We start from the raw sequence: 115,343 nt of genomic DNA, 5'->3' as shown, positions 1-115,343 counted from the left end.
TCCGCATATGGTGTGCGGCGCGACGCATGGATCTATAAGGATAACCAGATTCAATATGCGCCATTTATGCCTGGGATGAGAGAAGCGCTGATTCAGCTTAACAAATGGTATAAGGCTGGCTACATCAATCCGGAGTACTACACAATGTATCAGAATACATCGGCACCTGCGGATGAGTTTGTCAATAACAACGCGCTCTTTTATCAATATTACAATACAACGCTCCAGATGAATCCACCTTTCGATGAAGGAAGTATTGGTGCGAAGCTAACAGCGAAATATCCGAATGCTAAGCTGGAATGGGCGCCATTCCCAACACTGGGTGACGGCAGCAAGGGCATTGTCGCTAATGCGCCGATGTTTACCAACATTGTCTTCTTCAACAAGAAGCTAGAGAAAGATCGGGATAAGCTGCATAAGATCATGACAGCGTGGGATAAAATTTTCAGCGATCCGGAGCTGTTTACACTTGCCAAGTATGGCTTGAAAGATACGCACTATACCCTTGTTAATGGCGCTCCTGTGATCAAACAGGAATTCTCCACGAATGATGCGAAAGCCAAAGAAGGTTTCGGCTGGCCGTTTAATGGCGCTTTCGACGCTACGGACGACGTGAATGCGAAAGTGCTTCCGACTTTTGTAAAAGAGAACAGACAGAAGCTGCTGTTTGATGACAGCGGATTGTACAGCAAGAAAAATGTAGATTACCTCGTGACCACAGATAAGCCGACGGTAGAAGGGCCAATCACCTCTGAATCCGGTGAAACGCTGGATGGTAAAAATCAAACCTACGCGACGCAATGGAACACGATGTTCACATCCGTCATCGTTGGCGAGAAATCGATTAAAGATTATGATACGTTCATCGCAGATTGGAAAAAACAACTTGGCGACGAGTTAGTGAAGAACGCTAACCGATTGTATAACAAGAAGTAAGGAGAACGTTGAACGCTATGCTGAATGACAAACAAACAGAACGAATGCTGGGCAAGCTCAAGCGTTTTGAAAAAACGATAGAGCCGTACATGTTCACGAAAGTAGATACGCTTAATGTCGGCATTTACAGAACGCCGGAACGGCTCCATCACATACCAGATAGCTCGTTGTTCGTTCAGGCAAGCCCAGGCGAGGTCTGGGGCGGCGAGGGGCAGTACTGCTGGCTGAAGGGAACCTACACAGTCAAGTCAGAACTGGACAAACAAACCTTGTTCCTGAAACCGCATGTCGGAGGCCACGAGACCCTGTTATGGGTCAACGGAGCACCGTATGGGACGTTTACATTAAGCCATGGCAATCATTACTGCGATTTACTGAAGTCGGCTGTTCACGGCGGGGAAGTTATTGAGATTGCGCTGGAGTCGTATGCGGGGCATTTTTCAGCGGCGAGCCAGCCTCTGGCTGAATCTCCGCGCTCCGACTTTATGCACAAGTATGAGGCGGTGGACATTTGTGTAAAAAACCATAAAATGGCCGATTTTTACTTCGACTTGAAAACCTTTAACCAGATGGCAGGCGCATTGGATAAGAACAGTTTTGTCCGTGCGAATATCATCAGGACTTTAACGCACATTCATGAGGTTCTCTATTATTCTCCGGATAATATTACGCCAGAACTGTTTGAAGAAGCTGTTGAGCAAGCCAGTCTGCTGATCAAACCATTGTACGAGTATAAGAATACGTCTCTGGCTCCGATTGCCGCAGTCATTGGTCACTCTCATATGGATACGGCCTGGCGTTGGACGATCGAAGAGACTGTTAAGAAGTGCGCGCGCACCTATGCCAATCAGCTTAGCCTAATGGAGCAATATCCAGAGTATATGTTTGTTCAAAGTTCCGCCTACCACGGGAAAATGATGCTGGAGCATTATCCAGCATTGTTTGAGAGAATCAAAGCTGCGGTCAAAGCTGGCCGGTATGAACCGAATGGTGCGGTCTGGATCGAATGCGACGGCAACCTGGTCGGCGGGGAAATGATGCTGCGGCAGTTCGTCTGGGGGCAGCGTTTCACGAGGGAGCATTTTGACTATACGTCGAACTGCTTCTGGCTGCCGGATACGTTCGGATACAGTCCATCCATCCCACAGATCATGAAGGGGTGCGGAGTTGACTACTTCTTGACGACCAAGATGTCGTGGAACGATACGAATAAATTTCCGTACGACACCTTCTATTGGCAAGGGCTGGATGGAACGAGAGTGTTGTCGCATTTGAACAAAACGCATCTGTGGCCAGATCCAGAAACTTGTATTGACTCCGTCATGGACGGACATCGCTCCAAAGATGCCATAACGGACAAAACGGTTTCCAATATGCGCCTGCTTGCCTACGGGTATGGTGATGGCGGCGGCGGCCCGCAATTTGAAATGATTGAAATGGCGCGGAGAAGCCGTGATTTGGAAGGCTGTCCTAGAGTAGAGACAATGTTCGTTGGCGATTTCATGCAGCGATTGGAAAAGTCGTTGACGAACCCGCCCGTATATGCAGGTGAGCTGTATCTCGAGCTTCACCGGGGCACGTTAACCAATCAGCATACAATCAAACGCAATAATCGTTTGTCCGAGATTCGCGTGCATGATTTGGAATATTTTACGGTGCGAGATGCGGTCAACCGAGATGAGATATGCCGAGATACGGATATTAAACCGCTCGTAGAGACACTGCTTATTAATCAATTTCATGATATTTTGCCAGGAACATCGATTCCGGATGTGCATGACCGGAGTATCTTGGAAACGACACAGCTTATTCAGCATGCTGATAAGCTAATCCGAAACGTCGTGCCTGTTCAACCATCGGTCAATAAGGTTTCGGTTATGAACACCTTATCGTTTGATCGCAGCGATACGATTTATGTTGAGGCTGTCGATGGCTGCATGATTCAAGGTGATTACGCACAGCAACGAGTAACTGATCTGTGGGGGCGCAATCAGCTCGCAGTAGCGGGGGTCACAATGAAGGCTTTATCGTCTGTTGTGCTGGAGCAGGTGGAAGGTGAACCTAGTCAGGCCTCATGCTTCCACTACGAGAACAATAAGCTGGATACGCCATTTTACAAAGTGGTTTTCAACGAGAAGATGTATATCACATCGTTAATCGACAAGCGTTTAAATAGGGAGCTTAGAGGGCACGGCTATGCGTTGAATACGCTGCTCATGGCAGAGGATGTCCCAACTGCTTGGGACAGCTGGGACATTGATGCCGATGTGGAGCTGAAGTTCAAGGACAGCGCCGAGCTGCTATCGAGCGAAATCGTATCCGAAGGACACGTGGAATTTAGAATTCGCAATCACTATAAACTGACTGCCAAATCAAGCTTACTGCAGGATGTTATTTTCTACGGTAACAGTAAGCAAGTAAAATTCGAGACACTGATGAATTGGCAAGATGATCACCGATTGTTAAAGACGGTCTTCGATACGAGTGTTTTTGCGGATTTTGCGAGGCAGGAGCTGCAATTCGGGTATATCAAGCGTCCAACGACCCGCAATACGGATATTGAAAAAGCGAAATTCGAGGTATGCAATCATAAATATACCGATTTGTCGGAAAACAAGTACGGCGTCGCCATGTTAAACGATTGCAAATATGGGATATCCGTTCACCAATCTCAGTTAGGGCTGACGCTTCATAAAGGTGGTTGCCGACCGGATTACAGGGGGGATAAAGGCGAGCACAGCTGTTCATACGCCTTCCTGCCTCATCATAGCGGCTTCGATGCAGATTCCGTCATCAAGCCTGCTTATATGTTCAATTATAAACCAATCATTGTGCCTGGCGCATGTAGCTTCGATTCATTCATTCGCGTAAGCGAGCCTAATGTAATCATTGAAGCGATCAAGCCATGCGAAGATAACGAGAAGGCTTATATCGTCAGATTGTACGAAGCAGAGGGGACCTACACCAATTCGACGCTGATGTTTGCGGACGAGATGACTGGGGCTACGCTCACCAATATGCTGGAGGAAGACATCGAGCTGTTGGAAACAAAGAACGAGATCGCGCTTAGCTTCAAGCCTTTTGAAATTAAAACAATCAAGATTAGCTATTCCAAGTAAAGCAGCAATTAAAAATAAATCTGCCGAAATTACACGGCAGATTTTATTTTTTAACCTATGTGCAAGTAGCTCTGTTTATCTTTGTTCTCGGCCGTCCATAAATTGTTTTGGACTTTTCCCTGTCATTTTTTTGAATGTCCGGCTGAAATGTTCAGGGGATGTATAGCCCACTTTTTCGCATATTTCATAGATTTTCAGGTTGGACGACTTCATAAATTCAATGGCTTTGGTAATACGAATGTGAGCCAGATAATTGGTGAATGTGGTATCCCCTTTTTCTGAGAACAGACGGCTTAGGTAACTGCTGTTGATATTTAACTTGTTGGCCACAAATTGCAGGTTAATATCGGACATATAATGTTCCTCTACATAATGCTTAACCTGATTGATCATTGAATTCTCGCCATTGTGGTTCTTGACGATGGCAATTGCGGAGGACAGCCATTTATTCAGTGAATCCAAATCACCATAAAATTTCAAATGCTCTTCATACGCTTTACTTAGCTCACGCAATTCGTTGTAGAGACCATTTTGCAACGCAAAATCCATGAGAATAAAATGATATTTCATGTAAAGCTCTTTGATCGCCCGAATATGACTGGCACTCGCGAGTTGTGGGGAAATGCTTATCTTCTGAATGTCGGGTTTGCATTTATCAAAGAGGATGGCACTCAACTGGTCTTTCAGAATGGAAATTTGTTGTCGGCTATCGATTGTCAGCGGTGGCGTCTCTTCGAACTTTGCCGAATAGGGAATGATTGAACCGTTGCCTGCTATAAAGCAATAATCAACCGACAGCCTCGCCTCATGAAGGAGCTGTGGCAGCGAGGAGAAATCGTAAGAGACACGGCTTACTCCAAGGTTGATGCGGTAGCCATTCGGACGAAATGTGCTAAAGGCATGTCTTAAATGTTGCATGATGCTCGCCTCGGATTCCTGCCAGGCATAAAGCATAAGAATTAAATATTCAAATGGTGATGTCTGAATAATTTCGATGTGGGCTTGGCTGCTAGAATCGAGATGCTCTTCTTCGTCCGGAGAGAGACACTTCGCAATCGTTTCCTTCATGGTTGCCTCAGGTGTGGAGGCGTGCGCATCAAGCTTATTCAATCGTAATAGAAGTACTGTTACGCGTTTTTTATCCTGGTTGTATAGCAATTCTTTTAAGGTGTCGAGATCGCTTGCTTTAATATTCTCTGCTGCCAGTCGACTTAATAACGTCTCTTTCATCAGTTCTTTGCTGGAGATGGCTGCTAATTTGGGACGATCGTTTAGCCGCAGATTGGACAAAGTGTGGTTAATATGCGCTTCTGTCATTTCGGATTTCAATAAGTAATCTTTAGCACCAAGCAAGAAGGCTTCTTTGACCAAATGAAACTCGTTAAAGGCGCTAATCACTAGGAAGGTGATATGAGGTCTAACGACTAATGTCTCTTTGATCAACTGCAGGCCGTCCATGATCGGCATTCTCAAGTCTGTTATGACTAAGTCAATGTGCGTGTCACTCTTAATCCGCTGATAAGCATCTTGTCCATTGTAGAACTCGCCTACCAAATGGATAGACAACTGATCCCATTGAATCATGCTCTTAAGCATCTGCCTGACATAGGGTTCGTCGTCGACAATAATGGCATTCATTCTAAGCTTGCACCTCTTTCGCCAATAAAGTGAGCGTCAGCATCTTCCAAATTGTAGAGTACCGGTAAAATGATGTACACGTTGGTGAAGGAGTTAACCTCACTTTCAATCTCAATGCCATAAGGTTCTCCGTATTGGAGCCGGATTCTTTTGTGAATGTTCATAAAGCCGATTCGCAGGGAATCAGAGGTAGTCGTCGATTGATGTTCAAGCAAGTTGTCCTTGATAGAGCTTGATATGCCAATTCCGTTATCGAGAACGGAGAGAACAAGTGTCGTACTATTTTTGAGATAAGTAGATAAAATGATGCTTGCTTTGGTGCCTGTATTCAAATTGTGATTCAATCCGTGCATGATGGAATTTTCCACGATAGGCTGCAAAATCATATGTGGCACTAGCAAATGAGAGGTAGATTCCTCAATCTGGTATTCAACATGTAACTGGTTATCATACCTCAGCTGCTGCAACCGAATATAGTCTTGAATATTCTGCATTTCCTCTCTCAAAGCAATCACATTGCTGGGATGACTAAGTGTATTACGAAGTAATCGACTTAAGGTGACCAGCATATGGGCCGTCGTTTCATCCTGATGTTTCATCGCTGAATAACGGATAGAGTTAATCGTGTTGTATAAGAAATGGGGATTGATTTGATATTTCAGCATATCAATCTCAGATTTGCGTTTCTGGTGTTCGATTTCAATCGTTTGCCGAAATAAGTTGTCGATACGATCCACCATTTGGTTGAAGCCGCTTGCGATTTGGCTGATTTCATTTGTGGAATTGGGCGCAACGGCCATTTTAATGTTCATTTCTCCGACCTTTTTCATAGCATTAGCCAGACGCTTGATCGGGAGCAGAATCTCTTTTGAAATAAAAAATGAAAATAGAATCATAAGCATCAACAAAGCTACAACAAGAATGATAGAAAAAAGAATAATTGCTGAAGAAGCTTCGGTGACATGCTTCGATGAGGACAGTTGAATAAAGCGCCAGTTGGTCACATTCGACTTGTTCTGTAAAACGAAGAAGTCATCGAGATAAGAGATCGTATCCAAGCTCTGATTAAGCGGAAGCTGCTGTGTCGTAGTTGCGATGCGATGATCACTAATCGGGAATACATGGTCGTTTCCTGCAATAACGGTATTATCGGTATCCAATACGCGAACGATGCTATCGGAGAATCGGAGCTGGTTGCTTAGAAGATCATTCATCGTTTGCTGATTGACCAGAAGAATAATTTGGCACAAGCTCTCCGAGGGATTATTTCCCATAATATTATAAATATTTTTGGTGATGATTGAATATTTTCCTTCGAATACGCCAAAAGGAGAGAGTTGATTGCTGAACCAACGCATATTTGGACTAGCTTCCGTACTAGCGATGATCGGATTGTTCTTAAAGTCAGTCGTGACAGAGACGAAGGATTTGTAGCTATACACGACGCGCCCGTCAATCACAACCATGGCGGCGGAAACGACATCATCCGTGGCAAATAAGCTTTTGATTTGCGGATCGAGGCTCATCGTACCCATATATTTGGCATGCTGGATATCCCCGTGCTTGATGTCGCTTAACGCTGAGAGAACGAAACTGTAGAAAGTGGTTGAATTCGAAAGAATGTCCATATATTTTTGGAACCTTGTATAAAGATCGTCAAGGGAAGCTTGGCTTTGCCGTATATCAAACGAAATCGTATTGACCAACTCTTTTTGAGCGTTCGTTTTAATACTGGAGTAAGAATAATACGAAAGGGCGAGCAGCGGTATGACGGAAAGAAACAAATAGTAGATAAAAAATTGATATTGAATTTTCGTTTTTATTGGAATCAACCCCATTGGCAATTCATAATGTTATAAATGAATATACAACATATTTACCGAATACAACTTGAATGTTATAATGCACACAAGGAGGCATTGAAAGCGCCTCGCATTTGGTGGTATCAGGCTAGGATCGAGCAGGATTCGGACTTGTCGTCGAGCCGCGGACAATGAGTTCGCTCGGGAGACCAAGGTTGCGACGTTCCTGACCGGGGTTCTGAATCAAGGAGAGCACCAGTTTGGCAGCTTCGCTACCCATCTGCTTTTCGTTCTGATTGACATACGTCAGTGGAACTTCGGACAGTTCGGACTTCTCGTAGTCATCGAAACAGACAACCGACAGATCCTGAGGAACGATGAGACCTATGTCTCGGGCGGCTTTCATGGCGAACAGGCCGATCGTTGAAGTCGTCGTTACGATGGCGGAAACATCCGGATTGTCCAAGATATACTGCTTAACTTGGTCATAGACCGGCAAACTGCTGTTCAGAATCAGGCGCAGTCGATAGTCGATGAACAGCCCGCCATCGCTCAAAGCCTGCTCGTAACCGCGCAGCCGATCCTCAATGCTCGTTGTACCGGTGATTGCGGTGCTGATGAAGCTGATCTTGGTATGACCGAGAGTTGTCAAATGCTGGGTCGCTTCATACGCGCCTGTGAAATTATCAGAGCTTACACAGTTGGCGTCTAGTCCGCGCAAATACCGATCTACGATGACAAGCGGATAATTGCCTAAGGTTAACTTCAGAATTTCATTATTAAAAGTTTCTCCCTCCACCGGGTAAATAATAATGCCTTTCATCCCGAGTTGGGTAAGTTCTTTCAGTAGTTTGATTTCTAACTCCTGCTTATCGTGAGTCAGTCGAAAGATGAGGTGATAGCCATGCGCAGCCAGTACCTGTTCGAGGCCGGTCATTAAGTTGGCGGTAAATAGATTGTCAAGACGAGGCATAAGGAAGGCTACACATGAACCCATGGTTTCCTTAGGCTCGTAAGCCAAAAATGGTGAAGAAGCGTTGTCGGCGATAAAGGAACCTTTGCCTTGAATACGGTAGATCAGGCCTTGTTCCACGATATCAGCCATCGCGTTTTTGACTGTAATGCGGCTGACGTCAAACTGTTCGGCCAGCTCATTTTCCGAGGGCAGCTTGTCACCAGGCTGCCAGATGCCTTGCTGAATTTGGTTCATAATATATGTTTTTAATTGGATGTACATTGGAATTCTTGCCGGTGTGCTGGGCATGCGTTTCATTTCTCCTTGTATTAAGTTTATAACAAATATACAACTTATTTCTGTATTCGTAAAGGAGTGCAAGTCATGGTAAACAAACACGTACATGTTGTATCACATTCACACTGGGATCGGGAATGGTATTTGCCCTTCGAGAAGCACCGGGTGCTTCTAGTGGAATTAATGGATACCCTAATCACATTATTCGAGACGGATCCCAACTTTCAAAGTTTCCATCTGGATGGTCAGACCATTGTGTTGGAAGATTATTTGCAAATCAGACCTGACAAGAAGGCTGTTATTGTACGTATGGTGCAAGAGGGGAAACTGATCATTGGCCCTTGGTACATCCTCCAGGATGAGTTCTTGACCAGCAGTGAAGCGAATATCCGAAATTTATTAATCGGTCATCAGGATGCGCGGGAATATGGCACGATATGCAAGCTGGGTTACTTCCCGGATTCCTTTGGCAATATGGGGCAAGCACCGCAGATTATACTGCAAGCTGGCATGGATACAGCTGTGTTCGGTAGAGGGGTGAAACCCGTCGGATTCAACAATGAGGTAAAAGGCGACTATGAATCCGCCTTCTCGGAAATGAAATGGCGGTCGCCGGATGGCTCGACCGTGCTCGGTATTCTATTCGCCAATTGGTATCACAATGGGATGGAAATCCCGACGGATCAAGCCGAGGCTGCCAAGTACTGGGAGCAGAAGCTAAAGGATGCAGAGCGTTATGCCTCAACACCGCATCTGCTATTTATGAATGGCTGTGATCATCAGCCGGTTCAGACGGATTTGTCGGCAGCGCTTCAGACTGCGCGTGACTTGTATCCGGACATTGCCTTTATTCATTCCAATTTTAATGATTACATTACGAGTGTAAAAGAGCATTTACCTGAAAATTTATCGGTCATTCAAGGCGAATTAAGAAGCCAACGCACGGATGGTTGGTGGACGCTTGTGAATACGGCTTCGGCCAGAGTGTATATTAAACAGCAAAATCAGCGTGTGCAAACCTACTTGGAGAAAGTAGCCGAGCCTATGGCGACCTTTGCACATTGGCTGGGGCACGCTTATCCTAATCATCTATTCACCTATGCTTGGAAAACGTTGATGCAAAACCACCCGCATGACAGCATTTGCGGCTGTAGCGTAGATGAAGTGCACCGTGAGATGATCACTCGATTTGACAAAAGCTTTCAAGTAGCCGAACAGATTGTGGCAGACAGCAAACAGGCGATCATTGGGCAAATTGATACGCAAGCAACGTATGGGACGAAAGCGATTCCGTTTACGGTATTTAATACGACCGGCTGGGAGCGTTCAGGCGTGATCAGCGTTGACGTCGACGTGAAGCGAATTGCGTTTGGCGGCGATCGCAGAGAGAGTGTGGAGGAGCTAAAGGCGCTGAGCTTGGAAGGCTACGCTGTCGTGAATGCCGATGGAAAGCAGCTTGATGCTAGGATTGAAGATCGTGGTGTGACATTTGGCTATGAGCTGCCCAAAGATAGATTCCGTCAGCCGTATATGGCACGTTCCGTACGGGTGCACTTCTTAGCTCAAGACGTTCCGGCCATGGGGTATAGCACCTACGCACTGAGCCCTGATCAGGTGGAGCATGTGTTGCCTCCTTCCGTTGTACAGGCAGATGCGCACAGAATGGAAAATGATTTCCTAGAGGTGCACATCGCGGATGACGGGACATATGACATTATTGATAAGCGCAATGGCAAGATGTTTGCCGGCTTAGGAGCTTACGAGAATGTAGGGGACATCGGAAATGAGTACATTTTCAAAGCACCTGAGGGAGACATCCCGCTTACGACTCGCGGCTTGCCTGCCCGCATCTACGTAGAAGAACAAACTTCCTATCGTACTGTTGTAGCGATCGTTCATCAGTGGGAGGTTCCTGCCAGCGCGGATGAAAGACTGAACCAAGAAATTCAGGAATTCGTGCCATTCCTTGAACGGAAAGCTCAGCGAAGCCAAGAGACAGTGACCTTAATGCTTACAACTCGTCTTACGTTAGAAAGTGGAGTTCCTCTTTTAAAAGTAAAGACAAGTTTTAATAATGAAGCCAAAGATCATCGTGTTCGCGTCCTGTTTCCGACGGATATTGTTGCAGATGTGCATTACGTTGATTCGATTTTTGAAGTGGCTGAAAGAGCGACACACCCCGCCTCTGAATGGACGAATCCGAGCAACTGTCAGCATCAGCAAGCTTTTGTTAACGTACGCAAGGATACGCATGGTCTCACGGTCTATAACCTTGGATTAAACGAATATGAAGTATTGCGCGACGACCGGGGAACCATCGCTGTGACCTTGCTGCGCGCTGTACAGGAGCTTGGCGACTGGGGAGTCTTCCCAACTCCGGAGGCGCAGTGCTTAGGCGATCACGAGTTTGAATACGGCATCATCCCGCACGGCGCAATGCTTGATGCAGAACGCTCTTTTGCGACAGCTTATCAGGCTCAAGTGCCATGGACAGCACAACAGACGCCATTGCAATCGGGTATTCTCCCAGCGAAGCATCAATTTATACGTTGGTCGGGTGAAGGGCTCGCGCTTTCTGCAGTTAAAATGAATGATACCTCCGACGCCTTCATGATGCGGTGGTTCAATATGACCAATCAGCCGGCGATACTGCATATCGAACAACTGCACGGATCGCACGGGCCACTGTTTGTGAGCAATGTTTTGGAAGAAGAAGGGGCTGCAATTGGAGCATCCCACCTGGTTTCGGTTCGACCAGCAGAAATCGTAACGATCGGAGGAAGGGAGAGAGAACAATGACAGAGATGAACCAGAGGCCTCATCCGTATTTATATTTCGATCGGGATTGGGTAGATCGGTTCCGACTACAGCTCCAGCAGAATGAAGATCTGGCAAGGGAATGGCAGAGCTATGTGGCTAGGGCTGATCTCATGTTGGGAGAATCCTTTACCGATGAGGGACAGGCGGACGGAGAGGATTCTCAGCATGGCCGCTATGGACCACCTAGCGAGCAAGTTGCCAAGATGGGGACGATCCTTGGTCTTGTGTATCAAGTAACGGGGGAGCGGCACTATGGTGAGAAGCTGCGAGAAGCGCTCCTACATTACAGTACCTATCAGAAATGGTACGGGAAAGGTCTGTTTCGAAACGATCCACCGTGGCATTCAGAGTTGAATACGTCTCGCTTTTGCCACGGATTTGCCGTGGGTTATGACTGCATTTACGATTTGCTAAGTATTGAAGAGCGCGCTACCGTTCGTCGGGGGTTGCTAGAGCTTGGTGTACGGCCTACACTGAAGGATTGGGTTTTTGCCGACACACGTATCCATACACTCGATTCCATGGGTCATAATTGGTGGGCGGTCATGATTGGACTCGCGGGTGTTGGTGTCCTCGCCGTTATGAACGAGGAAGGGGATGCGAACGCATGGCTGGATGAAATTGTCCGCATTTTTCCAGAATATTTTCTGTACAAAGGCAGTGTGTTAGGCAATAAAAGCTTGAATTACGACGAAGCTGGAGCCTTCTATGAAAGTGTGAATTATGCGGATTATGGGCTGTATGAATATCTAGTATTCCGACTGGCTTATCAAGCTTCGTTTGGGTATACGGACTTTACCGACATCCCCGTGCTGGCAACAGCGGGAGATTTTTTCCTACATACGACGTATCCGTCTTCCGAGCGGCCACTTACCGTTAATTTTGGTGACGGCCATTTCTATAAAGGAGCCGTTCAGGCAGCGAAGATGCTGTTGGCGAATGGGCTTGAAGATCCAAGGTTACGTTGGTATCTGAAAGAATGGCAGGCGGAGTATGAGTTTTATGATTTTATTCAGCATGAACGTATTAGGCAAGGGGCCTTGAACCCTCCGTCTGAAGCCGAGACATCAGTTATCTATGGAGACATCGGCTGGGCAACGATGCGCGACAGTTGGGAGAAAGATCGCACGCTGCTCGCGGTGAAGTCCGGCTTCTCTTGGAATCATGCGCATGCGGATGCGGGTTCTTTTGTTCTGTACCATAAAGGGCGGGCGCTCTTGATTGACTCCGGCAATTGCTCGTACGAAAGACCGGAATATCTGAACTACTACGTGCAGAGCGAAGCTCATAATGTGGTGCTATTTAACGGCGAGGGGCAGTTGAGGTCGGATGTGCCTCGAGGCGTGAAGGAGCCTGGACAAGTGTACCATCTGGTGGACCACGTTGGCATCCGTTATGTGTACGCGGACGCTACCGGCCCGATGTCCCAGCATTTCTCGAGGAATTTCCGTCATTTCCTCTGGGTTGACGGTGTCATTGTTATCATTGATGATGTGCGGGCACATGAGAAAGGCAACCTGCAATGGCTGATGCATTACGAAGGGGAAATCGACATCGCGGAGAATGGCTCAGTGCGAATAACGAACGGCGATGCCAGTGTCGTCGTTAAGCATCTCTTTCCGCAAGACCTGGTCATTCAGCAGAAAGAGGGCCTAGTTGATCATGCTCCGGATACAAAAGCGACATATTTGTCATTTGAAACGAGCGAATCAGTTACTGAGGCTAAATTTATTACCGCGGTGATACCGGTAGAGTTGGAGCATCCACTTCCCAAGGTGACTGCTCTGGAGGGACACGACATGATTGGTGTACGCATTCGGTCACACGGTAAGCAGACGGATGTGTACGTGAACCTTCGGGCTGATGGCCGGATCATGCATCAAAATTGCATGCGTAAATTGAATGGTTGGGAGACAGATGCCTACCTTGTTGCGGTAACCCGACCTGAAGGTACGGACGAAGACGACTGGACGAACGTCGAGCGCTGCTTTATTGGCTATGGAAGCGTTCTTCGCCATAGTGGACATACATTATTCGCTTCGATGTCCAGAGCGACAGCTTGTTTGGAGCTAAGCCCGACGGAGGTTTCTGTGGCGCTGCGTGGTCAGCCATACCTTCGCGCAGAGGTGCGGCCAGCGGTTATGCCGCAGTGCGTTACAACGGAAGGAGATGCCGTGTTGATCTCCGATGACAACGGAGTTATCGTCATTTCTCAAAAGACAACAATGCCATCAAGACGTCCTGGTTGATTGTCTGCTCTCATACTTTATCGGATCTCTTATTATGAATCGCGTCAAATCAAAGCCGCTTCGTTTTCCTATTTCATGCACGGAGATTTCCGTGGTGCAAGGGAGAGCGTTTGCGGCTTTCATTCGTCGGTCCCGCAGGTAGATTTCAACTTTTTGAACAGCCTCTTCTAATTTGGCTACTGAAGAAATAATTTTGATTACTAATGTAAACTTTTAATATTGCATTAGTGAATAAATGCGGTATACTTCAAATAGGACGAAGTGAGGATGGGGGAGTGACATTCAACGCCGATGCATATTCAAATTAAAGCCAAAACAGATGCATTCATTAAGGCAAGGGTCATGAAAGGCTATTCACAACGAGAGCTGGCAAGGCATGCTGGGCTGAGCCATGCGTACATAAGTTTACTTGAACGATCGATTAAATCAGTGGGTCCATCAACGGCTAAGCGATTAAGCGAAGTACTGGAAATGGAGTTAGAGGAGCTTTTTCAAATCAACATTGCTTGAAATTCGAAAACCGATGCCTCCGTACTTGGGGAGCATCGGTTTTGTTTTATTTAAACGTGTTTGAATTTTTTTGTTAAAATACGTCGTTTAATACAGAATACAACCGAATATATGTAATAAATACATTTTTTAGTATTTTTAGTCAAAGGAGGGGGAGATGCTTTTGATTCTGGTTGTCCATGCAGTCGGATTTCAAATCGAATAAGGAGATGTGCGAATATGAAAAAAAGCGCTTCATGGAGGAAGTTGTTATTAGCAGGAATACTTTCATTTAACTTATTCATTGGTTGGAACACAGGGCATACTGCTGCTGATGGACTAGCACCAGAGACGCTGTGGGCAAAAAAATTCAACACAGGTTTTGTACTCTCAGAAGTACAGGAAATGTCAGGGAATGGGTATGCCGTGATGGGAACTTCTGGCGAAGACAACATATATGTAGCTAATATTGATGAACAAGGAAATCAGCTGTGGTCAAAAGTATTTCAACTGCAGGCAATAAATTCATCTGGTGTTGAAAAAAAGGTAACCGTTTCTTCTATTCGCCATCTAGATGATGGGGGATATATAGTAGGAGGAACTGTCCCAGGATTTTACTTCCGCTACAATGACTATGTCATTGCCAAAACAGATGAGAACGGAGTCATTCAGTGGACACAGGTAGTTGACTCTGGTGCCTACGGTCACTTTAATATGATTCGAGAAGCAAAAGACGGCGGCTATATAAATGCTATTTTTACGGAGAGTCTAAACATAGGGTCGTTTCATACGGCAGTTCAAAAAAGGGATCGTAGTGGTAAAGAAGAGTGGACTACCGTTTTAGGTGCAGGCGGACCGGATAGTCCGCATATAGAAGCACGTACGATCGAAGAAATAGATCAGGGTGGCTATATTGTCAGTGGTACCAAAGGTAATCATGTTTCCATTTGGAAATTGAATGCTTCGGGTAAAATGGATTGGGAAAAGACATATAGCTGCAAGACAGGCTATGTAATTCAAACAACTGACGGTGGTTATGTAATTGTTGGTTCTGATTTAGAAGACGAAACTATTCTGATAAAAACCGATGCCATGGGTGAAGAGAGCTGGACGAAAACGCTTCATGGAGGACAACCGGTCTCCCTAACGAATACCAGTGATGGCGGCTATTTAATAGGACAGTCTCAACTAGTTACCAAAACCGATGCTACTGCGTCCATTCAATGGTCAAAGCCTGTTAGTGGTCTGACAAAGGCAATTTCAGTGAAGAGCGGAGGGACTTTGATCCTTTCATCCCCAGACACGCTCATGAAACTGGCCGTGTATTCGCCCCCCACACAAACAGGGCTGAAGCTCGATTCAGAAGATTATAGTCTGAGTGTCGGACAAACATTAGATACTGTTCTTACATCAGTTTATGGGGATCAACAGATCAATGTCAGCCGCTATGGTAGCTATTCAACAGCTGATCCTTCTATATTGACCGTAGATAGTTTAGGTAATATTACAGGTCATAAATATGGGCAAACGGTATTTACAGCAACGTATAAGGGACTACAAACTACGGCAAAAGTGTATGTTTACGGTAAATGAGATTGATTCTATTACTGGACTATCACAAATGAACTAATTTCTTTGCATCAATTTGAAAACAGATGCCCCCGTAAAAGGGAGCATCTGTTTTGTTTTACTTTGGATAGAGACGATTATTTTACTGTCTTGTTATAAGCACCAATTTTTTCTGTAATGCTCTTAGCAGCGTTATCCAGTGCTTCTTTTGGCGCCTTTTTGCCAGTCAGAGCCTCTTCAATAGCCGTTTCGACGATTTGACGAGCTTCTGGGAATACACCCATAACTGCACCTTGCGTAGCTGTGTTCGCTTTCGTTTTGTGCAATTGATCAATAGCCGTTTGGAATTGCGGGAATTTCGTGATGTTATCTTTGATAATCTGCTCATCATAAGCTTTTTTAGTAATTGGGAAGTAACCCGTGTTTACGTTCCACCATGCTTGTGTTTGCGGATTCGTTAGGAATTTAATGAATTCCCATGCGCCTTGTTGCTCGGCTTCCGACTTGTTGTTCAAGATGTAGAGACTCGCACCACCTACAACGACACCGCCTTCTTTGGCATCAGCTGGTTTAGGAAGCGGGCCTGTACCTACTTGGAATTTGCCTTCAGCTCCGCTGACAATACCGCGAAGAGATGCTGTGGAATCCAATGTCATGGCGATTTGGCCAGCTAAGAAAGCTTTTTTCGTGTCATCTGTTTTACGGCCAAGGTTGGCGGATGTTTTGCTGTCGACCATCTCTTTCCACCATGTGAGCGTTTTGACACCAGCTTCATTGTTAACCAAGGCTTCTGTTGCAGCAGCGGTACGGCCATTCCCGTTATTCAGGAATTCAACGCCTTGGTTCGCGAAGAATTGCTCCATGAACCAACCATAGATGGCAAAGGAAGAACCTGATTTCCCGTCTTTACTTAATGCTTTAGATGCGTTCGCAATTTCTTCGTATGTCGTTGGTGGTTTCTCAGGATCAAGACCAGCAGCTTTGAACATATCTTTGTTGTAATACAAGATTGGATTAGAAGTATTGAATGGCATGGAATTCAGTTTACCATCGACTTTGTAATAATTGAGAATGTTTTCTTCAAGCTGAGAAAGATCGAATTTATCCGCATCCACAAATTTCTGCACAGGTGTAATAGCTTTGGAATCGATCATGAAGCGGGAGCCGATTTCATAAACCTGAATGAGGGAAGGACCGCTTTTGGTATCCATCGATGCTTTCATTTTGTTAATACTCTCATCATAAGTACCTTGGAAGACTGCCTCAACTTGGACATTCTTCTGAGAGCTATTGAAATCTGCCACTAATTTATCGACGGCTTTGCCAAGCTCTCCACTCATCGAATGCCACCAAATGACTTTAACAGGTTCCGTTGGTTTTTTGACATCCGCAGCTGCTGTACTTGTAGCAGGTTTGCTTTCTGTCGTACTGCCTGAAGTAGTCGTTTCTGCTTTGCCGCATGCGCTAGTTAACAGTACCATAATTGCAGTCATAGCAAGGATGGAACTTCTTGTTTTCAATGATTTCATATTCTATTTCTCTCCCTTTTGTTTCATCTAAAATATATGGAAATCTGCTTCAGCATAGAGACTGAACAGAGTGGCCATCAAGGATGGACTAACCTTTTACAGCACCAGCTGTAAGACCTCGAACGAGTTGCTTTAAACCCAAGACAAGCAATACTAGGGACGGCAGTAAAACGATAGTTACGCCTGCCAGCACCAAATTCCATACGGTTAATTCTTCGAATTGCAGCATTGCGATGCCAATTTGCACAGTACGCATGGCTTCACTGTTCGTTATGAGCAGAGGCCAGAGATACATGTTCCAGGCATTTAAAAAGGCATAAACGGCTAGTGTTGCCAAGGCTGGACGACCAAGTGGAAGCACAATCCGGAAGAACATGCGGAAGTGACCGCATCCATCGATGCGTGCTGCTTCGAACAGCTCTTTGGGAAGCTGTAAGAAAAATTGCCGCAGAAGAAAGGTGCCGAAGGCCGTAGCTAAGAACGGAACGGTGAGACCTTGCATACTATCGAGCCAATCCCATTTTTTGATGGTTAGATAATTGGGAATAATGGTGACTTCCCACGGAATCATCATGGTGGCCATGAAAAGCGCAAAGATGAAGGCCTTGCCCTTAAAACGAATATTGGTGAAGGCATAGGCAGCCATGCTCGATGTAATGAGCTGTCCCAGCGTAATAACAATAGAGACAATAAGGCTATTGGTTACAAATTTGGCGATAGGCACAAGCTTGAAGACGGCGATCATGCTGCCTAGATAGAAGCTGCTAGGCAAGAATCGAGGCGGATAGGCGGATGCTTCCTCCGGCGTCATGAAGGCGGATGAGAACGTATAAAAAATGGGATAAAGAACAAGTGCTGCACAGATGATCAAAAGGGTGTAGACGAAGGTATTTTGTAAACGAGTCATCATTGATAGTGCACCTTCTTTTCAAATACTTTAAACTGTATGACCGTAAAAATAAGGATAATGGTGAAGAGGACAAGCGCTTGTGCACTGCCTGTTCCGAATCGAAAGTTAATAAAGGCATCCTGATATAAGGTGTAAACAAGTACATCTGTGGAGTTGACTGGACCACCTTTGGTCAGGATATGAATTTGTCCGAAGGACTGAAAAGCACCGATGATAGACACGATTGTAACGAAGAAAACCGTTGGTGAAAGTAAAGGCAAGACGATTTGGATAAAGGTGCGAATGGGACCGGATCCATCGATTTTGGCACTATCATAGATCTCATCCGGAACGCCTTGTAGGCCGCTGAGTAGGACGATGTAAGTGAAGCCGAGATTCATCCAAACCGTCATCATGGAAACGGAAAGCAGTGCCCATTTAGGGTCCGTCAGCCAAGCTACCGGTGCTAATCCGACTTGTTCAAGTAGGTAATTCAACATGCCGACACTCGGGTGAAAGAGCATCATCCAGATTACGGCGGACGTCCCTACCGACAGGACGACAGGCAGGGAGAAAATAAATTGAAAGATTCGCATGCCTTTGAGCTGATTATGCGTCAAAGCTGCAAGCATCAACGCGATCACGATCACCGTAGGAACAGTCAGCAGTGTAAAGAGGCCTGTGACGCCCAAGCTTTGATAGAATCGTTCTGAGGTGAAGATAGCCGTGAAATTATCGAATCCAACGAAGGAAGCTACTCTGCCTCGCGGATCGGTTTCGTGTAAACTGAGATAGAAGGTTTGTATCAAGGGATAGAATAAAAAGACTGCAAACAGCAGGAGTGACGGAGATAAGAAGACATAACCAAGGATTGTCTCCATCCAGTTTTGACTGAGTACTGCCTTTCGTGGATACGCTGTATGTGCCTTCGTGTTTATTTTACTTGTGTGAGGTAAATCTCTTTCCATAGCGTTCATTGCAAGCTCCTCCATGACCCTTTATTCGACAAGCACTTATGTGTATTAGATTAACCGTCGTTTATTTGACCAATGTCAAATTCATGTGAATGTTTTGTATAAATCTTGAAACCTTTACAAAATCAATAGACTTGTAGACTGGGCAAAATCAGGTGAATTCAACTATAATTTGAGCGTATTCAATAGCTTATCTTTATAGGAGAGTGAATTATGAATAACCAAAAACCGATCGTGATAGGACATCGCGGAGCAGCTGGAGAAGCCCCCGAGAACACAATAGCCTCGTTCGCATTAGCTTTCGAACAAGGGGCTGAAGGGATAGAGCTCGATGTTCAGATAACGAAAGACGGAGAGGTTGTCGTTTGTCATGATCTAACGTTGGATCGTACGACCAATGGCTCTGGACTTATTTGTGAAAAGAGCTGGGAAGAATTGAAAACGCTGGATGCTGGACTCTGGTTCTCGGAAGCTTTCACGGGGGAGAGAATCCCTCATCTGCGTCAAGTATACGAGCTTGTACCACAGGGACATCTCATCAATGTGGAGATAAAGCACGCTTACGAGGGAAAGATGGAGAAGGCGCTGTTGGCATTATTAGATGAATTGGATAGATGGGAAGATACCGTCATTTCTTCTTTCGACCACAAATTGATGCACAGGATCAAACAAGTTCAGCCTAAAGCGAAAGTGGGGCTGCTCTATGCAGCTAATTTACTAGATCATGCGGCCTATGCTGGGCAATTTGGCGTAGACGTCTATTCCTTACATCCATATCAACACAGCATCAACGAGGCGGATGTTGCCGCGGCTGCAGCTGCGGGGCTGGCGGTTTATCCGTATACAGTGAATGAGACTGCTGATTTTAAGAGATTGATTGCTGCTGGTGTCACTGGCATTATTACGGATTATCCTGCGCGACTGCGGGAGCTGCTTGGCTAACTTAGTCAGAGGTTGAGATAAAAGAACCAGTAAACTTTGCGTTTACTGGTTTTTCGTGTCTAAAGAATTTCATACCGATGCCCTCGTATTTGGAGGAGCATCGGTTTTTGTTTTGTTGGAATCACATGAAGTCACAAGCGTTTAGCTGATCGTATTACCAAAATATGACTATAATATGACTTTGCTCACCTGTTTTTATTAAGATGAAAAGCTATAATAAATCCTGTTCGAGAAAACATAGAATTGTCAATTTTCGTATATTTATTGTCAATTAATTCCAAGTATGATGAATGAGTGAGTAGTAAGAATGTAAGTATTAAAGCTGGTGACAGGGGAGAAGTGAGAATGTCCAAGTTAACTGAGTTTTCAATGAAAAATGTGGCAGCGATTTTCATCGTTATGCTGCTGTTGGTCGTAGGAGGAACGTATTCTACAACCACACTAAAGGTAGAAAGTATGCCTGACATTACATTTCCGGTTGTCATTATTAGTACTACCTATGTAGCACCTCCGAAGGATGTCCTTGATGAAATTACGAAGCCATTAGAGAAGGCTGTTGCAGGGTTGGATGGACTCAAAACCCTAAGCTCTGGATCGCAGGACAATTACTCACAGATTATCCTGGAGTTAGACCAAGATAAGAAGCCGGAAGATGTGAAGAAAGATGTGGAGAGCTTGATCTCGAATGTTAAGCTGCCTCAAGGATCTGAGAAGCCCAAAGTGTTAACAGCGGGTTTTGCTTCAGAACCAGTCTATTACTTGGCGGTATATGGTGACGTAGGAATGAACCAAACGGAGCTGGATAAAGCCTACAAAGATACGATTCTTCCCGGCTTTAATGGGCTCAAAGGAATCGACCATGTAGACTCTGTAGGCAATCAGGATGCTGTTCTTACCATTAAGCTTGATGCGCCTGCGATAAACAATTATGGTTTAACACCATCTGATGTTTCAAGCTTGATTAAAGCCTCATTGGTATCTAGCCCGGCAGGTACGGTAGATTTCAATGGAAACACGCAAATGGTTCGAGTCAAAGGTGAAATGGATACGATCTATAACTTGGATAATTTGAAAATCACAACGAAAACAGGCGATACACTGCTTCTCAAACAAATTGCCAAAGTTGAAGCGATCAGCGAGTCCAAGTTCATTGCAAGATTAGATGATTTGCCAGCGATCGGCGTATTGCTTTACAAAACGAAAGTCGCGAACGCTGTTGAATTTGCAGATAGTGCTGATAAGTTGATGACTGATTGGGGCCAAACGCTGCCTGGCGTGAAATTCCACAAAATCTACAATTCGGCCAACGATATTAAAGATTCCATCCACGGAATGGTGCAAGAAGGTGGTTTAGGTGCCATACTTGCTTCCCTAATGATTTTGCTTTTCCTACGTAATGCTCGTATGACAATCATCGTACTCGTGTCGATTCCTCTCTCAATCCTTGTAACATTACTATTTATGGGACCTCTAGGTATTTCTCTAAACATCATGACATTAGGTGGAATGGCCATTGCAGTCGGGCGAGTTGTGGATGACAGTATCGTCGTTATTGAAAATATCTATAGTCAGCTGCAAAAAGCGCAAGATCGCAATGAATCCGTTATAAAATTAGCAACGAAACAGGTTTCAAGTGCAATTACCTCTTCAACCATTACAACAGTTGGTGTATTTGGTCCTATTGGATTCGTAAGTGGGGTTGTTGGTGAAGTATTCCGTCCTTTTGCCATAACACTTGTCGTAGCTTTAATGTCATCATTACTCGTTGCTTTAACCGTAATTCCGATGCTAGCGAAGATTATGGTGCTTAAAAGCAAGAAACTTACAAGTCACGACGAGAATCACGTTGGGCCTATGGGAGTGAAATATAAGAAAGCACTTATCTGGTCGTTAAATAACCGTATCAAGACACTATTGCTAGCTGGCGTTGCCCTTGTTATCTCGATCATCATTACAGTACCTAATTTAGCGGTAGCTTTTATGCCGGATAGTGAAGCCGTCAAACAAGGTGTTATTGAGATTAAAATGCCGCGTGAAACATCCATTGAGATGATGAATGAGATGTCCAAAGAACTTGAAAAAGATTTAAAATTACACACAGACACAGCAGGCAAATCTGCATTTAAGTACATCGAATCGCTTGTTGGATATAACCAAAGCAGTGATCGCTATGCGTATCGAGCCATGATGTTCTTCGAGCTAACAGCTGAAACCAATGCGACTGAGGGTGTCAAAACTTATAAGGAAGACATGTTAAAACTGATGCCAGATGGATCAGATGTGAATATTACACTGTTTACAGGAGGACCTCCTACTGCAACAGGAGCTGACTTCTCCTATTCCCTTAAAGGGGATGACCAGCTTTATCTCAAGCAAGCCTCACAGTTGGTCAAAGATAAAATGAAAGAATTCCCTGAGCTGAATGACATTAAAGACAGTTTGAGTGATTCCAAAACGGAAGTCGAGATTGTCGTAAATCAAAACAAAGCACGATTGTATGGTCTCTCAAGTGCTCAAATTTTGCAAGCAGTCAACGCCTGGATCGCAGAAGAGAAGTTAGGTGATTTGAAATTTAATAACATCACTTACGCCACGAAGGTGATGTTGAATCCGATGTACAAAAACTCCGTGGATAAATTGGGTACTTTCTTAATCAAGACGCCTACTGGCCAAACCATACAGTTAAATGAAGTAGCTCGTGTTGAACAGATTGAGGCACCGAACAGCATTAGTCGTGAAGATCAAGAACAAATCGTGAGTGTAAGTGCCAAAATTAATGCGACGGATAAAGGCGGCGTCAGCAAGAAAATTACGGAAGAACTGGCTAAGTTAGAACTGCCTTCTGGCGTCACTCGTGAAGTAAAGGGTGTATCTGACGATATCCAAAAAAGTTTCATGCAAATGTTTATGGCCATTATTGCTTCCATCTTCATTGTTTACATGGTTATGGTTATTGCCTTTGGTAATGCTAGGGCGCCGCTTGCCATTCTGTTTTCTCTGCCGCTAGCTGCTATTGGAGGCCTCCTAGGACTACTAATAACGGGCGAATCGATTAATGTAACGTCACTCATCGGCTTTCTCATGCTGATCGGTATCGTTGTCACCAATGCGATTGTACTTGTAGACCGCGTACAGCAACTAAGAGAGCAAGATTACTCGATTCGTGATGCGCTAATTGAAGCTGGAATTACGAGATTGAGACCGATTATCATGACGGCAGGTGCAACGATACTTGCGCTGATGCCTCTAGGACTTGGATTATCCAAAGGAACGATCATTTCCAAAGGTTTGGCCGTTGTGGTTATTGGTGGTCTTACGACTTCTACGCTACTAACGCTGGTAATCGTACCTATTATGTATGAGTTCTTATTTAAGAAAAGAGAAGGCGGCTTCTTCAATAGAAAACGAAAGTTGATTTCCAATCCATCGGAACAAGCAGCATCTGCACATTAATCATCTATATCGGGGAAAAGGGGAATATGACTATGAAACGTCAGTTGTTTATGATTAAACAGAGCACCAAGATATTCGGTGTCCTCGCGCTTAGCGCGGCGATAGCCGTAGGATGTTCCGCATCACCAGCCGTAAGTCCTGCAGCAACAACAGCCACCCAGCAAGGTGAGAAAGTAGTGAAAACAGCCAAAGTCGCGAAGCAAAAGATTGGTGAACCGATTGAACAAGTGGGTGATGTCGTATCATCCGTTCAATTAGATATTATCGCCAAGTCTGGTGGCGAAATCATAGAAATCTTGAAAAAACGTGGAGATATCGTGGAGAAAGGCGACGTGCTCTTTCGATTGGATCCAACAGATGTGTTGATACAAAAGGATTTGAATGCAGTAAGTATCAAAGGAGCACAGGCTGGACTTACGGAGGCAAAACAGAAGACTTCGAACGGGATTGAAGATGCCAAAGATGGTGTTTCTAAATTGGAAACCGCCGTTGGTGATCTAGAGAAAGCCTACAACACGGCTCGCAATGAATATGATCTCGGAACTGCTACAAAATCTCAACTAGAGAAGGCGGAAACGGCGCTTAGTAATACCAAGAAAGATTTAGCAAGCGCACGTAGATCTCTGAAGACACTGCAAGAAACGAATTCGCTTGCACAAGTGGAGTCCAGTTTGGAATCGGCGCAAGTAAATGCCAAGAATATCGAGAGGTCCCTCAGCAATCTTGAAGTAAAAGCACCTGCTTCTGGTAGGCTGACGGATCTCAATGTTACGGTGGGTCAGACACTAGCACCAGGCGGTCGCGTTGGGGAAGTGCAACAGACAAACCCAGTTAAAATCAAGTCTCAACTTAGCGAAGAGTCGGCTAACCTTGTAAGAGGTAAGAGTGAATTGACTTTCTATATTCCTGGCGTAACGACGAAAGCTGGAGCCAAAGTGACCTATTTATCGGATGTGATTAATGGACAATCCAAAGCGTATGATCTGGAATTGGAAGTTCCGAACCCGGATGGCAAGCTGAAACCAGGATCTAAGGCACAAGTGGAACTAACCAAAGATGATGAACAAAACGTGCCTGTCATTCCAAGCCTTAGCATTGTTCGTGAAGGCGGAAATAACTATGTTTTTGTTGTAGATGGCGATAAGGTACAGAAACGTAAACTTGAACTCGGTCGGTTGAATGAGACGAATCAGGAAGTCATTTCTGGGGTTAAAGAAGGAGAGATTCTGGTCATTTCCGGACAACATCAACTGAAAGATCAAGACACGGTTAAAGTGAGTAACTAACCTAATATTTTAGAGGAGGAGAAATAAGTGACTATGAAGATGAAAAGATCTTTGGCTACTCTCGTTCTATCAGCTGTACTTTTATCTGCTGCATCTGTACCTGCATGGGCTGCAGATGGTCAGAACTTGGCAGCATTACCTGCAGCAAGTACGAATGTTAGCTATGCGCTTTCTAATAAAATTGAGATTGAAATAAAAAGTATGCTCAATGAGCACGAATCGGATCGGACGAAGTTAGGTACCGTCATTCGAATGAGAAATACAAGTGATAAAATCACGCGTGTACCTGACTTTGAACTACGGGTGATGATGGCAGATGGCATCGAATATACACTGCAGCCTAGTGTCAAAAATCCGAAATCCATCCAACCCAAGAGTCAGTTGGAGCTCAGTTACCTGTCGATCGTTGATCGCAGTGACGATGTTGATGTAACGAGCCTTAACTTCATAGATGTGAATATGGAAGTGTATCCGAAGGAAGAAACAACGCTGCTTACGGTCCCTGTTGATGCTGGTATGGTGTGGAACGGCAGTGACAGTACAATAACGAATTCTACCGCGATTCTGAAATGGGGAGAAGCATTTACTTTACCTTCATTGCGCTCGCCACTTAACTTCATTCCTGTAGACATTCATAAAGAAATTACAGCCAAAGGTGTTTCCACGGTTGTTCAAATTGCGGTCGTAAATTCAACTAAAGAGCGTCAGACTGTGCCAAACTTTGGAATCGATGGGAAGACAGACAATAACGTTTACTCCGGCAATCGTGCTGAAACCTCGGTCGTCCTTGATCCAGATGAGAAGAAATATATCCATATCGTCATTCCAACAGACCTGGATACGGCATTCACCAGCTTGAATGTAGTGACACCAGAGAGTTTCGCCGTTGCGACGGGGGATAGTAAGCTCCTTGAAGACACCTATCGGGTAGGTCGTGTCAATATACTTCTCCCAACAGGAGCCGCGACGCAGGGCGTCATCCCTGCCCCGGAATATACGTTAGGTACGCCAGTTAGACTAGATTCAACGAACAAATTCGTTCCGTCCAATGTCGATGTTTCTTTGGTTGAATTACATGTAACAAGTAATGAAGATGATGGTTTCAATACCGCAGTAGCCAAGTTCAAATTGACGAACAACAGTGATCGTCCAATTCCAATTCCTGCAATCCAAACGGAACTTGTTAGTATTGACGGTTATGCTTATGGAGGAAGAAGACAAGAAGCTACAGCACTAAGTGTTGTTCCTAATGCGTCCTATGTGGTTAGCTATTCCTATGCACTACCTGCCTCAGAGACGGGTGAAGGTTTGAAAATGAATCTCTACAGCCAACAATCGAATGGAGAAGTATCGTTCAAATCACTTCTTGCCACGGCAAAGGTACCTGTACAGAAGAATGATGCGACCAGTAAAATAATGAACGTGTATCCCTATGAAATTACGATCAAGGATTGGACGATTTCAGCTATTTACCAAGCCAATATGAGTTATGATTATAAGCTGAAGCTTGATTTGAGCATAAAACCAGATAAAATGGTTACGGTTGATAAGTTTAATAGTAAGCTCTCATTCGAATTATTTGATAATGTTGGAAATCCTGTTGGGAAAGCCGTAGAAGCCTTATCAGGAGAAGGGCGTTTGTACAATGGTACCAACACAATCGATTTAAATGCGAGATCCAATCAACTTGATTTCCCGATTCAGGTCAAAGTTTTTGAGATTTTCGTGAACGAATATGGTGAAACCGTTAAGCGGTTGTTGACTACTTTTAAACAATAGGTAGATGAAAAGGACCGATGCTCCCTTAATTTAAGGACATCGGTTTTGCTTTGTTTAGGTGCTGAAACTAAAAAGTTAGCGAGAAAACGAAAAATGTTGTTATAATATCGTCAAAGGTTTGGTCACTTCTAACAAAGGGGTAATGAGATGCTATCCTGGATCCGAAATGTAATCATGATTAATCGCAGCTTCAGGGTGAAACTTATTCTCAGTTTATCCATCATTATTTTATTAGCATTTTGCTTGACCGGTTATTTGACATATCGCTATAACTTGACGCTGTTTGAAGAAGAAATCAGCAAGCAGTTTTCGAGCACGAACGAAGAAGCGTTGGCGAAGTTGGATCTTAAGGTGCAAGAGGTAGTTCGTATTTCACAAACCGTTGTGTTTAATCCATCCATTGAGAAGCTGATTTCACGCATTAATTTGAATGAAAGCTCTGATGCCTTTGATCGGTATTATGATAAAAAGCAAATCGAAGATCAGGTCTATCAGCTCAAATCCGATGCACCTTATATCACCGGGATGTATTTATATGATTTGAACGGGAATCCTTCGTATTTCAGCTACACGACTTCTACGATTAATGCGCCTAATGAAAACGTTTTCAAAGTAATCCGATCCAAAATTAGCGACACCTCTGGTGATCTCGTATGGATGAGCATGCCACTCGCCTCCTCGATTGAGCCAAGCGGTTATCGAAACACGATTATTGTAGCTAGGTTTATGAAAAATAGTTCTTTGACGACTTACGGTGTACTTGTTATGGCTTTTGATGAATCCTTCTTCTCAGGATCGTTGAAGGAGCTGACGAAGGCAGGTCAGGGCCAGGTCTACTTGTTTAATAAAAATAGTGAGCTCTTATTTACGAATTCACCAGTCCCCAATGATCAACTAGAGCACCTTCAAACGATGAATCGAACACAATTAATGGAGCACCATTTGTATGTACAAGGTCAATCCGAGGTGACGAATTTTAAACTCGTCAGTGGTACATCGCTAACAGAGATACAATCAAGAAGTCGTGATTTATTTAAAATGATTGTTTACTCGGGTTTGGTGAGTATTCTTCTTGCGAGTGTGCTAATTATTCTATCCACGGGGAATTTGCTCCGTCCGCTTAAGGAGCTATTGCAAGGTCTGCGCAAGGTCAGATCCGGTGATTTCGAGACGCGTATTGAAATACGAACCCACGATGAATTAGCGTATATCGGCGAGAGCTTTAACGCCATGGCTGAGCAAGTTGGAAGACTCATTAAGGAAGTGTACATGACGCAATTAAGTGAGAAAGAGGCTGAGCTTAAGGCGCTGCAAGCGCAGTTGAATCCTCATTTTCTGCATAATATGTTCAATGAAATTTACTGGAAGCTTTATTTACAAAATGAAACCGAGACCGCCGCTTTGATCGCTGCCATATCGGAGATGCTCAAATATTCGTTGATGCCAGTGCGAACACTGACTACCGTTAAGGAAGAGTTTCAACAGATCCGCAACTATTTGAAGATACAAAAGGAACTTTTCGAAACCGATTTGGAGGCCATTATTCAAGTGGATGAGGACGTTATGGACGTTCAGGTAATGCGGTCACTCCTGCAACCTTTAGTAGAAAATGTGTTCATGCATGCGTTCCGCAATATGGTATCACATAAAGTTCTGATTATTAGAGCAAGCAGTCGTGATGGATTTCTAGAAATAGATGTGACGGATAATGGGTGTGGCATGGATGAGAAAGCGATCTCACAAATCTTAGGTGTACAGGGCACATCACTGCCTCAACGTACAGATGGACGAGAAAGTCTTGGCGTGCGAAGTGTTGTGCGAAGAATTGAGCTGGTGCATGGCGCCCCGTATCGAATGGAAATCTCAAGTGTAGTGGGAAGTGGAACTAACATGCGTCTTATTCTGCCTCATCTTACAAATAACGAAATAACGTGAAAGGAGATTACGAGATGCGAAACGGTAGAGTGTTGATTGTCGAAGATCAGATGAATTTCAGAAAAGGACTCGTTAAAATGATGCAAAGTGGAGATCTGGGCTGGCAAGTGGTCGGTGAAGCTGGCAATGGGCAGGATGCTTTGACAATGCTAGAAGAGCACGAACCAGATCTTGTTCTCACGGATATTCGCATGCCTATCATGGATGGGATTGAATTCGTTGGACATCTGCGTAAGAATTACCCGGATATGATCGTCATCATCCTGACTGGATACAAGAACTTCGAGTATGCCCAAGCCGCTGTGCGGTTAGGTGCTTTGGATATCTTGATTAAGCCATGCACGGAACAAGATGTACGCCAAATCATGAACAAAGCTTCTGAGCGGTTTTATGAGAAGTACGCGCTTCAGCAGAAACAGCACATGCAAATGCAAGTGCAGCAAGATCAAGAACTTCGTGCTGTATTGCTAGACCTCCCTTATGAAATGAGAACGTTAGCAGCCGTGAATGGTGTTCTAGCGGGCAAAGAATTGTGGTTGCTGCATCTAAATAATGACGATTTGGCGAATAAGGCAGCCAACGGTAAGCGGGATATGAGTTTATTGCAATTTGCCTTTTCAAATATCGTGGAAGAGTTAGTGAAGGAAGCAGGGCTGGAAGCGCGGCTCTTATTAGTGGAGCAGGATACATTTTTGTTAGTGACGGAATATCAGCAACTTGAAGAAAGTCTGCAAAGCAACATTACAAAGGCATCCTTTGAATATTTGAAAATTCATACAGGTCTAATTTCTATGGGAATCGCACCATCCGCAAGTGAGTTGGCAGAACGATATTTATTGACGAAAGAGGCCGTCTCGGATCCGATTCAACTCCCTACCCTTACCACGGGTGAACCGGGAACTGGTCTTCTGCTTTCACAGCATCAAGCACGGGTTAGAGAGATGGAAGTACAACTGATGTCAGCCATTCTAGTGGGTCAAGAGGATAGTCTGCAAGTGTTATTAAATCGGGTTCTAGCAGAGTTGGGTCTCACATCGCCAGAGGAGATGAGGATTGGCGCGCTGTCGCTTTCTATAGCCATGCATGGAACGATACAGAAGCAATTTGATCCGGCTGCTCAACAGGCATTAGCTAAGATTCCAAGCGAGATGCCACAGAATCATTGGACCTCGAAGGAGGTGCTGGATTGGGCAGCCGAGCAAGTGAAGTACTTCCTACTGCAATTCAATCAATGGCAAGTTGCCAAAAGTGATAATGTGGTTGAGCGAGCCATTAAATATATAGAAGAACACTACAATGAGGAGTGCCGATTGACAGATGTTGCGACGCATATCCATTTGAATCCAAGCTATTTTAGTGTTGTTTTTAAAAAGGCGACGGGGGAAAGCTTTACGCGCTTTGTTACCCGTGTACGTATGGATAAGGCAGCTTTACTCCTCCGGAATACGGATATGAAAATATTCGAAATCGCATGTGCCATTGGCTTTGATGAACCGAATTATTTCACAAATGTATTCAAACAGCAGTTTCATATGTCACCAAAGGAATACAGGAGTGGGAAGTTAACGACATAAAGGTCGTGATTCTGGGGATGTAATGGCAGCGAATAACAAGTAGAAAAAAACTATTGCGAGTAAAATGAAAATGCAGTATGATCGGATTAAGCGCTTAACCCCTGATGTGGGGTGAGCGTTTTAGATTAAAAGATTAAGCGCTTAACCTCTAATGAGAAGGGAGTTTAACATGCGTACAATTCGACTTACGATGGCACAAGCACTTCTTCGCTTTCTAGACCAACAATACATTTCTGTCGATGGACATGAGACTAAATTTGTTCGAGGCGTCATGGGAATATTCGGACATGGCAATGTAACGGGGATCGGAGAAGCATTGGAGTATAGCGCAGGTGACCTAACTTACATACAAGGCAAAAATGAGCAAGGGATGGTCCACGCTGCAACCGCTTACGCGAAGCAGAAGAATCGTCAGCAAATCTATGCCTGCACAACCTCAATCGGGCCAGGTGCACTGAATATGGTTACCGCTGCGGCAACTGCGACCGTCAATCGCATTCCGGTTCTGCTGCTCCCGGGCGATAATTTTGCTTCGAGACAGCCGGATCCCGTCTTGCAGCAGCTTGAGGTCACGAACGATTATTCGATATCTGCGACCGACCCATTCAAGTCAGTGAGCAAATACTGGGATCGGATCGTTCGTCCTGAGCAGTTGATAAGTGCAGCTACTCAAGCGATGCGGGTTTTAACGGATCCTGCAGAAACAGGAGCAGTGACTTTAGCACTTCCCCAAGATGTACAGGCGGAGGCTTATGATTATCCAGAAACTTTTTTCGAAAAGAAAATTCATTATATCGATCGACGACCTGCGTCGCAGGAAGCTGTTGGGCGAGCGGAAGCTGTGATCTTAGGTAAGAAGCGTCCGGTACTAATCGCTGGCGGCGGCGTGCTCTATGCAGAAGCGACGAAAGAGCTAGCGGCATTTGCCGAAGCGTTCGGCATTCCAGTAGCGGAAACGCAAGCTGGGAAAAGCGCGATGCCATGGAACCATGCGCTGCATGTCGGCGCCATTGGCGTAACTGGAGCACTTGCTGCGAATAAGCTAGCGAAGCAGGCGGATCTAATTATCGGCGTAGGAACGCGGTATTCCGATTTTACCACAGCTTCCAAATCGGCCTTTGCGAATGATGATGTGCAATTTATCAATATCAATATTAGCGGCTTCGATTCATCGAAGTTAGGCGGCATTTCAATAACGGCTGATGCGAAGGAAGCCCTAAACTTGCTGCAAGAAGCACTGGTATCCCGTGAATATACGAGCAGCTACGAAACAGGTTACATAGCCGCTTTGAAAGACGAGTGGGATCGTGAAGTGGACCGTTTATATCAAGCAGAGTGTGAAGAAGGCTTTGCTCAGACGCAAGCACTTGGTGTTATCAACGCAACGATTGATCCTTCCTCTGTTGTCGTTTGTGCGGCGGGAAGTCTCCCTGGTGATCTACACCGTCTATGGCGATCAACAGAACCCAAAACATACCACATGGAGTACGGTTTCTCTTGTATGGGATATGAAGTGAGCGGTGCCTTCGGAGCCGCATTAGCGGAACCTGGACGTGAGGTTTATGCGATCGTCGGGGATGGCAGTTACTTAATGCTTCATTCCGAATTAGTGACAAGCTTGCAAGAAGGTCAGAAATTCACCATCCTGCTATTTGATAATCATGGCTTCCAATGCATTCATAATCTGCAGCGCAGTCAAGGCAGCGAAGGCTTCGGGAATGAATTCCGTTATCGGGAAGCCGGAACGCGTAAGCTGACAGGGGGCTATTTGCCGATTGATTTCGCGGCACATGCTCGAAGCTTAGGAGCGGTTTCGTACAAAGCGACCAATTCGGAAGAGCTTAAAGCCGCATTACTTCAAGCGAAAAAAGAAACCGTAACAACTTTAATCGAAATTCCAGTTGTACCTGGAACGAATACAGGCGGCTATGAGTCTTGGTGGCAAGTCGGTGTGCCCGAAGTTTCCGAGAGCTCGAAAGTCGTAGCAGCACATGAAGAGATGAAGAAAAACATACAAGCGGCGAAACCCATTTAACGTAGAAGAGGTGACCTAACGATGGCAAAACTACCTTTTAAGCTAGGCATACATCCCATTAATTGGGTGGGCGAAGACGTGAAGGAGCATGGCGCTGATACCACATTTGAACAAATCGTTGATGATATTCAGAAGCTTGGATTGACCGGGACGGAGATGGGTCGCAAGTACCCGACCGATATCAACGTGTTAAAGAGAGAATTATCAGAACGAGGTATTGGGCTTGTATCTCAGTGGAAATCAGTCTTGTTCTCGGATCCACTTTATCGAGAAGAAGAGCTGGAAGCTTACCGCAAGCATGTGTTATTTCTAAAAGAAATGGGCAGCACCGTAATCTCAACAGCAGAAGTCGGGGGTTCACTCCATTTTGATCCGCGTCGTACGCCGAATGAGAAAGAAGTTCTTCGCCTCGATGAAGCAGGCTGGCAGAGCTTAGCGGAAGGACTAAATCGTGCGGGCGCTATTGCAGCTGAACATGGTCTGAAGCTAACCTATCACCACCATGGTGGAACCGTTGTTGAATCACCGGAAGAAATTGATCGATTAATGGAGCTGACTGATCCTTCCTTGGTCTACCTCTTGTTTGATACGGGTCACACCTACTACGGTGGTGGAGATCCATTGACTGTATTGCGCAAACATTACAACCGAATCGCCTATATTCACCTGAAGGATATACGTCAAGAGGTACTGGATGAAGCGCGCGCAGAGCAGGTCGATTTCGTAACTTGTATCCGCAAAGGCGTGTTTACTGTCCCTGGGGATGGCTGCCTTGATTTTGCACCAATTTTCAAAGAGTTATTGGATCGTGAATACACAGGATGGGCGATGCTCGAAGGCGAGCAAGACCCTGCTACACATAATGCGTACGAATATGCGTCAAACGCGCTGAACTATATCCATTCTTTATTAATCAAAGAAAGCAGGTAATGAGGCCATGACCTATGTGACATTTCCAGAAGCGAAAGAGCTTGATTTTGTAGCTATCGGCAGATTATGTATCGACTTAAACGCGAACGAAATTCACCGTCCGATGGAAGAGACGATGACATTCACGAAATATGTGGGCGGATCACCGGCTAACATTACGATTGGGATGTCCCGCTTAGGAATGAAAACTGCATTTATTGGTAAAATCGCCAACGATCAAATGGGCCGCTTCATCGCTTCCTACTTAGAGCGTAACGCAATCGACACAAGCAATGTCGTAACAGATCGCACAGGTGCTGTAACAGGGTTAGCTTTTACAGAAATCAAGAGCCCAACAGATTGCAGCATTCTGATGTATCGCGATAACGTCGCTGATTTGAAGTTGACGCCGAATGAGGTTCAGGAATCGCTGATCGCAGGTGCCAAAGTATTGCTCATTTCTGGTACAGCACTAGCGCAAAGTCCATCCCGTGAAGCTGTGTTTCAAGCATCGGATTATGCGAAAAAACATGGGGCTGTGATCGTGTTCGATCTCGATTACCGTCCATATACGTGGACATCACCGGAAGAGACAGCTGTGTACTATAACTTGGCTGCGGAGAAATGCGATATCATCCTCGGTACACGTGAAGAATTCGATATGATGGAGAAATTTGAGCATAATCCTGAAAAAGATGATCACATCACGGCTGCCAAATGGTTTGACTATTCAGCTAAGATTGTGATTATCAAGCATGGCAAAGACGGTTCGATCGCCTACACACCTGATGGTGTCGGTCATCGTGCCAAAAGCTTCCCTGCTAAGGTCGTTAAGACATTTGGAGCTGGTGATTCTTATGCAGCAGGCTTTATTTATGGTGTTATGCAAGGTTGGACACTAGAGAAAAGTATGGAATACGGAAGCGCTGCGGCTTGTATCGTTATTTCCAGCCATAGCTGCTCGGATGCAATGCCTACTGCTGCGCAAGTGGATGACTATATCGAACGTTGCAATCGCGGAGAAATCACAGCATCGTAATATCAACTAAACATAAGGGAGCAATTGCTATGACACATACATTGAAAAACTGGATTGGCGGCGAATGGGTTGCATCATCCGCTACACAAACGGAGCCTGTTTATAATCCGGCAACGGAAGAGATTCTTGCTTATATTCCAATCTCTACAAAAGAGGAAGTCGACCAAGCGGTACGTAATTCCCAAGAGGCATTTCAGTCTTGGAGCCGTACACCTGTACCGAAGAGAGCAAGAGTCTTATTCAAATACCAACAACTGCTCGTTGATCATTGGGAAGAGCTGGCTCGCATCGTGACGAAAGAAAATGGCAAAAGCTACTCGGAAGCGTATGGTGAAGTACTTCGCGGTATCGAGTGTGTGGAGTTCGCCGCTGGTGCGCCTACGCTGATGATGGGCAAACAGCTTCCGGATATTGCTTCTAATCTGGAGTCCGGTATGTACCGGTACCCAATTGGCGTTATTGGCGGCATCACACCATTTAACTTCCCGATGATGGTGCCTTGCTGGATGTTCCCACTTGCAATCGCCTGCGGCAATACATTCGTATTGAAGCCATCCGAGCGTACGCCTCATTTGGCTAATCGTCTTGCCGAATTGTTCCACGAAGCTGGATTACCAGCTGGTGTGCTGAACATCGTTCATGGTGCGCATGATGTCGTGAATGGTCTTCTTGAGCACAAAGATATTAAAGCCATTTCGTTCGTTGGCTCTCAGCCAGTAGCTGAATATGTGTATAAAACAGCTGCAGCGAATGGAAAACGCGTGCAAGCACTAGCTGGTGCGAAAAATCACTCGATCGTCATGCCAGATGCTAACTTATCTATCGCTGTGAAGGAAATCACGAATGCTGCTTTCGGTTCAGCAGGTGAGCGCTGTATGGCATGCTCCGTCGTGGTTGCGGTAGGCGATGTAGCGGATACGCTAGTTAGCAAGCTGCTTGAAGCGGCAGATGCGATTACGATTGGCAACGGCAATGATGAAGGTGTGTTCTTAGGTCCTGTTATTCGTGGCGGACATAAAGAACGTACATTGAAATATATTGAAATCGGTGAAAATGAAGGCGCGATTATGGTTCGTGATGGTCGGAAGGATGCTGCTACTGGTGAAACTGGCTACTTCGTTGGGCCAACGATTTTCGATCAAGTTCAATGTGAGATGAAAATTTGGGAGGATGAAATTTTCGCTCCTGTTCTTTCCATCGTTCGCGTTGCCACGTTGGAAGAAGCGATTGAGATTTCCAACCGTTCCGAATTTGCGAATGGAGCATGCCTCTTTACCCAAGATGGCAGCAATGTACGCCAATTCCGTGAAACGATTGATGCTGGCATGCTGGGGATTAATCTTGGCGTACCTGCACCGATGGCATTCTTCCCTTTCTCAGGCTGGAAAAAGTCATTCTACGGCGATTTGCACGCCAATGGTACGGATGGCGTGGAATTCTATACGCGCAAAAAAATGGTAACGGCTCGCTGGTAACAGCGAGTTTCCGCCGGAAAGGGAGTACATCATCATGACACTCGTCTCGATGAAAGACATGTTGCAGACGGCTTTGGAAGGGAAATATGCCGTTGGGCAATTTAATTTGAATAATCTAGAATTCACTCAGGCGATCTTGCAAGCGGCTCAACTGGAACAAGCGCCTGTGATTCTTGGTGTAAGTGAGGCTTATATTCCTTATATGGGTGGGATTCCCTGCATCGTTGGCATGGTGAAGGCGTTGATTGAGCACTATGGCATAACAGTGCCTGTTGCTCTTCATTTGGACCATGGCACCTCCTATGACTTGTGTATCAAAGCGATGCACGCTGGCTTCACGTCTGTGATGATCGATGCTTCCCATCATTCCCTTGAACATAATATCGAAGTGACGCGTCATGTGACGCTTGCTGCGCATGTGCTAGGGGTAACGGTGGAGTCAGAGCTAGGGCGAATTACAGGACGCGAAGATGACTTGGTCGTGGATGAAGCCGAAGGGATGTACGCGGTGGCTGAGGATTGCGTAAAGCTGGTGAAGGAAACAGGCATCGATTGCCTAGCTCCAGCACTAGGTTCCGTTCACGGTCCGTATCGTGGACAGCCTAAGTTAGGTTTTGATCGGATGGCTGAAATTAGAGATCTGACGGGGCTGCCGCTCGTTCTTCATGGAGGAAGCGGGCTGCCAGATGATGAGATCCGCCAAGCCATTGCTTGCGGAACCGCCAAAATCAATGTAAATACAGACAATCAAATCGCGTGTACAGCTACAATTCGTACATTTTTGAATGATCATCCTGACGCTTATGATCCTAGAAATTATTTGATTCCAGCAAGAGAAGCGATTATTGCATCGGTGAGATCCAAGATTCAACTATTCGGCAGTTCAGGTAAAGCGGGAGGCATATAGGATGAAAAAGATCAGAATCGGTATTATCGGCGCAGGCCGTATTGGAAAAATTCACGCGGACAATTTATTACGGAACCCGCAAGTTGAGATTATTGCGGTGAGTGATTTGTTTGCAGGTCCTGAGTTGGATGCTTGGGCAGCAGATCGCAATATCGCTCTAGTGACGAAGGATAGCAACGAACTTATTTCTCATCCAGATATCGATGCCATATTTATTTGCTCATCCACAGATACGCATGTTCCGTTGATTGCGCAGGCTGCGCGTGCGGGTAAACATATTTTCTGTGAAAAACCGATCTCGATGGATATTACGAAAACAGTATCAGCTATTGATGAAGTTAAAAAAGCTGGCGTGAAGCTCCAAATTGGATTTAACCGCCGTTTTGATCATAATTTCAAGCGTGTGCAAGAAGTGGTGCAAGGCGGGGGGATCGGCGATCCTCATATCATTAAAATAACGTCCCGCGACCCGAACCCTCCTCATATCGATTACGTTAAAGTTTCTGGCGGCATTTTCATGGATATGATGATTCATGACTTTGATATGGCTCGATTCGTATCGGGCAGCGAGGTTGAAGAAGTGTTTGCGGTTGGGAATGTATTAATTAATCCGGATTTCGCCCAGCACGGTGATGTGGATACGGCAGTTGTGACGCTGCGATTCGCAAATGGCGCACTTGGCGTGATTGATAACAGCCGACAAGCTGTATATGGCTATGATCAACGGGTTGAAGTATTCGGCTCCAAGGGCAGTGTTGTCGTTGCGAATGATCATCCGAATACGGCTGTGATTTCAACGGCAGATGCGATTGTAAGTGATAAACCGTTGCATTTCTTCCTAGAACGTTATCAAGCGGCTTACATTGAAGAAACACAAATGTTTATTGATGCGATTTTGAATGATAAGTGTGTCCCTGTCAGTGGGGATGACGGGGTTCAAGCAGAACGAATTGCGTTAGCTGCGAAGCTCTCTTCTCGTTTGGGCAGACCCGTGAAAGTGAGCGAAGCCTTGGCATTGCTCCAACAAACCGCAGTATCCTAAGAAGGGGAGGGAGGTTACTATGTCCAAACTAATCGTAACGCCAGCCTCTTCTCCGAATGAGGAAGGCCGTATTTTACAAGTCACGCCGGAATCGGCGGGCTGGCAGTATGTTGGATTCGAGGTTGTCCAGCTGGAAGCAGGAGAAACCTTGCGACGTGAAACTGGCGATCAAGAAGTATGCCTTGTGTTATTGAGTGGCAAAGCGGATGTGAGTACGAAGGAAGAGCAATGGCAAGGGATTGGTCAGCGCATGAGTGTGTTTGAGCAAATTCCGCCATACTCCGTCTATGTGACTAGTCGTGATAGCTATGAAGTGACGGCGTTAACTTCCTTGCAGATCGCTGTTTGCTCAGCTCCAGGTGCGGGGAATCATCGTTCACGGTTGATTGCGCCTGCGCAAGTAGGCGTTGAAACGCGCGGTTATGGCAATATTGAGCGTTTCATTCATAATATCTTACCAGAGAGTGAGCCAGCGGATAGCTTGCTTGTTGTCGAAGTATTTACACCGAATGGACATTGGTCCAGTTATCCGCCGCACAAGCATGATCGTGATGCGCTTCCAGACGAATCCTTTTTGGAAGAAACGTATTATTTCCGTGTTCAGCCCGAGCAAGGCTTTGCGGTACAAAGGGTATACACGGACGATCGTTCACTGGATGAGACGTTAATCGTTAAGAATGGAGAAGTAGTACTCGTTCCGCGTGGTTATCATCCGGTATCTGCACCGCCGGGCTATGATGTGTATTATTTGAATGTCATGGCAGGACCTACGCGAACGTGGAAATTCCATAATGACCCCACCCATGCTTGGATCATGACGAAGCCGAGCGAGTCGTAAGGCGGTTGCAAGTTCTCAGAAGCCCCGTCATAATAGGGGAATAACTGTATTCTTCAAGAAAAATGGGGTAGTAGAATGAAGGCAACCATTTACGATGTGGCGAGAGAAGCCGGTGTGTCTATTGCAGCGGTTTCCCAGGTCATGAACGGTAAAGGGAAAATAAGTGAAGAGCGGCGCGCTGAAATTCTCAAAGTGATGGAAAAGCTCAACTATCAACCGAGTGTCATCGCATCTGCGCTTACGGGTAAAAAAACATATACCTTAGGGCTGCTTGTCCCCGATATATCCAATCCTTTCTTTGCAGAAATCGCAAGGGCTGTAGAGGACCAAGGACATAATTTGGGATACAGTCTTGTCATATGCAGCACGGATAATAAAGACGAACGCGTTGAACGCTATTTATCCTTACTTCAACAGAAAAGCGTGGATGGGATGATTATTGGTACTGGGATGGATAACAAGGAGATGTTAACACCGCTCATGGAGCGTTCGATTCCTGTTGTCATGATTGCTCGGGAAATGCCAGATTTGACCGTGCATACGGTTGTTGTTGACGATTTTGTTGGGGGCAAGCTAGCTGCGGAACATTTGTTGGAGCTAGGTCATTCCAACATGGCAATCCTTGCGGAACACACTAAAGTGACAAGTAGTCGCGAGCGGGTAAGAGGCTTCATGAGTGCCTTGACGGAAGCAGACATTCAACTACCTGAAGAGCGAGTGCGCAATTGTCGTTATACCGTAGAAGACGGGAAACGTGAGGCGATTGAACTTCTGGAGAAGCCTGCTGCCGAAAGACCAACCGCACTTTTCTGCTGTAACGATATGCTCGCGATTGGTGCCTTGCAAGCGGCTAAGCAATTAAAGCTGCGTGTTCCTGAGGATATTTCGGTGATCGGTTTCGATAATACCATTCTAGCCTCAGTGACGGATCCTCCTTTAACCACAATTGCCCAGCCGATTGAGCCGATGGGTAAGCAAGTCGTCGATCTGCTCATCCTTGAGCTGAAGAAGAAATCGCAAACCAAGCAACGCGTCGTTATGCGGCCGGAGCTTATCATCCGACAATCCACGACGGTTCCTGCCAAGTAATCGTATAAGGAAGCGAAGACTGCTTTCCCTTTGGGGGAGGCAGTTTTTTTCATCTAATATAGGCGCAACTCTTCTCTGCGAACGAAATAACTGGATTATATGTAGGTAATTCGGTGCTTTTTCGTTGGATATGGAAATTAAATGGAAAATATACAGCCGATATTTCGCCATATTTGTTCCTTCCTTTTAACTAGGCCTGAATTAACTGTAGGAAATACAGCTATTGGTTGGTAAATGAGAGGATTCAGCAGAATTAACTGTAGAAACTCCAGCTAGTCATTTGAGTTATGGGAAGAAGTCAGGACGTGACCGGTGGTAATGAGGGTGTAGAGGCTGAAATGACCCAATGAATTTATAGTTTCTTCTATAATTTTTTAAGGGTTTTTCCTTTAAAAACTTATATCATAGGGGTATAAGATTAATGTGAAGGAGTGAAGCAAACATGAATGGGAATATGATGAAAACTCCTAATATCCAGATGACACAAAGTGAAGTAAATGCCTTACGACTAAAACGACGAAGAAGGCTAAAGCAGAACATTCCTTTGTTTATCATGCTGGTTCCTGTCATTGTTTATTATATTCTGTTTAAATACTGGCCTATGGGCGGACTTGTTATCGCTTTCAAAAACTACAATTTTGCAGATGGAATTCTACACAGCCCATGGGTAGGACTGAAAAATTTCCATCTATTATTTTCTAGCTCGAACACACTTCAAATTTTGTGGAACACATTTTGGTTGAGTTTTCTGAGTTTGATATTTGGATTCCCAATGCCGATATTCCTAGCTATTTTACTGAATGAGGTTAGGAAATCTTGGTTCAAACGATGGGTGCAAACGATTGTCTATCTCCCTCATTTCTTCTCTTGGGTTATTGTTTCCGGCATCGTGTTGTCCCTATTCGCTACGGATTATGGGTCAATTAACAAGGTACTTGCCTTGTTTGGAATTGAACCCATTAACTTCCTTTACGAATCCCAATCCTGGTTAGCTATTTTTGTTGGATCGGGTATTTGGAAGGAAATGGGGTTTAGTACGATCATTTATCTAGCTGCTCTAACGACCATTGATCCTTCGCTTTACGAATCAGCTGCCATGGATGGCGCTGCAAAATGGCGTCAAATGTGGCATGTAACCATCCCAGGCATTCGTCACACGATCATCTTATTACTCATCTTAGCGATGGGGAAGATTATGGAAGTCGGATTTGACCAAGTCTATAACTTACAGAACGCTGGAGTTTCGGATGTGTCTGAAGTCATAAGTACGTATATTTATAAAATTGGTTTGGGCAATGCACAGTTTAGTTTAACAACAGCAATGGGATTCTTTGAATCCATCATTAGTTGCTCTCTTGTACTTATAGCTAATCGAATCGCTAGGAAATTTGATCAGGCACTCTTCTAGACTCATGCATACATCAAGTGCAACATCCGTGGAAGGAGGATTTGTGTGAAAGCGACAAACGGAGAGAAAATATTTTATACCATCAATTATATCGTACTCGCATTAATCGCCCTGAGTTGTATTCTGCCATTTATCCATATCATATCCCTGTCACTCAGTGAACGATCGGCTGTTGAATCAGGTCATGTCTTCTTCTGGCCTGTGGGTTTAGAGTTCACAGCCTATAAAATTTTCTTCCTCGCCAGCCCTGCTTGGAGTGCTTTTAAAAATAGTGTGATTATCACGGTGATTGGTGTGGGGTTAAGTTTATTAGGTACCATTTTAGCAGCTTATCCCTTATCTAGATCCTATCTGTTTGCCAGGCGCTATCTGGTTCTAGGTATGGTGTTCACCATGCTGTTCTCGGGAGGGTTAATTCCCACCTATCTCGTAATTAAGAACATGCACCTGATTGATTCCTACTGGGCATTATGGCTTTCCGGTTTTATCAGTACTTACAACATGCTGCTCATGAAAAGTTATTTCGAGAATATTCCATCTGAAGTGCAGGAAGCTGCACGAATGGATGGCTGTAATGATACGGCACTACTGATTCGGGTCATCTTGCCACTATCACTTCCCATGCTGGCAACGCTTGCGTTATTCTATGGCATTGGCTTCTGGAATTCGTTTATGAACGTACTTATGTACATCAATAAGAGCGATATGCAGAACTTAACAGTAGTTGTCCAAGGGATGCTGCAAAAGAATGACTTGCTGAACTCTCCTACGCTTAATATTCAGGAACAACAAACCGTTGCTACAGAGATGGTAAAAGCGGTCGGTGTTGTCGTCATGGTTGTCCCGATGCTCGTTGTATATCCGTTCTTGCAAAAGTATTTTGTCAAGGGAGTTATGCTAGGATCGGTTAAGGGGTAATGAAACAGGTGTTCCCGTTTCTCAAACGTTACTATATTAAAATTTGTAGGGGGAAAATGCACATGGAAAACAAGAAACGATGGCTTGGAATCTCAGTTGGGGTAGTCGCATTAGGCGCAACATTAGTAGGTTGCAGCAGTGACAAAAAAGAAGAAACAACAGCAACCAAAGCACCAGCCACTTCAAACGCACCTGCCGCTGCAACACCAGCTAAACGCGGGGATGTTTCAGTCACCATTTATGACCGGGGAGGCGTACCAGCTTCTGAAGGCACCTACGAAGAGAATCGGTGGACGAAGTTCATTAACGCAAGCGGACCAGCTAATGCGAAACAAGTCCCAATTCTTCGTAGCGACTCTACGAAAAAATTGAACGTTCTGTTTGCTTCTGGTTCTGCTCCAGATATCATCAATGAGTACAATACACCGTTTAGAGGTAGCTTGTACGATCAAAAACAATTGATGCCGATTGATAACATTTTGCAATACATGCCTGAATATTCAAAATTGCTCACCCAATATCCACAGTTGAAAAAAGCAGGGACAAAACCAGATGGCAAGTTGTACGAGATTGGTAAAGTAAAAGAAGCGACTGCTGCTCACGTACTCTACATTCGTACAGACTGGTTGAAAAAGCTGAATCTGAACATGCCGACAACAACGGAAGAATTATTCGCAGTGGCAAAAGCGTTTGTTGAGCAAGATCCAGATGGCAATGGTAAGAAAGATACGTACGGTATGAACATGAGTACGTATTCCGAGCAAGCCATCAATGAAATTTTCGGTGAGAATTCATCCTCCACGCTATTGGCCTGGGATCTCAAGGACGGCAAAATTGTTCGTGCGTGGGATAAAGAACAAGCTTCCCTCACGTTCAAGAAGAGTCTCTATGATGCTGGCATCGTAGACAAAGACTATATCAATGATAAAGATGGCAATAAGGCTAAGCAAGACTTCCTGAACGGAAAAATGGGGATTTTCGTGAAATTCTCTCAAGATCTTGAGTTAGCTACGTTCAAAAAGAACAACCCAACTGGGGAAGTTGCGCCATTAGGCTATCCGAAATCACCAATGGGCACATTCACAGGTGCATTCGATAACCCAGTTCAAATGACAACCGTTATTAATGCCAAGGCGAAGGATCCAGAAGCAGTAGGCCGCTACCTTGACTTCATGATGAAGCCGGATACGGCTCGTAAAATGATCTTCGGCGACGAAGGAACACACTGGAAAAAAGCGGCAAACGGCTGTCCGCAAGTTATTGATCCAGATAAGTCCAAAAATGAAGTTGCATACGCGTTAGATTACGCGATGTTCTTCTCATCTGGTGTTGATAAATGTAACTATAACTTGTCAGGTCTAACTAATCCTGATTTGTTGCCTGAACAAAAAGCGCAATTACAATTGTTCCAAGCTGCTCAGAAAATTTACTTCGATCCAGCGAGAGAGTATCCAGGTATTACACTAGGCGATCATATGCCTGTATTCCCTGCTGATCTTAACGTCATCAATACAACCATTCTTAAAGAGAAAAATGATTTCTTCGTTAAAGCTATCTTAAGCGGTTCGAAATACTCAGCGGAACAAGCGATCAATGAGTCTAAAGCAGCTTGGGATAAAGCAGGCGGTAAACAGCTTGAAGAATTCATGAACAAATGGTATGTAGAGAACAAAAATACAGCTTTCCTAGCAAAAGATGCAAAAGAAATCGTTAAACAACAAATGGAATTTGTCGCTGCAAAGTAATCGTACCTTAGAGAAGCTGGATATCGTCAAGGGCTGCCTGCGTAATCAGGCAGCTTCTCGATGTCCAGCCTCTTCTTTAAATAAGCAGATTTGCATCATGGGAGGAACCGACGATGAAGAAAGTTAACGTCGCGATCATTGGGTGTGGCGGGATCGCAACCGGGAAGCATTTGCCTAGCTTAAGCAAGATTGAGCAAGTTGCCATTATTGGTTTTTTTGATATTATTCCAGCAAGCGCACAAAAGGCGGCGGAGAAGTTTGGCTCACCTGGAGCCAAAGTATACGATGATTATCGTGAGTTGCTGGAGGATCCAGCCATTGATGTCGTTCACATTTGCACACCGAATGATACGCATGCGGAAATCTCCATTGCGGCTTTGGAAGCAGGCAAGCATGTGATGTGTGAAAAACCGATGGCGAAAACCGCAACAGATGCGCGCCGTATGGTGGAAGTGGCGAAACGCACAGGTAAAAAATTAACAATCGGTTATAACAATCGTTTTCGTGCAGACAGTCAACATTTGAAACGTGTCGTTGAAGATGGGGATTTGGGCGAGATTTATTATGCAAAAGCACACGCCGTTCGCAGACGTGGTGTTCCCACTTGGGGCGTATTCTTGGATGAAGAGAAACAAGGCGGCGGACCGCTGATTGATATTGGTACACATGCGCTCGATTTAACGCTTTGGTTAATGAATAACTATGAACCTAGGGTAGTGCTGGGCACTGCTTATCATAAACTTTCACGTAAGGAAAATGCTGCAAATAATTGGGGGCCTTGGGATCCGGAGAAGTTCAAGGTTGAAGATTCAGCTTTTGCTATGATCGTTATGAAAAATGGTGCAACAATTATGTTGGAAGCGAGCTGGGCGCTCAATACACTGGATACGAAGGAAGCGAAATGCACGCTTTGCGGTACCGAAGGTGGCGCTGATATGCAAGATGGACTACGTATCAATGGTGAAAACCACAGTCGATTGTATGTGAACCAGATGCAGTTTGAGGCAAAAGGCGCGGATTTCTACGAAGGTAAGAAAGAAACCATGCAGGACAAAGAAATACGGTTGTGGATCAATGCCATTATCAATGATACAGAGCCAGTCGTAACACCTGAACAATCTTGTGTGGTTTCCGAGATTCTCGAAGCGATCTATGAATCGAATCGAACAGGGAAAGCTGTCTATTTTGACGAAATCATTGGCTAGGTAGGAGGCAGTGGAACCATGATTAAAGTAGCGATGTTGAGCTTTTGGCACGTTCATGCAAAAGATTACGCACGATTAGCGATTGACCACCCCGATACCGAAATTGTTGCGGTTTGGGATGAAATACAGGAACGAGGACGGGACAAAGCGAAGGAGCTTGGCGTTCCTTTTTACGTAAACTTGGAAGAACTTTTGAGAAATCCTGCTATTGACGCAGTTATCGTGGGAACACCAACGAACAGGCATCACGATGTCATTATTGCTGTAGCTAAAGCGGGTAAGCATATTTTCACTGAAAAAGTCTTAGCTACCACGACGAAGGAGTGCAAGGAAATTCTTGCTGTTGTTGAGGAAGCAGGAATCAAACTAACCGTATCGTTGCCACGTGTGTATATGGGCTTTGCGCAAGCAGCGTTAACACGTATTCGTGAAGGTTACCTCGGTACATTGACAACAGTTCGTATTCGACTTGCACATAACGGTGCGCTGCGAACGGATAAGAATCCAGACGGTGCGCTCCCTGCTCATTTTTTTAACTTCGAGCAGACCGGCGGTGGAGCCTTGATGGACCTTGGCTGCCATCCGATGTACTTAACTCGCTTATTTCTTGGCTTACCGGAGAGCGTTAGTGCTAGCTTTGGTTATATCACGGGGCGAGAAGTTGAAGATAGTGCAGTAGCAACATTACGTTATCCTACGGGTGCACTAGGGATTGTTGAAGCTGGATTTGTGAACAGCTACTCGCAATTCGACATCGAAGTTCAGGGAACAGAAGGCAGCCTCATGTATACCCGAACCGATGATAAATTACGTATCCGCAGCTCCAAAATGTCAGGTGACGCAGCAACAGGCTGGCAAGAAGTGACGGATTTGCCTAAGCTGCCGTCTGCTTTTGAACAATGGGTATCCCATATCCAACATGGAACGACTGCATCAGAGAATCTTGAGCTGGCCTTTGATTTGACTCGTTTAATGGAAGCATCAACTTTGTCTGCGCGTTATGGTGCTGTCATTAAGTTGAGTGATCTTTCGGAATGAAAACTTGGGAGGAAGAGACATGATCGATAAAGGGGAATATTCTTTTTCAACTTGTTGGAATATCAAGAAACATACCGTAGGGCGGGGCATGATTGAGGAAATTAAAGAGCTTGGCTTTCGAAATGTTGAGCTAAATTACAACGTAACCGAAGAAATGATGGCAACAATTGAACCCATGATTGAAAAAGGTGAGATTGGCGTCTCTAGCGTTCACAATGTGTTCCCATTCATCAACGATAAGGACTATGATACGGATTCCGTCATGCTGGGCTTTGATGATGAAGCGAAGCGTAAGCGTTCCGTAGAGTTGCTAATCCGTTCTATGGAATACGCCCATCGATATGGGGCCAAAGCTGTGGTTGTGCATCCAGGTGAAGTACCTTTTGACTATAACATTGACGTGGATTTGAAAAAGCTTTATCGAGATCATGGAAAGGATTCACCAGCGTATCAGAACCTGTGGAGCGTCATGATTGAAAGACGAGATCGCTTGAGTCCGCTGTATACGCAAAGAATTCAAGAGAGTTTGGAGATTGTAAGCGAGCATGCTGCTCAAAAAGGTTGGAATGTCGCAATTGGCATCGAAACTCGCTCAAGATCCTATCAGATGCCTTCCTTGATGGAAGCGAAAACGATCTGCGACAATTTGGCGGGCAGTCCCGTGCACTTATGGTACGATATCGGCCATGCCATGATGATGGATAGAATGGGCTTGTACGATAACCTCAAAGAGCTGCAAGAAGTGAAGAAGTATATTTATGGTGTACACATACATGAGACGCTGGAACTTGCGGATCACTGGTGTCCTTATGTTCATAGCAAGGACTTGCACTATTTTGACCATTTCCTAGAAGCCATTGATTATGCGAAAGTGAAAGTATATGAACTCAAAGCGCTGTGCGAGCCTCATGAGATTCATGAAAGTCACAACCTCATTACCAGTAAGATTGCAGCTAGGAAAGGGTAGGTGACCTATATGGACGCAATTTATAATCGCTTAGTAAGCCTCAATGATGAATTGACGGAAGCTACGCTTCTTAACCAGATTCTTGATCCTTTGTCCAAATACTACGGAGGTATTCAGGATGAAACGGGCATTGCCCGAGCTAACCACATGAGTACACCGCGAATAATTGCGGGATGGGTGTCAGCTTTAGTGAATCCAGATTCTCGTTATTATCACGATATTTTTTTATTGAATGCATTGCATAAAGCAGTCTCCTTTATGCTGAATAGACAGCATGCAGACGGAACCATTTCACTCGGTTCAACGAATTATCATTCTCCGCCGGACACAGCATTCGTTGTAGGTGGTGTCACGCAGATGTATCAGTTGCTTAATAAACATGATTGGGCAGAAGTGACTCCTGTTGCTGATAAACTGAGGCTTTTTCTAGAGCGCACGATTCCAGCTATGCTGACTGGCGGTTGTCATACACCGAATCATCGGTGGGTCATTACCGCAGCGCTTACGTTGTTGCATGAGATTTTTCCTCAGCCTGCGCTTTTGGCACGAGCGGAAGATTGGTTGGCTGAAGGCTTGGATATCACCGAAGATGGAGAATGGACAGAACGCAGCAACGGGATCTACAACGCTGTCAGTGATATCGCGCTTTATCATACCGGTCGTTTGATGAACCGCCCAGAACTCATTGAATGTGTACGTCGCAATCTACGTATGATGATGTACTTAATTCACCCGACTGGAGAAGTTGTCACCGATTATTCCGGACGACAAGATTTTGGTCAGACAGCTACGATGGCGAACTATTTTCCCATTTACCGCTTAATGGCGGCGTATGATAAAGATCCGCTCTTTGCTGCAATGGCTGATTATGCCGGATCTTTCATCACAGGTTTCCACGAAGGCGTAAATAACCATCCGCTGATGAATATGCTCGTGTACCGGGAGGCTGATATTTCTCAGTTAGAACGAGCACCGCTGCTTAATCGTTATGTGAAAGTGATAAATGCACAGCATCCGATGAAGGAGCATCTGCAGCAGGTAGAGCAAGTTGGCCACCATAGCAAGATTCAGCATAGCAGCATGCACTTTACTTTTGGAGCTCCACTGGTTCGCATTCGTGAGCTGGATCAAAGTGTAACCATCATGTCACAGACACCGTCTTTCTTCTCTCTTCGCCAGGGGAAAGCAAGGCTTCTGGGTATTAAACTTGCCACATCCTTCTCTCCAGGCATTGTGAAGTTCACAGATCTGACTGTGAATGAAGGCGTATATAAGCTTGAAGCGGTACTGGAAAAAGGCTACAACGGCCCTATTCCGCGTCATTTGCTGCGGGCAGGGACGGAAAGTTCGACACTCAGCCCGTGGTACTTACTTCCGCATCAGCATCGACCAATGACCCATCTGCAAAAGCTGGCGCTGCAAGCGGAAATCATCAATTCAGGGGATTCTGAATGGACGATCCGTGTGGCGTCAGACGAGCGTGAAGATGTGTTCACGCAAGTGACTTTTATTTTTGGCAATGAAGGTACGGTGAGTGGTGAGGATTTGCACGCAGGTGAAGAAGGGAAGTACTTTCTTCAAAGTGGTGCAATGCGCTATGAGGTAGACGGAGATGTCATTGAAATTTCATCAGGTGCTTATGAGCATAGGCTGCCTATCCTTCGTGAAGATTCGCATCCGGCTGGGTGTCAATATGTTCATGTCAACTTGGTTACGCCTTATGATCGGACATTCAAAATCCGTCTAAGGTAGAAAGGAAGTTCGTTATGACGATCTATTTTCATGAACAAGAGAGTATCCAAACCCGTTTGGGAAATGACGATACACGAACGTTGAAAGTCCTTGCTGATCGCTACATTGGTGCGAATCCACCTGTTCCTTTCGCTTTTCGAGCGTTTAGCCGTGCAGGTATTATGCAAAATGAAAAAGGGATGTTTGATCTCGATTTGGCTCGCAGATTTCCTGAAGCAAAGCCTGGTCAATTTTCTTATGCTTATGCGTTAGTTTGGAGTGATGGCGATCGTAATTTGGACGTTTTGCTTCAATGCTTGGGACCGATTCAGTTATACTTCAATGATGAATTAACATATCGTTCCAATGTCATTGATGAGATTAAGCCGGATGCCACTGTGAAGTTAAATCTAGACTTCGTGAAAGGATGGAATCGTCTCTTTATCAAAGCGAAGCATACAGCTGCTGGATTCGGCTGTCGATTCGGTTCCGATGAAGCCAAGGTACGCATTCTGAATGTGCTAGCACCATTTACGGAACGTCAGGGACAGGCTGGTTGGGTATTTTCGGAGCCTGTCGATCACGATATTTTCGAGGGGCGTTCGTTACCTGATGCCATGTCTTCGGAGACAAATAACGGCTTGTGTTGGCTGCCAACCTTAGCGTGGAACGAGATTGAGGCTACGAAACCGGCCTGCGAGCGATTATTTGGCATCCAGCCAGGTAAGCAGGCTTATGCCTGGACGAAGCTGCACAATGTTCGCGGTGGTGAAGAATCTTGCAGAATACAAGGTCATACGGCAAGTCCATTAACTGTGTGGGTGGACGGCAAGCAAGTCCTAGAGCTTGCAGAAGCTAACAGCTTTCAAGTAGAGGTGCCGCTTCCTTATGGGTTTCATGATTTAGTCATACGTAGTGTTAGTAACGAGAATGCGTGGGGCTATACCTTGCAGACGAGTGTCGCATGCAGCTCGCCAACACAGGTGCATGGCGCTAGAGGTCCTTGGTTGTATATGGGTCCACTCGATGCGGAAGTCTCCATTCCCTACGAGGAACTAGTTCGAACTGATCGACTTTACAAAGTGGATATCCATGCTGGGGAGATGACTTATTGGCGTCTGGACCAACCTGACACTTGGATTCGCCCTTATTATGAGAATGCGATGCTGAGCAACAAGTGGACAGTTGGCAACGTAACGAATTATGCACGTTGGGATTATCCGCTTGGGGTTACGATTTATGGATTACTCCAAACAGGGCGTTTACTAGATCGCTCTGATATAACCAGCTATGCGCTGGAGCATGTGCAAAGCTGTACCGATCTGTTTACGTATTCACTTTGGGATCGTGAGCAATATGGCTTTCCAGCTATCAATCAACAATTGGTTATGATGAAAATGCTGGATAACTGCGGTTCCTTCGGTTCTGCGATGTTAGAGGCTTATCAGGAGCAGCAAGATCAAGGCTTCATGAACATTGCGGATCGTATCGCAGATTTCATCCTTCACCGCTTAGAACGCAAGGAAGACGGCGCCTTTTATCGGACTTGTGCGGATGAATATTCGGAAAATACGATGTGGGCCGATGATCTCTATATGAGCACGCCGTTCTTGTGCCGCTATGCGCGGATCACGGGCAAAGAAGAAGCGCTTGATGAAGCGGCGAAGCAATTTCTGCTGTTCCGCAAGTATTTGTATATGCCGGAAGAGAGAATGATGTCGCACGTTTTTGATTTTAAATATGGCATGCCGACCGGAATTCCTTGGGGACGTGGCAATGGTTGGACACTCTTTTCGTTAACAGAGGTGTTGGAAGCATTGCCTGCTGCGCATAAAGATCGGCCAGCGCTCATTGGTTTCTTCAATGACCTCTGCGGAGGATACGCAGATCTGCAAGCAGAGAGCGGTCTTTGGCATCAAGTGTTGAACGATTCGGATGCGTACGAAGAAGCTTCTTGTACAGCTATGTTTGCTTATGCGTTTGCGCGAGGTGTCCGTTTTGGCTGGCTTCAGGAACCGCAGCGCTACATCGAGGCGGCTTTGAAGGCGTGGAGCGGGCTGACACGAAAGGCCATTGATGCTCAAGGAAATGTGCATGGCGTATGCAGCGGTTCGCGTTATGCCTTCACCGCAGATTATTATAAAAAGGATCTGCTCACCGTCAAAAATGACAATCACGGGGTTGGCATCATGATGCTAGCAGGTTCCGAGGTTGTGAAATTGAAACGCTGGCTGACCGCTGTGTCTGTTGAGGCGGCCAATTGATCCTTATGTACGTATGAAACGATTAGCGTGAATAGCCAACAGTGAAGCCAAGAGATGGGCAACCATCCCTTGGCTTTTTGCTGTCTCCAACAAATCTTCTACAGTCTAATTGTAGATTTTATTTTACCTGTAGAACTGGTAAATACCTATTTATTTGAGCCATATAAAAGGCGTAATTGCTTCGTTTACAATGTTTGTAAGGGCTTTATTATTTTATGTGAATATGAAACATGTCAAAAATAAAGCAACTCAAAAGGAGGAGCTTCAGTGAATATCACCGTTTGGAATGAATTTCGACATGAAAAATTGAACGATGCTGTAGCTGCAATTTACCCTGAAGGGATTCATCATGCGATTGCGAAGGGTTTGCAACAAGAAGGGGTGAATGTACAGACAGCCACACTAGATGAAGTTGAGCATGGGCTTACGGATAAAGTTCTTCGTGAGACAGATGTGTTAATTTGGTGGGGACACAAAGCCCATGAGGAAGTACATGACGAGGTTGTTCAAAAGGTATATCACCGCGTACAAGAAGGTATGGGAATGATCGTCCTTCACTCTGGCCACTTTTCAAAAATTTTCAAAAAATTAATGGGTACCTCTTGTGATTTGAAATGGCGTCAGGTTGGAGAAAAGGAACGATTGTGGGTAGTGGATCCCAGTCATCCGATCGTCGCAGGCATTGGTGAATATATTGAGCTCGAGAAAGAGGAAATGTATGGGGAATTTTTTGATATCCCAGAACCAGAGAGTCTACTCTTCCTAAGTTGGTTTGCTGGTGGGGAAGTGTTTAGAAGTGGATGTACGTATTCACGCGGTAAAGGAAAAATATTTTATTTCCGACCCGGGCATGAAACGTACCCAACCTACCATAATCCGCAAATTATGAAGGTCATCCGGAATGCCGCTCATTGGGCAGCTCCAATCGAAGGTCCCCAATTGCAATTTGGTAAAACGGAACCACTGGAGAAGCTGTAATGAAGGTTATTCATATCGGAATCATAGGTACAGGTTTCTCAGCGCAAGCACATATAGAGGCGATCCGGCGTATTCCTTATTTACATGTGATTGCTGTTGCAGGTAGTTGTTTGGAGAAAGCACAAGAAATCGCCTCCGAATATGGGATTCCCAAAGCATATGGCAATGAAAGTGAACTTATTCAAGATAGCGAAGTTATGGCTATTCATAATTGCACACCAAACTATATGCATGGCTCGATTAATCGCGAGGTCTTATTGGCAGGCAAGCATATATTATCTGAAAAACCTTTAGGGATGAGCAGTGAACAGACGAAAGAGCTAGCACAGTTGGCAGAAGCTCATAAGGGAGTACATGGCGTAGCCTTTAATTATCGCCATTATCCATTGATTGCCGAAATCAAACATCAACTTCGTATGTCGGCTTATGGCAAAGTAAACCTTGTGTACGGAGGTTTCTTACAGGATTGGCTATTAAACCAGACAGATTACAATTGGCGTTTAGAACCGAAATATAATGGTGCTTCACGCGCTATAGCGGATATTGGTTCTCACTGGTGTGATACCGTCCAATATGTGTTGGGTAAAAAAATCGTCAAAGTGTTTGCTGATTTGAAGGTTGTTCATCCAATAAGGCTAAAATCAATTGAAAAAGCGTATACAGGTGCGATAGTATCGGAACCTGTGTACGAGGAAATTCCCATGGAAACAGAAGATTACGGAAGTGTACTAGTCCACTTTGAAGATGGCATTCAAGGCGTATTTACGATTTCACAAGTAAGCGCTGGTCGCAAGAATAAGCTGTTTTTTGAAATTGCAGCGGACAAAGGATCACTAGCTTGGAATCAAGAAAAGCCAAATTCTCTATGGATCGGTCATCGTGACCGAGCGAATCAAGAGTTGTTGTCGGACCCGCTATTGCTTTCTGATTCTGCTGCAGCATTGTCGCATTACCCTGGCGGGCATCTCGAAGGCTGGCCGGATGCATTAAAAAATATGTTAATAGATTTCTACACTTCGGTTCGGAACAAGGAAGCGAATGAATTAACCGAAGTAAGATCGTTTGCGGACTTTAAGGATGGACATCAGGTGATGAAAGTTGTGGATGCTATTCTAGAAAGTCACCAAACACAGCGATGGGTAATTATTAATTAAACCTGTATTAGTGATAAATATCAATTTATTAGTGCCATGAATAAAAAGATATTTCCCTTTATAATTAACATGTAAGCGGTTAACCGTGAAACATTTTAATGATAACTGATTTTAATACATTAAGCATTCCTATAGAATAAATCGGAGGATTTAACATGCCACAACAACTTGTCGCAACGGCACCACGCAAAGCAGAATTAGTAAGTTATGAGGAAGCTCCCCTGATGGCAGGAGAAGTTAGAGTGAAAGTGGAGTACGCGTCTCCAAAGCATGGATCAGAGATAGCAGACTTTCGCGGAGAACGGAATCAGAAGGAAGCTATTTATGATCAAGAATGGCATGCATTTATGCCGCCAAATCCAAACGATGCTGTAGGCAGTCCCTTTGGAAATTGGAATATTGGTAATCAATGGGTGGCTCGTATTACGGAAATCGGACCTGACGTACAAGGATATGAGATTGGTGAAAGACTTTGCGGCTATGGTGGCATTCGCGAATCTCATGTTGTGAATACAAAGAACCCTAAACGATTAATGAAAATGCCAGAAGATATGTTATGGAAAAATGCTGTATGCTTCGATCCTGCTCAATTTGCCTTAGGTGGAATTCGGGATGGGCAAGTTAAGTTGGGAGATCGCGTAGCGATTTCAGGGCTTGGCGCGATTGGAGCAATCGCGGCTCAATTGGCTAAGTTAGCAGGTGCCAGCTACGTGGCTGTCATCGACCCCATTCAGAAGAGAAGAGAAGCTGCACTCCGAGCAGGGGCAGATGAGGCATTCGATCCGATGTCACAGGATGTGGGGCTTGAATTAAAAAAAGCAACTGACAAGCTAGGTGTTGATGTCATCATCGAGACAAGTGCGAACGAACATGCTTTACAAGCTTGTTTGAGAGGGTTAGCTTATGGAGGAACAATCGCTTTTGTTGGCTGGGCAAGACCATTTAAAGGTGGATTAAATCTAGGGATGGAAGCGCACTTTAACAATGCGAAGATCGTATTTTCTCGTGCTTGCAGCGAGCCAAATCCGGACTATCCACGCTGGAGCTGGAAAAGAATTCAAGAGGTATGTTGGCGTTTGTTAGCAACCAATCAGGTGAACTGCGAAGAGATTGTTGATCCAGTCATTCCTTTTGAGGAAGCCGCTGATGGTTATGAGCATTATGTAGATCGTAAACCGGAAGAAAGCATTAAATTGGGTGTCGCATTTACGTTGACTGAATGAACCATAAGGGGGGATAGCGTGTCAGATGGTGCTATGGATTTAGATCTTATATTAAAGAATGCGGTGCTCAATATTATTGAGTTTGATATTCATAACCGGCGTGAAATGAAAACCTACAACCGTATCCGACCTTGTTATGTCATGTCTTACCATAAGAAGGGTTATGCTAAACTTCGAATTGGAGAGGAATTATTTTCGATAGAACCAGGAACGGTCATTCTAATTCCGCCTAATGTCGCGCATGATCATTACAAAGAGAACACGGAGGAGTCGATCTTTTTATGGTCGCATTTTACCTTTGAAATTGGTGGAGTCATAGATGTACTCAAGCTGTTTCAAATCCCCTATACCTTTAAATTAAAGGATAAAGAAGAATTTGAGAGGGTTTTCCTACAATACAATGAGCTCAAACAACAAACGGGATTTTTACCAAGAACGATTTTGCGTAAGGCTAAAGCCCTTGAGTTAATTTACTTAGTACTTGAAAGTGCTATCCATATAGATCAGCATACAGGCACCAACATTCAATCGCGAAGTTTCATGGAAATATTAGCGAAAATCATCCAACATCCTGAACAGGATTTCTCATTATCTCAATTTGCCAAAGAATTGAATATGCACCCTACGTACGTTAGTAATCGATTTAAGGAATTGTACGGCAGATCGCCGATACAGGTGCAGCGTGAAATGAAAATTGATAAAGCCAAGACGTTGCTAAAAACAAGTCAGCTTTCAATTACAGAAATTGCGTTATCACTAGGGTTTAATGGCATTCCTAACTTCACAAGATTGTTTAAAACCTATGTAGGTACATCGCCATCCCATTATCGTGAACTCAATAAAAAGAAAATTGACGGGTATTTTACGAAGAATTAAATCTCAATTTACAGGAGAGTACACGATGAAATTTGCCATTCAAGATAAGTTAACAGGTCTATCGGATTACAAAAAAGTGTTCCAAATGGCCAAAGAGGTCGGGTATGACGGCGTAGAATTAAACCTTTTTCAACAGCCATTACAGGAGCGATTAGCTGCAGAACTGCAAGCAGCAATTGATGGAACTGGCATACCACTTACGGCCATCTGCGGTGGTTATCGCCATTGGATTGGTCATTTCGACGAAACCAAAAGACTAGAAGCCGTTGCGGATGTCCAACTATCTTTGAAGCTTGCAGCCCAATTAGGTGCACAAGGGATTATTGCGCCAGCAGCGTATGGGATGTTCTCCAAATCTTTACCACATCAAGTGTTGCCACGGGATGTACAAGGAGATCACAACGCATTAGTAGATTCGCTTAAGCGAATAGCTGAGCATGCTGATAAGCTGAAAGTAACCTTATTTATTGAACCTTTGAACCGTTATGAAGATCATATGCTGCATACAGTTTCACAAGCTGCTTCTTTGATTAGAGAGATTGAGAGCCGACATCTGAAGGTTTTGGGTGATTTCTTCCACATGAATATCGAAGAGGCTGACATCTCACGTACCATCGAAAGTGAATTCAGTAACTTGGGCTACTTTCATCTAGCAGATAGCAATAGACAGCTTCCTGGGAAAGCGCATACTGATTTTCGGACGCCGTTTCAAACCTTACAAAGACTTAATTATCAAGGTTATTTATCTATGGAATGCAGAATTGGTGATGAAAAGAAGGAGCTGTTGCAAGAAACATTGCACTTTTTACGTAGCTGTTTACAAGGTTAATCCAAAATCAGAATGACAGGGGAGATAGGAATGAAAAATTTAATTCGCTCAGTAGTTCCGGTTATGCTAATTAGTGGTTTGGTATTAACAGCTTGTTCAACGAAAGCTCCTGGTAAGTCAGCCAATACAACTACTGAGAATGTGAAAAAAGGTGAAGTGGTAACGGTTAACTTTTGGGATAATTATACGGATCAAACCCAGTCGAAAGCTATGGACACGATTATTGCTAATTTCGAAAAACAAAATGCCAATATTAAGATTAAAAGATCTTCCATGAAAGCAGACGATCAACGTAAATTAATTAAGCCGGCGCTATTAAGCAAAGATGGACCAGATTTGTTTGCCTATGATGCAGGCCCAGGTTACCTAGGTGTTCTGGCAAATGCTAATTTACTCATGGATTTGACAGCTAAATCAGAAAGTCTGGGATGGAATAAACGTTTCCCTGCCTGGATTCAAGAACGTAACACGTTCAATAAAAAGGTATACGGCGTTGGTACGCAAGTTGAAATGCTTGGTGTTTACTACAACAAGAAAATTTTTAAGGATTTGGGCGTAAATGTTCCAAAAACATATGAGGAATTCTTGGCCATTTGTAAGGCTGCTAAAGATAAAGGTATTGTTGGCATTTCTTTGGATGATAAAGACCAATGGCCAGCGTTCCACTTGGAAAGCATATTCTATACAGCTGTTGCAGGTAAAACAGAAATGGATGCGGTTCTGAATGGTCAAAAAAGCTTTGATCAACCGATTTTTGCGGAATCATTAGATACATTTAAAAAACTGATCACTGACGGGTATACGACAAAAAGCCCTCTCGCGATTTCCTACGATGATGGCAATAAAGAATTTTTTACAGGTAAAGCGGCTATGCGTATGACAGGTACTTGGATGGTCAGCGGCATGGTTGAAAACCTAAAAGATGATGTTGGTTTCTTCGTACTCCCATCCGTTAAACCTGGCTTGCCACTAATGGCACCTGGTGGAATTGGCGGCACGTTTGCTATCTCTTCCAGTACACCTCGTGCGGATGAAACTGTCAAATTCCTAGATTATATGTACTCCAATGAAACGGCAAAAATTTGGTACGAGGCAAGTATTATCCCTCCAATGACAATTGATGTAAATACAATTAATGCGAATTCCCTCTTTAAAGAAGTGGTTAACTTGTCTGCAGCACCTGCAGGTCTTTCCTACAGTCTAGATGTCTTAATGCCGCAGAAGGTTAATGACGTGACGATGAATGACTTGCAGGAATTGATTGCAGGGAAGAAAACTGGCGCAGAGGTTGTTAAGAATAAGCAAAAAGTGTATGCGGAAGAAAAGGCGAAAGGCAACAACTAAGATAAACTGAAAGGCATAAAGATAGGGCTGTCAGCCCTATCCTTATGCAGATCCAATAAGCAAAGGCATAGGAGGTGAACATATGAGTATCCTCATCAAAATTAAACCATTTAAAGCACTGTTTTTTATTCTGCCCGCTTTGATTTTTTATATTATTTTTCTAGTTGTCCCTATTCTGCAAACTGCTCAATACAGTATGTTTGATTGGGATGGGGCCAGCCCTACCATGAATTTTATTGGATTCGACAATTATGTACGTTTGCTGCATGATCCTATTTTTTGGAAAGCGCTGGGGAACAATTTGTTCTGGATTGCTTGTTCGGTGACAGTTCCTATATGTATTGGATTACTTCTTGCCTTATTGGTTCTCTCCAAGGGAATTCGGGGGGCTATGATTTTCAGAGTTACGTATTTTATGCCAACGATCATTTCGTTAGTTGCGGTTGGTATCGTATGGAACTGGATTTATCATCCCGGCTTTGGAATTATCAATACGACTTTAGAGAAAATAGGTTTAAGTGGATTGGCGCTAGATTGGTTGGGGAATGAACATACCGTTATGCCGGCATTAGCTACTGCTGGAAGCTGGACGTATTATGGATTTTGTATGGTCATCTTTATGGCTGCTATGCAGGGAATTGATAAAAGCTACTATGAAGTTGCCAAGATAGAAGGAGCATCCATTTTGCAAACGTTTGCCCGTGTGACGATTCCTTTATTGAAAAGTACCATTACATTATTAGTTTTGAATTCTTTAATTGGCTCCTTCAAAGTGTTTGATATTATTTATATGATGACAAAAGGTGGTCCATATCATTCCTCCGAGGTCATCTCTACGTATATGTTTGATAGCGCTTTTCGCTCCAATGAAGTAGGCTATGGAGCAGCCATCTCGATAACTTTAGCTCTCATTATTGCTACTTGCTCAATCGGATATATGCGCTTTGCTGAAAGAAATGATTAACAGGGAGGCGTTATTGATGAAAGATACAATCGGAATTCAACTGACGGCTCCACAAAGCACGTCAACGTATATCAAACAAGCTAGTGTTTATCTGATTTTACTTGCATTCACATTCATTTCGATAATGCCAATCGTATGGATTCTTCTAGCAGCACTTAAACCTGTAAGTGAATTAAATGCAAATCTATTTGCATTTCCTAAGTACTTGACCTTCAGTAACTTTTCCGAAGCATGGACAGTTGGGAAAATGGGTAAGTATCTGATGAATAGTGTGTTTGTAGCCATTCCTCGCGTGTTTTTTATCATTCTATTAGCATCGTTAGCAGGCTTTGGCTTTGGTAAGCTGAAATTCCCAGGTAGAGATGTTTTGTTCTTCATCTTTTTATTTGGGATGATGGTACCGATTCAAGCGATGGTCATTCCACTGTATTACACCATGCAAAGTTTGAATTTAATAAATACCTATTGGGCGTTAATATTGCCGAGTCTAGGTTTGGCTATGCCGTTTGCTATTTTTATGATGCGCACATTTTTTAAAGATTTACCAGATGAGTTGATGGATGCATCGAAGATTGACGGTTGTAATGATTTCAAAGCTTTTGTGCATATTATGCTGCCGTTGACGATCCCAGCAATTACTTCTTTATTAGTATTTGAATTTATGTGGTCGTGGAATGACTTCTTACTTCCACTGCTATTCGTATATGATGATGCTTATCGTACGTTGCCGCTCGGAATGATGTATTTTTTCGGTGAATACACCTCCAATCAGTCTCTGATTGCAGCTGGCGTATCCATTGCAATCGTACCTATTATCGTAATTTATATTATTTTTCAAAGGAAATTTATTGAAGGAATTACATCAGGTTCAATGAAGGGCTAAGTATGGCTTTTAACGACAATGAAAATTGAGAAAGCACATAACAAATACATGATAAAAAGCCAAGGGATGGTTTCCATCTCATGGCTTTTTATCATGTATGGAAAATAAACTATGATTTCGTTAATGTCTTTCGTAAATTCATAGTTTCACATTACTTAATATCATATTGATTTAAACTAAGTGAATCTATCGGATTAAAGGTATTAATTTTAGATGAATTACGGAGATTTATTTTCCTGAATGGATTAATGCTGAAAATGTTTATTCCAATTTGAAGTTAAGTGGAGTATAATTGAGAGACCATACAAATGGGCTACAGGGGGAATCCATATGCAGAAACATCAATTACATCTTTGTTTGGAGATATTCTGGACATTTCTCAAAATCGGACCTTCTACATTTGGCGGGGGATATGCAATGATTCCCGTCATTGAGAGGGAAGTGGTAGGCAAGCGAGCCTGGATCAAGGAAGACGAGATCTCCAATATCGTCGCCATTGCAGGTTCAGCTCCTGGCGGGATCGGCGTAAATGCGTCCGCATTTATCGGCTATCGCCTGGCAGGGATTCCAGGTGCAGCAGCAGCCGTCATCGGCATTGCTTTACCCACATTCTTGATTGCGTTAATACTAAGTATTTTCTTAATGTTCATGCAATCCGAACCGAAAGTCATCGCTGCTTTCAAAGGCATCCATGGTGCCATTATTGGCCTCATCGTGTTGGCGGCATACAATATGGCTCGTTCGGCTATTTTTGATAAAACGACCTTAATAACCGCAGTTGGAACGGTAGCAATTCTGTTGCTGCTTCCAATCAATCCGCTTTTTATGATTCTCGTAGGTTTATTTATCGGATATGTATTTGTCAAAGTGAAAGAAACTTTCGGAATCCAAATTAGTTTGGAAAAAGGCAAAGAGCCACAACAAACGTCCTATAATGGCTACACCTACTACGATTACTATATTGCGGATGGTATCTAAGAAAGGTGGGTATGTAGATGTTGTGGGATCTTTTTGTGACTTTTTTGAAAATAGGGTTCATGTCTTTCGGCGGCGGCTATGCCATGATTCCTATCATTCAACATGAAGTTGAACAGCATGGATGGATGACAAGTGAGCATTTTGCTCAAAGTGTTGCCGTGGCTGGGATGTCTCCTGGGCCAATTGCAACGAATACCGCAACCCTGATTGGTTATAAAGCAGATGGCATTCTGGGAGCTATTTTTTCCACGATAGGGATGGTCTTGCCGTCGTTCGTCATTATTCTTATCATATCTTCTTTCTTTTATAAAATAGTTCAAAGCAAAGCGGTACACACGACTTTCTATGGTTTGAGACCGATTGTAACGGGATTAATCGTCTACGCAGCAATTCACTTTGGCTTTCCGGATCGGATGGCATCTATTTTCACGTGGCAAGTGTTATTCACCGTTTTGATTGCCGCTGGTGTGTTTCTTGTTGTTCATAAATACAAATGGCATCCACTCGCTACGATTGTATTGTCGGCGTTGGTCGGAATTGCTATATTTAGTTAATAGCAAGCAACATGACAGAACCCAGGGGAGAGGACGTCAGATATGGAAACGAATAAACCAAGCTGCTGTTCAGCAAGCCGTCCGGCATCTGAGCAGCCGGCTGCTCCATCCGATGTATTCATTTCAGTTGAGCCGCGAGCTAAAGAGGGTATGGTGCTCATCCCTGGTGGGAAATTTCTCATGGGAACGGACGACCGCGAAGGATTTCCTGCGGATGGCGAGGGGCCAGTGCGTGAGATTACTCTAAAACCTTTTTACATAGATCCCTGTGCGGTAACGAATGCGGAGTTCAAACGTTTTGTGGATGAAACTAAGTACAAAACGGAAGCGGAGGCTTTCGGCTGGTCCTTCGTTTTTCACTTGTTCGTGTCTGAAGCAACGGCTGCACGCGTACAGAATAAAGTACAGCAAACCCCTTGGTGGTGGGTTGTTGAGGGAGCAGATTGGCTGCACCCAGAAGGCCCAGATTCGCATGTCGAGGAGCGGTGGGATCATCCCGTCATTCATGTATCATGGACAGATGCGATGGCGTATTGCCAATGGGCTGGCAAACGTCTACCTACGGAAGCTGAATGGGAATTTGCCGCTCGCGGCGGACTAAACCAGAAGCGCTATCCATGGGGGGACGAGCTTAAGCCTGGCGGACGACATATGTGTAACATTTGGCAAGGGAAGTTCCCTGACAAAAATAACCAAAGCGATGGCTATGCAGGCACCGCGCCTGTCAAAGCTTTTGAGCCGAACGCATTTGGCTTGTACAACGTGGCGGGGAACGTGTGGGAGTGGTGCTCGGATTGGTTCAGCCCGAACTACCATGTGAAGGGCAAAAAGGACAACCCCATTGGCCCCCCAGCGGGTGATACCCGCGTGCTGAGAGGCGGCTCATATTTGTGCCACCGTTCGTATTGCAATCGGTATCGCGTCGCAGCACGCAGTAAGAATACGCCAGACAGCTCAACAGGCAACATCGGTTTCCGATGTGCTGCGGATGTTGAATAATTATGGAGCCGCCATTTCCTTTATGGATATGGTGGCTTTTGTTCGTTGAATGATGGAGTCAAAACGTTTTATTGAAACGGTAATCATTTCTACGCGTAAGTACTAATAGTCTAACCAGGTTATATTTGAAGTGTAAGGGGGAATTTATGTGACCAAAAAGCTGGGTATCAGCTTGTTAATTTTATCGACACTTGCATTTCTAAGTGCATTTACAATTCCATTTTTCGTACATACCGGAGGCGGTATGGCAAAGTGGATTGCGGGGTTGCTAATTTTCAGCGAGGTGACTTTCTGGACGGGTGGTATCTTATTAGGCAAGGAAGTTGCCAAGAAATATAGAAGCTACTTGAACCCGAAAAACTGGAAACGAAAGCAAGTGCCAGACAATCCAAATCAGGGGTCCATCAAACAAGACGATGTCTAGAAAAGCAGTGGAGCAACCAACTTCAGGAAGAGGCCTTTTTTCTTTTGCTCCTATTTCGGGTATACTAACAGGTGCAGAAGAGAAAGGGGCGGTACAATGTTTACCATTACAACGTATACAGTGGAATTAGTTCGAGATCCTTTTGGGATTTTGACAGGGCAGCGCTATGAATTTATCATCGATATTGAAGTTGAGGAAGATGATGAACTATATTCCGAGAGTGGCCTCTATATTAGAGCCATTTATAATGTGACCGAAGAAACGTCAGCACTTATGAAATATGAACTATACGAGAAAACGACGGAGCTTTATCTGGATTTTGATTTAGAAGATGATGAAGTGGCCGTTGTGGAAGCGTTTTGTAAGGAGCACTATTTGGAAGGTAATGAGTAATGAGTAAGGATGAGGGAGAGGAGCAATGTTGCTTCTCTTTTTTTTGCCATTGAGTATGGACTACCGCTTGCCACAAAAATCATTTGCATCAACCGTATCAGAACCATCACTATCACCATCACACCATCACCATCACACCATCACAACATCAAACATCAGCACCAACATCACCAACAACCAACCATCGACCGTAGACCGTAGACCGTAGACCGTAGACCGTAGACCGTAGACTGTAGACTGTAGACTGTAGACCGCAGACCGCAGACCGCAGACCGCAGACTGTAGACTGTAGACTGTAGACTGTAGACTGTAGACCGCAGACCGCAGACCGCAGACCGCAGACTGTAGACTGTAGACCGCAGACCGCAGACTGTAGACTGTAGACTGTAGACTGTAGACTGTAGACTGTAGACTGTAGACCGTAGACCGTAGACCGTAGACCGTAGACCGTAGACCGCAGACCACAGACCGCAGACCGCGGACCGCGGACCGTAGACCACATACCACATACCACATACCACATACCACAGACCGTCAACTAACTTCTTCTTGAGTATTGATAGAGTCAGATTTTAACTATTTGAGAGCTTTTAATGGATAGCTGTATTTTATACAGTTAATTTTATTAGGTTTCCCCTTTTTTCTAGATTTGATGGATTTATTACAGTTATTTCTAGGTGTTTGTATCGATTTGAGTAATTTTAGTGGAATTAAATACATATTTTCCATTTAAATCTATTTTACGAGGGGGTTTTCTTAAAATATATGTATGTTTTCCAGTTATTACATAATTTCGAATCAGAAAAACCCCTCCAACAACAACACGCAAAAAAACCTGCACATCGGCAGGTTTTAGTTACTTTGCATCTGTAGCAGTATTCAGATTTACCCTTGCAGAATAGTCTCGATGCTGCTAAGCACATCATCCGTCAACTGTATGCCGCTTGCGTTGCAATTCTCCACGACTTGCTCAGGTCGGCTCGCACCGACAAGGGCACTGGATACGTTGTTTTGACGTAGGATCCAAGCAATGGCCAGCTGGGACACCTTGATGCCTAATTCATCCGCAATACTTGATAATTGAGCTACTTTATGTAAAGAAGTCTCATTGAGCTGCTTCTCATCCCAGTTTTTACTGCTTGCACGGCTATCAGCAGCGATTGGCTGCCCTGCACGGTATTTGCCTGTAAGCAGGCCTTGGGCCAACGGAGAGAAAACAACTTGACCGAAGCCTTTCGCTTCGCCGAGTGGGATGATATCTTTTTCGATGTAACGATTGAACATATTGTACACGGGCTGATTCACGATCAGCTTGTCGAGCAATAGCTTGTCAGCAAGCGCATAAGCTTCCACAATTTGAGCCGGCGTCCATTCACTGACTCCAATGTAAAGCACTTTACCTTGTGTGACTAGATCATCAAGCGCGCGTAGCGTTTCTTCTAATGGTGTTTCTGTATCAAAACGGTGACAGTAATAAATATCAATGTAGTCCGCATTCAATCGGCGGAGGCTGGCCTCAGCCTGTTCTCTAATATGCTTGCGGGAGAGTCCACGATCGTTCGGGCCTTCACCCATTTTGCCGAAAACTTTCGTAGCAAGAACATAAGATTCCCGAGGATAAGCGGAAAGAACCTTACCCATTACCTGCTCAGCTTCTCCGCGTTCATACACATTAGCTGTATCGAAAAAGTTAACTCCAAGATCGTAAGCTTGCTCAATGGAACGCACAGCAGGGTCTTCCCCTACGTAACCGCCATAGGTGAGCCAACTGCCTAGACTAATTTCACTAACTTTGAGACCGCTATTACCCAGTTTACGATATTGCATGTTACATTGCCTCCTGCTCTTACCTTGAATTTGTACGGAATGTTCTGTACATGTCTATTATAAAGCATGAAGCGGCAAGACATAAGAACTGAAAAGTAGGTGAGTTACTTACCTCCAGGTGCGGTACTCGAACATTTACCCAATTAAGCAAACTTCACAACCTTGTTTTTTCCAGTCGTCTTAGCGCGATACATTGCTTCATCCGCTTGTTTGATAAGTTCTTCAGCGCTTAATCCATTCTTATATTTGCTGTATCCGATACTGGCCGTTACAATCGTTTCCTTCTCAATTCGGCTGCGGATTCGTTCTGCAAAAGCATCCATTTTCACGCCAGGGTCAGAAACCATGATCACCATCTCTTCACCGCCATAACGTCCGGCAATCCCGCATTCTTCTGCTTCATCTTTCATAATTTGAGCAACCTGCTTGAGTACATTGTCACCCATCTGGTGGCCTTGTGTATCATTTAATTTTTTGAAATTATCGATATCACTGAACAAAATATAAACAGGTAAATGTCGCTGCACATATTGAGTGACGCAATTATAGAAAAACTTACGATTATAGAGCCTTGTCAGGCCGTCCGTAATCGATGAATTGTAGATGGCTTGCATGAGCTCGACGACACGATCGAAGAGAATCATAAACAAGAGAAAATAATACATGATGGGCAGGAGATTGACAGCAAATGTTAGCAAGGGCTGCGCATTCTCATAGACATAAGTATTTACAAGCTGAACGGTCTGAAAGAAAAAGTAAAGCGTTAACGCAACTTGATATTTCATTTGTTGACCGATATAGGGTGGAATCATATAAAAACAGAGAAAAATGAGAACGAATATGTACAGTTCAAGGCCAATATTTTGCAGGAGACGAACTTGATGTTCGGTCCCGCTATACAGATTAGGAACAATAAAATGGAGTGTCGATACGACGAAACCCATAATGATGAGTCCATAGAAAAATATGTATTGCTTGCGATTCGTGCGATTATATAATTGATAAATTCCCATATTTATAAGTACAAATGAAATTATTTTGAGCATGATCACCGAATAATCAGCGATGCTCGTGTCGTTACCGCTAACTTGTAGATACAATTGAAGCAAATAATGGACGCCGACAATAATAAGCGATATCGTCATGGACATATACCCTTTTTTTCGGCGGTCTAGAAACAAACGCAGGGAGATGACAAACATGAGCGCGACCATAACTACGATTATGGCATGGGATAAAAACGAAGCTAATTCACCAGTAAGTAAATCCATTGTGTCCATGATTTCCTCCAAGAAGACCTATTTTTCGTCAACATAGGAAAGAATACGTATTCGGCAACCGAAAACTACTTTCCTATTTCTCATAGAAGCAGACTCTATTATAAAGGAAAAAGAGGAGCAGGGATAGAACATTTGTGCTGTTGAGGTCGTGTTCTCTTTTCTATTCGCCCGACACAAGTTACAATAGGTAAGGTAAGCTCAAGGATTTGGGAGAGGGGCTCATGCAATGAACATATTGCAAGCATTGTTTTTCCCCCCGGAACAACCGGGCGGGGTATCATCCATGGTTCCCTATATTTTGGAACGATTTAATAAAAAAGGTTGGGAAATGGAACTGTTCTCGTTACCTAAGCGGATTCGGGGCAAGGGAAATGAGGAAGTATCGTTCGCTACGTTCGATTGGCGGAAGTATGCCGGAAACCCAATTATCGATAAATACATTCAAACCTATAAAGATTATGTATGGTGGACGAAGCTAAGAATTTCTAAGAAATTTGATATTATACATGCTCATCATCCGATTGCTGCACTGGTTATGAAACAAATTTATCCGGATACACCTGTCATTTTGACCATACACTCCAGCTTCGAGCGCGAGCTTATTCTGAACGGGCGTATTGTTGAAAATGGCGTAGAGCATCAATTTCTAACCCAGATTTATGGGGAGTTAGAAGCGAAGGTAGATCAAATCATTACGGTTTCCAATTCGTTTAAGCAGTATATGGCTGAATATGTACAGGACAGTGAGCGCATAGGCGTCATTCCAAATGGTTTTGATGAGAAGCGATTCCGTCCGATCTCACATGAAAATCAAGTCACGCAATTCATCACGGTCTGCCGGTTGGTTCCCGCGAAAGGTTTGGATACGCTGCTTATTGCTTGCGGTGAGTTGAAGAAGCGCGGTCATCACTTTGTGCTGCATATTATTGGCGATGGTCCTAGTCGGGAAGAGCTTGAGAAATTAGCGATCGAGCACAATATTTATGAAGATACTATTTTTTATGGCTATATGCTTCATCCAGAGGAATTCATGCCGTTCTTCGATGTGTTTGTTCTGCCATCTCGGGCGGAGGCTTTTGGATCTGTGTTCGCTGAAGCAGCCCTGTGTTGGTTAGCTTTGATTGGTACCAATGTTGGCGGGATTGCTGAGCAAATTGAGCATGGTCACAACGGTTTGCTAGTACCTGTTGGTGATGCTATGGCGCTGAGCCATGCACTGGAGAAGGTCGTGATAGATCCTAGCTTCCGCTACAATTTGGCGCGAGCAGCTTGGGAAAAAGCGAAGAAAACGTACTCGTTGAATCGTGTACTCCGTCAATTGAAAAGTGTGTATGAACGCTATCAAGTGTCTGTGCAGACTGATCAACCAGAAGCAGGTCAACAGGAATAAAGTTCACAAAGGAAGGCGTTAGAAGCCATGAAAAGACTACGGTTTATACATGCTGCCGATTTGCACTTAGATAGCCCTTTTAAAGGCATGTCGGCGCTTCCTGAGCGGGTTCGAGAGCGAGTTCGAGAATCGACGTTCGAAGCGTTAAAGGAGCTTGTGGCACTAGCGATGCAAGAACAAGTAGATTTTGTACTGGTGAGTGGGGATGTCTACGATGTGGCGGATCGTTCACTGCGGGCGCAAATTCGCTTCCAAAAAGCAGTGGAACAACTTGCTGCTGAAGGCATTCCTACTTATATCATACATGGTAATCATGACCCCGAGGATGGACGTGCCGCAAAGCTGGTTTGGCCGGCAGACGTTCATTTTTTTGCGTCTGAGCGAGTGGAGACGTTCCAGGTTGTGAAGCCGGATCGCGGATTAATTGCTGAGATTCATGGGATTTCTTATGGGAACTCAGCGGTAACCGAGAATCTTGCTTTGAAATTTAAAAGAGGACAAGCCCAAGTATGCCAAATCGGACTTCTGCATACGAATGTCGATGGAGATCCGCACCATGATAACTATGCGCCCTGCAGCAAACAGGATTTAGTCGACGCGGGGATGCATTATTGGGCTCTAGGTCATGTACATACAAGACAGGTTGTGAACCAACAACCAGCCATCGTATATCCGGGTAACATCCAAGGCCGAAGTATTCGGGAAACGGGGCCACGCGGCTGTTATCTGGTGAACATGGATGACAATGGACGCGCAGAGCTTACGTTTCACACGTTGGATACAGTTCGTTGGTCTCAAGAGAAACTATCGGTGGCGGCGATTCCATCGGAGCAGGCCTTGAAGGACCGATTAGGAGAGCTGCTGGATCGGCTCCGTTATGAGGCCGAGGGGCGAGATGGGATTGTGCGAATCGTATTAGAAGGCCGCAGTGAGCTTCACGAACGGTTGCGAAAAGGACGAGCTCTGCAAGATTTGGTGGATGAGTTGCGAGAAGAAGAAGTGGAGCGAAGCAGCTTCGTATGGATTGAATCCATCGAGGATCGAACAGCGAGTGAGCTTGATCTAGTAGCAGCGCTGGAAGAGAAGAGCTTCTTAGGCGATCTGTTAAGGTATGCGGCGGCGATGCAAAGTGATGAGGAGTCACTGGATAACTTTGCAAGAGAGGCACTTGCAGCTTTGCAGGGGATGCCTCAGTCTGCAGGGAATCCAGCTGCAGCAACGCCTGAACAGCTACGCGATTGGCTGCGTTCCGCAGAAGTGCTAGTTGCTGATCTGCTAACCACGGATGGAGGGGGACCTGGATGAGAATTATCGCCATCCAAGTCGATGGATTTGGCAGCTTGCGTGATCGTCAGCTGCATACGGACGGTAATTTGGCCGTTTTCTATGGCGCGAACGAAGCGGGCAAGAGCACGCTCATGGGCTTCGTTCGCGCGGTGCTGTTCGGCTTTCCAACGCGAACGAATCGGTCGGAGCGCTACGAGCCGCTGGGCGGAGGCGCCCATGGTGGCGCCCTAACCCTGCTCGATGAGCAGGGGCAGCGCATACGCGTCGAACGCTACGACGCCCCCGCCACAGGCGGCAAACGAGCCTCTGCGGGGCTCGTCAAGGTCACGCTCGCCGATGGTACCACCGGCGGCGAAGAGCTGCTGAACACGCTGCTAGGCGGCCTGTCGGCCGACCTCTATCGCAGCTTGTTCGCTTTTGGTTTAACTGAACTGCAGGAGCTTCGCACCCTGCAGACCGATGAGCTCAGCGGCTATCTGTATAGCGCTGGGCTTGGTGTAAGCGGTTCAGCCATCATGGAGGCTGAACGCAAGCTGACGGCGCAGGCCGACGGCCTGTACAGACCCCGCGGACGCAATCAGGAGATGAACCGTCTCCTGAAGGAGCTCGAGGGTCTGGAGCAGTCGCTGCGCCGCAGCCGTGATGGAGCAGCCGACTACGATCGGCTGCAGGAAGAACGCCGCGCCGCGGAGGCGCGCGCTGCTGCCCTGGAGGGGCAGCAGGAGGCGCTGCGCGCGGAGCTGCACAAGCTCGGGCTGGCCGGCAAGGCACGCAGCGGCTGGCTCCGCTTGCGGCAGATCGGCCGCGAGCTGGAGGGCCTGCCGGCGCGGCCGGGCTTCCCCGAGCAGGCCACAGCAAGGCTGGAGGCGCTCGAGGCCGAGCAGGAGCGCCTCCAAGCCGAGCGCGACAAGCTGCAGCTGCGTGTGCAGAGCTTGCGCAGCAGGCTTGCTGCGCTCCCAATGGAGCCGGAGGTGCTCGCGCATCAAATCGAGTTGAACCACTTGCTAGAGCAAGCGGCTAGCTATGAGGAGCATAAGCGCCAGATCGAGCAGCTTCAGGTTGAGCTTGCACATGGGCGAGCGCAAGTCGATCGATTGCTAGCCAAGTTAGATGTGCAATGGGATGAATCCGATGTCACTTCGTTCGCCGTTACAATCTCACTTCGCGAACGAGTGCGTACATATAAAGAACAATTCCGACTAGCAACAGAGAATGAGCTGCGTATGCAGACGGAACTGGAGAGCTTACACGTGCAGATTACGCGTGAGCAAGAGCGTGCAGCTCATTTGGAAGCAGCAAGCAAAGGGATGCGTGCAGGAATGGTTGATTTTGACGCGGACCCTACTTCTTTCTTGCAGAAATTAGCATCGGATTATGCACGCTGGCAGCTGCTATCAACTCAAGTTGCGCATCAACGAGAACGCCAAGCCGAACAACAGGTATACCTACAAGGCCTTGAAGAGGCTGCTAAGGCTGGTCGAGACGCTGCACGTGCAGGACGTAGACGCGTGATGATAGCGACAGGTATTCTAGCGTTTGTTACACCGCTAATTTTGGGCTGGCAGGGCAATTGGCTGGCAGCTGCCTGTTTATTTCTTATTTTGGCAGGCGTATTGGGCTATATCTGGTTAATGGGTCGTCAAAAAGAAGAGAGCAGAGCCTCTCGAACCATGCCCGCCACTAAAGTTCAAGATGATCGTCTGGAGCAGGAACTTGAGCAGCTGGAACAACGTATTCGTAATCAAATTCGTCACTATGAGCAGGGATTACTGAGCCATCATCCGTCCAATTTTCAAGAGGCAGCTACGACGCTATCCAAGGATATACCAAGCATGTCAAAGTCAATGTCATTATCACTACAAGCCCTTCAGCCGCATTTGGATGCTTGGTTCCGCGATGCAGAGAAAAATAAACAATTGCATAGCGAACAGCTTCGGAAGCTAGAGAAATTCCGAGATGCACAGGAAAATCTACAAACGTTGGGGCAGCAATACGAGCAACGCATCCGCCATACAGAGGAAGTTAAAGCGGAGACCGAAGATTTGTATGCCACTTGGCAGGAGTGGCTGCAAAACCTCGGGGTAGGTCACCATTTATCGACGGATGCTTTATTGGAAACGATTCAGGTTATCGAGCAAGCGCAAGAGGGATTGCGTCAGCTAAACAAAATAGCTGCTAAGCTAGACATGTTAGCTGGAAACGTCCATACATTTGAAGAAAAGGCATGTAAACTGCTGGAGTTGCCCTCTTCCACACATGATTGTCTGTTTGCATTGAAGCGTTGGAAAGAAGATGAGCAAAAGCAGGTCGTGCTCATCACAGAACACAACCAGCAGGAGCAATTATGTGCAGAGGCTGAGGAAGCGCTATCGCTCATTAAGCAGCATGCGGAGCGGTCACAAACGAGACTACACCAGCTCCTGCAGGAAGCCACTGCGAATGATGGAGAACAGCTCCGTATTTTGGAACGGGAGCAAATGGAACGGCGAAAGCTGGATGACGAACGAGTTCTCTTAGAAGCTTCGCTTGAATCGCTGTTAAGCCGAGCTTCCATGCCAAGCTATGTGGAGCTGATGGATGCCCATGGCGAAGAAGATTTAGCTAGATTAGCTGCCTCGTTGCAAGAAAAGCTTGTTGAAGCGATCGCGCAGACGAATGAGCTCAGAGAGGACATAGGTAAGCTAACGGGTCAGATCGAGAAGCTGGAGCAGGGGGCCGATGCAGCGAATCTGCGTTTGCAAGCAGAAGCGATTCGTACAACGATCTCTCAACAAGTGAATCAGTATGCGGTGGCTTCATTCGCTGCACTCTTAGTTCGAAAGGCTCGCGATATGTACGAAAAGGATCGTCAGCCAGGTGTGCTTCTGCGAGCTTCTGAGTATTTCACCCAGATGACCAATGGGGCATTCGTGGCGGTGAAAGCGCCGTTTGGTGAGCAGCGTCTACTTGCCGTAAGAGCAAATGGGCAAACAGTGGATACGAATCAACTAAGCCGAGGAACGGCTGAGCAATTGTATTTATCCATGCGCTTCGCACTTGTAGAAGAGTACGGAGGAAAAGCCATTTTACCGCTGGTATTGGACGATATTCTTGTGAATTTCGATGAGGAACGGATGGAAAGCTGTTTGCGCGTTCTGGCTGATTTGAGTCAGCGTCATCAAGTGCTGCTATTTACCTGCCACGGCCATGTGCGTGATGCAGCAGCTCGTGTGATACCTGATCACCTATATGTTCACTTATAGAAGGCTTGGGATTGGAGGTATGGAACGTGGATTCAGGAAACGAGAAGAAGAAAGATCATCGTGAAATTTCCTATCAGGTTGGGTGGAAGAAAGGGAAAATTCAGTGGAATGAAGGAGCGACAGATGCACTTCGAGTTCACAAGGTAGATCAAGAAGAGGGGGAGACGGAAAAAAAGCGTCTCCAGTTGATTTGGTTTCCTGCCATGAAGCTCCCGCCTGTGATGATCCTTCCCTTGCTTTATGCACTTCCCGTTATTAGCTTTGTCTGCACGTTATTGCTCATCTATGGCTTGCGTCAGCACTAATCGAGGAAGATGAAAGGAGAGCCCGCGAATGAATTTATTTTTGGCTATTCTAGGTGCGGTGGTCGGACTCTTTGTGACAGGTGCCGGCATTTATACCGCTTGGACCGTACACCAGCTCTGGCGTCAGCAAGCTGCCTCGCCGAGAGCGGTCAGCCAAGTCGAGATTGCTGTTACGTATTTTTCAAGATGGACGATTATTGATTACTCCGTAGTGGGGTTATTTATCATTGGCCTATTATTGATGATTGCTGTACTTGTGGCCGTTGGGCGAGATCATACGGAAATTGCGAATTTCCACTGGGCTTATCTGCTTACAGGCATTATTACTTCTGCGATGGGTATGCTGCTCTTATTTATTCGTCTGATCGTCGTGCTCAGCTTCCCTCAAGGAAATGCCCTACAACGTACTGCGGCGGTTACGCCAGATCATCAACACGAGCCAAACGACACTAACCACGCCAAATAGCGGGTATAAGGCAGTTAATAACGTTTTAAACCCAATGTGACTAATGGCATAGCTAAGAAGTAAGATGGCGATAAGCAGTACTTTGCGAGGAACCTTGATACGTTGTTGGAGCTGCATGGATAACCCATAGGCATCCCCAATAAAGGTTGTGAATATTTCGCCGTAAATGACGAGCAAATAAGCGACTTGTGGGAAATAACCAAGTTTAGTCATGATATTTCCCATCGGAATTTCAAATTGTGCAATGCCCGGCATTTGTGCAGATAGGGCATAATGTGCAGCTAACAGAAGGAGCCCAATGCCTGCTCCGCCAAGCAACCCACCCCAATAGAGCACGGAACGATCGCGAATTGCGCCGCCCATCGGAACGAGCACTGCTTGTGCCATGGCCAAATTAAAGGCCGTGTATAGGAAGGGTGCAAACCAGACGCGGAAGAGTGAATCATCGCTGGTTATTCGCAGCCAATTGCCTGACGCTGGGGAATGCCAGGTATACACAACAATGACGAAGCTGAAAAGCAGCATAATGGGGACAACGATGGAGTTGACGGTCATGATGGCTTTAATCCCTCGCGTTAGCACAACATAAGAAAGTACGAGTGTGATTACAAGGCCAGTTGTATAGGAGAGATGCAGCTGTTCTTCAAACACTGTCCCAGCACCTGCTAACATGACCGTGGTAATACCAAAAAGAACGACCATCATAAACAAACTAATCCATTTGCCAATTTTATCTCCAAAAAGCACCTTATTTAAATCCTCATAGGATTCTGCTTTTAAGTCATGTGCCATAAGCATAAGTTGTATGCCAATCCATATGAATAACACCGTCGATAACGCGATCGTTAATGTTGCCAGCGAGCCATAGCGAGTGAAAAATTGAAGGATTTCTTGCCCGGAAGCAAAACCAGCCCCAACGACGGTTCCGATGTAGGTGAAGGCAACACGGACAATCTGTGCACCATTTCGCATATATTGCCTCGCTTTCTTTCGTTTGATATAGTACAAGGTATGTTTGTGTGCAAGCATGCATGACTGGAACTTAGGGCAAGCCCCTGCGTAAGTCCCATTGCGCGGAACAGGGCAGTTGATGTTAAATTCGGGAGTGTGTCAGTTGTGAAGGAATTCCTATTTGATTTCATAAGTCATTACGGCTATGTAGCTTTATATCTCTTGTTGTCCGCAGGGATGGTTGGTGTCCCGATTCCGGATGAAACCTTAATGGTGTTCATCGGGTCTTTAACCGCTCGAGGAGGTCTCTTTGACTACGGTCCAACATTAGCTGTAATTTATGCGGGGACGATGACGGGGATGACAGTAAGCTATTTTATTGGTCATCGAGTAGGTAAGCCTTTTCTTACTCGGTATGGCAAATGGGTGAAACTGACTCCAGCTCGAATCGAGACAGCGGAAGGTTGGTTTAAAAAGTACGGATTGTGGACCGTTTTCTTCGGGTATTTCATACCTGGGGTTCGTCATTTCACTTGTTACTTATCAGGTGTCAGCGGCGTGAAGTTTTATAAGTATATCTTGTATGCAGGAACCGGAGCGCTGCTCTGGTGTACAACCTTTCTGACACTTGGACGATTTATCGGCAATAATTTTGAAAGCTTCTTACACTTGATGCATACCTACATGGGAATTACATTTGGCATACTTGCCATTCTTGTTGCTGTTGGCTTATTGATTTACTTTAAATTCAGGAAACATCACATTGTTATTCTGAAACGCAAACCTAAAAAAAGACCATGAATCTCAACCTCAAGGGCTGAATTCATGGTCTTTTTTTAGTGGTGAGAATTATGAGTTTGCAAAAAGTTTAATGGACTGAATCGTGTTGTTATGCGGATCAATATCGATCTTCAGCAAAGTACCTTGTGATTTGTATGACAATACGTAGGTTGAGTTCGTATCCGGTTTGCCTAAAGTGGCGATCGCGTCTTGAACGCTCTGGCCTAGACGCAAGCCATGTAAACCAGGATCAATGTCAATTGAGTGTACATCAACGAATTCAAGCGTTCCTTTGCTGTTGAAGCCGACGGAGAAGTCCGTGAAATCGTAAACCTCAATGTCATCTTCTTCCATCACAAATTGCTTCTTCACTTTGCCAAAACGCTCCAATACAGCAGCTCGTGGCGTCCCAAGCTTTAATCCCATCAAGGTCGGCTTTTCTTGTTGATAAGCATCTTCTGCTTTCACCTTTGGCTTAGCCGTAGGCTTTGGACTTGTGATGATTTGAGTCTGGGAAATATCCCCTTGATCAACTTTGGTGATACCGGCGACTTGTGCTTCATGCTTGGTGCTATCATCGATCGCTGGTGTGGCAGTCGGGACGGCGACAATGGTCGGAGGCGTGGATTCCTGGGTGATCTGTGCAGGCGTATACGTGTTCGTTACCTCTATAGTAGCCTTTGGAGCAGGAGCAGATGATTCTTGGCATCCAGTCACCAAGAATGATGCAATTGCAACAGGCATACAGCCTACAAGGATGGGTTTAATTAGGTTGTTCATTGCCATCTATCCTTTCCTCCGAAGAGTCATTGAATTGAAAAATACAAGTAAGATTAATGATACTGTTTTATCGAAGCTTTTCAAATAGCTCTTCCTGCCCAAATGTGAGCAATTCTAGAACGAATACCAAATGAATGTAAATCCTTATATTATATAGACACCATGGATGCGCAAAAAGTTTCAGTTGTTTTTTGTTATTTTCTAAATGGACTTGAAGAGGCAGGAGCAATATGGTAACTTACTCATAATAGAAAGCTAAAGGGGGCCGATTTCATGGAGTTATTGAAACAGCGGATCTTAGAGGTCGGCGTCGTCGCTTCAGATCAAGTACTTAAACTTGATGCCATTTTGAATCACCAAGTAGATCCTGTTCTCATAATGGAGATGGGGAAAGAATTTGCAAGATTGTTTAGAGAAACGAAGCCAGACAAAGTTCTGACGGTGGAATCATCTGGTATTCCTATTGCTTACACGACTGCGTTGCAGCTCGGTGTCCCGATGGTATTTGCCCGTCGCAAGAAGACATTAACGATGGATCAAGATACGTATAGTGAGCGTGTTCCCTCTTTTACCAAAGGGATAGTTACCGATATTATGGTGTCCGCGCATTTGCTGCACAAAGGTGAGCGTATTCTGTTGATCGATGATTTTATTGCCAATGGCGATGCAGCGCGCGGTTTAGTCCGCATTGTGGAGAAAGCAGAAGCAGAGCTTGTCGGTGTTGGTATTGTTGTTGAGAAATCGTTTCAAAATGGCGGAAAATCCATTCGCGAACGCGGAATTCGCGTGGAGTCACTAGCGCGAATCGCCTCGCTGGCGAACGGGCAGATCACTTTTGACTGATTTTACATTGCGACAATGACTTCCCTGAAAACGATTTATCTATTATAATGATTACAAGGTAAGAGAGGAGGCTGACATCTATGGGTATCGAAAATGGTTCCATTGACTATTTTATGACAAAGCTTGGGGAAGCAAAGACTCACTTTGAACGTGCACTAGATTGTAAACATACAGAGTTTGATGACCTGTATCCGTATATGATTGAACACCCTCAATTTTTCTGGTATAAGCGTTATGTGGCCTGGTCCGAGTTGTTAACAATCGTGAAGCTTTGTACAGAGCTAACTATCGAATGGGAGCAGCAGTTCTCAGTTGCACAATCGGATTATATCAAGAAACGTGTGATGTCAAGCAAAGTCCTTGATTTCTGGTTTGAAACGAACGATTCGAAAGAGCATGTGAGTTAATCACCCATATATGATAAAAAGGCCAATGAATTCCATAAGGATTCTTGGCCTTTTTAATGTCTGCGTTTGCTGCTAAATGCCGTTTTCCAAAACGTTCATGGTTTCGATATGTCGTTTGGTCTGCTCAGAGCCAAGTCGATGCAGTGACCGATATACTTCGGTTAGATAGTAGTCGTATTCTTGATTTGTTTCATTCGAATAATATACTTTCCAAGGAAGCCAAGAAGTGGCGTAGCTGCCCTGTGAAGAGTTATCGGTTTCTTCAAAAAGCTCTTGCAGCTTGGCGATGTCATCTTCTGTTGCAGATATTTCGAATTCGTAATCAAGTGCGGTGCTGTCTTCCAATACTTCTCCCGTACCCACATTGACGTAGTACGTTCTCTTCTCCATTGTAATGTCCTCCCTTACGGTAGGCATGAGTTAGCCTTTACCTTGTCGCATGTCTAGTCCTCGTTAAGGTAACCGAAGATGAATGGATTTATGTAACGTTTCACCGAATCGCGAATTGGTGTATGCTAAAGAAGCACATTGGTGTTGAGATACTTATGATGGAGGTGCTACATAGATGATTTCGGAAGAACAGTTAGATCAATATCGCGTAGACAGTACTTTGCTTCGAGTGATTCGTGATGTCAGCCCAACGAACGATGTACGAGGTATTGTTGTGGCTTGGGATGATGAAACGGTGCTGATTCGTAAAAAAAATCGAAGGGTCGTCAAGCTGGCCCGCGGTTACGTTTATCAGCCTTATGAGAACGAAAGGCCGCCTGCGTTCATGCTGCCGCAAGAAACGATAACGCCGGATGATCTGTCCGATGATGCAGAGTGAGGGTGCGTCTCTGGCTAGTTTAATTCCCGGTGTCGGGATGAAACAGGTACACTCAAAGAATGGCCCATATATGCAGATTACAAGTGACAGCCCACTGCGAACACTGAATTCCTCCCCTTGGGGAGGCGGATTTGGATACCATCGGGTGTTGATGAATCGACAAGTGGACAAGACGTATAACGAGATCGATCCGATGGTGGAGATGGAAGCCTTCCTTGAACGCGAAGGACTGGATCCTCAGAATACGGCTGGCATGCTTACCGCGGTGTGGTTGAAGGACGTTGGCTTCATGTCGTTAGCTTGGCCGCCAGAAGAAGCTTACAGGGAACAGTCTGCTTACGACGACGTGGAACATGTAGCGGAAACGCTTCGCGTTGCCGCGTGGGTGACCGTAGGGCTCGGGAATAAAGCACGAGCAGGTGCTGTACTGCCAGCTGCTTCGCTGTATCCCGGTACCATTAACACTATCGTCGTCATAGACGGAAATTTGACAGACGCAGCATTAGTGAACGCAGTTGTCACGGCTACAGAAGCCAAAACTGCAGCACTTCAAGAACTGAACATTACCATCGCTGGTCAATTGGCCACAGGGACGACGACAGATGCTGTGCTCATTGCCGCGACGGGCAGAGGAAAGATGTACCGTTACGCGGGTACAGCGACAACTGTGGGCTATCTCATAGGCAGAGCAGTTTACGAAGCCACACTTGCTTCAGCTAAGTTGAATGAGCATGACATGAGTAAACGCCATGCTGCTGCTGAACAACCTTCGTAAGCTTGAAGCGGGGTTGTTTAGGATGAAAAAGACCTCTCGTCCATGAGGACGGGAGGTCTTCTACTACGTTGGGGTATAGGGTGTATTTACGCTATGCTACGTTCTTCGGAACACGCCAAAACCGAGACCGGCAGCTAGGCCGTCGATATCCGAGATATCGTTATCTTCATTCTCGTTTTTGAAGTTGGGATCGTGAACGATCCCCTCTGCTTCACCTTCGGTTAAATGACGCTGATTGCCTGTGTATTTCGGCTCTAGCGCCTCAATTTCTTTCTTATCCATGGGTCATACCTCCTTTCCCAATAGGGTTAGGAAGTGGTTACGGAATTATGCATGCATGGGAAAAGTTTCATTGACGAGCTTTTGCGTCACATGGTATATTAATTTTGTAAACGCGATCATGGCGGAATTGGCAGACGCGCACGGTTCAGGTCCGTGTGGGCTTACCCCCGTGGAGGTTCGAGTCCTCTTGATCGCATTACGAAAACACCCTACTCTGAGTCAATCAGGGAAGGGTGTTTTTGCATCCAATCGCGGAATTACTGCCCTGTAGCGGTTTTCATGAAATACAGGTATAATACATAGTATAGATTGTACATTTCTTTATTTCTAAAGGAGCTGAATTATTCATGGATAGATCCGTTACGATTACACAATCCGGCAGCTTTGCACATGTGCTCCAAACGTTTGCAATTTCCCTTTTAGTTTCCTTTTTGGGGACATTGATTGGTGCAATGGTCGTGCCTCCATCTATGGTGATGCTTTTCGTTATTGCAGAGGTAGTTATGTTGGTAGCAGCGATTGTTATCCGAATTCGTGGCAAAAACATTGGCTATGGCTTTCTTTACTCCTTCACAGCCATTTCTGGTGTGACGTTATATCCAGTTATTATGGCGTACGGCGGTCAGCTTGGCGCTAGCGTGGTATCCGGTGCATTTTTTGCAACGGCAGCGATTTTCGGCTCATTAGCTTTCTATGCACACCGTTCCCAACGTGATTTCAGCTTCCTAGGCGGCTTCTTGTTTGCAGGAACGATTGGACTTGTGTTGATGAGTGTGCTTGGCATGTTCCTCAACTTCGGTTCAGCTATGAATTTGGTTTGGTCGATGGCTGGGATTCTGATCTTCAGCGGTTGGGTTCTGTATGATGTTGCCCAATACCGCAACGGTGTTGCATCCGAAGCTGTGCCACTTGCAGCATTGAATATTTATCTTGATTTCATTAACTTGTTCCTGTATATCCTGCGTTTCATCGCTTCGATTGTGGGTTTCAACAGAAACTAAACATGCGCGGCTAACGCGGATTAATAAAAAGCACGACGGCTTCTCCGATCCACGGAAATGTGGAAGGGGGCCATCGTGCTTTTTTTTGGCTGCTAGTTGGCTATCTAAGACTAAGTCTTAGACTTGCCTGGCAGCTTTTTGGTATGGAAAAAGGGGATATCTCCTCGGAAGCTTCGATTGATTTCCAGCAGCGTATGGATTAACTGGGTTAGATCCGTGTAGTTCATACGAAGCGTAAATGGATCAGTGTACTTTTCGGATTTTATACGTATTTCAAGCCTAAGATTTGCTTCATCCATATAAATTTCAAGCTGCTCATTTGCAAGCATTAGTTCCCACATTCAAACCAACACCTCTTTCTCTCTCTAGTTACTTTAAGCTTATGTTTGTAGGACGAGATTAGAAGCAGATGCAACGAACAGGATGGATGCTTTTTATGGAAATAAGCACGATTTCCGCACTTGCCTCATACAATTTAATGATCCTAATTGAAAGAGGTGAGAAGACCTATGGCAACTTGTAGCACATGGATATATAAAGGGATTTCGCCTTCGGTATTCCGAGCGTTGCAGCAGGTAGGTAGGAGGCAAGGTTTCTCTATACCGAGTACAGCATCAGGCAAATTTACGATTACAGTGGTCAGCATGAATGTTGGCTTCCAATATGCCTGGGATACGAATGCACAAACCTTGATGTTGTTGTGTGATAATAAGCCCATGCTGTTAGGCTGCGGTACGATCAAATCCTTTGCTGATAAAATTATTGCGGAGAGCGGCGGAAGACCAGGATGATTGCCAATGAGTAAGCGGTTCGCCACCTGTCTTTGCGTAGTTTAAAGCCTTATTGCTCTGGTTAGAATAAGGATAAAAGGCAGGTGGGCGTATGGCAAAGAGCGATGATCTAGTGAAGTACATAACTCAACAAGTCGTCACCTATATCGACACGCCGAAAGAAGTCCGTCAGCAAGCAAAAGCGACGATTAAAGAGCAGCGTGAAGGTTGGCAAACGCGTTGGTTTGGGATGCTACCATTAGCAGCGCGGATGTTGTTTGGACGACCAAAGTCGAGAAAATGAGATGAGTTGCTGAGCATGAACTGCGCGCCGGAGTTAGTCGGATTTTTCGAGTAACTTGGCTGGTTTGGGGCTTGCGCGCTGGAGTTAGTCGAATTTTTCGAGTAACTGAGCTGATTTCGCACCGCCGAACCAGAGATACTCGAATTTTCCGAGCAACGCTGCTCGCACAATAAAAAGGCCAACCCGTTTGCCGGGTTGGCCTTTTCGCGCTTCACATTTCGCCCTTCACGTTCACGTCGGCGACACTCAGGGATACAACTCCCCAAGCCCTATAGAAGCATCCAATTGCACATATCGCGGACCCTCATGGTCCAAGACAAGATAGTTATCCCCATGTAGCCATTGTTGATAACCAAGCACAGCTAAGGGCATCGTCACGAGCTCATCATACAACAGGGTGACGTAGGTTAAATCTCCTTGCTGTTCCATCGCAATCTGCAATTCAGGCAAGGAGGTCACAGGCAGCGGTGTGCCTTCAATCCATGGCAAACGGTCATAAGGATCAAACGCGGGCCGCACCAAGGATCGAGCACCACCAGATAAATCCGTCGGCTTATTAGCAAGGCTATCGACTTGACGTGGTGTTGGATCTACGGTGAGCGGCAGCAATTCCCCTGATTTGGCGTCGAGATAATAGGTCTCGCCACCCTGCACTATTTTCCAAACGGACGTAAGAGTATCCATATATAAGCGGTTTTCGATGATCTTTTCATTTTGCACAAAATCGTCGTATAAGGTGGCTGAAGGTATGAGTTCTTGTTGTATCAAAGAGCGATACAACGTAGCTAAGCTAAATAGTGGGGATGGGCCTGTCCCGTATTCGGTTAAACGAAAACCGCCACTGTCTACGGCATGCACAATCATATAACCTACCTCTTGGCCTTTATCGGCTAAGATAATGACCCAGCCATGCGTTCCAGGACCGAGCGGATAGCTGGCCCAACGTGCTTGTAACCAACTTTCAAAGCCGGCTTCCTTCGCAAGCGTGGACTGCCACTTACTGATCGTTGAACCGAATGATGCTGTACTGGCCAAGTCAGGGGTTGAGGTTACTGCTTTATTAGGTTCTTTCACTTGCGTCTGTGTAGGGCTTGTCCCTGCTAGATTGTCTACGGCCGAAGTGTGTAAGGGCATGAAGCCAATACTGCACAGAATGATACAAGTGGCGGTCCAAGTGGTCCACGACTTCATCTTCGTTCACCTGCCTCTCGCTAACCTACTAGTGTATGTGACTATTGTAATTCTTATGTCTTAAAAAGAATGTTAGAACCTGTTGCGGATTATTTGCGAGGTTTTAGCGACTTGCGTCAGTTTCTGGATGATAATCGACTCGCATTAAGGTGGAATAAACCGCCATTAATGACGGATACCGCGATTCGCGGTTTATGCTGCCAATCGATTTCTTCCAGCCGATTCCGACATTGGATTTCGATCTCATCTCGTTTGTTGGGTTCTGCTGCAAGCAAAAGCCCATTATAATAACCTTCCACCCGATCAATTTCACTACGGTGCTGCGCATTCGCATCATCGGCCCATCGGTGGTCGTAGGTGCTGATTTTGCGCTCAAGTGTCATCTCTAAGGCATTGATGGCTTTCGGGATCGAAATGGTGTCCGGTAAAATGTGACTATTTGCCGGGAGCTTCGGTGATAAAGTCTTTGTCAGCATTTGTTTATGAAAATGCTCCCGAATTTCACCGGTACCCAGCTGAATGGCGAGAGAATGTATTTCTGTCCGTTTACGGTCACAGAGCAGCTCAACCTTGTAGTTCACACACAGCCATGTGTTGTAAACGAGGGAAGCATGATACGTCGCCCCCACAGGGAAGGGCTCTTCGAATAAATGAATGAAGCGACCGCGTTCGCGCACGATGCCGAAGATCTGGTCGAGTCGCCGGCTGCCAAAGGTCACGTCATCTTGTGGGACTCGCGTGGTGATGGTCGTCGGAACGAAGCCGAAATAACGCCCCAGTATGCTGTCCGGCGCACTGCCTGCAGGAGCGCCAGCTCCGCCTTGACCAGATGGCCCGTAGCCGGTGGAAGACGGGCCAGCGGCAGCAGTCACAGGAGCGGCAGCCTTGGGCTTAACTTCTAATTTCATCTGCTCGGGATCGATGACAAATTTATATGTCATCGTCTCCGCAGCAGCGCCTGTACGCTCAATAAAACTCCAATAGTAAGGACGGCCTGTCATTTCCCGATCTGCTTCGGGAGAGAGCTTCACCGTTACATAAGAAGGTGTCTTCTCCAGAATCGTACAGTCATAAGCTTCCAGAAAACGCATCACGAACGAGTGGATGTTTCGTTTATTCATGGACCCACCTCTATACTCTGGGAACCGCTTACGGCATCAAGGATATCTTGGAACTTGGCGCCATACTGCGGATTTTGTTCGATTTCTTGTCGTACTTCACTGATGGAATGTCCGAGTTCATCGATTTTGCGGCGGATTTCTTCGCCGGAGCCAGCTTCCATCACCATTCGGAACAGCGACGTTTCAAGCGAGCCTCGTTTCTCGATTTTCTCCAAAATCGTATCCAGCTGCCCGATAACCAGTTCGAACATATTGATCTTCTCGTGTAACAACGATAGGATATGTTCTTCAATAGTATTCCTTGTGGATAAGTTGTAAATGTTGACGTCATGCGTCTGCCCGAGTCGATGGACCCGCCCGATTCGCTGTTCCACACGCATAGGGTTCCAAGGGAGATCGAAGTTGATCATGTTGTGGCAAAATTGCAAGTTAATGCCCTCGCCACCCGCCTCGGTTGCTATAAGAACTTGTACCCGATTTCGGAATAAATCCATCATCCAGTCTTTTTTCCCGCGATTCATGCCTCCCCGATAGGGGACCGCTGTGATTTTCCGTTCTTTGAGGTAATTTAACAAATATTCTTGGGATGCCCGATACTCGGTGAAAATAATGACTTTATCATTGATGTCTTGGATAAGTCTCATCGTCGTTTCTGCTTTGCTATTCGACTTGATACTGCGAATAAGCTCAACGAGTTCCCAGATCTTAGGACGTACAGGCGAGTCTTCAGCAGTCTTTTTAAATAAATTCACCAACGTAATGAACACAGCATCCCGAGAGCTGCACACTTCACGCTGAAGCGTAATCATAGAAAGCATGGAGCTGAGATCGCCGCCATTCTCGGAGTAACGCGTTCGTACGAAATTCGTAACCCCATCATAAAGTGCTTGCTCTTCATCTGAGAGCGTGAGGGGAATATTGCGCACAATCCGCTTCGTATAATGCACGCCGCCATCGCCGCGGCGATTACGAATCATGACTTTGGACAGCTCCTGCTGCAGCTGAATCTCATTCTTCGGCGTACGCTTACCAACAACGAAGTTGGTTTTGAAGCTGTTCTGACCGCCAAGCTGGCCTGGTTTCAAAAGGGTGATCAGGTTGTAGAGTTCTTTGAGATCGTTCTGCACAGGCGTAGCTGTGAGGAGCAGGCAGTATTTTTTGCGCAGCTCGTTGACGAAGGTGTAGTTGGTTGTTTTTTTATTCTTCAACTTATGGGCTTCATCGACGATGAGCATATCGTATTCAAGACCCATAACAATATCGCGATGCGGGTCTCTTTTGGCCGTATCCATCGAGGCTACGATAATGTCCGCTTGCTGCCACATGTAAGCTTTCTTATGTGCAACAGCAGGGATCCCGAACTTCGTATTCAATTCCCGAACCCATTGCAAGACAAGGGAAGCAGGTACAAGGATAAGCGTTTTGCGGACAAGCCCGCGGATCATGTATTCTTTTAAAATTAAACCAGCTTCAATCGTCTTCCCAAGTCCAACCTCGTCGGCCAAAATAGCACGTCCACGCATCTCGTTGAGCACGCGTTTCGCTGTTTCAATCTGATGAGCCATCGGTTCAAGTGTCCCTAAGTGTGCGAGGCATTGCATATCATCAAACGTAGAAATAAGCCCCGACTCTTCTGATTCGTAGGCAAGCTGATATAAGGTCCAATCATCCCAAGGACCCCCTCCATGTACACGATTGTCCAGCTCAGTAAACCAGTCCCTCTCAAAATGCATATCTAGCTGTTTATGAATGGGGCGAATGTTCTCTTGCTGATCATGTTGACGCATGGCTGTGCCCTCCTAAAAGTTTTCGCTAGAAAACTGACTTCGTAAGCATAAACTTAAGTTTTGCGTAGCAAAACTAGCATCGTAAGCATACGCTACGTTCTGATTCTGCGCCTACCCTCGCAAACGTCGCATACAGGTTAGTATGTCCAGAGAAGAGTCTTTCATAACTTTTCCCATGTAAGACTTTTACTGGTGCTGGGGCGAGAAGTCGAATGCGGAACATGAATATGCTATGATAGAGGTTAGTTTTGGGAAAAAAGTTGACGTTCTACACGAAAGGAAGTCGAATGAGATGACAGCTTGGCGATTTATACATACAGGAGATCGTTCTCCTGCTGAAAATATGGCTTTAGATGAAGCGATTCTTACCGCTCACAGTGAAGGGAAGGTACCGCCAACGGTGCGTTTCTACGGATGGAATCCAGCGACGTTATCGATTGGTTATTTTCAAAAAGCAGCAGAAGTGGATCAGGAAGCGGTAGCGAGCGAGGGAATTGGCTTCGTAAGACGGCCTACTGGCGGACGAGCTGTGCTGCATGATAAAGAACTGACGTATAGCATTATCGTAGCTGAGGATTATCCAGGCATCCCACGTAATGTAACAGATGCGTATCGGGTATTGAGCGAGGGGCTGTTGCAAGGTTTTCGTGCGCTAGGCCTTGCAGCAGAAATGGTACAGCTGGCGAGTGATGAGGAAAAAGAGAAATACGCCTCGGCGGGCTCTGCGGCATGCTTCGATTCACCTTCGTGGTACGAGTTGGTAGTAGAAGGTCGCAAAGTCGCTGGCAGTGCGCAGGTTCGCCAGAAGAACGTAGTACTTCAGCATGGTTCGATTCTGTTGGATATGGATACAGATCAATTATTTCGGATGCTGCGTTTCTCGAATGAGAAAGTGGCCGATCGCATGAAGCAAAGCTTTCTGAAGAAAGCGGTGGCGATTAACGAATTGCTGCGTGCGCAAGGGAAAGCAGAAGTAACATTAGGAGAAGTCGAGGAAGCGTTCCGACGCGAAATCGCCCTTGGACTTGGTGTGGAACTCATCGAGTCGTCATTGACGGATTATGAGGTTGAACTTACGAATCGTCTTGTTGCCGAGAAATATGGCACGGATGAGTGGAATTTACGACGGTAACCGTTGAAAAAGGTTGGCCAGGCGCCTATGTCTGTCCAACCTTTTTTTATAGATGGAGTGGCAGCTTTTGGATGTGTTTGCGTCGTTCATTCTCGAAGGCTTGAACCGTGTAGTTCGATTTTACCTGACTATTTGCGACTGTTGGCAGAAAGAAGTAGGTTTAGTTCGATTTCGCCAACCTAAATGTGATAAAAGTAGGCGGCACACCAGAAACTGGCTGTTTAGTTTGGCAAAATCGAATTAGAGCAGCGTAAAGGTCGAGTAGGGTCCATTTTAATTCGGCAAAACCTGCCTACATGCGATTGTGAAAGCGGTTTGCCCCTCAAACCGTGAAAATCCCGCCAAGCCACTGACTGGGGAGGTGCGATAGCCGTTTTCTCAATAGATATACCCGAATCATGTGTATTGAAGGAAAATCCATCTCATTTTAAAGTGGTGTCATACCATAAGAAGGGGATGGAGGAGTCCGATGAAAGCATCACCAGGAGAGAAGTTATTCTATGCATTGAATTATTTGGTGCTAACCGTTATTGGGATCACATGTGTGATGCCCTTGATCCATCTGCTCGCGTTATCATTCAGTGATCAGCCAGCCGTCATCTCAGGACAAGTTGGTTTATGGCCAGTGGGATGGAATTTGGAATCGTACCGATTGTTATTTAAGGGGACACAAATATTACCTGCATTCGCAAACAGTGTCAAGATTATGGTCGTCGGGACCTTATTAAGCATTGGGTTTACAATTTTGGCGGCATATCCGTTGTCCAAGCGTTATTTTTTTGGAAGAAAGACGTTCACGATGATGCTGATTTTTACCATGCTTTTCAGTGCAGGCTTAATTCCCGGTTACTTATTGATTAAAGGTCTGGGCATGGTGAATACGTATTGGGCGCTTTGGCTACCAGCCTTGGTGAGCGTGTATAATACGTTGGTTTTAAAAACTTTTTTTGAGAATATTCCCTTAGAGCTCGATGAAGCGGCCAGAATGGATGGCTGTAATGAGTGGTGGCTGATCGGACGTATTTATTTGCCACTGGCCGTGCCCGCGATCGCAACATTGATCTTATTCTACGCGGTCGGCTATTGGAACATGTTCCAAAATGTCCTCATCTATATTAACGCTCCTGCTAAACAGAACTTAACGGTGATCGTCCAGCAAATGATCATGAATAGCATGCTGCAAGTCGATCAATATTTACGACCGGAAGAAGCGATTCAAATTACACCAGAGTCCATCAAGTCATCGGGTGTCATCGTGATGATTCTTCCGATGTTGATTGTATATCCTTTTGTCCAGAAGCATTTCGTGAAGGGCGTTATGATTGGCTCCGTAAAAGGGTAATGATCCCGAAATAGGCATATCGCTGAAAAAGGTATATCCCCCAAAAAGATGTATATACAGCGATTCTTGTATATTGCTGGAGGGATAGACGCAGGTCTACAGTGAGGTCAAGCGAACCACATCGGTGATTCTGCTGATGAACACTAGGAAAGTACATTCTTGAGGAGGTCAACCCGAATGAAAAAGAGATTACTCGTTGTATCCACGGTAGCAGTTGCATTAGCGTCTATCAGTTTACTAGCAGCATGCGGCAAGGCAGATGATAGCAAGGGAACGGAAGCGTCGACAAGCACAGCCAGCACGCAGGCTTCCAAAGCTCCTGAAAAAAGAGGTAAAATTTCGACATCCATTTATGATCGCGGGAACATGGTGCCAGAAGAAGGAACGCTGGATAAAAACCGCTGGACAGAGTGGATCAATAAGAACGGACCTGTTGATGTCACATTCGTCCCTATTCCTCGTTCGAACCCGCAGGATAAGCTGAACGTGATGTTTGCTTCCGGTGAAGCGCCTGATTTAATCCAGGATTATGATGGGAAAAATCGTAGTACGTGGTACGAGTCCAAGCAATTGCTGCCATTGGATGACTTAATTGCGAAGAATAGCGTGGAGTTTAAGGCGTTGCTGGAAAGAAATCCGCTTCTCAAGAAATTCGGTACACGTTCCGATGGCAAGCTGTATGATGTTGCGGTTCTTGGCAAGCTGGAAGTGAACTGGGTGTTCATGGTTCGTACAGACTGGCTGAAGAAGATGGGCTTGGAAGCGCCGAAAACGACGGATGAGTTGTTTGCGATTGCGAAAGCTTTTACAGAGAAAGATCCGGATGGTAATGGTAAAAACGATACATACGGTCTTACACTTGGCGGCGGGTATAACCAAAAAGTCATTGACTTCATGTTCGGAGTACCGGTGTTCTCCAATTACAATTTAAAAGACGGCAACCTGCAATATGCGTGGGAAAATCAGCAAGCTAGTTTAACGTTTAAGAAGAAATTGTTCCAAGAAAATGTCATTGATAAAGATTTCGCCGCAGATACGACGGGAGATAAAGCGAAGCGGGATTTCTTGAACGGCAAGCTTGGCTTCTACACAGGTGGGGTACCGAGTGCCATAGAGATGGAAACGTTGCTGAAAAATGATCCAAATGCAGTTGTAACGCCAATTCTTCTACCGAAAAGCTCATTCGGTCAATTCAGTCCTCCGGTCACATCGCCAGTACAAAATGCGGCCGTTGTGAATGCGAAGGCGAAAGATCCAGTCGCGGTTATTAAATATCTGGATTTCCTGACGAAAGAGAGTTCGCAGAAAGCGTTGAAATGGGGCATTGAAGGAGAGCACTACAAGCTCGATGCGAAGGGTTGCCCGCAACCAGTTGACGCAGATAAAAACAAAAAAGAACGCAGCTATGCTGGGGATTACGGCATGATTATGTCAACGCTTCCAGGAATGCCAACTTGTGATACGCGAATCGATTCACTTAGCGACAGCGTGCCTGCACAGAAAGAACTTAAGCGTATTATTATCGAAGCGCGCAAGCTGTACCTTGCTCCTGAGCGCCCAGTAGCCGGCTATTTACTGGAAGTGCCTTCGGTTCCAAAAGACTTGGATATGATCGTACAAAGTGTACCGAATATTCAAAGCGCTGCTGCCAAAACAGGCGCGCCAGATGAATTCGTGAAAGCGATCGTAACACCAGGTATTTCTGCGGAGCAAGCTATTAAGACGTCCCAAGATATTTGGAGCAAAGCAGGTGGACCGAAGGTAGATGAATGGTTCCAAAATTGGTATAAAACGAATAAAGATAAAGCGATTTTGGTTACAGACATTTATACGTTGAAATAATTCATAATTCCTTATGGGCCGGACAGAGCATGTATCTCTGATCCGGTCTTTTCGGTGTTCAGAGGAAAAATGTATATCACTGAAAATAGCGTATGGGCAAGTCAAACAGATCAGGTTACAATGAACTCAACCAGCCTTACTTCAAAGGAGTTTAGTAACATGCAGATCAATAAAAACTGGTTTAATCGGCTCCTCATTTCGTACATCCCTGTATTTGTCATCATCGTATTTCTGTTATCTGTCTTATTTTTCGTGTTCACCAATTATATGGCGCAAAGCCAAGCGAAGAAGGCCAATAACATATTTATGGAGCAGGCGCTTGGAAATTTGGATCGTACACTCAAGCAAATCGATCAAGGTGTGTTGCGAGAGCTCAACTATAACGAGGGATTGAATAATTTTTATTTTGCAGCTGAGGGAGATCGATATTACGGTTTAGCGCTTCCCGTCTCGAAGTTGGATCAATTCGTTTCTAGTTATCCCGAAATTGATTCTGCCTATCTGTATCGAAAAAACGACGGTAAAGTGTTAAGCAGAAGTCTCATTGTCCCGTCTGAGTTGTTTGGTGATGCTGAATTTATTCAACATATGGTTAAAGATGGAAACCCTGCGGAATGGCTGCCTGTTCGCAATTATTCGGAATATATCGGAGAAAAACCGCGACGCGTCATCAGTATTGTGCGCAAAGCGCCTCTTCTAACGGGAGACAAAGGTTTCATTGTCATCAATGTGAATGCGGATTATATCGCGAAAATGATTGATGCCATGGCTTATTCACATTACAGCTATATTCAAGTGATGGACGCCAATAACAATGCGATCAATCGAACTGGCAAAGCCATTGCAACCCCCATTTCCTTACAGTCTGGCGTCATGAGATCGGCTTATACCGGCTGGGTCATGCAGATTGGTCTGAAAGAAGGCGGAGTTAGTTACTTGTTCTCGAGTTTATACATTCTTTGGATATTGATCACGATTGTGATGTTAGGTGTTGGGATCTGGTGGATCATCCATGTGTCGAAGAACCATTACCGACCTGTTGAATCGATCTTACGTCAGGTGCGTACAGGTGCGTTCCAGAAGGTGCTCGACAAACCGTCCGACGGGCATGATGAGTTTCATTTTATCCAAAATGCCATTACCGAGCTCATCGATCAATCGAATGAGTTTAGGCAGCAACACAGACAAGACATGGTCTATCGTAAGCAAGTCCTGTTCACCGATTTACTTCAAGGTAGCAAAATGTTCTCATCAGAGGCTTGGCAGGAACAACTTGCGACATATCGACTGCCCACGCAATACGCTGCACTGCAGATGGCCGTTATTGAAATCGATAAATTTCAGCAGTTCTGTGACATCTACAACCACCGAGATCAGACCTTATTGAAGTTTGCCCTCAAAAGCGTGACAGGAGAGATTGCCGAGAAGCACGGAGTGGCTGCTTGGGGCGAATGGATCGATAATGATCGGCTGGGCGTGCTTTTATTTCTAAAGGAAACTTCGGATGGACAAGGTACGAAAGTTGTCATGGAAGAGATGCACCAATGGGTGAACGATCATTTGCGGTTTACCGTGACAACGGGGTTAAGCTCGCTGGCAGGTCAGTCGGAGGACATTCCGCTTGCATATGAAGAGGCTGTCACATCGTTAAAATATAAGACCGTACTCGGGTTAGGACGCGTTATTTATTTCCTGGAAATAAAACCGAAGATGGATAGTGACGTGTATAATCGTCTGCAGCATGTGCGCGGAATCGTCATTATGTTCAAGCAGGGCAATGAAGAGTGGCGCATGGCATTTCATAATCTTATCAGCAATCTACGCGACGAACATGCGGTAAAAGATGATATCGTCATCACGATGGAATATTTCAACTATCAGTTGAATCACGCGATGAAGGAATTGAATGCTGCCTATACCGCGCATTGGGAATCGCAAGCGTATCCAGCTTTGTTGCAGATGTTGGACCATTATGAGCTGCTGGATGAGCTGGCGGAGCATTACTTGAAGCTGCTGGACGAGGAATACAGCAACATTACGGTCATTCATGACAGCAGTTCGAATCGCTCGGTCATTCGGCAAATGCAGAAATTTATCGATGAGCATCTCGTCAATCCGGATTTATCACTAAATATGATCGGCGAAGCGTTTGATATGAATGATAAGCAAGTCAGTCAATTAATTAAGCAAGAGTTAGGTGAAAAATTCGTTGATTACTTGGCTCGTCTGCGGATTCAGTGTGCAAAACGGTTGTTGGAAGAAACGGATGAATCGATCCAGTCCATTTCGTTGAAGGTCGGGTATATCCACTCCTTATCCTTCATTCGGATGTTCAAAAAAATGATGCAAATGACGCCAGGTGACTACCGCAAGCTGCATCGCGCGTCATAAAGTGGGAAGCATTCACCCGATGAGGGGGGATGCTTTTTTCTTTTGCGTACAGGGTGCATATACTGGATTCTTGTGTATTGAGAAGGGGCAGCAGGCCACGTAAAGTAAAGCTAAATACGGAGAAAAGCTGTGCGACTGAAAGGAGCAACAACGATGAAATCACCTGCCATGTATTCCAGAAAAAAATATTGGGGATTGAACGCCCCCCTTCTGGTTATGTTCATCCCCGTTCTGATCTATTTTATTATTTTCAAATATGTGCCGATTGGCGGCCTGGTTATTGCTTTCAAAAGCTATAATTTCACAGACGGCATATGGGGCAGTCCGTGGACGGGACTCGCGAATTTCAAATTGATGTTCCATAATCCGAACATGTTCAAAATCATTCGAAATACGTTCATGATTAGTACGTTAAGTATCTTGGTTGGATTTCCGTTCCCGATTATGTTGGCGATCCTGCTCAATGAGGTTAGGAAATCATTTTTTAAGAAGACGATTCAAACACTTGTGTATTTCCCGCATTTCCTTAACTGGGTAATTATTGGATCCTTTGTTGTGCTTATTTTCGCGCAAGAACATGGGGTTATGGCGTCGATAAGTAAAGCGATATCGGGCGAAAGTTATCCATTTCTGTATGATAAGACGACGTGGCTGGCGATTTTCTTAGGGTCTGGAATATGGAAAGAAGCGGGCTTCTCGGCCATTATTTACTTGGCTGCGCTAAATTCGATCGATCCGAGCTTATATGAAGCGGCAAGCATTGACGGTGCGAATAAGTGGAAGCAAATGTGGAATGTGACGCTGCCAGGTATCGCTCCTGTGATTGCGTTGATGTTCATTCTTTCGATGGACCGCGTGATGAATGTGGGTTTTGATCAAATCTATGTGCTAGGTAATCCGGTCGTCTCTGATCTGGCGAATGTCATTAGTGTATGGAGTTATAATGTCGGTCTGCGCAATGCGCAATTTAGCTTGTCGACGGCAGTTGGTCTATTTGAGTCCTTGGTTGGGCTTATCCTCGTTGTGATCGCAAATGGCGTTGCACGTAGGTTCGGTCAAAGCATGTGGTAGTAGGTAGTAGGCTATGAAGGGAGGGGATAAGGACAGTTGGAGATTCATCCACGCAGCTAGATATGGCTTGCAATTCTAACGAATGAGGTGAATGAGAGATTGAACAAGACAAAGTTATGGTTGAAAAGTGTGGCTCTTGGCTTATCGCTTGCGGTTGCAAGTCCATTGACGGCATTGGCCTTTGATTATGGTGATCTACCGACAAACATCTTTCCGGCAAGCGGGTATACCAACACCGTATGGGGTGATCCCGGAGGGTGGACGACACTTGACGTAACTTCGTACAGCGTTCCCGCCAACAATCCAAGTGTAGATGCTTCGGCAGCTGTTCAAACTATGATCAACAGTACCTCGGGGCGTCGTATCTTGTATTTTCCGGATGGGGCTTATTATTTTAAAACACCGCTAAGTATCACAACAGGCAATATCATTATTCGTGGGAATGGGTTGACGAACACAACGTTTTTCATTGGCGATTCGGCCAATGTGAATACAGAGCTGCGCTTTGATGGCAGCAAAGTGGGAGATCCCGTATCCGTGACAGGTTCCCCGGCAGCAGGAAGTCAAAGCATTACCGTGGACGATGCGAGCACGCTTAATGTAGACGATTACATCTTGTTGTATCTCTCAGGGGGCAAGCTGGCTTGGAGTACGTATACGGAGTCTCAAACGTTTAAAATTACGGGGAAAAGCGGGAATACGCTGACCTTGGGTAAAATCATTGGGCTCGATTACCCAGCGGCCAAGCTGCCGAAAGTGCAAAAGCTGAACCTGCTGCCCAATGTCGGCGTAGAGAAAGTGAAGCTCGTGCGGACGGTTCAGCCAACGATTGAGAATACGAATAATCTCGTCCTCAATCGGACGGTGAACAGCTATGTCAAAGACAATGAATCGATCTTGAGCGGCAGAGGACATATCTCGATTGATAACAGCAAAGATGTCACGGTGGAACGGAATTACGTCCATGATGCTTTTATCAAAAATGTAGGCGGATACGCCTATGGTATCGTCAATAATGCCTCAACGAGCGTACGTATTACGGACAACAAACTATGGGATTTGCGACACCATATTCTGCTTCAACTAGGTGCCAACCACTCCGTCGTGAGCTACAACTCGTTAGAATCACCATATACCGACTATAACGATTTGGCTTTCCATTCGAATTACGCCTACATGAACTTGATTGAAGGGAACACCTTCAAGGAAGGTTACGCGGATAATTCAAAGGCGGGCGATCCTGTGATGACGGCGACAGGTCCGTACAACACATGGTTCCGTAATAAAGCAACGGGCAAGATCGGTACCGATAATACATCTACCGTAAATCAGAATATGATCGGCAACTATGTGGGCAGTATTTCGACGGCTGGTTCAGGTCATTACCTAGGTGCGAATAAATTGACGAGCGGTACAATCAACTGGGGCTCTTTAAGCGCTACGTCGAGCATTCCGGCGTCCTTATATGCGACTTCTCAGCCATCGTTCTTAAGTGGGAAATCGTGGCCACTGTTCGGACCTAATGTAGGAACGGATTGGGGAGTCAGCAACACGAATCCTGCGAAAGACAGAGCCATTCCTGTAAGCGGTATCACGACGGTTGATGATTTGAATGATTGGAGTAAGACGTACAGTCATACTGCGAACTTAGGTTTTGATACATTGAATACAGCCAAATTCGAGGGAGATACTTCGCGGGCGAAGCGAACAACGAAGACAAATGAAGAGGTTGTATGGTATCAGCCGGGGATGAATTCGTTTAGCGCAGTGACGTACTTCTGGCCATCAGAAACTGTTAATGCGTTCACGCTTTACACATCGGTAGATGGATCGACTTGGTCGACAGCGACACCGACTGTTACTGGCGGATCAGGTGATTGGAAGAAGTATACGTACACGCTAGCAGGCTTAAGAGGCGTGAATTACGTGAAGATGAGATGGAATAATACGGCTGGTTCCGTGTGGAATCCGCAAATTAGTAAAGTGACGCTGACAACCTACTAATTGAAAAAGGCAGATCCAGTCGCCACGGTTAATGGCTTCTGGAACTGCCCTTTTTGTGTTTTATCCAAGTACGACGCGATCATCGGCTAGCTTATTGCCGCTGATGTGCTCAAACTCACCGAGTAGCTGCGCTACCGTGAGATCTTTTTTCCGTTCTTCGTTCACATCGAGAATGATGCGGCCTTTGTCCATCATGATCAGACGATTGCCGAGACGGATCGCTTGCTCCATGTTATGCGTGACCATGAGTGTGGTCAGCTTCATTTCACGCACGATTTCCTCGGTCAAGCGTGTGATAAGCTCAGCACGCGCAGGATCGAGTGCAGCTGTGTGCTCATCAAGCAGCAGAATCTGCGGCTTGGTGAACGTCGCCATCAGCAAGCTGAGGGCTTGACGCTCTCCGCCGGAGAGCAGTCCCACCTTTGCGCGCAAACGGCTTTCCAGGCCGATACCAAGGCGCTGGAGCTGTTCCAGGAACAACGCGCGCTTACGCGCGTTGGTGCCGAAGCTGAGCCCGCGCTTCTTGCCGCGGGCATACGCCATGGCGAGATTTTCCTCGATGGTCATTCGAGGAGCCGTCCCCGCCATGGGGTCTTGAAAGACGCGGCCGATCCAGCGGCTGCGCTCGTATTCCGGCAGATGGTGAATGACTTCACCATCGATGCGCACTTCGCCGGCGTCTGGAGTCATGACGCCGGAGATGATGTTCATCAGCGTCGATTTGCCGGCGCCGTTACTGCCGATGACCGTGACGAAGTCACCGGGCTTCAGGGTCAAGTTAATGCCGATGAGCGCAATTTTCTCATCCGCAGAACCAGGATTAAAGAGCTTGGAAACGTTCGAGAGTTGAAGCATTACCGCTCACCTCCTTTATTCATTTGCAGCGCGAGCTCGAGGAGCTCGGCAGAGCGTTTCTTCGCATTTGCTTTTTGTTTAATCGCTCGCTGCACGGATGGTAGAACAAGCGCGATAATGACGATAATCGCCGTAATGAACTTCAAATCGGAGGCATTGAGCCACTCGATTCGAAGTGCTAATGCGACAACAATCCGGTACACGATGGAACCGAGTACAGCAGCAAGTGTCGCTTGGAAAACCGAACGAGCTCCAAAAATCGCTTCCCCAATAATAACGGAAGCTAGTCCAACCACGATCATCCCGATACCCATCGAGATGTCGGCAAATCCTGAATTCTGAGCAATAAGCGCACCGGATAGAGCCACTAACCCATTCGATATGCTCAAGCCAAGAATCGTTGTTCGATCCGTATTGGCACCAAAGCTGCGGATCATGCGAGCATTGTCACCTGTTGCACGGAGGGCAAGACCCAGATCGGTATGCAGGAACGCATCAAGTAACAATTTGAATACAATCACAATGATCAATACAACGGTAATTGGCGACATGGAAGTAAACAAGGTATCTACGCCAAGAAGCGAGATGTTCGGCTTGCCCATGATGCGCATGTTAATCGAATATAGGGCAATCATCATCAGAATACCTGACAGAAGCCCGTTAATTTTACCTTTGGTATGAAGCAGTCCTGTACAAGCGCCAGCAATAAGTCCACCTGCAAAAGCAGCTAAACAAGCAATAATCGGTGAGTAGCCATTTGCAATTAGTATTGCAGCAATGGCACCGCCTGTTGTAAAACTCCCGTCTACGGTTAGATCGGGGAAATCCAAAATACGAAATGTAATATATACACCAAGCGCCATCAACGCATAGAGAAGTCCTAGCTCGATAGCACCAGTCATTGAATCCAGCATCATTTTCCCTCCTTACTTTGAAAAAAAGAGATGAACGAAAGCGACGTTCACCCCTTTTGTGTCTAAACAATATTACTGAATAATGTTTTTCTCTTTATCTTTTACTGCTGATTTCATTGCATCTGTTACTTCGATGCCTTGTGCTTTTGCTGCTTTTAGATTTAGGATTAGATCCATTTTGTCAGGCACAGTAACTTTCATGTCGGCTGGCTTTTTACCATTTTTCAAAATATCAACAGCCATTTGTCCTACTTGGTACCCATGATCGTAGTATTTGAAACCAACTGTAGCGAAGGCACCTTTTTCTACTGTATCGCGGTCACTGGAGAAGAAAGGGATTTTCTTGTCATTCGCGATTTGAATGATACCATCCACACCACTAACAACTGTGTTATCAAGCGTAATCAAGAATGCGTCTGCACGGCCAACTAGGGATTGTGCAGCTTGTTTTACTTCGGATGTGTTTGTAACAGGTGCTTTAATTAGCTTAATGCCATGCTTAGTTAAAGATTGTTCTGCATTTTTAGCCATAATGACTGCGTTGGGTTCTCCTTCATTGAGGACCAGACCAACCGTCTTAATCTTCGGCATGTTAGCTGCAACGAAATCCATTAATTGGGCAATAGCCATTGGATTCGTATCGGAAGCTCCGGATACATTGCCGCCTGGCTTATCCACATTGGTTACGATTTTAGCTGCAAGTGGGTCCGTAACAGCTGCGAAAAGAATCGGAGCTTTCTTCACTTGCTGTACAACTGCTTGTGCGGATGGTGTTGCAATTCCAAGTACAAGATCGTTGTCGGCGGAAGCAATTTTTTGAGCGATGGATAAGTTATTCGGTTGATCGCCTTGTGCGTTATTGAAATCAACTTTCAAATTCGTGCCTTCTACGATGCCTGCATCTTTAAGCGCTGCCAAGAAACCTTGACGTGTTGCATCCAAAGAAGGATGTTCAACAATTTGCGAAATTGCGATTTTATACGTTTTGGATGCTGCTGCGGTAGCTGCTGGTGTAGTTGAGGCTCCGCCGGTTGCTGCAGGTGCTGGATCAGCTTTTTGACCACAACCTGCTACTAACATAATGGCTGCTGATAATACGATGGATGTGAGTGCTTTCTTTTTCAAATAAATTACCCCTCTCGAAGTTCACACTTGTTACTTGGACGCATTGCTCTCGCACCACTTTAACGCTTTTGTTCGGCAAAGTATGAGAGGCGACGTGTCCAAGTTCTTTTATAATTAACCATAGTTTAATTGGCTCAGAGGGTTTCCGTCAATTGTTTTATCCGTATTTGTGATTTTTTTGTGAAAATTTGGCGGGAAATGGAAGAAGTTCATTTGGGGAGTGAGGTATGTTGGTAAAAAAGAGAGCAACCCTAGAAGCTATTTGAGATGACTAGGGTTACCCTTGAATGTGAAGGAGTCTGCGATTTCTATTGGAGAAAGGTTTTTTCAAATTCTGTTTGGAGCCTCTGGGTAGTTGGACCAGGTGTACCAGTACCGATGACTTGCCCATCGATTTGTAGAATCGATGTAATTTCAACCGTCGTTCCTGTTATGAAAACTTCATCCGCTTGCAAAAGTTGATCGGTCGTAAAGGGTTCTTCTTTGACTTGCAGTTGTAAAGCATGCGCTAATCTAAGTACCACTGCACGCGTAATACCATGCAAAATCAAGTGATTCGCAGGATGCGTGTAGAGAACATGATCTTTGATTATCATCAGATTCGATGCGCTGCATTCAGTGATCGTTCCTTCTCGATGCAAGATGACTTCTTGTACGCCATGATCTAGTGCAGCTTGTTTTGCGAGCACATTAGGAAGCAAGTTCAAGGTTTTGAGATCACAACGCAGCCAGCGAATATCGGGTTGAGTGATGGCTTGGATACCATTTTGAATCGTGGTGAGGGGGCGCTTTACCTCAGAGCAATACGCCAATAAAATCGGCTCAGCTTGTGTTGGGAAAGGATGTGCGCGAGGCGCTTCTCCGCGAGTAATTTGCAAATATACCGTACCTTCGACGAGGTTATTTTGTTGAATGAGTTTATTGATGATGTCGATGATTTCTTCGTTGTTGTAAGGTAATTGCAGACGTACCTCGCTTGCTGTGCGTTCGAGCCGCTGCATATGCGCTGCCCCTTCATAAATCTGGCCATTGTAGACGCGAAATACTTCGTAAATACCGTCACCGAAATAGTAGCCGCGATCGTCAGGTGAGATTTGGATGTCTTGTTTATGTACGAATTCGTTTTTATAAAAATAATACATGTGGTTTCACTCCTTTTATAAAAAAATATTTACGGAACATATGTTCTAAAATAAAGGCTGATGTGGTATCCTACTTATAGGTTAACAAAGGAAGAGAGAAGCGTCAAAGCTAGTAAATTCGTGACTAGAGTGAATTTGGTTCTTTTGCCAATGGATCATCCATATGTTGTGTAGTATAATAATTTGGCACTACCATATATTGAGAAATGCGGGATACCGAATCTCGTAGTGATTATCTTAAATGCAGCTGTATATGCACTTTATTAGGAGGCTTATGTTCATGGGGAATGTGTATGAGAGTAAGAAGCTAACGGGATTGAGTGAGAAGATATTTTTGGATCGCTACGCACTTAAAAATGCAGACACTAGTCATGCAAAGGTAGGGGATACCGTTCTTGTCCTAACCAAAGATGATCCTAAATTTCCAGCCAAAGAGGTTGGCGAAATAATTAGTCGTGAAGGAAATACCGTAAAGGTTCGTACACGCAGCGGGGAAACCGTGGAATCTGCGGTTGAGAAGCTAACGTTAAATATGGAGAAAACACCAGAAGAAATGTGGGACCGTTTGGCTGGCGCCATGGCATCCGTTGAGAAGACAGCGGAGAAACGTCAGGAATGGACGGAAAAGTTCAGATATATTTTAAATGATTGGAAGCTTGTTCCTGGAGGCCGTATTGCAGCAGGAGCGGATGCGAGTGATGAGTTGACGTTATTTAACTGCTACGTAATTCCTTCACCGAAGGATAGCCGTGGCGGCATTATGAATACGTTGACTGAAATGACAGAAATTATGTCACGCGGCGGTGGCGTTGGGATCAACCTTTCTTCGCTTCGTCCGAGACGTTCTGTGGTGAAGGGTGTTAATGGCTCTTCCAGCGGTGCTGTCTCTTGGGGCGGTTTATTTAGCTACACGACGGGCTTAATTGAGCAAGGTGGAAGTCGTCGCGGAGCACTAATGCTGATGATTAACGATTGGCATCCAGATTTGGAGGATTTCATTACGGTGAAGTCCACGATGGGACAAATTACGAACGCGAACTTATCTGTATGCGTAAGTAATGGCTTCATGAAAGCAGTGAAGGAAGATCTAGGGTGGGAACTGGTGTTCCCGGATACGACAGATCCAGAATACAATGAGTTATGGGATGGCAATTTAGACGCATGGAAAAAGCTAGGCAAAGCGGTTAAGCCGTATCGTACGGTTCGAGCTCGCGATGTATGGCATTCCATTATTGAATCGGCATGGAAATCGGCTGAACCTGGTGTTGTATTCTTGGAATACTACAATCAAATGTCCAACAGTTGGTACTTCAATCCGATTATTTGTACGAATCCGTGTGGAGAACAAGGACTTCCAGCGTGGGGCGTGTGTAACTTATCTGCGATCAATTTGTCCAAATTCTATGATGCGGATAAGCATGATGTGGATTGGAAAGAGCTTGCTACCGTCGTGCGTTACTCAACGCGTTTCCTAGATAACGTGATTGATAAAACACCGTATCATTTTGAAGAAAATCGTGCGAATCAGCAGAATGAGCGTCGTGTAGGACTTGGAACAATGGGTCTTGCTGAGCTTATGATCCTGTTGAAAATTCGTTACGGCAGTCCGGAATCACTCGTGTTCTTGGACAAAATCTATGGGTTTATGGCGAGAGAAGCCTACCTGGCTTCCTCTGAGATTGCTGGTGAGAAGGGCTCGTTCCAAGCCTTTATTGAAGATAAATTTATGGAAAGCGGCTTTATGCGCAAAATGACGGAGGTCTATCCAGAGGTTGGCGCTTCCATTCGTCAGCAAGGTATGCGTAATGTTACCGTCATTACACAAGCTCCGACTGGCAGTACGGGTACGATGGTGGGTACATCGACAGGGATTGAGCCATATTTCGCTTTCGAATACTATCGTCAAAGCCGTTTAGGCTTCGATAAACAATATGTGCCGATTGCGCAGAATTGGAAGGACGCCAACCCTGATCAGGATCTGCCGGACTACTTTGTTACCTCGATGAGCTTGTCCGCTGAGGATCATATTCGTGCACAAGCTGCTATTCAGACGTGGGTGGATAGCTCCATTTCCAAAACGGCTAACTGTCCAGCGGACTTCACGGTTGAAGAAACCAAACGCCTCTATGAATTGGCGTATGATCTGGGCTGTAAAGGCGTGACGATCTATCGCGATGGCAGTCGTGATGTTCAGGTGTTGAGTACAAGTTCTGAGAAGAAGGATGAAGTGAAAGTTGAAGCTCAGCCGGAAGTAGCGCCAGTAGCTGTCGCGGCGGAAGCTGTCGCAGAATCGGGAAGCTTAGCTCAGCTGTCCGGCAAACTTGCTGTGAATGTTGATGCGAAGACAGAACAAGTGTTCGATAGGCAATACAAGCGTCGTCCGCAAATTTTGCGTGGTGCTACCTATAAAGTGAATACACCATTCGGTATGGCATATATCACGATTAATGATATGAACGGAACACCGAGCGAGATTTTCCTTAACGTAGGAAAAGCGGGATCCGACGTGTTCGCGATGTCCGAAGCACTCGGACGCGTGTGCTCGTTGTTCTTGCGTTATGGTGATCACGGTGACAAAGTGAAGCTGCTCGTGAAGCACTTGAAAGGCATTGGCGGCTCCGGCGCCATTGGTTTCGGTAATAACCGCGTGGAGTCGATCGCAGACGCGGTTGCGAAAGCGCTCGAGCAGCACGACGAAGTGATGAGCGAGCCTGACGACGCGCGGAACTACGTGACCGCGACGAGTGAAGTTGTTGAGGCAGCACCGGCGCCTTATGCGACTGCGAACGGGTACGCAGCTCCGAACGCGACGAATGCCGCGGCGATGGACCTGTGCACGTCATGCGGTTCCGCTTCGCTGGTGAACAGCGAAGGGTGTAAGAATTGCGTCAACTGCGGATATAGCAGATGTAATTAATGGAAAATCCAGGGCGGGTGCCCTGGATATTTTTTTTTGTTATTTTTCATAATTAACTGCTGTAAATGTTTCATGAATTGTTGTAGTTTTTTTAGGTGGATTTGGGTATGGATAAGAAACTAGTGTATTTTCTTTGCACGGGAAACTCCTGCAGGAGCCAAATTGCAGACGGATTTTTGAAATCGCTGGGTAGCGACAAATATGAGGTTAAAAGCGCGGGTCTTGAAGCACATGGGCTAAATCCACGCGCCGTGCAAGTAATGAAGGAAGCTGGCGTTGACATTTCGGGTCACACTTCCGATGTGATAGACCCTGAAATTTTGAAAGAAGCGGATTTCATTATCACACTTTGCGTTCATGCAAACGATAATTGCCCTGTTGTTCGCAATGATAAAGCTGAAAAATGGTACTAGGGCTTTGACGATCCAGCAAAAGCAACTGGAACAGAGGAAGAAGTTATGGCTAAGTTCCGCGAAGTACTTGAATCCATTAAAAACCGCATAGAAAAATTCGTGAAAGAAGGTAAATAAGCATGATTAAACGGATGCATGTAGCTATAACTGTAGCGACCTTCAGAAATCTCTCGACTTCTATAAAGCTTTTTTTGGAGGAAGAGCTTAGAATCTTTCTATTAAAAGACCAAGAAATGGTATATATTTATGAAAAAATGTTGCTATGACTCGAAAGTGCAGGTGTTGTATGAGGATGAATGATGTTCCAACTCAAGAAAAGGGTGAAAGCAACAATCGAACCAAGTCATTGCTTGAGGTGTTAGGTGTTTCCACGAAACTAGGACTAACCTCGTTTGGTGGTCCGATTGCTCATCTTGGATATTTTCATAATGAATATGTTAAACGAAGGAAATGGATGGACGAACGCAGCTATGCTGATCTTGTTTCCCTTTGTCAATTCTTACCCGGTCCCGCCAGCAGTCAGGTGGGAATTGGCATTGGCGTAATACGGGCAGGACTATTGGGAGGTTTTTTTGCGTGGATTGGTTTTACTCTTCCTTCGGTGATTGCTTTAGTTCTTTTTGCTTTTCTTCTTAAAGGATTTGATGTCGGAAATGCTGGGTGGATTCACGGTCTAAAATTAGTGGCTGTTGCAATTGTAGCTCAAGCGGTCTTGGGAATGGGGCAAAAACTTACGCCAGATAGAAATCGTGTCACTATAGCCATTGTTGCTACAACCATGACTCTGCTTTGGCAAACGGCAGTTAGTCAAATCGTAATCATTGTTTTAGCAGGGCTAATTGGTTTGTTCCTATACAAAGGAAATGTGGAATCGAACTTACCTGAAATCAAAATACCTATTCGTCGTTCTACTGGAATCATTTGTTTAGTCCTTTTTTTGGTTTTACTCATTTTACTCCCCGTCATGCGTAATATAACCTCATTTCATTGGTTAGCTGTCTTTGATAGTTTCTATCGATCCGGTTCTCTTGTATTTGGGGGTGGGCATGTTGTTCTGCCATTACTTGAAAGAGAACTTGTTCCTGTCAGCTGGCTGACAAAAGAAGAGTTTCTTGCTGGATATGGTGCTGCTCAAGCAGTTCCGGGGCCGTTATTTACTTTTGCGGGGTATTTGGGTGCGATATTGGGAGGATGGCTTGGTGCAATCGTTGCAACAATCGGCATATTTCTTCCAGCCTTTTTACTCGTAGTCGGAGCATTACCTTTTTGGGGTACACTTCGCAGCAAACCCAAAATTCAAGGGGCGTTGGTAGGGATTAACGCTGCTGTTGTAGGAATTTTACTAGCCGCTTTGTATAATCCAATTTGGACGAGTTCCATACTTTCTCCTATGGATTTTGCTCTTACCGCTATCCTATTTATCATGCTTGTATTCTGGAAATTACCACCTTGGGTAGTGGTCATTAGTGGTGCATTAGGAGGAACACTTGTCTCCTTTTTATAATCAATAAGTTTTATGAAGACTAACATAGTCTTCTTTTGTCTTTAAGCTAAAGGGACACGTAAGTTCAATAAAAACAGCGGCAGTCTATGACTTTATTTTCAAGTCTTGGTCAGCCGCTGTTTCTTCTTTATGGGAGTTCTTCACTATTCCAGTTCGATCGCTTTTACGGTTTCGCCCTCAATTAATACGGGCTGGTAATAGGTGGTGGTTGGTAAGTCTTTTTTGCCTTGTAAATTCTTAATTACCCAGTCAGCTGCGTCACGTCCCATTAGCTCTTGGGGGTGGGTTAGTGTCGTTAGTTTGATATTTGCGTTTTTAGCGATATAAGAATTATCCTGACCAATGATGGATAGCTCGTCTGGGATGGAGATACCCATTTTTCTGCAGACATGTACGACTTCCAAGCCTACCTCGTCGTTGTAACACACAAGCGCAGTCAAGTCATCCCGATTGTCGTTCAAATACACTTCTAAATTTGTGGATAGGTCTGGTTTCGTTGCCGTATCGAAAGAAAGTACATGCTCTTGCTGGAACCGTAACTTGGCTTCACCAAGAGCCCTGATAAATCCCTTCATTCTATACTTTCCTTGCAAATCATCCATTTTCGCGATGATACCAATCTGGGTATGTCCTTTGGCAATTAGTTCCCGAGTTGCTAGATAGCTAGACTGCACGTCATCTAGACAAAAGAAAGGAACCTCCAACTCTTCATAATAGGCATTAATCATCGTGAAGGGAACATCCTGCTCCTTAAAAGACAGGTAGTAAGCGATATTAGGGTTGTATACATTACTTCTGGTAGGTTCTATAATCAGTCCATCAACCCCGTATGACAGCATCATTTCTAACGCCTTTTTCTCCTGAGAGATATCGTTATTTGTACTGGCTAATAGTAAGGAATAGTTATCTTCATTTAAGCGGCTTTCAATGCCGCGGATAATAGAGGGAAAAATGTAATCAGAGATATAGGTTGTGATAACGCCAATTGTTTTATTCGTTACTTTCCCACTGGTTCTGGACCGGTAATTCGTGCTGACGTATGTGCCGGATCCTTTCTCGCTTCTTAGGAAACCCTCGTTCGATAAATCCAGAATAGCTTTTCTAATCGTTTGTCGGCTAACATTGTACTCTTCCTGCAAAGCGAATTCCGAAGGGATTTTCTCGCCTGCTTTGTACGTTCCCGAGAGGATATAACTTTTGAGATCATCTATGATGATCTGGTATTTTGGCTTCATGAAATCCACTTCTTTCTTCATGTATCGATAAGTTGTACGTACACATTCTAACATAAATTGTCTGGAATGCAAATGTAGTTATATATAGCAATGATTTCAATAGTACAACTTGAGTCTTTAACCTTTAAAAAAATTACTATGCTGAGGGAAATAGGGATCATTATAGATCATGTTAGTATAACTATAAGGATATATTGACAAATGTACGTACAGAAAATATACTAATGCTATCAATTAGAGAAAGCGCCTTCTTGCGATCGAAATCTTCCATTTGTTATATCGAGTGAACGATTCGATCGACTTAGCTAGTATACGAATCTAAATCGATTGGGTTAAACAGAAAGGGGATAAATGTGACTATGAATCATCTAGATTTGAAAGAAGCGATAACGAAGGGCCGAACTTCTCTTGGTATTGAATTGGGATCAACGAGGATCAAAGCGGTGTTGATTGATGGGCACTACGAGACCATCGCATCTGGAAGTTTTGAGTGGGAAAATCAATTGAAAGACGGCTATTGGACCTATAACCAGGACCTTATACTTACAGGCCTCCAAGCAGCTTATCGTGAATTAAAGCAGGATGTATCACAGAAATACGGCGTTACCCTCAAGACAGTGGGTTCGATTGGGCTTTCGGCTATGATGCATGGGTATATGGCATTTAACAGCAGTGGTGAGCTGCTGGTCCCGTTCCGGACTTGGCGTAACGCTACAACAGGAGCTGCAGCGAGAGAACTGACGGAATTGTTCCAGTTTAATATCCCTGAGCGCTGGAGTATCGCTCACTTGTACCAAGCAATATTAAACAAAGAGGAACATGTGCCTCAGATTGATTATGTAACAACACTTTCTGGATATATCCACTGGCTGCTGACAGGCAATAAAGTGATTGGAATTGGAGATGCTTCTGGGATCTTCCCAATTGATGAGTCTACTCATAACTATCATCCAACGATGGTCAATCAATTCGATGAGTTAGTCGCAGGTAAAAGCTATGCTTTGAAGCTTAAAGATGTTCTTCCGAAGGTGCTTCTCTCCGGTGAGCAAGCTGGCAAGTTGACGGCAGCGGGAGCTGACCTTCTTGATCCAGCCGGGGACCTGCAGTCGGATATTCCACTGTGTCCACCTGAAGGTGATGCTGGCACAGGCATGGTCGCTACGAATAGTATTAGAAAACGTACAGGCAACATTTCCGTGGGTACTTCCATTTTTGCAATGATTGTACTGGAGAAGGAATTATCTAAGTTGTACACGGCGATTGATATGGTTACGACGCCTAACGGAAGTCCAGTTGCGATGGCGCATGCCAATAACTGCTCCAGCGACTTGAACGCATGGGTGGGATTGTTCCGTGAATTTTCCGAGGCGATGGGCTTCAAGGTTGATTCAGGTCAATTGTTTAGTGCGCTGTTGAATAAATCTCTTGAAGCGGACCCTGATGGCGGCGGTTTGCTGAGCTACGGTTATCTCTCGGGCGAAAACATTACGGGAATTGATAAAGGCCGACCGTTGTTCGTTCGCTCACCTGAAAGCAATTTTAATCTAGCTAATTTTATGCGGACGCATTTATTTACCGCTTTTGGCGCATTGAAGCTGGGTATGGATATTTTGACTGAAAACGAACAGGTTGCAATTGATCGCATATTGGCTCACGGGGGCCTTTTCAAAACACCAATTGTTGGGCAAAAAGCTTTGGCTGCCGCACTGAACATACCGATCTCGGTAATGTCCACAGCTAGCGAAGGCGGGGCATGGGGGATGGCACTTCTAGCTTCCTACCTGATTAACAAGGATCAAGAAGAAAGCCTGGATGACTTCCTTGAGCAGAAGGTGTTTAAAGATACCCAAGGACAAGAGATTGCTCCGGATGCAGATGAAGTAAAAGGGTTCCAAACATTTATTAAACGATATCAAGAAGGTCTTGCCATTGAACAAGCCGCAGTAGACCACCTGCTAGAGAACGGGAGGGACCAAAGTTGTTAGAACAACTTAAGGAAGAGGTATATCAAGCGAATCTAGATTTGCCGAAGCACGGACTCGTGAAATTCACTTGGGGTAATGCGAGCGCGATCGATCGGGAAAGCGGCCTGTTTGTCATTAAACCGAGTGGAGTCAGCTATGAAAAGATGAAACCAAGCGATATGGTCGTTGTGAATCTCGAGGGTCAAGTGGTCGAAGGGGAGATGAGACCCTCATCCGATACCGCGACGCATGCCGTGTTGTATAAACATTTTCAGCAAATTGGCGGCATTGTGCATACTCACTCCACCTGGGCAACCATTTGGGCGCAAGCAGGACTGGACGTACCTGTTATGGGAACAACACATGCGGACACTTTCTATGGCTCCGTACCTTGCGCTCGTTTCTTAACACAAGATGAGATTGATCGTGGATACGAGGCGGAGACAGGTCACGTTATTATTGAAACGTTTGAAAAGCTTGGCCTGGATATTATGGCGATTCCGGCTGTTCTGCTCCAAGGTCATGCACCTTTCGCATGGGGGAAAGATGTCCATTCTGCGGTCGTCAATAGCGTCGTTCTTGAGGAAGTATGCAAAATGAACTTGTATGCTCGTCAATTGAATCATTTTGCAAAAGAATTGCCGCAAGGCATTCTAGATAAGCACTATCTTCGTAAACACGGGAAAGATGCCTACTATGGGCAGAAGAAATAATCATAATTCATTTTAAAGAAAAGAGGATGGTTAGCATGTCAATTACAGCAGCTAAACAGTTTTGGTTCGTCGTAGGTTCCCAACATCTGTACGGAGAAGAAGCGTTGGCAGAAGTAAAAGCACACGCGCAGACAATGACAGATGCGTTAAATAATAGCGGTGTGCTCCCTTATCCGGTTGTCTTGCAAGACCTGGCTGTTAGTGCCGATAAAATTACAGGTATTATGAAAGAAGTTAACTTCCGTGATGAAGTAGCCGGTGTTATCACTTGGATGCATACGTTCTCGCCTGCCAAAATGTGGATTCGCGGTACGAAATTGCTGCAGAAGCCTCTGCTTCACCTTGCAACGCAGTTCAATGAAAGCATTCCATGGGCAACGATTGATATGGACTTCATGAACCTGAACCAAGCTGCTCACGGTGATCGCGAATACGGCTTTATCAATGCACGACTAAGGAAACAAAATAAAATCGTTGTAGGTTACTGGGAACGTGCTGAAGTTCAGCAGCAGATTGCGGATTGGATGGACGTAGCAGTTGCGTATAACGAGAGCTTCAATATCAAAGTAGCTCGATTCGGCGACAACATGCGTAATGTTGGTGTAACAGAAGGCGATAAGGTCGAGGCTCAAATCCAATTCGGGTGGACCGTAGATTACTTCGGAATTGGCGATCTTGTGCAGTACGTGAATGCTGTTACAGCGCAAGAAATCGATGATCTCATGGGTCAATATGCGGAACTCTATGCATTTGATTATGGTACGAACAGCAAGGAAGCTTGGGAAGCTAGCGTAAGAATCCAAGCGAGTTATGAAATTGCCATCAAGCGTTTCTTAGACGAAAAAGGGTATAATGCCTTCACGACGAACTTTGAAGATTTGCATGGGATGAAGCAGCTGCCTGGTCTTGCGGTTCAACGTCTGATGGCGCAGGGCTACGGCTTTGCTGGCGAAGGCGACTGGAAAACAGCCGCGCTGGCCCGCTTGCTGAAAGTGATGAGCCACAATCAAACGACAGGCTTTATGGAAGATTACACGTACGAGATGGCGGCTGGTCAGGAAGCGATCCTGCAATCCCACATGCTCGAGGTAGATCCAACCTTTGCAAGCAGCAAGCCTAGAATTATCGTTTCCCCACTCGGAATCGGCGGGAAAGAAGATCCGGCGCGTCTGGTATTCGACGGTAAAGCAGGAGAAGGCGTCGTCGTATCCATGGTGGACTTCGGGACTCATTATAAATTACTTATTAATGAAGTTTCCGCGTTCGAACCAACCGCTCCGGCTCCTAAGCTTCCTGTAGCTCGTGTACTCTGGAGCGTGAAGCCGAACTTCCAGGATGGGATTAAAGCTTGGATCGAGAATGGTGGCGGCCACCATACCGTTGCTTCCTTGAACCTGACGACAGACCAAATCGTTGCCTACGCTAAGTTGGTTAACTTGGAGTACGTTGTAATTAAATAGTTTAAAATTTAGGCGAAGAGAAGGCGGAACTCGATCAATTAAAGAGTAGAGAACTGTTTTCATGAGCAAAAAAAATCGTTTCTATTGTAAATGGGTAATTCTATTTACAGAGAAACGATTTTTTTATTATAGAATACTTTTTTAAATGGGGATGAGAATGCGGAATGCTCTGATTGAATAAATAGCTCCAACTTATTTTACGAATCTGCAGCCATAATATGATGGCAGAGATTGTGTGGTATTTATTTAATTAGTAAACAATTGAGAATCTACTAAAGAAATTGAACAATAGAAATTATTAAAAACTTATTTGTATTTCAGGATAAATTGTTAGATCTTGCCCTCTAATTATTTAAGCGTTGTTCAACTCATCAATTGCTTGTGTTAATTTCTTTTGAATGAAACGAATCCAATATTCGGTTTCCTTATGAAATAGAATCTCAACTTGTGGTACGAAGCGATGAAATATCTCCATCATCTTATCTCGACGTTTTCTATCGGATTTTGAACCACTATATGAATGACACTCGTGCCACTCATTATCCCAGAAATAGTTAATGGATTCTACGTCTACTGGTCTTGGATTTAAGAAAATCATACGTATTTCATCTTTTAATGCCTGAGCAACTTTTTCTTTTATCTGATCTATAATAATCAAAGTTTGTTCATCATTTCTTTTGGGCCAAATTGTAGTTTGGCTGAGGAATGTATTTAGATAGGTCATAATACACATATGGAAGTCATCAAGAGGTTTCAATATTAGGTTAGGGTTTTGATAGAATGTTTCTTTATGCCATAGCCTATTGTTCAATGCTTTCGTTACTGTGTAATGAGGAGGAAGGATACCACCATACAGATTGTTTTGCAATCTTAGAAAGTCTTCTCGAGCTTTTTGATAAACAGCATTAATTTGACTTTCATTATAATCGAGTTTAAATGATAATTTATATTGTGCTTTCTGTACAGATTCTGCAACGGAAATCACTTTGGAGATAAAATCCTCAGCAAAAATTCTGTCTTTTATTTCTCTGGTTTTTCTAGAGGAACCCAGTTCGTGAACATCGTATCGAAGAAAAAGAGTTCTCTCTAAGCTCAATTCTTGAATATCTTGTGAATCAATATTCATTCTTCGTAATGCTTGCTCTTGTAGTTTTATTAGTTCATGTTCTCGTTCTTGTTCATAAGATTCTTCTGACCAGTCATCTTTGTTTAATTTATGATAATGACTATAACAAATAAGTATTTTTTTCTTTAGCGCTGTATCTAATAGATTTTTAAGAATTTTCTTTGTAACATCGTTCATTGGGTCATCAGAACGTTCTATTACAGCAATAGCATCATATTCTGAGTAATTAATTGAAGTACTTCCTTCTAAAGAGCCAGTATCGCCATTGGTATGTCCATAACCTATTATATCGTGTAATGAAATGGTTGGATAAATGTCCCTAAATTCTTTGTTATAGGGAATCTTTACTTTAGCTCTTTTGACTAGGGCAGTTACAGCCTTGCCATTGTCAGACGAGTCACGACTAAAGAAATATCGTAACATATTCCAAGCTTCAATAAGGGAATATACACCATGATACCCTTTAATTTTATCTGCCTTAGTGATTATTCCAAAACCAGGAGTACCACCGATAATTGATTGATTTTTCCTTACTTCCTCAGTCTCAGTCAATATAACATGTGTTCGTTTATATATGTAGCTTACGATCATTGTAATGAGTTGACCTTCAGGATCTAAAGGGTGTTGATTATTTCCACTAGGTCTTGCATCTAGTTTTTGATCCACTAGTTCAATTAAAAAGTCATATGTTGCAACATCATTCATGGTGTCTGTTGAAACAATAGAAAGCACCCATTCCTCGACAATGGTATAAATTGCTTTCCAAAATACGTTCAATTCAACATCCAAAGAGGTCTTTTCTTCTTTTTTATATCGACCTAAGACTAAACGTATTAGAAAAATGTTTTGTTCGTCTGCGTCATTGAACGCATTAACTGCCTCAATAAGAATATCTTCATTGTCTGATTGTTGCTTTGAAAATTTTAGTGAAGCGTACTGTTGGATGAATGCAGTGATAGATTCCTGAACTCTTTGTATAATCCAATCCTGGTCATGGAAAACAATTTTAAAATCATATGTTTCACTATTAGTTAATACGTACTCAGTTGGAAATGTTGTAGTTCGATTCGCGTTTACTACTGGAAAATTAACATTGTCTGGGAAAGAACTACAACTTTTAATTATTGTGCTTTTTCCTGCCCCTGTTCTAGCAGCCATAAGAACCTGATAATCAGATTTTTGCTCTTGCATGCCTAGTTCCTCTTCTATGGAGGGTTTCTCAAACTCATGTCGAGCAATCTTATTGGCAGCACGCTCGACCTGGTTATAAATACGGTTAAAACTTTCATTGTCAAGTTCTGACTTCAATTTATCAGCTAAATGTTGTTTAAAATGACCCTGGAATAATGAATCTATTTGTTCTGAATTTAAAGTGTTGAACGGAATCTCAAATAAAAAGTAGTTAAAAGCGATTTTGAATAAACCAAATTCTTCTTTATTTATGATCCCAGCTAAGCGCATTCGTCCATCATTCCAGCGGATGTCAACTGTTCCGTTAGACATCAATGTATAACGAATATCTTTTATCATATAACTGCCTCCTCATGGATCTAATTATGTCAGTATTAGGATGTTGTGAGGCGCAGATATTGAAAAATATAATATTGTACTGACACAATTACAATATATTTTGGGCAGTAATACAATATGCAGTAAACAAGTTAAACAAATGAAGAAATTTAGGGATACTTGTCTAAAAAATGATTTGGAAGTTAATATGGGGGTGTGCACTTCATTTGGATAAATACTGGTGCAAGAAGGCAGAATTAATGTATTAAATGTGGTGTTTTATGGTTAATAAAGTTATTCAATAAGTTGTTTCTTGATCAAAAGTTTCGAGTGAATATTTATGCATAATCAGAAAATGGGTCGAAATATTTTTTCTAACGAATTCTGCAACAAACCATCATTTTCGCCGCTGGCGAGTTAAGTATCTAACGAATTCTGAAACAACAGAAACGGAGCGCCGCGGGTTTGCGGGCTCCGTTTTCTAATTAATTAGGGAATATCACATTAAAAGAAATAGTAATAAAATAATAAGAAGTATTAGAAATAGCTGAATAAATATACAACAAGGCAAACTATAAGTTAAATCGTTTGCCTATTTTTTTAATCGTAAATTCCCTAAAGGATGATAAAAATGAAAATAAGAAAACGATACATCATAACAGGCATTGTATTTTTTGTCCTTATTATTTTGTCATTTCTTTGGTATGAGAGATCCAAGATAGATATAGACACCTTAAATAAGAATTTAATTATTGAAGACATAAAGTTTGGAATGTCTGAAGACAAAGTAATAGAACAATGGGGCAAAGGTGAATATATCAATGGTATGGGGGGACATGGGCGAGCGTACAACGAGAAGAAAGTTAGAATTAGTTTTTCCAATGATGCTGATAATGATCTTAATGGTAAGGTCGGTTCCTTGGAGTTTTCTAATCCTGAGTACTCAATATTTTCGATTAGAATTGGAATGGACCGACTGGATGCAATAAATCATATTAAATCAAGCACTAAATTTAAAACTGTAAAATATTCGGAAGATATATTTGTAAGTGGTGAGTTTTCAATAGCATTAAGTGGTAAAGACATGATTGAACAAATTCAAATATGGTTTAAAGACAAAGATTTAACAGATAGAAATTATTAAATAGATCCAGCCCTAGCGAATTCGAAGAAGAGGGAATATCCGATAACACCATATTAACGCTGCGTGGCTGACGCACCTTTGTCTGCCCGGGTAGACAACCTTGCACCACGAGCTGCAATTGTAGTGGCCCATGCCATGCTAAGAATCGCTTATTATTTGCTAACAAGAAAAGAAATGTATGTTGATCTTGGCGAAGATTATTTTGAAAAGCAGAAACTTGGAGCAATTGTACGCAATTCAGTTCGAAGGCTTGAAACTTTAGGTTATAATGTTACCATTTCGGAAGTCTCCTGATCTACTCCCCGAGGCCCATAATATCTGAAACGACAGAACCAAGCTTGATGTTTGCACCTTCTAGAACTTTTTGAATCCGATTATGTTGCCTGGCTCGTTCTTCAATTATGCTCCGGCGATAACGAACTAGTTCTCGTAGTTCTCGTTGATTTCGGTTTGGAATGAAACTCGCTTTCAATAGTCCATGACGAAGAAGTTTGGCAATCCATTCAGCATCTTTAACATCTGTTTTTCGTCCTGGGAGAGCTTTCATATGCTGAGCATTTACGACTAGAAACTCAATATCTTCAGCCTCTAAAAGGTTTACGATTGGCTTCCAGAAAACGCCTGTACTTTCCATCGCTACGTGAGTACACCCATGTTTTTTGATCCAGTCAATTAATCGTAATAGAGATACGGTTTTAGTAGAAAACGTTTGAATCTCCTTTCCTTCAGGTGTCATTGTGCATTGCAGTGATGGAATCCTTATGAACATCCATACCACAAGCACGTTCAATGATTATATCCACTGAAATTATCCTTTCCACGGCCTGAATATGGGGCTGGTGCAACAACCAAAATAGGATTAATCTACCATGAGTGCTCCCCGAAGGAGCGACATTCTGTGATACACCGTGGTCGGTGGAGTCAGACTAACGGATGGGCTCTAACGCACCATAGTTGATCGACCTTCCTTGGATGGCTAACGGGTAGCGTTAGTTCAACAAACTACAAATGAGGCTACCGTGAAATTGATCGGCAGCCTCAAAAGAAGACCTTACGCGCATTGAAATGTAAGTCCGAAGCATATTACTCAAGGCACTCGATACATGAAAGAATAAATGACGCTGCTTAATGGTTAAGCTATAATTTAATGGTCCACGGTATCCGTGGGCCATTTTTGATATTTGATATTGCCCTAGGAGGTTAACCATAATGAAAGCAACAGTCGCTGATCGAGTGAAGCTCGCGCCAGGCTTCTGGTCCAGTTTGCGCCTATTAGGGATTCCCCCTCAAGAAGTAGCGCGCCATGCTCATCTGCCCTTGACCGTCATCGACGATCCAGTCGTCACAATCGCCCAATACTACGCGATCTGGCAGGCTTATGCCGAACTTGTCGGAGATACCGCCACGGGAATCGTCAAGTTGGCCACCGCATTCGAGACGGCGCAATATCCACCAGCCGCTTTAGCGACCTTCCATGCTAGGGATTTCCGAGATGCTCTTATGCGAATGACTCGATATAAGCAAATGTGCCCGCCCGAAAGCTTGTGTTTACGTGAAGAAGGAGGGCTGGGTATCATCGAACTGGATTGGCAGCATGCCACGGAGCCCGGACCTCCAGTGCTGGTTGGGATTACACTCGCCTATCTCTTAGAGCTAGGACGACGAGGAACCGGTCGGCCGCTCACGGCTTATTCGGTAGAGTTCGTTCACGATATGGGCATCACGAAAGTACTCGAAGTTTATTTCGGATGTTCCGTTCGGGTAGGTGCGTCTGGCAACCGACTTACACTGCGAGGCAGTGATCTGGACCGTCCTTTCGTTTCTTATAACGAAGAACTTCTCGATATTCTGACACCGGCCTTGGATCGTTCTTTGGATGAACAAGGGAGCAAACGCAAGATTAGCAATAAAGTGAAATGGATTCTCTCGCGTTACCTTTCACGCGGGCGAATCGACATTCAAACGGTAGCCAACGAGTTGGGCTTGAGCGACCGTACCTTGCAGCGCCGCTTGATGGAAGAAGGAGAAAACTTTAAGCAGTTGCTGACGCAAACCAGGCACGAGCAGGCGCTCGCATTTTTAGCAGACCCGTCGCTCGAGATCAAAGAGGTTGCTTTTCTCGTAGGTTACGAAGATCAGAATTCATTTTATCGTGCATTCCGCACATGGGAAGGGAAGACTCCCGCCAATTGGCGCGTAGCGCAAGATCATTGGCGTTCCTCGCTAGTTACCGAGTAGACGAAATGAGGTACCATTATCCCTATACTGAACATAAGGAGTGCAGAGATATGGATATGGGATTGAAAAATAAGACAGCATTAGTAACGGGGTCTACTAAGGGGATCGGTAAAGCAATTGCCATAGAACTTGCTAGAGAAGGCGTTCATGTTCTCATAAATGGTCGAAGTAACGAAGAGGTTGAGCTCACGGTGAGGGAGATTCAGGCGAAATTTCCGGACACTCGACCTCAGAATGCCGCAGCTGATCTCGTGGATGCTCAGCAAAGAGAAGTTTTGTTTGAGAAGTTCCCACAAGTCGATATTCTGGTCAATAGCATGGGGATCTATGAGATCATGTCATATGAGAATATAGACGATGCCATATGGGAGAAGTACATCCGTACAAATGTGCTTGCTGCAAACAGTCTAACTAAGCTCTATCTGCCTTCCATGTTGAGCGGCGATACTGGACGCATTCTCTTTATCGCGAGTGAGGAAGCCGTAATGCCTTCAGGTCAGATGCCACATTACGCTGTGACCAAATCGATGCTCCTTTCGTTATCCAAGAGTTTGTCGAAGCTGACCAAGGGATCTGGGGTAACGGTGAACACGATCTTGCCTGGACCGACACTTTCTGAGAATGTACAAATGATCATCGAAAGAATTTATCCGAACGAAGAGATGACCTTCGAGGCAAAAGAGAAGGATTTCATGGACAATAACTTACCGCAATCCGAGATTCAGCGGTTCATAAGACCGATGGAGATCGGCCGGTTAGCCGCATTCATCTGCAGTCCTTATGCCTCTGCGTTCAGGGGCTCACCTATCCGAATGGATGGGGGAATGGTACCAACTATATTTTAATTAATTTAACGAGTAAAAAAACAGCCATCAGCTGCGTTTGGAAGTCCATTAAGCTAACGTAAGAATGAGAGCTCAATTATATAGACAAAAGGGCAACCAATTAAAACTGGTTGCCTTTTCTCCGCTTAGTAGTAGTAATAAAAATAAAAAGTAAGTACTAGAAATAGCTGAATAAACATTCTGAAATTTTTTCTATTGCACTTGAAAAAATAAATGTAAGTGCTTCTGAAACATGGTACATCGGGGATCATCCAGCTAATGATATCGTTGGTTCATATTCCGCTGGATTAACCCCAGTCTGGATACGTGGCATTCATCCGTGGCTTGATGGACAAGATGAACCGTCATACCAAATAGATTCATTAAAACAAGTTTTATCATTGATATCGTCTTGA

Annotated in this window: 92 protein-coding genes, 1 tRNA gene and 2 pseudogenes (1 of these 95 only partly in view); 71 read left to right on the top strand and 24 right to left on the bottom strand. The window is 44.8% G+C overall.

Annotated elements, in window-relative coordinates:
* Together AC58QM_RS08455 and AC58QM_RS08450 are read left to right on the top strand one after the other, a co-directional pair.
* Positions 1-936, top strand: partial view of a type 2 periplasmic-binding domain-containing protein gene (locus AC58QM_RS08455; protein WP_497283020.1) — the 3' portion only. It extends 660 nt beyond the left edge of the window; only the last 936 of its 1,596 coding nucleotides appear in the window; the start codon falls outside the window, past its left edge; it ends in the stop codon at positions 934-936.
* A gap of 17 nt (positions 937-953) precedes the next feature.
* Positions 954-4,055 (top strand): alpha-mannosidase, encoded by a 3,102-nt coding sequence (locus AC58QM_RS08450; RefSeq protein WP_497283018.1) that lies wholly within the window; start codon positions 954-956, stop codon positions 4,053-4,055.
* A 75-nt stretch (positions 4,056-4,130) separates the two neighbouring features.
* Here the strand turns inward: AC58QM_RS08450 and AC58QM_RS08445 are convergent, their stop codons facing one another.
* From AC58QM_RS08445 to AC58QM_RS08435, 3 genes are all read right to left on the bottom strand, one after another.
* A complete protein-coding gene (locus AC58QM_RS08445) occupies positions 4,131-5,693 on the bottom strand; it encodes a response regulator transcription factor (protein WP_497283017.1) in 1,563 nt (520 codons plus the stop codon).
* A complete protein-coding gene (locus AC58QM_RS08440) occupies positions 5,690-7,321 on the bottom strand; it encodes a sensor histidine kinase (protein ID WP_497283015.1) in 1,632 nt (543 codons plus the stop codon). The genes AC58QM_RS08445 and AC58QM_RS08440 overlap by 4 nt, the downstream gene beginning before the upstream one ends.
* Positions 7,322-7,643: 322 nt before the next feature.
* Positions 7,644-8,759, bottom strand: coding sequence for a GntR family transcriptional regulator (locus tag AC58QM_RS08435; RefSeq protein WP_497283013.1), 1,116 nt, complete (start codon positions 8,757-8,759; stop codon positions 7,644-7,646).
* 75 nt (positions 8,760-8,834) lie between these two features.
* Between AC58QM_RS08435 and AC58QM_RS08430 the strand changes: the two genes are divergently transcribed.
* From AC58QM_RS08430 to AC58QM_RS08415, 4 genes are all read left to right on the top strand, one after another.
* The gene (locus AC58QM_RS08430; protein WP_497283012.1) at positions 8,835-11,546 is read left to right on the top strand and encodes an alpha-mannosidase; all 2,712 of its coding nucleotides are present in this window, start codon (positions 8,835-8,837) and stop codon (positions 11,544-11,546) included.
* Entirely contained in the window at positions 11,543-13,816 is a 2,274-nt protein-coding gene (locus tag AC58QM_RS08425; protein ID WP_497283011.1) for a heparinase II/III domain-containing protein, read from the top strand. The genes AC58QM_RS08430 and AC58QM_RS08425 overlap by 4 nt, the downstream gene beginning before the upstream one ends.
* A gap of 291 nt (positions 13,817-14,107) precedes the next feature.
* Complete coding sequence (locus AC58QM_RS08420) at positions 14,108-14,326, top strand: helix-turn-helix domain-containing protein (protein ID WP_497283009.1); 219 nt, start codon at positions 14,108-14,110, stop codon at positions 14,324-14,326.
* A gap of 219 nt (positions 14,327-14,545) precedes the next feature.
* Complete coding sequence (locus AC58QM_RS08415; RefSeq protein ID WP_497283007.1) at positions 14,546-15,898, top strand: Ig-like domain-containing protein; 1,353 nt, start codon at positions 14,546-14,548, stop codon at positions 15,896-15,898.
* Positions 15,899-16,011: 113 nt separating this feature from the next.
* On the opposite strand, the gene AC58QM_RS08410 is transcribed toward AC58QM_RS08415, so the two are convergent.
* The 3 genes from AC58QM_RS08410 to AC58QM_RS08400 form a co-directional block, all read right to left on the bottom strand.
* Positions 16,012-17,403, bottom strand: a complete 1,392-nt coding sequence (locus AC58QM_RS08410) for an ABC transporter substrate-binding protein (protein ID WP_497283006.1) — start codon at positions 17,401-17,403, stop codon at positions 16,012-16,014.
* A gap of 88 nt (positions 17,404-17,491) precedes the next feature.
* Positions 17,492-18,313, bottom strand: a complete 822-nt coding sequence (locus AC58QM_RS08405; protein WP_497283005.1) for a carbohydrate ABC transporter permease — start codon at positions 18,311-18,313, stop codon at positions 17,492-17,494.
* On the bottom strand, positions 18,310-19,173 hold the full coding sequence (locus AC58QM_RS08400; RefSeq protein WP_497283619.1) for a carbohydrate ABC transporter permease: 864 nt from the start codon (positions 19,171-19,173) through the stop codon (positions 18,310-18,312). Before AC58QM_RS08400 ends, AC58QM_RS08405 begins: the two co-directional genes overlap by 4 nt.
* 306 nt (positions 19,174-19,479) lie before the next feature.
* Between AC58QM_RS08400 and AC58QM_RS08395 the strand changes: the two genes are divergently transcribed.
* The 35 genes from AC58QM_RS08395 (at position 19,480) to AC58QM_RS08225 (ending at position 62,444) form a co-directional block, all read left to right on the top strand.
* Positions 19,480-20,208: a glycerophosphodiester phosphodiesterase gene (locus AC58QM_RS08395; protein ID WP_497283003.1), complete on the top strand. Its 729-nt coding sequence runs from the start codon at positions 19,480-19,482 to the stop codon at positions 20,206-20,208.
* 345 nt (positions 20,209-20,553) lie between these two features.
* Positions 20,554-23,661 (top strand): efflux RND transporter permease subunit, encoded by a 3,108-nt coding sequence (locus AC58QM_RS08390; RefSeq protein ID WP_497283001.1) that lies wholly within the window; start codon positions 20,554-20,556, stop codon positions 23,659-23,661.
* Positions 23,662-23,693: 32 nt separating this feature from the next.
* Complete coding sequence (locus tag AC58QM_RS08385) at positions 23,694-24,947, top strand: efflux RND transporter periplasmic adaptor subunit (protein ID WP_497282999.1); 1,254 nt, start codon at positions 23,694-23,696, stop codon at positions 24,945-24,947.
* A 27-nt stretch (positions 24,948-24,974) separates the two neighbouring features.
* Positions 24,975-26,726 carry a hypothetical protein gene (locus AC58QM_RS08380; protein ID WP_497282997.1) on the top strand — a complete coding sequence of 584 codons (1,752 nt, stop codon included), beginning with the start codon at positions 24,975-24,977 and terminating at the stop codon, positions 26,724-26,726.
* Positions 26,727-26,873: 147 nt separating this feature from the next.
* Positions 26,874-28,661, top strand: a complete 1,788-nt coding sequence (locus AC58QM_RS08375) for a sensor histidine kinase (protein ID WP_497282996.1) — start codon at positions 26,874-26,876, stop codon at positions 28,659-28,661.
* A 14-nt stretch (positions 28,662-28,675) separates the two neighbouring features.
* Positions 28,676-30,235, top strand: a complete 1,560-nt coding sequence (locus tag AC58QM_RS08370; RefSeq protein ID WP_497282994.1) for a response regulator transcription factor — start codon at positions 28,676-28,678, stop codon at positions 30,233-30,235.
* Between the two features lie 169 nt (positions 30,236-30,404).
* Positions 30,405-32,270, top strand: a complete 1,866-nt coding sequence (gene iolD, locus AC58QM_RS08365; RefSeq protein ID WP_497282992.1) for a 3D-(3,5/4)-trihydroxycyclohexane-1,2-dione acylhydrolase (decyclizing) — start codon at positions 30,405-30,407, stop codon at positions 32,268-32,270.
* 21 nt (positions 32,271-32,291) lie between these two features.
* The gene (iolE, locus tag AC58QM_RS08360; protein ID WP_497282991.1) at positions 32,292-33,200 is read left to right on the top strand and encodes a myo-inosose-2 dehydratase; all 909 of its coding nucleotides are present in this window, start codon (positions 32,292-32,294) and stop codon (positions 33,198-33,200) included.
* Between the two features lie 7 nt (positions 33,201-33,207).
* Positions 33,208-34,218, top strand: coding sequence for a 5-dehydro-2-deoxygluconokinase (iolC, locus tag AC58QM_RS08355; protein WP_497282989.1), 1,011 nt, complete (start codon positions 33,208-33,210; stop codon positions 34,216-34,218).
* 29 nt (positions 34,219-34,247) lie between these two features.
* A complete protein-coding gene (locus tag AC58QM_RS08350) occupies positions 34,248-35,693 on the top strand; it encodes a CoA-acylating methylmalonate-semialdehyde dehydrogenase (protein WP_497282987.1) in 1,446 nt (481 codons plus the stop codon).
* A gap of 34 nt (positions 35,694-35,727) precedes the next feature.
* A complete protein-coding gene (gene fba, locus AC58QM_RS08345; RefSeq protein WP_497282986.1) occupies positions 35,728-36,600 on the top strand; it encodes a class II fructose-1,6-bisphosphate aldolase in 873 nt (290 codons plus the stop codon).
* 1 nt (position 36,601) lies between these two features.
* Positions 36,602-37,642 carry an inositol 2-dehydrogenase gene (iolG, locus tag AC58QM_RS08340; protein ID WP_497282985.1) on the top strand — a complete coding sequence of 347 codons (1,041 nt, stop codon included), beginning with the start codon at positions 36,602-36,604 and terminating at the stop codon, positions 37,640-37,642.
* Positions 37,643-37,661: 19 nt separating this feature from the next.
* Positions 37,662-38,480 carry a 5-deoxy-glucuronate isomerase gene (gene iolB / locus AC58QM_RS08335; RefSeq protein WP_497282983.1) on the top strand — a complete coding sequence of 273 codons (819 nt, stop codon included), beginning with the start codon at positions 37,662-37,664 and terminating at the stop codon, positions 38,478-38,480.
* Positions 38,481-38,555: 75 nt separating this feature from the next.
* Entirely contained in the window at positions 38,556-39,569 is a 1,014-nt protein-coding gene (locus AC58QM_RS08330; protein WP_497282981.1) for a LacI family DNA-binding transcriptional regulator, read from the top strand.
* Between the two features lie 478 nt (positions 39,570-40,047).
* Positions 40,048-40,977, top strand: a complete 930-nt coding sequence (locus AC58QM_RS08325; protein ID WP_497283617.1) for an ABC transporter permease — start codon at positions 40,048-40,050, stop codon at positions 40,975-40,977.
* Between the two features lie 45 nt (positions 40,978-41,022).
* On the top strand, positions 41,023-41,895 hold the full coding sequence (locus AC58QM_RS08320) for a carbohydrate ABC transporter permease (protein WP_497282979.1): 873 nt from the start codon (positions 41,023-41,025) through the stop codon (positions 41,893-41,895).
* A 62-nt stretch (positions 41,896-41,957) separates the two neighbouring features.
* Positions 41,958-43,640: a type 2 periplasmic-binding domain-containing protein gene (locus tag AC58QM_RS08315; RefSeq protein WP_497282977.1), complete on the top strand. Its 1,683-nt coding sequence runs from the start codon at positions 41,958-41,960 to the stop codon at positions 43,638-43,640.
* Positions 43,641-43,753: 113 nt separating this feature from the next.
* Positions 43,754-44,845 carry a Gfo/Idh/MocA family protein gene (locus AC58QM_RS08310; RefSeq protein WP_497282975.1) on the top strand — a complete coding sequence of 364 codons (1,092 nt, stop codon included), beginning with the start codon at positions 43,754-43,756 and terminating at the stop codon, positions 44,843-44,845.
* 18 nt (positions 44,846-44,863) lie between these two features.
* The gene (locus AC58QM_RS08305) at positions 44,864-45,883 is read left to right on the top strand and encodes a Gfo/Idh/MocA family protein (RefSeq protein ID WP_497282973.1); all 1,020 of its coding nucleotides are present in this window, start codon (positions 44,864-44,866) and stop codon (positions 45,881-45,883) included.
* A gap of 19 nt (positions 45,884-45,902) precedes the next feature.
* A complete protein-coding gene (locus AC58QM_RS08300; protein WP_497282971.1) occupies positions 45,903-46,850 on the top strand; it encodes a sugar phosphate isomerase/epimerase family protein in 948 nt (315 codons plus the stop codon).
* Between the two features lie 9 nt (positions 46,851-46,859).
* Positions 46,860-48,602, top strand: coding sequence for a hypothetical protein (locus AC58QM_RS08295; protein ID WP_497282969.1), 1,743 nt, complete (start codon positions 46,860-46,862; stop codon positions 48,600-48,602).
* Between the two features lie 14 nt (positions 48,603-48,616).
* Positions 48,617-50,845 (top strand): glycoside hydrolase family 88/105 protein, encoded by a 2,229-nt coding sequence (locus AC58QM_RS08290; protein ID WP_497282967.1) that lies wholly within the window; start codon positions 48,617-48,619, stop codon positions 50,843-50,845.
* A gap of 267 nt (positions 50,846-51,112) precedes the next feature.
* Positions 51,113-51,823 carry a ThuA domain-containing protein gene (locus AC58QM_RS08285; protein WP_497282965.1) on the top strand — a complete coding sequence of 237 codons (711 nt, stop codon included), beginning with the start codon at positions 51,113-51,115 and terminating at the stop codon, positions 51,821-51,823.
* On the top strand, positions 51,823-52,977 hold the full coding sequence (locus AC58QM_RS08280; protein WP_497282963.1) for a Gfo/Idh/MocA family protein: 1,155 nt from the start codon (positions 51,823-51,825) through the stop codon (positions 52,975-52,977). Before AC58QM_RS08285 ends, AC58QM_RS08280 begins: the two co-directional genes overlap by 1 nt.
* A gap of 155 nt (positions 52,978-53,132) precedes the next feature.
* Entirely contained in the window at positions 53,133-54,200 is a 1,068-nt protein-coding gene (locus AC58QM_RS08275) for a zinc-dependent alcohol dehydrogenase (RefSeq protein ID WP_497282961.1), read from the top strand.
* An 18-nt stretch (positions 54,201-54,218) separates the two neighbouring features.
* Positions 54,219-55,076 carry a helix-turn-helix domain-containing protein gene (locus tag AC58QM_RS08270; RefSeq protein WP_497282959.1) on the top strand — a complete coding sequence of 286 codons (858 nt, stop codon included), beginning with the start codon at positions 54,219-54,221 and terminating at the stop codon, positions 55,074-55,076.
* Between the two features lie 25 nt (positions 55,077-55,101).
* Positions 55,102-55,905 (top strand): TIM barrel protein, encoded by an 804-nt coding sequence (locus AC58QM_RS08265; RefSeq protein WP_497282958.1) that lies wholly within the window; start codon positions 55,102-55,104, stop codon positions 55,903-55,905.
* Between the two features lie 30 nt (positions 55,906-55,935).
* Complete coding sequence (locus tag AC58QM_RS08260) at positions 55,936-57,249, top strand: ABC transporter substrate-binding protein (protein ID WP_497282956.1); 1,314 nt, start codon at positions 55,936-55,938, stop codon at positions 57,247-57,249.
* Positions 57,250-57,331: 82 nt separating this feature from the next.
* Positions 57,332-58,213, top strand: coding sequence for a carbohydrate ABC transporter permease (locus tag AC58QM_RS08255; RefSeq protein ID WP_497282955.1), 882 nt, complete (start codon positions 57,332-57,334; stop codon positions 58,211-58,213).
* A 16-nt stretch (positions 58,214-58,229) separates the two neighbouring features.
* On the top strand, positions 58,230-59,096 hold the full coding sequence (locus AC58QM_RS08250) for a carbohydrate ABC transporter permease (RefSeq protein WP_497282953.1): 867 nt from the start codon (positions 58,230-58,232) through the stop codon (positions 59,094-59,096).
* A 330-nt stretch (positions 59,097-59,426) separates the two neighbouring features.
* Positions 59,427-60,074 carry a chromate transporter gene (locus tag AC58QM_RS08245; protein WP_497282951.1) on the top strand — a complete coding sequence of 216 codons (648 nt, stop codon included), beginning with the start codon at positions 59,427-59,429 and terminating at the stop codon, positions 60,072-60,074.
* A gap of 17 nt (positions 60,075-60,091) precedes the next feature.
* A complete protein-coding gene (locus AC58QM_RS08240; RefSeq protein ID WP_497282949.1) occupies positions 60,092-60,628 on the top strand; it encodes a chromate transporter in 537 nt (178 codons plus the stop codon).
* A gap of 42 nt (positions 60,629-60,670) precedes the next feature.
* Entirely contained in the window at positions 60,671-61,627 is a 957-nt protein-coding gene (locus tag AC58QM_RS08235; protein ID WP_497282948.1) for a formylglycine-generating enzyme family protein, read from the top strand.
* A 148-nt stretch (positions 61,628-61,775) separates the two neighbouring features.
* Positions 61,776-62,051 carry a transporter suffix domain-containing protein gene (locus AC58QM_RS08230; protein ID WP_497282946.1) on the top strand — a complete coding sequence of 92 codons (276 nt, stop codon included), beginning with the start codon at positions 61,776-61,778 and terminating at the stop codon, positions 62,049-62,051.
* Between the two features lie 96 nt (positions 62,052-62,147).
* On the top strand, positions 62,148-62,444 hold the full coding sequence (locus AC58QM_RS08225; protein ID WP_068669800.1) for a DUF6509 family protein: 297 nt from the start codon (positions 62,148-62,150) through the stop codon (positions 62,442-62,444).
* Positions 62,445-62,576: 132 nt separating this feature from the next.
* On the opposite strand, the gene AC58QM_RS08220 is transcribed toward AC58QM_RS08225, so the two are convergent.
* The 3 genes from AC58QM_RS08220 to AC58QM_RS08210 all read right to left on the bottom strand — a co-directional run bounded on the left by AC58QM_RS08220 (position 62,577) and on the right by AC58QM_RS08210 (position 65,551).
* Positions 62,577-62,960, bottom strand: coding sequence for a hypothetical protein (locus tag AC58QM_RS08220; protein WP_497282944.1), 384 nt, complete (start codon positions 62,958-62,960; stop codon positions 62,577-62,579).
* A 369-nt stretch (positions 62,961-63,329) separates the two neighbouring features.
* Positions 63,330-64,271, bottom strand: coding sequence for an aldo/keto reductase family protein (locus AC58QM_RS08215; protein ID WP_497282942.1), 942 nt, complete (start codon positions 64,269-64,271; stop codon positions 63,330-63,332).
* A 143-nt stretch (positions 64,272-64,414) separates the two neighbouring features.
* On the bottom strand, positions 64,415-65,551 hold the full coding sequence (locus tag AC58QM_RS08210; RefSeq protein WP_497282940.1) for a GGDEF domain-containing protein: 1,137 nt from the start codon (positions 65,549-65,551) through the stop codon (positions 64,415-64,417).
* Positions 65,552-65,777: 226 nt separating this feature from the next.
* Between AC58QM_RS08210 and AC58QM_RS08205 the strand changes: the two genes are divergently transcribed.
* The 5 genes from AC58QM_RS08205 to AC58QM_RS08185 are packed head-to-tail and all read left to right on the top strand — an operon-like array spanning position 65,778 to position 72,241.
* Positions 65,778-66,941: a glycosyltransferase family 4 protein gene (locus AC58QM_RS08205; protein WP_497282939.1), complete on the top strand. Its 1,164-nt coding sequence runs from the start codon at positions 65,778-65,780 to the stop codon at positions 66,939-66,941.
* Between the two features lie 27 nt (positions 66,942-66,968).
* Positions 66,969-68,246: a metallophosphoesterase family protein gene (locus tag AC58QM_RS08200; protein WP_497282937.1), complete on the top strand. Its 1,278-nt coding sequence runs from the start codon at positions 66,969-66,971 to the stop codon at positions 68,244-68,246.
* On the top strand, positions 68,243-71,470 hold the full coding sequence (locus tag AC58QM_RS08195) for an AAA family ATPase (RefSeq protein ID WP_497282935.1): 3,228 nt from the start codon (positions 68,243-68,245) through the stop codon (positions 71,468-71,470). The genes AC58QM_RS08200 and AC58QM_RS08195 overlap by 4 nt, the downstream gene beginning before the upstream one ends.
* Positions 71,471-71,496: 26 nt before the next feature.
* A complete protein-coding gene (locus AC58QM_RS08190; protein ID WP_497282934.1) occupies positions 71,497-71,775 on the top strand; it encodes a hypothetical protein in 279 nt (92 codons plus the stop codon).
* Positions 71,776-71,803: 28 nt separating this feature from the next.
* On the top strand, positions 71,804-72,241 hold the full coding sequence (locus tag AC58QM_RS08185) for a hypothetical protein (protein WP_497282932.1): 438 nt from the start codon (positions 71,804-71,806) through the stop codon (positions 72,239-72,241).
* Here AC58QM_RS08185 and AC58QM_RS08180 read toward each other — a convergent pair.
* Positions 72,173-73,213: a YkvI family membrane protein gene (locus tag AC58QM_RS08180; protein ID WP_497282929.1), complete on the bottom strand. Its 1,041-nt coding sequence runs from the start codon at positions 73,211-73,213 to the stop codon at positions 72,173-72,175. The two genes, AC58QM_RS08185 and AC58QM_RS08180, sit on opposite strands and share 69 nt — an antisense overlap.
* A gap of 144 nt (positions 73,214-73,357) precedes the next feature.
* Between AC58QM_RS08180 and AC58QM_RS08175 the strand changes: the two genes are divergently transcribed.
* Complete coding sequence (locus tag AC58QM_RS08175) at positions 73,358-73,993, top strand: DedA family protein (RefSeq protein WP_497282925.1); 636 nt, start codon at positions 73,358-73,360, stop codon at positions 73,991-73,993.
* 48 nt (positions 73,994-74,041) lie between these two features.
* Here the strand turns inward: AC58QM_RS08175 and AC58QM_RS08170 are convergent, their stop codons facing one another.
* Positions 74,042-74,758 (bottom strand): DUF4309 domain-containing protein, encoded by a 717-nt coding sequence (locus tag AC58QM_RS08170; protein WP_497282923.1) that lies wholly within the window; start codon positions 74,756-74,758, stop codon positions 74,042-74,044.
* A gap of 267 nt (positions 74,759-75,025) precedes the next feature.
* Between AC58QM_RS08170 and AC58QM_RS08165 the strand changes: the two genes are divergently transcribed.
* Positions 75,026-75,595, top strand: coding sequence for a xanthine phosphoribosyltransferase (locus AC58QM_RS08165; protein WP_497282922.1), 570 nt, complete (start codon positions 75,026-75,028; stop codon positions 75,593-75,595).
* An 80-nt stretch (positions 75,596-75,675) separates the two neighbouring features.
* Positions 75,676-76,002, top strand: coding sequence for a hypothetical protein (locus AC58QM_RS08160; protein ID WP_056615938.1), 327 nt, complete (start codon positions 75,676-75,678; stop codon positions 76,000-76,002).
* Between the two features lie 72 nt (positions 76,003-76,074).
* Here the strand turns inward: AC58QM_RS08160 and AC58QM_RS08155 are convergent, their stop codons facing one another.
* Positions 76,075-76,392, bottom strand: a complete 318-nt coding sequence (locus tag AC58QM_RS08155; RefSeq protein ID WP_310222679.1) for a hypothetical protein — start codon at positions 76,390-76,392, stop codon at positions 76,075-76,077.
* Between the two features lie 175 nt (positions 76,393-76,567).
* Here AC58QM_RS08155 and AC58QM_RS08150 point away from each other — a divergent pair, with 175 nt between their 5' ends.
* Positions 76,568-76,831 carry a hypothetical protein gene (locus tag AC58QM_RS08150; protein WP_310222681.1) on the top strand — a complete coding sequence of 88 codons (264 nt, stop codon included), beginning with the start codon at positions 76,568-76,570 and terminating at the stop codon, positions 76,829-76,831.
* On the top strand, positions 76,818-77,606 hold the full coding sequence (locus AC58QM_RS08145) for an adenosylcobinamide amidohydrolase (protein WP_497282920.1): 789 nt from the start codon (positions 76,818-76,820) through the stop codon (positions 77,604-77,606). The genes AC58QM_RS08150 and AC58QM_RS08145 overlap by 14 nt, the downstream gene beginning before the upstream one ends.
* A gap of 96 nt (positions 77,607-77,702) precedes the next feature.
* Here AC58QM_RS08145 and AC58QM_RS08140 read toward each other — a convergent pair whose 3' ends face one another.
* A complete protein-coding gene (locus tag AC58QM_RS08140) occupies positions 77,703-77,888 on the bottom strand; it encodes a hypothetical protein (protein WP_497282918.1) in 186 nt (61 codons plus the stop codon).
* Positions 77,889-78,000: 112 nt separating this feature from the next.
* Here AC58QM_RS08140 and AC58QM_RS08135 point away from each other — a divergent pair.
* Both AC58QM_RS08135 and AC58QM_RS08130 read left to right on the top strand, forming a co-directional pair.
* Positions 78,001-78,084 (top strand) — tRNA-Leu (locus tag AC58QM_RS08135).
* 151 nt (positions 78,085-78,235) lie between these two features.
* Entirely contained in the window at positions 78,236-78,889 is a 654-nt protein-coding gene (locus AC58QM_RS08130; RefSeq protein ID WP_497282916.1) for a Bax inhibitor-1/YccA family protein, read from the top strand.
* 110 nt (positions 78,890-78,999) lie between these two features.
* Here AC58QM_RS08130 and AC58QM_RS08125 read toward each other — a convergent pair whose 3' ends face one another.
* The gene (locus AC58QM_RS08125) at positions 79,000-79,230 is read right to left on the bottom strand and encodes a hypothetical protein (RefSeq protein WP_497282914.1); all 231 of its coding nucleotides are present in this window, start codon (positions 79,228-79,230) and stop codon (positions 79,000-79,002) included.
* Between the two features lie 168 nt (positions 79,231-79,398).
* Between AC58QM_RS08125 and AC58QM_RS08120 the strand changes: the two genes are divergently transcribed.
* Together AC58QM_RS08120 and AC58QM_RS08115 are read left to right on the top strand one after the other, a co-directional pair.
* Complete coding sequence (locus AC58QM_RS08120) at positions 79,399-79,680, top strand: hypothetical protein (RefSeq protein ID WP_310222693.1); 282 nt, start codon at positions 79,399-79,401, stop codon at positions 79,678-79,680.
* Between the two features lie 91 nt (positions 79,681-79,771).
* Entirely contained in the window at positions 79,772-79,963 is a 192-nt protein-coding gene (locus tag AC58QM_RS08115; protein WP_497282912.1) for a YqzE family protein, read from the top strand.
* 246 nt (positions 79,964-80,209) lie between these two features.
* Here the strand turns inward: AC58QM_RS08115 and AC58QM_RS08110 are convergent, their stop codons facing one another.
* The 3 genes from AC58QM_RS08110 to AC58QM_RS08100 all read right to left on the bottom strand — a co-directional run bounded on the left by AC58QM_RS08110 (position 80,210) and on the right by AC58QM_RS08100 (position 84,062).
* On the bottom strand, positions 80,210-81,154 hold the full coding sequence (locus AC58QM_RS08110; protein WP_497282910.1) for a hypothetical protein: 945 nt from the start codon (positions 81,152-81,154) through the stop codon (positions 80,210-80,212).
* Between the two features lie 116 nt (positions 81,155-81,270).
* On the bottom strand, positions 81,271-82,275 hold the full coding sequence (locus AC58QM_RS08105) for a YqhG family protein (protein ID WP_497282908.1): 1,005 nt from the start codon (positions 82,273-82,275) through the stop codon (positions 81,271-81,273).
* Complete coding sequence (locus tag AC58QM_RS08100) at positions 82,272-84,062, bottom strand: DEAD/DEAH box helicase (RefSeq protein WP_497282907.1); 1,791 nt, start codon at positions 84,060-84,062, stop codon at positions 82,272-82,274. The genes AC58QM_RS08105 and AC58QM_RS08100 overlap by 4 nt, the downstream gene beginning before the upstream one ends.
* 292 nt (positions 84,063-84,354) lie before the next feature.
* On the opposite strand from AC58QM_RS08100, the gene AC58QM_RS08095 reads away from it, so the two are divergent.
* The 6 genes from AC58QM_RS08095 to AC58QM_RS08070 all read left to right on the top strand — a co-directional run bounded on the left by AC58QM_RS08095 (position 84,355) and on the right by AC58QM_RS08070 (position 93,844).
* Positions 84,355-85,194 (top strand): lipoate--protein ligase family protein, encoded by an 840-nt coding sequence (locus AC58QM_RS08095; protein ID WP_497282905.1) that lies wholly within the window; start codon positions 84,355-84,357, stop codon positions 85,192-85,194.
* A 469-nt stretch (positions 85,195-85,663) separates the two neighbouring features.
* Positions 85,664-86,536, top strand: coding sequence for a carbohydrate ABC transporter permease (locus tag AC58QM_RS08090; protein WP_497282903.1), 873 nt, complete (start codon positions 85,664-85,666; stop codon positions 86,534-86,536).
* Positions 86,537-86,713: 177 nt separating this feature from the next.
* Positions 86,714-88,378: an extracellular solute-binding protein gene (locus tag AC58QM_RS08085; protein WP_497282901.1), complete on the top strand. Its 1,665-nt coding sequence runs from the start codon at positions 86,714-86,716 to the stop codon at positions 88,376-88,378.
* Positions 88,379-88,537: 159 nt separating this feature from the next.
* Complete coding sequence (locus AC58QM_RS08080) at positions 88,538-90,769, top strand: helix-turn-helix domain-containing protein (protein WP_497282900.1); 2,232 nt, start codon at positions 88,538-88,540, stop codon at positions 90,767-90,769.
* A 153-nt stretch (positions 90,770-90,922) separates the two neighbouring features.
* Positions 90,923-91,840, top strand: coding sequence for an ABC transporter permease (locus AC58QM_RS08075; RefSeq protein ID WP_497282899.1), 918 nt, complete (start codon positions 90,923-90,925; stop codon positions 91,838-91,840).
* A gap of 99 nt (positions 91,841-91,939) precedes the next feature.
* A complete protein-coding gene (locus AC58QM_RS08070) occupies positions 91,940-93,844 on the top strand; it encodes a hypothetical protein (protein WP_497282897.1) in 1,905 nt (634 codons plus the stop codon).
* Between the two features lie 60 nt (positions 93,845-93,904).
* On the opposite strand, the gene AC58QM_RS08065 is transcribed toward AC58QM_RS08070, so the two are convergent.
* The 4 genes from AC58QM_RS08065 to dat all read right to left on the bottom strand — a co-directional run bounded on the left by AC58QM_RS08065 (position 93,905) and on the right by dat (position 97,880).
* Complete coding sequence (locus tag AC58QM_RS08065) at positions 93,905-94,699, bottom strand: ABC transporter ATP-binding protein (RefSeq protein ID WP_497282895.1); 795 nt, start codon at positions 94,697-94,699, stop codon at positions 93,905-93,907.
* Positions 94,699-95,613, bottom strand: a complete 915-nt coding sequence (locus tag AC58QM_RS08060) for an ABC transporter permease (RefSeq protein WP_497283616.1) — start codon at positions 95,611-95,613, stop codon at positions 94,699-94,701. Before AC58QM_RS08060 ends, AC58QM_RS08065 begins: the two co-directional genes overlap by 1 nt.
* Positions 95,614-95,685: 72 nt before the next feature.
* On the bottom strand, positions 95,686-96,738 hold the full coding sequence (locus AC58QM_RS08055; protein WP_497282893.1) for an ABC transporter substrate-binding protein: 1,053 nt from the start codon (positions 96,736-96,738) through the stop codon (positions 95,686-95,688).
* A 308-nt stretch (positions 96,739-97,046) separates the two neighbouring features.
* Positions 97,047-97,880, bottom strand: a complete 834-nt coding sequence (gene dat, locus AC58QM_RS08050) for a D-amino-acid transaminase (protein ID WP_497282891.1) — start codon at positions 97,878-97,880, stop codon at positions 97,047-97,049.
* Between the two features lie 280 nt (positions 97,881-98,160).
* Between dat and AC58QM_RS08045 the strand changes: the two genes are divergently transcribed.
* The 3 genes and pseudogenes from AC58QM_RS08045 (at position 98,161) to AC58QM_RS08035 (ending at position 102,714) form a co-directional block, all read left to right on the top strand.
* Positions 98,161-100,797 carry an adenosylcobalamin-dependent ribonucleoside-diphosphate reductase gene (locus AC58QM_RS08045; protein ID WP_497282889.1) on the top strand — a complete coding sequence of 879 codons (2,637 nt, stop codon included), beginning with the start codon at positions 98,161-98,163 and terminating at the stop codon, positions 100,795-100,797.
* 107 nt (positions 100,798-100,904) lie between these two features.
* Positions 100,905-101,327: pseudogene (gene arsC / locus AC58QM_RS08040) on the top strand (arsenate reductase (thioredoxin)).
* 175 nt (positions 101,328-101,502) lie between these two features.
* Complete coding sequence (locus AC58QM_RS08035; protein WP_497282888.1) at positions 101,503-102,714, top strand: chromate transporter; 1,212 nt, start codon at positions 101,503-101,505, stop codon at positions 102,712-102,714.
* Positions 102,715-102,857: 143 nt separating this feature from the next.
* Here the strand turns inward: AC58QM_RS08035 and AC58QM_RS08030 are convergent, their stop codons facing one another.
* Positions 102,858-103,949 (bottom strand): GntR family transcriptional regulator, encoded by a 1,092-nt coding sequence (locus AC58QM_RS08030; RefSeq protein WP_497282887.1) that lies wholly within the window; start codon positions 103,947-103,949, stop codon positions 102,858-102,860.
* A 359-nt stretch (positions 103,950-104,308) separates the two neighbouring features.
* Between AC58QM_RS08030 and AC58QM_RS08025 the strand changes: the two genes are divergently transcribed.
* Genes AC58QM_RS08025 through araA form a run of 3 tightly spaced genes read left to right on the top strand, consistent with a single transcriptional unit; the run spans position 104,309 to position 108,086 of the window.
* Positions 104,309-105,934 (top strand): xylulokinase, encoded by a 1,626-nt coding sequence (locus tag AC58QM_RS08025; RefSeq protein WP_497282885.1) that lies wholly within the window; start codon positions 104,309-104,311, stop codon positions 105,932-105,934.
* Positions 105,928-106,626: an L-ribulose-5-phosphate 4-epimerase gene (locus tag AC58QM_RS08020; RefSeq protein ID WP_497282884.1), complete on the top strand. Its 699-nt coding sequence runs from the start codon at positions 105,928-105,930 to the stop codon at positions 106,624-106,626. The genes AC58QM_RS08025 and AC58QM_RS08020 overlap by 7 nt, the downstream gene beginning before the upstream one ends.
* A gap of 35 nt (positions 106,627-106,661) precedes the next feature.
* Positions 106,662-108,086: an L-arabinose isomerase gene (gene araA / locus AC58QM_RS08015; RefSeq protein WP_497282882.1), complete on the top strand. Its 1,425-nt coding sequence runs from the start codon at positions 106,662-106,664 to the stop codon at positions 108,084-108,086.
* A 352-nt stretch (positions 108,087-108,438) separates the two neighbouring features.
* Here the strand turns inward: araA and AC58QM_RS08010 are convergent, their stop codons facing one another.
* A complete protein-coding gene (locus tag AC58QM_RS08010; RefSeq protein WP_497282880.1) occupies positions 108,439-110,742 on the bottom strand; it encodes a hypothetical protein in 2,304 nt (767 codons plus the stop codon).
* 610 nt (positions 110,743-111,352) lie between these two features.
* On the opposite strand from AC58QM_RS08010, the gene AC58QM_RS08005 reads away from it, so the two are divergent.
* Positions 111,353-111,865: a hypothetical protein gene (locus tag AC58QM_RS08005; RefSeq protein ID WP_497282878.1), complete on the top strand. Its 513-nt coding sequence runs from the start codon at positions 111,353-111,355 to the stop codon at positions 111,863-111,865.
* 307 nt (positions 111,866-112,172) lie between these two features.
* On the opposite strand, the pseudogene AC58QM_RS08000 reads toward AC58QM_RS08005, so the two are convergent.
* A pseudogene (locus AC58QM_RS08000) lies at positions 112,173-112,668 on the bottom strand (IS110 family RNA-guided transposase); the annotation flags it as partial.
* 406 nt (positions 112,669-113,074) lie between these two features.
* Between AC58QM_RS08000 and AC58QM_RS07995 the strand changes: the two are divergent.
* The 3 genes from AC58QM_RS07995 (at position 113,075) to AC58QM_RS07985 (ending at position 115,343) form a co-directional block, all read left to right on the top strand.
* Entirely contained in the window at positions 113,075-114,103 is a 1,029-nt protein-coding gene (locus AC58QM_RS07995) for a helix-turn-helix transcriptional regulator (RefSeq protein WP_497282877.1), read from the top strand.
* A 50-nt stretch (positions 114,104-114,153) separates the two neighbouring features.
* Positions 114,154-114,948 carry an SDR family NAD(P)-dependent oxidoreductase gene (locus AC58QM_RS07990; RefSeq protein WP_497282875.1) on the top strand — a complete coding sequence of 265 codons (795 nt, stop codon included), beginning with the start codon at positions 114,154-114,156 and terminating at the stop codon, positions 114,946-114,948.
* A 167-nt stretch (positions 114,949-115,115) separates the two neighbouring features.
* The gene (locus tag AC58QM_RS07985; protein WP_497283614.1) at positions 115,116-115,343 is read left to right on the top strand and encodes an HAD family hydrolase; all 228 of its coding nucleotides are present in this window, start codon (positions 115,116-115,118) and stop codon (positions 115,341-115,343) included.

The sequence above is a fragment of the Paenibacillus sp. J22P165 genome (assembly GCF_059692015.1).
This window is presented reverse-complemented; position numbering and strand designations above follow the sequence as displayed.

What these genes read in the sequence shown, in the direction of transcription:
- AC58QM_RS08295 (WP_497282969.1), top strand. Translation starts at nt 46,860, where the DNA reads ATGGACGCAATTTATAATCGCTTAGTAAGCCTCAATGATGAATTGACG.
- AC58QM_RS08205 (WP_497282939.1), top strand. Translation starts at nt 65,778, where the DNA reads ATGAACATATTGCAAGCATTGTTTTTCCCCCCGGAACAACCGGGCGGG.
- AC58QM_RS08110 (WP_497282910.1), bottom strand. Translation starts at nt 81,154, where the DNA reads ATGAAGTCGTGGACCACTTGGACCGCCACTTGTATCATTCTGTGCAGT.
- AC58QM_RS08125 (WP_497282914.1), bottom strand. Translation starts at nt 79,230, where the DNA reads ATGTGGGAACTAATGCTTGCAAATGAGCAGCTTGAAATTTATATGGAT.
- AC58QM_RS08440 (WP_497283015.1), bottom strand. Translation starts at nt 7,321, where the DNA reads ATGGACATTCTTTCGAATTCAACCACTTTCTACAGTTTCGTTCTCTCA.
- AC58QM_RS08425 (WP_497283011.1), top strand. Translation starts at nt 11,543, where the DNA reads ATGACAGAGATGAACCAGAGGCCTCATCCGTATTTATATTTCGATCGG.
- AC58QM_RS08160 (WP_056615938.1), top strand. Translation starts at nt 75,676, where the DNA reads ATGGGTATCGAAAATGGTTCCATTGACTATTTTATGACAAAGCTTGGG.
- iolG (WP_497282985.1), top strand. Translation starts at nt 36,602, where the DNA reads ATGAAAAAGATCAGAATCGGTATTATCGGCGCAGGCCGTATTGGAAAA.
- AC58QM_RS08265 (WP_497282958.1), top strand. Translation starts at nt 55,102, where the DNA reads ATGAAATTTGCCATTCAAGATAAGTTAACAGGTCTATCGGATTACAAA.
- AC58QM_RS08165 (WP_497282922.1), top strand. Translation starts at nt 75,026, where the DNA reads ATGGAGTTATTGAAACAGCGGATCTTAGAGGTCGGCGTCGTCGCTTCA.
- AC58QM_RS08330 (WP_497282981.1), top strand. Translation starts at nt 38,556, where the DNA reads ATGAAGGCAACCATTTACGATGTGGCGAGAGAAGCCGGTGTGTCTATT.
- AC58QM_RS08310 (WP_497282975.1), top strand. Translation starts at nt 43,754, where the DNA reads ATGAAGAAAGTTAACGTCGCGATCATTGGGTGTGGCGGGATCGCAACC.
- AC58QM_RS08150 (WP_310222681.1), top strand. Translation starts at nt 76,568, where the DNA reads ATGATTTCGGAAGAACAGTTAGATCAATATCGCGTAGACAGTACTTTG.
- AC58QM_RS08420 (WP_497283009.1), top strand. Translation starts at nt 14,108, where the DNA reads ATGCATATTCAAATTAAAGCCAAAACAGATGCATTCATTAAGGCAAGG.
- AC58QM_RS08430 (WP_497283012.1), top strand. Translation starts at nt 8,835, where the DNA reads ATGGTAAACAAACACGTACATGTTGTATCACATTCACACTGGGATCGG.
- AC58QM_RS08290 (WP_497282967.1), top strand. Translation starts at nt 48,617, where the DNA reads ATGACGATCTATTTTCATGAACAAGAGAGTATCCAAACCCGTTTGGGA.
- AC58QM_RS08080 (WP_497282900.1), top strand. Translation starts at nt 88,538, where the DNA reads ATGCAGATCAATAAAAACTGGTTTAATCGGCTCCTCATTTCGTACATC.
- AC58QM_RS08115 (WP_497282912.1), top strand. Translation starts at nt 79,772, where the DNA reads ATGGCAAAGAGCGATGATCTAGTGAAGTACATAACTCAACAAGTCGTC.
- AC58QM_RS08035 (WP_497282888.1), top strand. Translation starts at nt 101,503, where the DNA reads ATGAATGATGTTCCAACTCAAGAAAAGGGTGAAAGCAACAATCGAACC.
- AC58QM_RS08260 (WP_497282956.1), top strand. Translation starts at nt 55,936, where the DNA reads ATGAAAAATTTAATTCGCTCAGTAGTTCCGGTTATGCTAATTAGTGGT.
- AC58QM_RS08300 (WP_497282971.1), top strand. Translation starts at nt 45,903, where the DNA reads ATGATCGATAAAGGGGAATATTCTTTTTCAACTTGTTGGAATATCAAG.
- AC58QM_RS08025 (WP_497282885.1), top strand. Translation starts at nt 104,309, where the DNA reads ATGAATCATCTAGATTTGAAAGAAGCGATAACGAAGGGCCGAACTTCT.
- AC58QM_RS08140 (WP_497282918.1), bottom strand. Translation starts at nt 77,888, where the DNA reads ATGGATAAGAAAGAAATTGAGGCGCTAGAGCCGAAATACACAGGCAAT.
- AC58QM_RS08370 (WP_497282994.1), top strand. Translation starts at nt 28,676, where the DNA reads ATGCGAAACGGTAGAGTGTTGATTGTCGAAGATCAGATGAATTTCAGA.
- AC58QM_RS08130 (WP_497282916.1), top strand. Translation starts at nt 78,236, where the DNA reads ATGGATAGATCCGTTACGATTACACAATCCGGCAGCTTTGCACATGTG.
- AC58QM_RS08215 (WP_497282942.1), bottom strand. Translation starts at nt 64,271, where the DNA reads ATGCAATATCGTAAACTGGGTAATAGCGGTCTCAAAGTTAGTGAAATT.
- AC58QM_RS08445 (WP_497283017.1), bottom strand. Translation starts at nt 5,693, where the DNA reads ATGAATGCCATTATTGTCGACGACGAACCCTATGTCAGGCAGATGCTT.
- araA (WP_497282882.1), top strand. Translation starts at nt 106,662, where the DNA reads ATGTCAATTACAGCAGCTAAACAGTTTTGGTTCGTCGTAGGTTCCCAA.
- iolB (WP_497282983.1), top strand. Translation starts at nt 37,662, where the DNA reads ATGTCCAAACTAATCGTAACGCCAGCCTCTTCTCCGAATGAGGAAGGC.
- AC58QM_RS08075 (WP_497282899.1), top strand. Translation starts at nt 90,923, where the DNA reads ATGAAATCACCTGCCATGTATTCCAGAAAAAAATATTGGGGATTGAAC.
- AC58QM_RS07990 (WP_497282875.1), top strand. Translation starts at nt 114,154, where the DNA reads ATGGATATGGGATTGAAAAATAAGACAGCATTAGTAACGGGGTCTACT.
- AC58QM_RS08275 (WP_497282961.1), top strand. Translation starts at nt 53,133, where the DNA reads ATGCCACAACAACTTGTCGCAACGGCACCACGCAAAGCAGAATTAGTA.
- AC58QM_RS08010 (WP_497282880.1), bottom strand. Translation starts at nt 110,742, where the DNA reads ATGATAAAAGATATTCGTTATACATTGATGTCTAACGGAACAGTTGAC.
- AC58QM_RS08155 (WP_310222679.1), bottom strand. Translation starts at nt 76,392, where the DNA reads ATGGAGAAGAGAACGTACTACGTCAATGTGGGTACGGGAGAAGTATTG.
- AC58QM_RS08045 (WP_497282889.1), top strand. Translation starts at nt 98,161, where the DNA reads ATGGGGAATGTGTATGAGAGTAAGAAGCTAACGGGATTGAGTGAGAAG.
- AC58QM_RS08410 (WP_497283006.1), bottom strand. Translation starts at nt 17,403, where the DNA reads ATGAAATCATTGAAAACAAGAAGTTCCATCCTTGCTATGACTGCAATT.
- AC58QM_RS08350 (WP_497282987.1), top strand. Translation starts at nt 34,248, where the DNA reads ATGACACATACATTGAAAAACTGGATTGGCGGCGAATGGGTTGCATCA.
- AC58QM_RS08145 (WP_497282920.1), top strand. Translation starts at nt 76,818, where the DNA reads ATGATGCAGAGTGAGGGTGCGTCTCTGGCTAGTTTAATTCCCGGTGTC.
- AC58QM_RS08400 (WP_497283619.1), bottom strand. Translation starts at nt 19,173, where the DNA reads ATGGAGACAATCCTTGGTTATGTCTTCTTATCTCCGTCACTCCTGCTG.
- AC58QM_RS08405 (WP_497283005.1), bottom strand. Translation starts at nt 18,313, where the DNA reads ATGATGACTCGTTTACAAAATACCTTCGTCTACACCCTTTTGATCATC.
- AC58QM_RS08255 (WP_497282955.1), top strand. Translation starts at nt 57,332, where the DNA reads ATGAGTATCCTCATCAAAATTAAACCATTTAAAGCACTGTTTTTTATT.
- AC58QM_RS08060 (WP_497283616.1), bottom strand. Translation starts at nt 95,613, where the DNA reads ATGCTGGATTCAATGACTGGTGCTATCGAGCTAGGACTTCTCTATGCG.
- fba (WP_497282986.1), top strand. Translation starts at nt 35,728, where the DNA reads ATGACACTCGTCTCGATGAAAGACATGTTGCAGACGGCTTTGGAAGGG.
- AC58QM_RS08245 (WP_497282951.1), top strand. Translation starts at nt 59,427, where the DNA reads ATGCAGAAACATCAATTACATCTTTGTTTGGAGATATTCTGGACATTT.
- AC58QM_RS08105 (WP_497282908.1), bottom strand. Translation starts at nt 82,275, where the DNA reads ATGAATAAACGAAACATCCACTCGTTCGTGATGCGTTTTCTGGAAGCT.
- AC58QM_RS08180 (WP_497282929.1), bottom strand. Translation starts at nt 73,213, where the DNA reads ATGCGAAATGGTGCACAGATTGTCCGTGTTGCCTTCACCTACATCGGA.
- AC58QM_RS08240 (WP_497282949.1), top strand. Translation starts at nt 60,092, where the DNA reads ATGTTGTGGGATCTTTTTGTGACTTTTTTGAAAATAGGGTTCATGTCT.
- AC58QM_RS08385 (WP_497282999.1), top strand. Translation starts at nt 23,694, where the DNA reads ATGAAACGTCAGTTGTTTATGATTAAACAGAGCACCAAGATATTCGGT.
- AC58QM_RS08235 (WP_497282948.1), top strand. Translation starts at nt 60,671, where the DNA reads ATGGAAACGAATAAACCAAGCTGCTGTTCAGCAAGCCGTCCGGCATCT.
- AC58QM_RS08325 (WP_497283617.1), top strand. Translation starts at nt 40,048, where the DNA reads ATGACACAAAGTGAAGTAAATGCCTTACGACTAAAACGACGAAGAAGG.
- iolD (WP_497282992.1), top strand. Translation starts at nt 30,405, where the DNA reads ATGCGTACAATTCGACTTACGATGGCACAAGCACTTCTTCGCTTTCTA.
- AC58QM_RS08085 (WP_497282901.1), top strand. Translation starts at nt 86,714, where the DNA reads ATGAAAAAGAGATTACTCGTTGTATCCACGGTAGCAGTTGCATTAGCG.
- dat (WP_497282891.1), bottom strand. Translation starts at nt 97,880, where the DNA reads ATGTATTATTTTTATAAAAACGAATTCGTACATAAACAAGACATCCAA.
- AC58QM_RS08005 (WP_497282878.1), top strand. Translation starts at nt 111,353, where the DNA reads ATGAAAATAAGAAAACGATACATCATAACAGGCATTGTATTTTTTGTC.
- AC58QM_RS08195 (WP_497282935.1), top strand. Translation starts at nt 68,243, where the DNA reads ATGAGAATTATCGCCATCCAAGTCGATGGATTTGGCAGCTTGCGTGAT.
- AC58QM_RS08450 (WP_497283018.1), top strand. Translation starts at nt 954, where the DNA reads ATGCTGAATGACAAACAAACAGAACGAATGCTGGGCAAGCTCAAGCGT.
- AC58QM_RS08415 (WP_497283007.1), top strand. Translation starts at nt 14,546, where the DNA reads ATGAAAAAAAGCGCTTCATGGAGGAAGTTGTTATTAGCAGGAATACTT.
- AC58QM_RS08220 (WP_497282944.1), bottom strand. Translation starts at nt 62,960, where the DNA reads ATGTGGTATGTGGTATGTGGTCTACGGTCCGCGGTCCGCGGTCTGCGG.
- AC58QM_RS08395 (WP_497283003.1), top strand. Translation starts at nt 19,480, where the DNA reads ATGAATAACCAAAAACCGATCGTGATAGGACATCGCGGAGCAGCTGGA.
- AC58QM_RS08210 (WP_497282940.1), bottom strand. Translation starts at nt 65,551, where the DNA reads ATGGACACAATGGATTTACTTACTGGTGAATTAGCTTCGTTTTTATCC.
- AC58QM_RS08390 (WP_497283001.1), top strand. Translation starts at nt 20,554, where the DNA reads ATGTCCAAGTTAACTGAGTTTTCAATGAAAAATGTGGCAGCGATTTTC.
- AC58QM_RS08030 (WP_497282887.1), bottom strand. Translation starts at nt 103,949, where the DNA reads ATGAAGCCAAAATACCAGATCATCATAGATGATCTCAAAAGTTATATC.
- AC58QM_RS08435 (WP_497283013.1), bottom strand. Translation starts at nt 8,759, where the DNA reads ATGCCCAGCACACCGGCAAGAATTCCAATGTACATCCAATTAAAAACA.
- iolC (WP_497282989.1), top strand. Translation starts at nt 33,208, where the DNA reads ATGACCTATGTGACATTTCCAGAAGCGAAAGAGCTTGATTTTGTAGCT.
- AC58QM_RS08185 (WP_497282932.1), top strand. Translation starts at nt 71,804, where the DNA reads ATGAATTTATTTTTGGCTATTCTAGGTGCGGTGGTCGGACTCTTTGTG.
- AC58QM_RS08225 (WP_068669800.1), top strand. Translation starts at nt 62,148, where the DNA reads ATGTTTACCATTACAACGTATACAGTGGAATTAGTTCGAGATCCTTTT.
- AC58QM_RS08065 (WP_497282895.1), bottom strand. Translation starts at nt 94,699, where the DNA reads ATGCTTCAACTCTCGAACGTTTCCAAGCTCTTTAATCCTGGTTCTGCG.
- AC58QM_RS08170 (WP_497282923.1), bottom strand. Translation starts at nt 74,758, where the DNA reads ATGGCAATGAACAACCTAATTAAACCCATCCTTGTAGGCTGTATGCCT.
- AC58QM_RS08375 (WP_497282996.1), top strand. Translation starts at nt 26,874, where the DNA reads ATGCTATCCTGGATCCGAAATGTAATCATGATTAATCGCAGCTTCAGG.
- AC58QM_RS08250 (WP_497282953.1), top strand. Translation starts at nt 58,230, where the DNA reads ATGAAAGATACAATCGGAATTCAACTGACGGCTCCACAAAGCACGTCA.
- AC58QM_RS08095 (WP_497282905.1), top strand. Translation starts at nt 84,355, where the DNA reads ATGACAGCTTGGCGATTTATACATACAGGAGATCGTTCTCCTGCTGAA.
- AC58QM_RS08100 (WP_497282907.1), bottom strand. Translation starts at nt 84,062, where the DNA reads ATGCGTCAACATGATCAGCAAGAGAACATTCGCCCCATTCATAAACAG.
- iolE (WP_497282991.1), top strand. Translation starts at nt 32,292, where the DNA reads ATGGCAAAACTACCTTTTAAGCTAGGCATACATCCCATTAATTGGGTG.
- AC58QM_RS08305 (WP_497282973.1), top strand. Translation starts at nt 44,864, where the DNA reads ATGATTAAAGTAGCGATGTTGAGCTTTTGGCACGTTCATGCAAAAGAT.
- AC58QM_RS08280 (WP_497282963.1), top strand. Translation starts at nt 51,823, where the DNA reads ATGAAGGTTATTCATATCGGAATCATAGGTACAGGTTTCTCAGCGCAA.
- AC58QM_RS08200 (WP_497282937.1), top strand. Translation starts at nt 66,969, where the DNA reads ATGAAAAGACTACGGTTTATACATGCTGCCGATTTGCACTTAGATAGC.
- AC58QM_RS07995 (WP_497282877.1), top strand. Translation starts at nt 113,075, where the DNA reads ATGAAAGCAACAGTCGCTGATCGAGTGAAGCTCGCGCCAGGCTTCTGG.
- AC58QM_RS08120 (WP_310222693.1), top strand. Translation starts at nt 79,399, where the DNA reads ATGGCAACTTGTAGCACATGGATATATAAAGGGATTTCGCCTTCGGTA.
- AC58QM_RS08090 (WP_497282903.1), top strand. Translation starts at nt 85,664, where the DNA reads ATGAAAGCATCACCAGGAGAGAAGTTATTCTATGCATTGAATTATTTG.
- AC58QM_RS08315 (WP_497282977.1), top strand. Translation starts at nt 41,958, where the DNA reads ATGGAAAACAAGAAACGATGGCTTGGAATCTCAGTTGGGGTAGTCGCA.